Here is a 115,343-nt window from a genome sequence, read left to right as displayed (position 1 = left end):
AATCTGCAGAATTGACGGCTTGTCCATCTTTCATGTCCTCCCTTGACATCGAATGTTATCGATAACATAAACGGGGAAGGCAATCATTGTCGAGATAAAAAACGGAGGAAACGATGTCTCTTGGCCTCTTCGATCTGAAAGGGCGGCGTGCCCTGGTCACGGGCTCTTCCCAAGGCATCGGGCTTGCGCTGGCGAAAGGATTGGCGGCAGCAGGCGCCGAACCGGTTCTCAACGGCCGCGACAAGGAGAAGCTCGCCAAGGCGGCCGAAAACTTCGAGGGCAAGGTGTATCAGCTGGCATTCGATGCCACCGATCATGAGGCCGCGCGGCAGGCTATCAATGCCTTCGAAGCGGAGACGGGCGCGATCGATATCCTCGTCAACAATGCCGGCATGCAGTTTCGCACGCCGCTCGAGGATTTTCCCGCTGACGCTTTCGAGCGGCTTTTGCGGACGAACATCTCCAGCGTCTTCAATGTCGGCCAGGCGGTCGCCCGTCATATGATCAAGCGCGGCGCCGGAAAGATCATCAACATCGCGAGCGTGCAGACGGCGCTGGCGCGGCCCTCGATTGCGCCGTACACCGCAACCAAGGGCGCCGTCGGCAATCTGACGAAGGGCATGGCGACGGATTGGGCGAAGTACGGGCTGCAATGCAACGCCATCGCGCCCGGCTATTTCGACACGCCGTTGAACGCAGCTCTCGTTGCCGACGCCGATTTCTCGGCATGGCTTGAAAAGCGCACGCCTGCCGGCCGCTGGGGCCGCGTCGAAGAATTGGTCGGCGCCTGTATCTTCCTTGCTTCCGATGCGTCCTCCTTCGTCAATGGTCATGTGCTTTATGTCGACGGCGGCATCACAGCTTCGCTCTGATGGCGCTTTGCCGCGCCGCTTCGTCATCATGGGCGTCAGCGGCTGCGGCAAGTCGTCGGTCGGCTCGGCGCTGGCGGCACGCCTTGGAGGCATCTATGTCGATGGCGATGATCTTCATCCATCGGCCAATGTCGCCAAGATGAGCGCCGGCATTCCGTTGACCGACGCCGATCGTTGGCCTTGGCTCGACAAGGTCGGTCAATACCTGGCTTTGACGCAGGATACGGCATTGATCGGATGTTCGGCGCTGAAGCGCATTTATCGCGATCGGATCCGCGAGGTCGTCGCCGCGCCGGTTTCCTTCATTCATCTCGCCGGAACGAGGGAAACCATCCTGAAACGCATGCAGGCAAGGCAGGATCACTTCATGCCGTCGGCCTTGCTCGACAGTCAATTTGCCGCGCTCGAGCCGCCGGGCGCCGACGAGCAGGCGATCACGGTCGATATCGATCAGCCGCTGGATCAAGTCGTGGCGGCCATCTTAATTGCATTGGAGGAGGATCAATCATGAGCAGCAAGGTGGCGCTGATCGGCGCCGGTGCAATGGGCGGCGCGATCGGCGCCCGCCTGGCGGAAACCGGCAATCGGCTGACGGTTTTCGATCTCGACAAGGATAAGGTCGCGGCTCTGACCGCAAAAGGCGCCACGGCAGCCACCAGCGCAGCCGCGGCGGCAGCCGTTTCCGATTTCGTCGTCCTCAGCCTCAATTCGCCGAAGATCATCCATGCCGCGGTATTCGGGCCCGAAGGCGTTGCCGCAGGTGCAAGAGCAGGCACGCTGATCATCGATATGTCGTCGATCGATCCCGATGCAACAAAGGCTCTTGCTGCAGAGGCTGCGGAAAAGGGATTGCGATGGGTGGACAGCCCGCTGTCCGGTGGAGCGCCGAAGGCCCTGATCGGACAATTGACGCTGATGGCCGGAGGCAGCGAGCGGGATGTCGCGGATGCGCATCAAGTCCTGCGCCATGTGGCCTCGAACTACACGCATATGGGTCCCGTCGGTGCGGGCCAGACGACGAAGCTCATCAATCAGGTTCTTTGTGCGTTGAATTTCCTTGCGGTCGCCGAAGCGACGCAACTGGCGCTCGATGCCGGCGTCGATGCCGCGAAAATCCCGCAGGCGCTGAAGGGTGGCAGGGCCGACAGCGCCATCCTTCAGGAATATATGCCGCGCTACGTCAGCAAGGATTATCGCCGCACCGGCCGCATCGACAATATGGTCAAGGATCTGAACGGTGCTCAGGATCTCGCGCGCAGGACCAATACCGCCATGCCACTGACGGCGGTGTGTGCCGAGATACACCGCATGCTGACGGCTTCCGGGCTTGGCGGTGAGGATCAGGCGGCACTGATGGAATTCTTCAAGGGGCCGAACAAGGAGATCGCCGGATGATTACCCGATACGCATTATTCGAAGGCAAGATCAGGGAAGGGGAGGCGGAGGCGTTTCGAACGGCCGTCATGGAAACCATCCTGCCGAAGTGGAAACAGTTTCCCGGCGCTCTCGATGTGCGGGTTACCTTTGCCGAGGCACGCGATGAAGGCGCTCCGGAATTCCCGATGATCTTGGCCGTGAACTATCCGGATATGGCTGCCGTGGAGAAAGCTCTTGCAAGCCCGGTACGCACCGAGGCACGTGCGGCGACGGAAGCGGTTCTCTCGCGCTTTTTCGAAGGGCGCATTCATCATCATGTGACGCTCGCCCATGAGTTCGAGCTTTAGACTCTCATCACAGGACGCTTTCCGATGCGCGGCACCGGTGGTGACGTGTGCGCATGGCGGGGTAGCTGAAAGCGCCTCTTGCTATTCTGGGAAGAGGCATATTACTCTGATGGTAACGATAACATAGGCCATTGATGAGTAACGATCGCAAAACGCCGACCATGGCAGACATAGCCCGCGTCATGGGAGTTTCTCCCATGACGGTGTCGCGTGCCTTCAAGGCCGATAGCCTGGTCAGTCCGGAGACGCGCGAGGCGATCCTGAAAACGGCGGAGGAGCTGGGCTATGTCTTCGACAGCACAGCGTCCAACCTGCGTTCGCAAAAGTCCGGCTTCGTCGCCGTTACCATTCCTTCCATCAACAATGCCAACTTCGCAGATACGGTCGGCGGCCTCTCGGACACCTTGTCCAAGCGCGACATGCAGATCCTGCTTGGTTATACGAACTACGATGTCGAAGAGGAGGAGCGGCTGATCGAGCAGCTGCTGCGCCGCAAGCCGCAGGCGATCGTCGTGACCGGCGGTACGCATACGCAACGAGCGCGTAAACTTCTGCAGACTATTGCGATCCCCGTGATAGAGACCTGGGATGTCCCGACCGATCCGATCGGCCACTATGTCGGCTTTTCCAATAGGGCCGTCATGCGCGATATGGTCGATCATTTCGTCGCGCTCGGCTGTCGCCGCATCGCCTTCATCGGTGGTGATGTCCAGCGGGATTCGCGCGGCAGCGAACGCAGGCTCGGTTTCATTGCGGCGATGCAGGCGCATGGGCTCGACGCCACGAGATTGATCGCAGCCGGATCGCCGCCGATCTCTATGCGGGAAGGCGCCAATGCCATGGCGAAGCTGATCGAGCTTTATCCGGATACGGAAGCGGTCGTCTGCGTCTCGGATCTTGCCGCCTATGGTGCGCTGACCGAATGCCGGCGGCTCGGGATTCCGGTGCCTGAGCGCTTTTCCATCGGCGGTTTCGGCAATTATGAAATCGGCGAAGTCTGTGTGCCGACATTGACGACGATCAACGCCTTCGCGCGTGAAATCGGCGAGCGGACGGCAGCGTTGATCCTCGATATTCTTGATGGCAATCAAGGCGCTGATGTCAGGATCTCACCCGAACTGATTGCGCGCGACAGCAGCCGATAGAAATTAGCCTTTTTCTGAATGACATGGCGCGGCCCGTAGACCGCGCCACATCTTTTGGCCGGGATCACTTACCCCAGATTTTCTTGTATTGGTCCTTGTAGCCGTTATCCGGATCGAAGGTGTTCTTCGGGCCACCATCGGACTGGATATTGTCTGCCGTCACGACATGCAGCGGCGAGAGATAGCCGGACCATTTTTCGCCGGCGAAGGCACGATTGAGTTCATCGACCAATTGCCAGCCCTGGAGATTAAGAGGTTCGGCAACCGTGACCTTCTGGAATTGACCGGCGCGGATGCGCTCATAGGCCGATTGCGAGCCGTCACCGGCTGCGACATTGATCGGCGCATCGGTGCCGCTTTTGCCGGCGGAAGCAAGCGAAGGACCCATGAAATCGAAATAAAGGTCGTTGATCGCAAGCGAATGCGTCCAGCTGTCACCGTATTTCTGAAGGAGGGACGTCGTGAGCTGCGGCATGCGCTGCGACGTCTCGGCAATCGGCGTATCGACATATTCGAGCACCTTGCCGCCAAGCCGCTCGATCTCCTGCTTCATCCTGTCCGCCTTGGCGATGGCGATCGCATAGGTGGAGTCGGTGAAGATGATGACGCCCGGCTTGCCTTTGGCATCGACGAAGGCCCAATCGGCGGCCGCCTTCGAGACTTCCATGGCGTCGGTGCTGACATTGGCAAAGAGGCCATTCTTGTCGTCGGGGCCGATGGTCGGGCCGGCATGCCAGGCGACCAGAGGGATCTTGGCAGCTTTTGCCTGTTCCAGCGCAGGGGCCTGTTCGACGGCATCGAAGCCATCGATGATGATGCCGGCGGGCTGCAGCGCTATAGCCTGACCGAAGGCGGCCGTTCGCCCGCCGATGGAACCCGCACCATCCAGAACCTTCACTTCCCAGCCGATCGCCTTCGCCGCTTCCTCGACACCGTTGCTGACGCCGAGAATACCGCCATTCTTGAGATCGCCCGCGAGCACGACGATCGTCTTGCCGGCCTGTGCCTTCGGACCTGTCGTGGGGCCGTCCCATTTGGTGACCGGGGTTGCGTATTTGTCGACGACGGCATTCGCATCCGCCAGCGGATCGGCATAGGCCTGGCCGGCGCATAGCACCAGCATCGCTGTCGTGGCCTGCAGGAATTGTCTACGATTCATGTCTTCTCCTCCCTTTGGACATTCGAACTTCAGATGATCTTCATTTCTCCGCCGGCTTGGCGGAAAGTTGCGGCGCCTGAGCCGGGGCCATGCGCCCTGCATGGCTGCGGCGGCGCTGGGCGTAACCGGCAATGCCGATCGCGACGAGCAGGGTGACGCCGTTGAACAGGGGCTCGACATAGAAGGAGCCACCGAATTGCTGGATGCCGGCAATGCCGACTGCCAGAATGATGACGCCGATCATCGTGCCCCAGACGTTGACGCGGCCGGGCTTGATGGTGGTCGATCCGAGGAATGCACCGACCAATGCAGGCAGCAGATATTCAAGCCCGACGCTCGCTTGGCCGATGCGCAGCTTGGAGGCAAGCAGAACACCGGCGATGGCTGCAAGCGTTCCCGAGGTGACGAAGGCGCCGATGACGAAGCGGCGGACGGGAATGCCGTTGAGCGCGGCCGCCTTCGGGTTGGCGCCGATCGCATAGATGTAGCGGCCGATCGGCAGGTATTCGAGGACGATCCACATGACGAAGGCAAGCGCCAGGACATAGATGCCGGTGATCGGCAGGCCAAAGACCATGGTGCCGTTCAGCGCATAAAACCCTTGCGGCAGCATGCCCACGACCTGCCGGCCGCCCGTATGCCAGAGCGCGATGGCGTAAAGGACCGTGCCGGTGCCGAGCGTTGCGATGAAGCTGTCGATCTTGGCGATCTCTACCAGCAGGCCATTCAGGAAGCCGGTCAGTGCGCCAAGTGCGATGACGATCAGGACGGCAACCGGCCAAGGCAGCCCGAACATCGTCTGAAGGCTGATCGCCAGCACATGCCAGAGGACGATGCCGTAGCCGATGGTCAGATCGATGCGGCCCGCCGCCATCGGGATCATTGCCGCCAGCGACAGGATGGCGATGATGGTCTTGTCCGAAATGATCGAACGCAGGTTGAGCATCGTCGGGAATGTCTGCGGCAGCAGAATGGAGAAAAGCAGGATCAGGAAGACTGTCAGGATGACGAGGCCATAGACGGGCAGCAGGCGCTGGATCTTCTGGCCGAGGCTCATGGCCGAAAGCTCGGCGCGGGTCGGCTCGAGCGCGTTGGATTCGACTGATTGCATGGTGTTCTCCTCCGGTTCAGGCCACTTCGGATGCAGATGCGGCGGCGATGACCGCCGGCGTTGTAAGGTCGGCACCGCTGAGTTCGCGCACGATCCTCCCGCGCGAAAACACCAGGGCACGATGGCAGATATGAGCGATTTCCTCGAAATCGGTGGAGACGACAAGAACGGCAAGGCCGGCCTCGACGGCCTCGGCGATCAGCCGATAGATGTCGGCCTTGGCGCCGACGTCGACGCCTGCGGTCGGATCCTCGGCGATCAGCAATTTGCGTCCGGTGGCCAGCCACCGTCCTACGACCACCTTCTGCTGATTGCCGCCGGATAGGGCTTCGATGGCAAGGCTCTGATCGTTAGGCCTGAGGCCGACACGGCTACCGAGAGAATAGGCGGCTTCGGCTTCGCGGCGCGGGGACAGGAACGAAAACAAACTGCGCCCCGAAGCGCCCGGATTGAGGAACGTGTTTTCGCGCAGGCTGAGCGACATGGCGACGGACTCTTCCGTCCGATCCCTGGCGATTAGCCCGATACCCGAAGCCATCGCGGCGACGGTGCTGGAAAGATCGGGTGCCGTCCCATTCAAGCGAACGCTGCCCTGCGATGGTTCGCAACCGAACAGCGCGCGTCCGATCAATTCCTGACCGGCGCCGCGCAGGCCGACGAGACCGAGCAATTCGCCCTGTCGGATATCGAAGGATACAGGACCTGCGCCGCGGCAGGTGAGCTCTTTTACGGAAACGATCGCGGGGCCGGCGCTTCTTTCTGCCTTGACGAACAGCTGGTCCGCCTTGCGCCCGACGATCATGCGGATGAGCTCATCCGGCGTCGTCTCGGAGACTGGCTTCTGGCCCACCAGCTGACCATCGCGCAGCACGGCAACCCGGTCGGCAATACGGAAGATCTCGTCGAGACGATGCGAGACATAGATCATCGCCACGCCGCGCTCTTTCAGCGGGCGGATGGCGGCAAAGAGCTTCTCGACCTCATCGGCGGGCAGGCTGGCCGTGGGTTCGTCAAGCACCAGCACGTCGGCTTCGACAGCGAGTGCGCGGGCGATTGCCACAAGCGACTTCTCGGTGCGCGTCAGCTCCTGGACGCGGGTCGACGGATCGAAATCGCAGCCGACGAGTTTTAGCGCTTCCGCGGTGCGCCGCTCGGTCGCCCGCCAGTCGATCAAGCGGCCGCGCAGAGAATAGCCCTGGGCGAGACCGACATTTTCGCCCACCGTCATCCATTCGATCAGTCCGAGATCCTGGTGGATGAAGGCGACCGGCTGGCGCTGGTTGGGTTGAGGCGGGCGATGATGATAGGGCCTGCCGCGAAACAGGATCTGCCCGCCATCCGGCTTGTAGATGCCAGCCAATGTCTTGATGAGCGTCGATTTGCCCGCGCCATTCTCTCCGAGAAGCGCGAGAATTTCGCCCCGCTGCAGGTCGAGAGATACGTTCGACAGCGCGCGCGTTCCGCCAAATTCCTTGGTGATATCGGAAAATTCGAGCAGCTTTCCGTTGTCCATCCTGCTCCTCCCAAAGCGTCGATGAAGGGAGGCTATGTTATCGATAACATTCCGTCAAGGCCTCCTGTTCCTGACCTCGTTACCGAGACGTTCCTTTAACATTGAAAGAATTAAACTCGGCACCGCATAAGTGATTTCTTTTATATGTGAACTAAAGAAACGAGATATCGCAATCATCTTATGAAATGACGATCATTCCCGCCAAACGTTCAAAGTACTAACTCCGGTTGTATGCCTTCAATTCGGACTAATATTTCTTAGGTAGTGCGTTCGGTTCATATCTCGTCTAAAATTATTTGCGGATAATATGAATAATGGGCCGCTGCCGCACGCTTTGAGAAATTCCAAGGGAATGCCTCTCATTGTGCGCATTTGAGGGAAATTTTTGACGTACGTTACTCAATCGGTATTCAAAATTGATAACGCCGATGCCGAAGAGATGACGGCGCATTATGCGAGGACCCTGTTTCCTGCCGTTGTCGAGCCACTTCAACGAGGCGCTTCGATTTCGGTGGAGGACCGGCATTATACGGTCGGCTCCAGTAGCGTATGGAACGGCAAATGCCACTCCGGAATGAGCGTGATGCTTTCGGGAGGTCCTGATGCCTATGGTTTTTATCTCCCAACCATGGGCAAAATGCTGATCGATGCAGGAGGGCGACAGCTGCTGTCGGAAGCAGGCAAGGGCCTGCTTGCAGATATGTCGTCGTTTGAAAAGCTGACACTGGAAGAGCGGCGCGGCCATATGGGCATGGCCTTCGAAAAATCGACAATGATCCGTCAGCTAAGCGAATTGCTGGACGCCCCCGTTCTCGACGACCTGGAAATGGGCGGCACCGTCGATCTCACGACGCAAAGAGGCGCGCAGATTGCGGCGCTCGGAAATTTGATCTGGCAAGATCTGACGGTCGATGATGCGGACCGCTCTTCCCCGGTGTTCAGCGAATGTCTGTTGCAGGCGATGATGATCGCGCTGCTGGAGGTGGTGCCGCATAACTATTCGGCGCAATTGCGCCGGCCGGTTTCGCCGGCGATGCCGAAACAGTTGAAGCGCGCGATCGAATATATGCATGCCAATGTCGGCGCCGATATCCGGATTGCCGAAATCGCGCGTGAGGCAGGAACGAGCGTGCGGTCGGTTCAGGCTGCCTTTCAGCAGTTCAAGAACATGACGCCCCTCGACTATCTGAGGATGATCCGTCTGCAGGGCGTTCGCAGAGCGCTGCTGGACTGCGGATCGACACGGCCTGTCGCCGGGATCGCGCGCGATTGGGGATTTTCCCATATGGGCCGCTTTGCGGCGCTCTATCATCGCGCCTTTGGAGAAATGCCATCCGAGACCGCGAGAAGGCTCCGAAACGGCGATAGATAGGATGACGCCTTCGAAGCCGCATCCGCAAGCAGCCTGCGTGGGCCATAGCGATTGCGCAAAAAAGTTGGTTGTAGGCGGGGAGAATCCGCCTAATCTTGAGATGCAGCGCAGCTCCAGGTGATATCGTTGGCGACGGAGTGAGACAGAGATGCATCCATCGAAAATCACCATCCTGTCCTGCAGCATGGATCCGGAAAGCCGCAGCCGCCGGATCGCTCGTCAAGCCGAGAAGCTGTTGCGGGAGAGGCGGTCCGAGGTCGAATTTATCGATCTTCAGGACATCGAGTTGCCGGTATTCGACAATTTGAACTGCTACGGGCATCCTTCATACGACAGGCTGTATCACGCAATTCGCGATGCGGATGGCGTGCTGCTGGCCGTACCCATTTACAATTGGTCGGTCGGCAGCGCTGCCAAGAGCCTGATCGAACTTACCGGCGCAACAGGTGCGGGCGGTCGAAAATCCGCCTGGTTCGACCAGATCGTCACGTTCGTCTGCTCCGGCGGGCTTCCTCACAGCTACATGGCTTACGGAAATCTGGCGATGTCGCTGATGCTCGATTTCAAATGCGTGATCAATCCCTACGTCGTTTATGCGACGGAGAGAGACTGGATCGATGGTGACAACCTGTCCGGCGCGCTTGCCGCAAGGCTGCGAAAGACGGTCGAGGTCAAGCTGGAACTCGCGTCGCGTCTCCGGGGGAGAGGTTATGCTTCAGATTGGGAGATCTAAGGCGACCGGAGTCAAAGGAAACTCGCTTCCCTATCGCAATCCCGGCGAATGCTGACCTCGAAAAGTTCTTCATTCCGATTCCTCTTTAGATTATTCTAGATACGTATTATGACATCTATATGTCGTATTATGATTATCGAAGATCAGAGGCTTGGCTGACCGGTCGGATCAGTTGGCGGCAACCGGATTGGGGATCTAAGAATGACGACGATGGGCCGGGGTCGACAAAGGCTGGCGCAACAGGTGATCGATCAACTGCGAGCGCAGATCGAAACGGGCAAATTGAAGGTGGGGGATCAATTGCCGACGGAACCACAGTTGGAGGCGGCGTTTGGTGTCAGCCGTACCGTCGTGCGCGAAGCGATTGCCGATCTGCGTGCCGCCGGGCTCGTCAAGCCGGTTCAAGGCAAGGGTGTCTTCGTTGCGGAACAGACGGCGCGCGGCGAATTGGCGCTGACGCCGGTGGAAATCAAAAGCATTCCGGAAACCCTTGAGTTGCTCGAGTTTCGCATGGCGGCAGAGGGGGAGGCGGCGGCGATTGCCGCTTATCGAAGAACTGCCGCGCAGGAAGCGGCGATCGCTGCGGCCAATCGCAAGATGGCAATGCTGATCGACCAAGGGCTGCCGACGGTCGAGGCGGATTATGAATTTCATATGGCCATAGCCGCCGCCACAAACAATCGATTCTATGTCGATGTTCTCAGGCATTTCGGTGCCCGCACGATCCCGAGGGGCCAGTTTCCGACGCTGCCGGAAGCCAATGATCGCGCTTATCTCGAGAAAGTTCATGCCGAACATGTCGAGATTCTGGCGGCTATTGCGGATCAGGATCCCGAACGCGCGCGCCAGGCGATGCGGTCGCATATGATGGCCAGTCAACGCCGCTATCGCTTCCTCGCCGATCAGCAACAGGAATAGGGCTCGACTCCATATATAACTCATATTATGTCATATGATATTGTGAGATCAAACGGAGACATTGCGGGTGTATGTAGGAACGCAGGTCGACGCGCGGGACGACGATGACTATCGGGTGTTTGCGCAATTAGGGATGAAGCACATTTGCGCCGATCCGCCGGGAAAGCCGGAGAGCTGGACGCTGTCCGACCTCGAACGTCATCGCGACAAGATGGAAAGCTTCGGATTGATTCTGGACATGATCCAGCTTCCGTTGCCGTCGCAGCCGATCGAAAAAGCGTCCTATCCCGATATCCTTCTCGCCGGGCCTGATCGCGATCGCCAGATAGACGCGGTCTGCAAGCTGATCGAGGATGTGGCCACGGCCGGCATTCCGGCAGCAAAATACAATTTAAATCTCATCGGTATTCCGCGCACACCGGAAGAACGGGGGCGTGGGGGCTCGATGAATGCGAGCTTCCGCTGGGACAAGGCGGATCATGACGCGGCGCCAGGTCTTGCGGGGGTTTTGTCGGAAGACGAAAACTGGGAGCGCATCGATTATTTCCTTGAGCGGGTTATCCCCGTAGCGGAAAGTAATCGCGTTCGTCTTGCCTGCCATCCGCATGATCCTTACACGCCACCGGGCTATCGCGGCGTCACGCGCGTACTCGGCTCCGTGGAGGGTTTGAAGAAATTTGTCCTCATGCGCGAAAGCCCCTATCACGGGCTGAACTTCTGCCAGGGATCGATCGGCGAGATGCTCGACAATCCGCGCGAGGAGATCGACGATATCATCCGCTGGTTCGGCAGCCGCGATAAAATCTTCAACGTCCATTTCCGCAATATCAGGGGCGGCAAGCTGTCCTTCATGGAGACCTTCCCCGACGAGGGCGACATGGACATGGTCCGCTCCGCCAAGGTCTATAAGGAGGTCGGGTATCGGTACATGCTGATGCCGGATCATGTCCCGACGATCAGCGGCCGTGATCCGACCGGCGTCGCCTTCGCCTTTTGCTATGGCTATATCGCGGCGCTCGTTCAGGCGCTCGAGCAGGCCTGAACCTTGTTGCCAGTTGAACGAAGACAGGATTCCACGATGAACCCGATTGAGCTGAAAAAGGCAGTTGGCAGCGGCCTGCTGTCGTTCCCGGTCACGCATTTCGATCAGAACCTGACATTCGACGAAGCGAAGTATCGCAGCCATATCGAGTGGCTGGCTGGATTCGACGCCGCAGCACTCTTCGCAGCCGGCGGAACGGGCGAGTTCTTTTCCTTGAACCCCTCGGAAATCCCGCAGGTCGTGCGCGCAGCCAAAGCGTCGGCCGGCAAGACGCCGATCATCTCGGGGGCGGGTTACGGAACGTCGCTTGCCATTGAAATCGCCAAGGCCGCGGAAAAGGCCGGCGCCGACGGCCTCTTGCTTCTGCCGCCATACCTCATGCTTTCCGAGCAGGCAGGCCTGATCGCCCATGTAAAGGCGGTCTGCCAGTCCGTCGGCATCGGTGTCATCGTCTACAATCGCGACAATGCGGTGCTCAGCGCCGATAGTTTGGCTCGGCTTGCCGACGAATGCCCCAACCTTATCGGCTACAAGGATGGGATCGGCGATGTCGACAAGGTGATTGAGATCACCACGACCCTCAAGGATCGTCTGGTCTACGTCGGCGGCATGCCGACACATGAGGTCTACGCCCAAGCCTATTTCGCGGCCGGTGTCACGACCTATTCTTCCGCGGTCTTCAATTTCGTTCCGGCTCTGGCGCAGCGCTTCTATGCCGCACTGCGCGTCGGAGATCAGGCAACGGTCGACCATATTCTCCGGAGCTTCTTCTTCCCGCTCGTAACCCTGCGCAACCGTAAGAAGGGTTATGCCGTCTCCATCATCAAGGCGGGCCTGCGTATCGTCGGCAAGGATCCCGGCCCGGTCAGGCCACCGTTGACGGATCTGACGCCGGAGGAAATGGCTGTGCTAGAAAAGATCGTCGCCTCAGCGGAGTGACGGTGGCCAGGACTTGAGCGATGGTTTGCGATAACGAGGATCCGTATTGGAGGGAGGAGACGCGTGACGGAGACATCCTTTGGACTTACCGCATCGGCGCTGGCAATGACGTCCATGCTTTCAAGTGCCGGCAACCCTTCTGCAAGGACATTCGTTTACGTTTCGGCAGCGACGGCCGGAGCGATCGACACTTACAGCATGGACGCGAAAACCGGGTCGCTTAAGCGAGTGTCGAGCTTCGATGCGGGCAAGATGGTCATGCCGATGACCGTCAGCGCCGATAAGAAACACCTCTATGCTGTCATCCGTTCGCAGCCATATCGCGTGCTGACGCTGGCGATCGATCCTGCCACCGGCAAACTCAGCCAGGAAGCCGTCGCCGCCTTGCCCGACAGCATGCCTTATGTCTCCACCGACCCGTCGGGCCGTTTACTGTTCACCGCGTCTTATGGCGGCAACAAGATCGCCGTACTGCCGATCGGCAGGGATGGGCTCGTGACCGATGGTATCAGGCAGATGATCCTGACCGGCCGCAACGCGCACTCCATCGTAAGCGACCGTACCGGCAGATATGTCTTTGCAACCAATCTCGGCTCCGATGTCGTGCTGCAATTCGTGCTCAATCCGGAGACCGGCATGCTGGAGGCGAACGATCCGCCCGAGATCGCGACAAAGCCGGGCTTCGGTCCGCGCCACATCATCGTCTCGCCGGATAACAAATCCGTCTACGTTCTGACCGAATTGACGGGCCACGTTATCCACTATGCTCTCGATACGGCCAAAGGCACGTTGAGCGAGGTCGAAAGCGTGAAATCCGTTCCTGATGATGCCGGGCTTTTTCCGGGCATTGCCCCGCCGGCCCCGGCAGCGTTCAACGCAACCGCGCCGGTTGCGGTTCAGGCCGATGACGGCAAGCCGAAGGTATGGGCTGCCGATATCGGTATCACGCCGAACGGAAAGTTCCTCTATACGACCGAGCGAACCACCAGCAGGATCGCGCTCTTCCAAGTGGCCGCAGGCGAGGGGAAGTTGACCTATGTCACGAATTACCCCACCGAGCGGCAGCCGCGCGGCATTCGCATCGATCCATCGGGCCGCTTCCTTGTCGCCTCCGGCGAGAAATCCGACAGGCTGTCGGTCTATGCCATCGATCAGGCAAGCGGCGTGCTCACGCCGGTCGGTCGATATCCGGTCAATGCTGGCGCCAACTGGATCGAGATCGTGACGTTGCCCTGAAGCGCAGCCCTATGCTGTAAATGCCAAGCGTCAGCTTCGTTATTCGGCCTTGGCGATCATCCCGGCAAGCAGGCTTTCCACCTCGGAAGAGGGAAGGGGCCGGGCAAACAGATAGCCCTGGAGAAGCTCGCATCCGGCCCCTTCGAGGAAGCGGGCCTGTTCTTCGGTCTCCACGCCTTCGGCCACGACTTCCAGTTCGAGGGTTCGGCCGAGCGACACGATGGCGGAGGTAATTGCCATATCGCCGGGCTTGGCCGGAATATCGGCAATGAACGACCTGTCGATCTTCAATCGGGACAGCGGAAAACGCCGGAGGGTGCTCAGGCTTGAATATCCGGTACCGAAATCGTCGATTGCGAGACTGACGCCCAGCGCCTTCAGTTCAAGCATGCGCTCTATCGCTCCCTCGACGTCGCGCATGATCAGGCTCTCCGTCAGTTCGAGCTCGAGCCATTGCGGATCGAGACCTGCCGCCTGCAGCGCCGACGCAACCTGGCTTGTCAGCGAGCTCTCCAGAAATTGCCGGGCCGACACATTAACACCGATACGCAGATCCGGCAGGCCGCGATCCCGCCATGCTCTGGCCTGCTGGCAGGCTTTGCGCAAAACGATTTCACCGAGCGGGACGATGAGCCCCGTTTCCTCGGCGAGCGGAATAAAAGCATCGGGAAGCAAGAAGCCCTCGGAAGGATGCTGCCACCGCACCAGCGCTTCGACGCCGATCACCCTGCCGCTGCGGATCTCCTTTTGCGGCTGGTAATGCAGCACGAATTCATCCCGTTCCACTGCGCGCCGCAGCTCTTCGATGCGGATCAGCTTGTTGCGGGCATCTTCCGCCATGGCCGGCGTGAACAGTCGAATGGAATTGCGTCCGGCTTCCTTGGCGCGATAGAGCGCCATATCGGCGCTTGCAAACAGGTCCGAGGCGGTCTCGCCATGCTCCATGGCGCATGCCACACCGATGCTGCAGCCGACGCGGATTTCGACACCGTCGATCGTCAGCGGCTTGGATATGTCCTTGAGAATGGCGGTGAGCCTCTCGTATACAGTGTCGGAGGATTCCTCCAGGACGATGATGAATTCATCGCCGCCGATCCTCGCAACGATGCCGCGGCGGCCGACTTGGGTCGATATGCGCTGTGCAACCGCCATCAGCAATTCGTCTCCGGCTGCATGACCGAGTGTATCGTTCACCAGCTTGAAGTTATCCAGGTCGACAAAGGCAACCGCCAGCGGCTTTTGCTTGCGCGAGGCTTTTTCCAGAAGAGCGCTGAGCTTGCGGTCGAGCAGCATGCGATTGGGCAGGCCGGTGAGGGCATCGTGCTCGGCCAGATAGGCAATGTGGGCGATGTCCCGATGGCGATCGATAGCGATCCCAATCGTCTGCGCTATGCCGGCGAGGAATTCCATGAGCCCGGCTTCGTCGCCGTCGATCTTTTCCGTTATCAGCGCCCCATGTCTGCCGCCATCCCGCGAGAAGATCGGAAATTCCTGAATGTCGCCGGCCAAGGATTCAGGTTGCTCGCTATCGAGAACAAAGTCGATCTGCCGGCCGTCGAGCAGCCGCTCGAGGAGGGATCGCGCATCCTTCAGAAGCTCGTCAAGATCGACGCCCCGCGCCACATCCTGCAGGAGCTTCGTTTGTGCGCTCATCAGTTCTTCGGCGCGTTTGCGAGCGGAGATATCGCGTGAGGCTCCGACGACACCGATGATGTTGCCGTTTCTGTCCCGCAACGGCACGCGCGACATCATCAGCCAGCCTTCGCCCTTGAGGCGCCGCTCTTCCACGCCGAGATCGGCTTCGCCCGTTTCCATGACCTGACGCTCGACTTCCTCGATCTTATGCGCGTCGGCCATCGGATGAATTTCGGCGTCCGTGAGGCCGATCAGTTCAGTGACATGTGTAAAGCCATTGTTGAGAACGATGGCCTGATTGGCAAAAAGGAAACGGCCGTCTCTATCCTTGGCGTAGATATAGTCGGGCACGTAATTGATCATCGCTTCGAGCCATTCGTAACGCTCGGTGAGCGATAGATGCTGAGCCTGGAGCAATTCAAGCAGCTCACGGACATGCCGGTCATCATCGTTCGCATCTGTATTCGCCGACTTCGACGATCTACCCGGCCGCTGTGTCATCAATGTTCTCTCACGTGGTGAACGGACAATAGAGGCAAGCAGTTATGTAACCATGAAAACGGATGGCCATTTTGGCCGTCATAAACGAAAGCGTAAAGGCATATTTATCGAAGTTTTAACCAGAAGAATCTCGTCAGCTGAGCATTCATGCGGCGGTGAAACATTGCCCGATCGAAGCCGTCCGGATCCGCGCTCAAGAGGGGCGGATTGGGAGGCGTCGCGCTGCATGGTGGGAGAAAATCACAATGCCAAGCAAGGGCCATAGCTTGGCGCTTGATGATCTAGCTAGAATTTCGTTCTTGTTGCCGCGCCGGATGCCGATCTTATTCAGCTTGACGTGTGTCGGTTCCTTGCGGAGCAGGGACGAAAGCCGCTAAAGCCGAGGCGGAGGAAATACAGGATTCGCAAGGATGAAAGACATGAACGTTCGCAAGGCTGCGGCGAATGGCAATCTCGTGCTTGCCGGCATGCTTCTGATGCTCATCGGCGATTTCATGTTTTCGCTGAACGATGCCATGGGCAAGTGGTTGGTTGCGAGTTTCTCCGTCGGGCAGATTCTGGTCATCCGCTCGTTCGGCTCGTTTATCGTCCTGGCACCCATGATTGCACGGCAGGGCAGCGACGCGCTCTTTCGCCTCGAGCAACCGCCGCTGCAGCTCTTGCGGGTGGCTATGACAACGCTCGATGTCGGCCTTTTCTACGCCGCCGTCGCCTATCTGCCGCTTGCCGATGTCATGACTTTCTATATGGCCGGTCCCATCTATGTCGCCGCCATCTCGCATTTCTTCCTGGATGAGAAGATCGGCTGGCGGCGCTGGCTGGCCGTTTTCGCCGGCTTCCTCGGGGTATTGATTGCCCTCAGACCTTCGGCGGCCATGTTTTCCTGGCCATCGCTTTTCGGCCTCGGCGGCAGTCTCGCATTCGCGATGACGCTTGTGCTCGGGCGGCGACTGCGGCAGACGAGCGATGCCACGCTCGTCGCCTGGCAGACGGTTGGCGCCCTTGCGGCCGGTCTGACGCTCAGCATCGGCAATTGGCGCGCGGCATCGGCACTCGATTTCGGCGCCATGCTGGCGCTCGGAGTCGTTGCCGGCAGCGCACACTTGATGATTACACGATCGTTGAAGCTTGCTCCGGCTTCGCTGCTGGCCCCGCTGCAGTACAGTCTTCTCCTTTGGGCGATCATACTGGGCTTTGTTTTCTTCGGCGATATTCCGGATGCTCAGATCATCATTGGATCTGTCGTCATCGTGCTCGCCGGGCTCTTCATTTTCCATCGGAAGAATCTGGTCGACACGATCCCGAAGGACGCGATAGCGCGGGATGGGCACTGAGGCCGATACGTCTCGCCATCTTGGTGATGTCTCAGCCATATGGCAGCGCGCCTGCCTCGGAAAGGCGCCGCAGGGATTTGTAGGGATCTGCCAGACAGAGGAGAGGGGAGGCTGGATCCAGCCACTAGGATTCGTGTCCATCCCCCGTTACGATAAACCGCGCGTCAACAAATCCGTGGCAGCCTATGGAAGCCAACGACTGGAACGGGGAATATGAGCCTGCTGTCGTCCCTGATGAGAAGAGTGCGGAGCCACCCCGATGTACCAGGCATCGATCGCCTCGATCCGTCATACGATGTGCACCATCTGAAAAAGGTTTTCGACCGCTGTTCCAAGGCCGCCAGGATCGGAGTGTGGGAGTGCAGCCTTCCGGATGAACGGCTCTCCTGGACGGACATGGTCTACGAACTGTTCGATCTTCAACCGGGAACACCCCTGGTCCGCGATGACATCGTCGCGCTCTATTCGCCGGATGCAGCCAGGGAGCTTGCGCGGCTTCGAAATGCAGCCATCGAACAGCGCGGCAGCTTCTCACTCGATGCCGAGATCGTCACCTGCAAAGGCAATCGACGCTGGATCAGGATCACGGCGACGGTCGAATGCGAGGATGACATTCCCGTCCGCATCTTTGGCCTGAAGCAGGACGTCACGGCAGAAGTCATGATGCTGCACGAGATTCGCCGCCGGGCAGACTTTGATCACCTGACCGGACTGCCTAACAGGTTCAGGTTTCATGAACGCCTCGACATGCTTTGCGGATTGGGATCGGCCACCAACACAGCTCTTCTGCTGATAGATCTCGATGGGTTTAAGCGCGTCAACGATACTCTGGGCCACCGAATGGGAGATACTTGCCTGGTAGAGGCAGCAAGGCGTCTGACCGGCGCAGCCGAGCACGCCGATCTGGTGGCAAGAATCGGAGGCGACGAGTTCGCCGTAATCTATACCGGAGCCTCCGTGGGGGATGTCGAGCATGCTGCCAGCCGTATTGCGCAGGAAATGCTGTGGGACGCTCGTGACGGAATCATCCTCGGCGCGTCCGTCGGTATCGCTTGGGCAGTGCCGGGAACGACGCCGGCCTCGCTCTACGAGGAGGCCGATAAGGCCATGTATCGGGCCAAGACCCAGGGTCGGGCTCGCCTTGTCCCTCAATGCTCAGCCATGGACGAGCCGCGGCCATTCAAATCCGCTGGATGACCTCAAGGCGTGTTCGGACACTTGGTATTCGCCTTTTGCAAGGGAGGCACGCGATTCTGGTGGTTCATTAGGCAGCGCTGATCACCTAAATTCCTGCCTTCCAAAACAAAGGACCAAGATGTCTGAACATTCACGACCGCTTGAATCGACAAGGCACTGCGTATCTGACCGCAAGACGAAAGGGACAAGCACTTATATAGCCGTAGCAATCATCGCTGTTCTCACATCCGCGATTTCAGCCCGACATGAAGCTCCCGCGCCATCGCAGAAACCCGTTGCGACATTGCTTCACGACGTCAACTGATCTGCCGGGACTTTGCCGCATATCGACATCGCCAGCGGTTGTGAATTATTGCTTGGACAATCTGTGATTGTATAACAGATAACATACATTATGGAACTGAACTTCCTGCCGCCGGATATCGACAGTCCATGCGCAAAGCATCTATAAAGCTTCAATAATCGGCTTACCGATCAACGCTGTCTGCACTCACCAGAAGCTTGTCGATCCGGCGACCGTCGAGGTCCACCACCTCGAAATGCCATCCGTCTTTTGCGAAGCTTTCGCCAACGTCTGGAAGATGGCGCAGTTCCTGCAGCACGAAGCCTGCGACGGTCTGATAGTCGCGATCGCCCTCGATCTTGAAATCCATGAAATCGGCGAATTCATCGATGGGCATCCATCCGGACACGAGATAGCTGCCATCATGACGGCGGACGATGGCCTGTTCGCCGCCGGCATCGGCTTCTTCCCGCACTGCTCCGAGAATGGCTTCGAGAATATCGCGCGAGGTAATGACGCCTTCGAAGTGGCCATATTCGTCGTAGACCAGTACCATGTGCGACGATGAGCCGCGCAGCGCCTTGACAACGTCAAGCGCGCCGGAAAGATCCGAGACGATCGGCACCTGCTTCGCCAACGCCGGAATATCGGCAGCGCCACCGGAGGCCAGCGCATCGAAGAAGTCACGCGTCGTCAAAACGCCGACGATCTCGTCGGAACTGTCCTTTCGCAACGGCAGCCGCGCCTTTTCAGTGCGGCGAAGCTGCTCGCGGATCTCATCGAAACTGTCTTCTATATCGATGACCTCTACATCGCGGCGCGGCGTCATCAGCGCCCTGGCAGTTCGGTCGGCCAATCGCATGACGCCCGAGATCATCGCCTGTTCTTCCGTCGCGATGACGCCGGCGCTCTGCGCTTCGGCCAGAACCGTCTTGATTTCTTCGTCGCTGACGCCGTCCGCGGCTTTGCCGGACTGACCGAGCGCGCGAAGGACCAGCCTCCCCGACATGTCGAGAAGCCAGACGAGCGGTGCTGCCGCACGAGAAAGGAACACCATGGCCGGGGCAACCTTGCTGGCAACGGCTTCAGGCGCCCGAAGTGCCACCTGCTTGGGCACCAGTTCTCCGATGATCAGTGATAGGTAGGTGATGGCGACGACAACGGAACCGACGCCGATGGTATCGGCAACCGCGGTCGATAGGCCCTGCGCGGCAAGCCATCCCGACAGCCGGGCGCCCAGGGTGGCGCCCGAAAAGGCGCCGGACAGGACACCGACGAGCGTAATGCCGATCTGTACCGTGGACAGAAAGCGGCCCGGCTCTTCGGAAAGCCTTATTGCCATTGCGGCGCCGCGGCTGCCTTGATCCGAAAGGACCTTAAGTCGGGCGGGCCGTGACGATACGATCGCCAGTTCCGACATGGCAAGCACGCCGTTGAGGAGGGTGAGAACGACAACGATCGAAATTTCAAGAAGCAAAGGCGGCCCTTTTTGGTTTCTTCGGAAAGATAGGTACCAGCGGCCGCGAAAGCCAGCATCCGATAGACATGATTTCCATTGCCACCTATCTTCGGCACTACCATCAAGAGCAATTCGCTGACCCTAGCGCATGGCCGGCAGGATATCCGCAGCAAGCTCCTCCATGACATCGCCGGGCGGCCTGCCCTGTGCGATGAGGTTGAAGGCGACGTGATGAATGCCGGCTTCGCGCATTGCCGATAGCGTCTCGATCAGGCCCCGCCTGCCGGTTCTGCCGCCGAGATTGACCTCCTCATACGGCGCGTCGGATTTGTCGAGCAGATCCAAAACCATCGATTGGCCGAAGCCGCGGAAATCGGTAGCGACTTTTGTCTGAGCATTATGCCAGAGCCCCAGCCGGTCTTTCTGAACCGATAGCGGGCGGTAGTAGGTCATCCAGGCCGTTGCATGCCTGGCGATCCATTCGAGGGATTGCGACGATGAGCCCACAGCCACCATCGGAACGGACGCTTGCTGCAGGTGGGGCCTTATGGCGAATTCTTCCCGCGGGCGACCGTCGTCGTCGATTATCTGCTGATCCGGGCTGAGAGCGGCGGCGAGACGCTCCCAATGCGATTGGAAGAGCGTCTTGCGGTTTTCGATATCTTTTCCGAACACGCTGTATTCGGTCGGCCTGTCTCCGGAGCCGAGACCGAGGATGAATCGTCCTTTCGAGAGGGATGCCATCGAAAGGGCGGCCTTGGCGATATGGAGCGGATGGCGCAGAGGCAGCACGATCGCGCCCGTTGCCAGGGCGATCCTGGATGTGGAGGCCGCCAGCGCCCCGAGGAAAACCCATGGATCGGCGTGACCGATCGGATCGGGATAGCTTTCGCTGTTGAGGGGAACGTCCCTCACCCACAAGGCATCGAAACCCAATACGTCCGCTTGAACGGCAACACCGAGCTGATCATCGAACCGCACGTCGGTAAGGGTTCTTTTCTGCGCCGGCAGGACAATGCCGAATGAAAGCCGATCTGGATGAAAAACCACGTTACGCCTGGATCCTATTGCCTCTGGCATGGAGATAAGGCGACCTACCCTCGGGAAAAAGGGCTTACGTCGAGCTGCGTGGAGTGATGTGATGTTCGCCTGGCATAATCCGCCCGAGGAAGGGGATCATGCGGCTTGCAAATAGCATTTCCGATGAGAGGCTGTGCCGGCAACTCAGGGCCTGCCTGAAACAGATCGCTGTCGAACTCAGGTGAGCTTTCCCGTCAGATGCAGAGCGCCGCCCGAGCCGATATCCAGAGCGAGGCGGTCGTAGCTTTCGATGCTCGGATGCCGCGTGAGCAATGGCGCCCGATGGGTGGCGCTGATGACGAGCACGGAAGCGCCTGAGGCCTCCGCTGCCTCTATGCCGGCAGGTGCATCCTCAAAAACAAGACAATCTTCAATGGGTTGCCCCAATATCCTTGCAGCCAGAATGAAGCAATCCGGCGCCGGCTTGCCATTGTGCACATCCTCCCCGGCAATCAGAACCGGTGGGCGGGGAATACCGGCCGCCTCAAGGCGAACTCTAGCCAACTCCCGCGGCGCGGAAGTGACGATCGCCCAGCGATCCGATGGCAGGTTTTTCAGAAAGGCGATGGCGCCCGCGATCGGCTCCACGCCGGCGACATCATCGATTTCGGCTTGTGTGAGTACCCTCACTTCTTCGGCAGGGTCGATCCCCGACAGGTTGAGCCGGGTGATCGTCTCGATCGCCTTGCGGCCGTGAACGGTCGCCAGAAGACTGACGGCGTCGATGCCGCGTTTTTCCGCCCATGCGGTCCAGACCCGTTCGGCGACCGCAATCGAATTCAGGACGGTTCCGTCCATGTCGAACAGGAAGGCGCCAAAGGAGCGGCCGTCGAAAGACATCAGGATCGATCCTCGGCTTTCTGATTGGATGACAGACGATCAAGAATGGCCTGCGCGGTATTGGCGTCCGTCACCAGCGCATTGATCATTCCCGACCGTGCCGCGCCGATGATGCCGCTTGCCTTGCCGGGGGTCGCCGCGACCGCAATACAGAGCGGCACCTTGCGCAATTGTTCGGGCGAGGCTGCGATCATGCCCTCCTCTCCATCCCAATGCAGGATTTCGCCGGTCTCGGTAACATAGTGGCGCAGCACGTCTCCGGCCGCGTGGCTCAAGGCCTTTTCTCCCGGCAACGCCGTTTCGGAAGGGTTTGCCGCATGTGTCAGTCCCACACCGACAATTGCCGCATCCAGCCTGTCCCAAAGGGAGGTCACCTGCTGCACGGTAGGGTCGCCCAGAATTGCGTCCCGGAGTTCGGCCGAGGAAATGTAGGGCGCATGCAGGAAATGCGGCACGCCTCCCATCTGGGCTGCCGCCTGGCGGACGAATTCGTTGATCTGAAAGTGCGGGGCTGCCTGCTGCATGCCGCCATTCAGCGCGACCGTGACGATACCGGGCAATTGCGGCAGGCCCGCCAATGTCACCTCGCGTACCGCCCTTCCCCAACCGATGCCGAGCGTCGAGCCGGAGCGCAGACCCGCCTGCTGCAGAAGCGAGCCGACCGGTGCGGAAAGCGCGCTCAATACGTTTGACGACGGCGTATCGATTACCGCGGCCGCGCGCAGCTTCAGGCCCTCGATCAGCGCAGCGCTCAGATCCTCGGCGGGCGAGAGATCGATCACTTCGATCCGGACGATCCCGACCGCCCGAGCCCGCTGCAGCAATCGGGAAACCGTCGCCGTTGATAGGCCGAGCTTCCTGGCGATATCCACCTGCGACATGTCGGACTGGTAGTGCAGTTTGGCGACCGTATGCAGCAAAGCGCGATTTGCCGCAGCCTCCTGCGATTGAGATGAATTCAGGTTGAAATTCCTTTCTGCAATGTGTTACACATGCGGCACTTGAGGGAGTTATCGCTCAAAACAGCCGGTTTCGCAACGTTTATACCGCGCATGGGAGCCCTCAATTTCAAGAGCATGCCTCTCTCGGGGAGTGGTGAAGGCGTGCTCGGACGGGTGCCGTTTTTTCAGCGGCTGGAGGAAGGATCATATGACGAAATTGACGACAGCGGAGATGCGCGGCTACCAGCAGATTTGCGGCAGCGATGGTGCCATGATGGTGATTGCCTGCGACCAGCGCGGCGGCATGCGCAGTCTCCTGGCCAAGGATCCGGCGGAACAGGCGGCCATCTCCGACCAGGTGCTGGGGAACACCAAGGCCGATATAGCCCGCTTCCTGGCAAGCAAGGCGTCCTGCGTGTTGGTCGATCCGATCTGCGCCGTGCCGGCGCTGGTCGACGAACGCGTCCTCCAGCGCGATACCGCGCTGCTGATCGGGCTCGACGCTTCCGGTTGGGATACCTCGCCGGAAGGCTATCGTCTGTCGAAATTGGTCCCCGGCATTTCGGCGCGCCGCGTGCGCCAGTTGGGGGCAACCGGCGGTAAGATCATGGTCTACCTGCGTTCGGATCGGGAAGCGGCGAATGTCCATAACATCCGGATTCTGAAGCAGTGCATCGAAGACTTCGCTCATGAAGATCTTCTGCTTGTCGTCGAATTCCTGACGTACAAATTCGATGACGAAGACGAGGCCGATTATAGAGCGAAGCTGCCGTCTCTGATCGTCGGCGGCAGCAAGATTTGCCTCGATCTCGGCGCGAAAGTCTTGAAGATCCCCTATCCTGGATCATCGGAAGCTTGTGCCGAGGTCACGCGTCTTGCGGGCGACGTGCCGTGGGCGGTGCTGTCGGCCGGTGTCGACCACGCAACCTTCCTCACCCAGGTTGAGGATGCCATGCGCAACGGCGCTTCCGGCGTCATCGCCGGCCGGTCGCTTTGGAAGGACTGCATCTCGCTCGACCGCACGGTAACGAAGGATCGACTGGAGACGATCGCGGTGCCGAGGCTTCGTGAAATCCAGGCCGTCATCGCGACACACTTCAAACGGGTTGGATCGGACGATTCTGACCAGAGGCAACGCGCCAATGGTTGATATTGCCATCGGCGTCGATATTGGCGGCACGAATATTCGTGCTGCCCTCGTCTCTGCCCAGGGCGAAATTCTTGGCAAGCTGTCGGAACGAACCCCGACCGATCCGACGCTGGCATTGGAGCGCGTCATCGCGATGGCGCGTGCGCTCGATGTTCCCGAAGTCCTGGGGGTCGGCGTCGGCATACCCGGACGGGTCGATATCGCCAGCCGTGAAATCCTGTCGGGTGGTATTCTCAATCTTGCCGGCCTCGACTTCGTGCCGCGGCTCGAGGCGGGACTTGGAAAGCCCGTCGTCATCGAGAATGATTGCAGCATGGCGCTGATCGCCGAAATGCGGATCGGCGGCGCCAAGGGCTTTCAAAATGTTGCGATGTTGACAATCGGAACGGGCATCGGCGGCGCTGTCGCCCATGCCGGGCGCATTTATCACGGGCATAGGGCCGCCGGGCAGCTCGGTCACATCTGCGTATCTCAGGATGGCCCACCCTGCCCCTGCGGCAGGCGCGGCTGCGTCGAGACCTTCAGTTCCGGAACGGCATTGCGCCGTCATATCGCCGAAGCAGGATTGTCTGTCGCGACGATCGGGGAAATTTTCAGCATGGCAGCCGAGGGGAATGGCGCGGCGGTGCGCGTCTTGCGCCAATGGGCCAATCCTCTGCGGGCGGCGCTCGACAACATCGCGGCGACGATGGATCCCGAAATCATCCTGCTTGGTGGCGGGCTCGGCTGCGACGCTGCGCGTGCGCTTGCAGACCTGCCGGCGACAGCGCCCTGGTTCTGCCCGCCAATATTGCCGGCGAAACTTGCCGACGATGCCGGCGTCATCGGCGCTGGCCTGTCGATTTTTACTGCCGATCCGTCGTCACGAGGAAAGCGGGTCGTCCTGGTCAACGGCGTGCCGGCCTCCGGTAAAAGCCGCCTTGCCAAGGCTTTGTCCGATCGAACCGGTTGGCCGGTCCTGTCCCTCGACGGCATCAAGAATCCGTTCCTGCAGCATATCGGACCGGTCGATCGCGACTTTAACCGGACTTTGGGAAAGGCGAGCTATCAAGCGATCTGGTCCGTCGTCGCCGAGGCGCCGGCCGGTTCGACCTTCATCATCGATGCCTGGTTCGGTTTTCAGCCGAAAGCGCAGCTCGAAAACTATATCGGTGCTGCGAAAGTCGGGGATGTCGCCGAGCTTTGGTGCAAGGTGCCGGGATTGGTTGCGGGCGAGCGTTATGCCAGTCGGCTGCACGATCGGTTGCCGGGCCATCCGGGTGCCGAATATGTGCCCGAGCTGATGGTACTTGCCGATCGTGCCGAGCCGATGGGCTGCGGTGCCGTGATGACGATCGACCAGACCAAAGAGCCGGACATGGACGCGATCCTAGCCTGGGTTCGGCGCGTGTTCGACCGCGAATGATATCGGTCGCCGCCCGGATGGACGGCTCGGCTGCGGAATAATGATGAACGCCGTGCGACGCTATGTCTCCCGGCGGATGATGATATTGCGGCCACTATTGAATTACTTAATTATATCAATTGGATAAAAGAAATTCCTTGCAGAAAAAAATTACTTGACGCGTCGCGGTAACCCACTGATTATCGCTGTGCCGAACAGGGGAGGTTCGGCTTCAAGAGGAGGAAAATTATGGAGCGCCGCTCATTTCTGAAGGCCTCGGCCGTGGCATCGCTCGCGACGGGTGTTGCAGCTGTTGCCGGCACCGCCAGGGCTGCAGACAAGAAATTTACGATTGCCCTTATTCCGGGGCTGACGACGGATGCTTTTTACATCACCATGCGCAAGGGCGCCGAGGCCGCGGCCAAGGCCATCGGCGCGACGCTTGTGTTTCAAGGTGGCCCCGATTTCAATCCGGTGACGCAGGTTCCGGTTCTTGACGCGGTGATCGCCAAGAAGCCAGACGCGATCCTCATCGCCCCGACCGACAAGGATCAGCTGATCCAGCCGCTCAAGAAGGCGGCGGATGCCGGTATCCCGGTCATCACCGTCGATACCTTCATCGGCACCGGCGTCTACCAGACCGGCAAGGGCGATGCCGATTTTCCGCTGTCCTACATCGCTTCCGACAACCTGCTCGGCGGTGCGATTGCCGCACGCGCGCTGGCGAAAGCCGTCGGCGAAAAGGGCAAGGTCTACGTTTCCAACGTGAAGCCCGGCATCTCGACTACGGATCAGCGCGAGCAGGGCTTCAAGGAGGAAATGAAGAAATATCCGAACATCACCGTTCTGGAGACGCAGTATAACGACGACGACGCCAACAAGGCGGCATCGCAGTTGCAGGCGGTCTTTGCCCGCAACTCCGATCTCGATGGTGTCTTCGGGGCCAATCTATTCTCCGCCCTCGGTGCCGCAAACGGCGTGCAGCAGGCCGGTCAGACGGGCAAGATCCGTGTGGTCGCCTTCGATGCGCCGACGTCGATCGTCGACAACATCAACTCCGGCCTTGTCGATCTGGCGATTGCACAGCATCCGGCTGAAATCGGCTATTTCGGCGTGATGGCAGCCTACGCCCACCTGACCGGCAATTCGATCCCGACGGCGATCGGCACCGGCTTCACGGTCATCGACAAATCGAACGTCACCGACAAGAACGTCGCGAAGTTCATCTACTCCGATTGATCCGGAGCTAGTCTGTGCCTCGCCACAGGGCGAGGCACATCATCCAACGATGATAGAGCGAACGGCGCCGTGATCTTCGCGCCTTCAACGCTTCAGTTTGGACAGTCAATGACAATCGACAATGCAGAGGTCCGCAAGGCGGATCACCACGTGGCGCCGCAGGCGGACCACGGCGACCAGGCAAAAACCATCCTAAATCGCATCGCGCAATTGCGCGCGTGGCTGTTTCTTGCCGGACTTATCGTGACTTTCGAAATCTGGGCACGGATCGATTTCGGCGGCACGTTCATCGGCTCGAGCTTCAACTGGCAGTCCGTCGCGATCTTCGCCGTAGCGCCGCTGCTGCTGGCGATCGGACAGACCTTCGTTATCATTTCCGGCGGCATCGATCTGTCGACCGGCTTCATCATGGGGCTTGCTGCCGTCGTTGCGGCGCATATCGCCAATATCGCCGGGCTCTACATGCCTCTGCCGATAGCGATGGTATTCGGTATTCTCGTTGCCATGCTCGCCGCCGCGGTCCCCGGCTTCATCAACGGTCTGCTGATTTCCCGTCTCAAAGTTCCGCCGTTTATCGGCACGCTTGGCATGTTCGGCGTGGCCCGGGGCACGGCCTTCCTGATTGCCGGCGGCACCACCGTGCCGGTCAAGAATTCCTATTTCGCCGAGCTCGGCAACGGGCGGCTCTACGGCGTGCCCTATCTCGTCATCGTCACGCTGGTCTTCGTGGTGATCATGCATTACCTGCTGAGCCAGACCCGCTTCGGCCAGCATAATTATGCCATCGGCGCCAATGCGCAGGCCGCGCGCCGCGCCGGCATCGACATCAAGTCCCATCTGCTGCGGCTCTATATCCTCTCTGCTGTCTGCGCAGGCCTGGGTGGTGCGCTTTATGCAGCTCGTTTCACCGCAGGCGCTGCCCAGGCCGGCGAACCCCTGCTGCTCGATAGCGTGGCCGCCGTCGTCATCGGTGGCGCGAGCCTGTTCGGCGGGTCCGGCACGATCATCGGCACCATTGCCGGTGCTCTCGTCATCGCCGTCATCCAGTATGGCCTCGTCTTCATGAACGTGGAGCCGTTCTGGCAGTTCATTGCCGTCGGCATCGTCATCATCATTTCGGTGCTCATCGACCAGGCACAGCGCCGGTTCAGCGGAGCGAAACAGGATGAATAGTGCAACTCCCCTCCTCGAGGTCCGCAATCTCTCGCGCTATTTCGGCGCGGTGCGTGCCCTCGACAATTGCTCCATGGTCGTTCGGCCCGGCGAAGTCGTGGCACTTGCCGGCGATAATGGTGCGGGCAAGACGACGATGATCAAGGCGATCTCCGGCGTCTACCCGCCGACTGCGGGCGAGATCCTGATCGAAGGCAAGCCGGTCACCTTCTCATCGCCGCAGGATGCGCGCGAGAAAGGCATCGAGACGATCTACCAGGATCTGGCGCTTGCCGACAATCTGACGATCGGCTCCAACATCTTCCTTGGGCGCGAACCGATGAAGAAGCTTTTTGGTTTCCTACCGGTTCTCGATCGGAAGGCCATGGCAGAAGCGGCGCGCAAGACCATGGCGGAGCTCGATTTCCATGTGAAGCGGCTCGATGCGCCGGTCAGCAACTTCTCCGGCGGTCAGCGTCAGGCGGTCGCGATCGGACGTGCGGTTTACTGGAATGCCCGCATTCTGGTCATGGACGAACCGACGGCCGCACTCGGTGTGCCCGAACAGCGCAAGGTCGTGGCCCTGATCAAATCGCTGAAGGCGCAGGGGCGCGGCGTCATCTTCATCTCGCATAATCTGCAGGATATTTTCGCGGTTTCCGACCGCATCGTCGTCTTGCGGCGCGGGATCGTGGCCGGCGAACGCAACATCGCCGACACCAATCACGAGGAAGTCGTCCGGCTCATGATCGGCGGCTAACTCGTCACCGAACCAAGCTTCGTTCAAAACAAGGTGATAGCGATGATGTGTCATCGCTATCACCTTGCTTGCGTAGGGGACCTTTGGCTTGATCGCTCGGCGCTGCTTGAGCTTTTCCGCGCGCCCAATATTGCCTCGCAATGAGATAGCGGTGTTCGTCAATCCATATGGCTGTTGCTGGTCATGCGCCGTGCTATGCGTGATGTCTATCTAATTCGATGACCAATATAGACTGGAAGAGCGTTCTGGCGAAGATTGCGGGAAACCGAGCGCACGTCTTGGAGGCAGGCAGGAATGAGCAAGACGGACAATATCGTATCCTTCACCGGAGCACCCCCGACGGTGAGCGATATTGCTGCAATCGCGCGACGCAACGCCAGGATCGCGATTTCTCAGGACGTCGAAGACAAGATCGCCGCCGCCCGCGCTATCGTTGAACGCTACCTGGCGGCCGACCGGCCTGTTTATGGTTTGACGACAGCGTTAGGCGCGGGCGTTGATACTCGCCTCGCCACGGATGACCTCATCGCCTTCCAATTGCGCGTGCCGCAGGCTCGTGCCGTAGGAGTTGGGTCGGCGCTTCCGCGCGAAGCCGTGAGGGCGATGATGGCCGCTCGCATTGCCGGCATGGCGGCTGGCGGCTCCGGCGTGTCGCTTCCGGTTTTCGCCGGCCTCGTTGAGGCGCTCAATGCGGGCTTTCATCCGGTCGTGCCATCGCTCGGTTCGATCGGTGCTGCCGATCTTGCGCCTCTGGCGCATATGGCACGAGCCTTGTTGGGCGATGGCGAGGCAGAAGTGGATGGCACGATCGTGCCGGCATTGGACGCTCTGTTGAAGGCTGGCCTGAAACCTCTGCCGATCGCGCCGAAGGACGGCCATGTCCTTGTCGTCGCCAACAGCCTGTCGGTCGGCAAGGCCTGCCTCTGCATCGAGGATATCGAGCGGCTGTTTGATTGGTCGCTTGCGGCTGTTGCCCTGAACTTCGAGGCTTTCCGGGCGAACGTCTCTGCCTTCGACGACCGGGCACTGGCGGCCAGGCCGGCCTTCGGCCAGCGCGAGACGGCGGCGAGACTGCGGGAGCTGCTTTCCGGAAGTTCTCTTTTGATCGAAGGTGCGGCGCGGCGTCTGCAGGATCCTTTGAGCTATCGCTGTGCTCCCCAGGTATGGGGCGCCCTCCTCCATGCGATCGGCGATGCGCGCGCCGCGACCGAGATCGAACTCGCAAGCTCCGGCGACAATCCTGTCGTGCTGGCCGACGAAGGGCTTATCCTGTCGCATGGCAATTTCGACATGACAGCCTTCGTTCTGGCCTGGGAGCGGCTCGGCCAGGCCATCGCCCATTGTGCGGCAGGGGCCGCCTATCGAACCATGAAGATCATGTCACCAGGCATGTCGGAACTGCCGCGGTTCCTGACGCCGCTTGGGCAGAGCAGAACGGGTTTTGCCACCGTGCAGAAAACGGTCTCGGCGCTCGAAGCCGAGATACGCCATCTGGCTATTCCGGTGTCGCTCACGCCGATCCCGGTTGCAGACGGTGTCGAGGATCAGGCATCGATGGCGCCGAGTGTCCTGACGAAGATAGAAGCCATGATCGAACGGCTGCGCTATCTCGTGGCCATCGAGCTTGTCGCATCCGCCCAGGGCGTTGATCTGCGCGGCATCGTGAGCGAGCTTGGCGGCGGGACGTTGCGCGCCTATCGCAAGGTGCGCGAACTGGTTCCTCCGCTGGAGGAGGATCGTGCGCAGGGGCCGGATTTTCAGAAGTTGTCGGAGTTCATTAAGAGCGCCGATGTGATGGAAACAGCTTCCTGATCGATATGGCGGCAAGGCGGTCCATGCCCGTTGCCTTGCTTTTCGCAGGTCGCCCATGCGGCTTGGATCATTCGTTAGACCGGCATGGCCGGTGCAAGGCCTGGAGAACGGTAATGCAGGAAATCTGGATCGACTATCTCAATGCCATCGACGCCAAGGCGCTGGCGCTTTCCAACGATGAAATTCTTGACGCCGTGACCAGTGCGCTCAATGCGCAAGGGCGCGGCGAGACCGTCATCGAGCCTCGCGTTCATCTCGTGCCCGAGAGTTCCGACAAGGGGCATTTCAACGTGCTGCGCGGTTATGTGAAGCCGCTCGGCTATGCCGGCGTCAAGGTGGTCGGCGATTTCGTCGACAATTACAAGCAGGGCCTGCCCTCGGAAATGGCGGTCCTCAATCTGTTCGATCCGCACACCGGCATGCCGCGAGCCATCATCGATGCGACCGCGATCACCGACATGCGCACGGGCGCCGTCACCGCCATTGGCGCGCGCCATCTTGCCCGCAAGGACAGCAGGATTCTCGGCCATATCGGCGCGCGGGGCACCTCTTATTGGAACGTGCGGCTGCTCGATCACATCTTCGATTTCGACGAGATCCGCGTGCATTCGCGCCGTCCGGAAAGCCGCGATGCCTTCGCCGCACGGCTGGAAAAGGATCTCGGTAAGAAGATCATCGTGACGGACAATTGGGAGGATTGTCTGAAAGGCGCCGATATCATGATCGAGGCGAGCCGCCTGCCGGAGCCGACGCCGCTCTTCAAGACTGCTTGGGTCAAGAAAGGCGCTTTCGTCGTGCCTTATGGCACGATGAGCGCGCTCGAATTCGACCTGACCGATATCATGGACAAGGTCGTGGTCGATGACTGGGGGCAATGCGGCCCTGGTCGCCCCTTCGGCGCGCTGCGCCGTCATGTCGACGAGGGCAAAGTGACAGCCGACACGCTGCATGCGGAGATCGGCCAGATCGTTTGCGGCGCCAAGCCGGGCCGCGAAAGCGATGACGAGACCATTCTTTTCTGGCATCGCGGGCTCAGCACGACCGATGTCGCGCTTGGCGCGGCGATGGTCGAAAAAGCAAAGCGCATGAATCTCGGCCAACGCCTTCGATTTGCGTGACGAGCATGACGATGTCTCTCACCCCTGCCCCCGTCATTGCCTGCTCGCGAATGTACAATCTGAGCCCGAAAATATCGGAGCTTTGGGACCGCCTCTTTCATTGGCTGGCGGATCGATCTGATGTCAGGCTCGAGGTCATCGCCCACGCCGCACCGGCGCCGCTTTCCGAGCTATGGGCGCGCCCGGATATGGGCGCCGTCTTCATGTGCGGCTTTCCGTTCTCCAGGCTTGCGAAAGCGGAGCGTCCGCTGCCGCTTGTAGCGCCTGTTTCGCTGGCGGATTGGGCAAACGGCCAGCCGGTCTATGCCAGTCACGTCGTCGCCGCGCGCGACAGGCCGTTTGCAGGGGCCGATCTTGTGACCGCGCGCTGGGGCTGGACGGTGCGGGACTCGCAGTCGGGCTACAATGCGCCACGCGAATTCTTTACGGCACTTGCCGGCGGACGGCCGGCGAGCGAGACTTTCGGTCCGCTCCTCAATCCGCGTGGCGTGATCGAGGCAATCCGCTCAGGCGTCGTCGATGTCGGCGCGATCGATGCCTATGCCTACCAGCTTCTGGAAATGCATGAGCCAGACATGATCGCATCGTTGCGGGTCATCGCCACGACAAAGCCCGCGCCCTTCCCTCTGCTGGTTGCCTCCCGACAACAAACGTCCGAAATCACTGCTGCGCTTCGTGCTGCTCTGCTCGGCGCACACCGGGACCCGGAAGGGCGCGATATCCTTGCGTCACTCGGCCTGGCTGCGTTCGTGGAACCGGATATTGCCGCGTATGAGCAGCTGCCTGCGCGAGCGCGCTCTGTCGATGAAGCTCTCGAGGCTTGGTAAAGTTCGAAGGAACTTCCGCCGCTTTTGCTGAGTCAGCAAAATGAAGCGGTCAAGAGGCGGCGCATTCCGTGCCGTTGGCTTGCCTCAACAATTTGCCGGCAGCGACGCGAAGGCATTCCTCGAACGCGGTCAGATCCAGAAAAAGCTGATCCGCCGCGACCTGGCGCGTTATGATGATGCCGTCACGTGCTGCAACGCCGCCGTCGAGCATCAGATTGTCGGCCATGTCGAAGTTTTCCAGCGCCATTCCGTCGGGACCGCGATGGCGTCCGTCCGGACCGAGACGAACGTCGCCATTGTAAAGTCCGCTCACACGCTCGAAATGGTTTTCGGTGCAGTTCGAAAAGGCGAATGCCGGGCAGCCGCGTGCGCACATGAAGCCGAGCTCGAAGGCTGTGCCGACATCCGCGGCGATACCGCGAAACGGCGTCAGGTTGGCGATGATGAGATCGGCGCTCGACATCAGCGTCTCGTTGATCGCGCTGATGGCAAGACCTCGCTCCCGGCGTGTCTCCGTCTCCGGCGCTACCAGATCACCGGGCGAAACGGGGATAAATCCGTAGCTGCGAGCCAATGCGATCTTGCGATCGAGGATTTCCCTTGCATTGGGAAGAAAGACTTCGGGGCCTGCCAGATATGCTCTCAATAGCTTTGCCTCTCGATATTGCACTGCGGGAATTGCGGAACCATATGAAGCCTATGGCCGATTCAAGCCTCTTCTGCCATAGCCTGAAACATAATCTACGAAATCGCGAAATAGAGGCGATTGCCGTTTCCCGGCCGCTGGCGAGGCGCGTATAGTCACGCTCAGTATCGAATGGCGTCGAAGGCCCATGGCAGCTAACGGAATTTGTGGGGTATAAGGAAATGCAATCTTCCATCGAGGCAATTGCCGAAGCACCATATGACGATCGCGGCAACTGGCCGACAAAGCAAAGCAAGATTCTCGATTGGCTGATGAACGATGTCCGCGACCAGCGTTTCATCGACAACATTCTCGTCGAACTCTGCGAAAAGATGCGCGCGGTTGGGATTCCGGTGGCAAGAGCGACCATGCATTTCCGGACGCTGCATCCGCAATGGCTCGGCGCGCGAATCCTCTGGCGCACCGGAATGAAGGAAGCCGATATCGCAACCTTCAGCTATGGGGTGGAGAACACGCCGCAGTTTCTGGCAAGTCCCATCAACGAGATTTTCAACGGCGCGGCCGAAGTTCGGCAGAATCTGGAGGTCTCCGGCAAGGATCAGCTGACCTATCCGCTGTACAAGGAAATGTATGACGAAGGGCTGACCGACTATATTGCCTGGCCGATCTACCACACGCTCGGCAAGCGGCACATTGCCACCTTCGCCTCGGATGCGCCCGGCGGCTTCACCGAGCAGCACATGACTTTCCTGAAGGATTTGCTGCCGGCCCTGACGATGGTGACCGAGATCCGGCTGAAGAACATCATGGCCCGCACGCTGTTGCGCACCTATGTCGGGCCGCATGCGAGCGAGAAGATCCTTGCGGGTGCGACGACGCGCGGCAGCGGCACCACGGTCGGCGCGGCCATTCTCATCTGCGACCTGAGAGATTTCACCACCATTTCCGATATGTGGCCACGGGACGACGTCATCGAGCTGCTCAACGGCTATTTCGATGCCATGGTCGAGCCGATTGAGAAGCATGGCGGTGAGATTCTCAAATTCATGGGTGATGGATTGCTCGCGATCTTTCCATTGAGCGATCCCAATGCATGTCACAATCTTCTTCTTGCCATCAGCGAGGCGCAGGCGGCCGTAGAAGCACTCAACGAAGAAAACCGCAAGCATGGCCGCGAAATACTGCGCTATGGCGTCGGGGTGCATGTCGGCGACGTCATGTACGGCAATATCGGCTCCCGCACCCGTCTCGATTTCACCGTCATCGGGCCGGCCGTCAACATTGCCTCGCGGCTGGAATCGTTGACCAAGGAGGTCAAGCGACCGGTACTGCTGTCGAAGGCATTCGTCGATATGGCCGCATGTCAGCGCGATATGGAAAGCCTCGGCTCCTTCCCTCTCAAGGGTCTCGGCGAACCGGTGGATGTCTACGCCTTCGCGGCAAGGGAGAAGCTGCCGCAATCGGGCTGATCAGCGAAGGCAAATCCGCTGGCCGGACGGCGATTTGATACGGCGCGACTCAGTCGGTTGCAAAACGTGAAATGGTCCGGGGGTGCCGCTGCGGATCCAGTTCCCTATATTGTGAAGTGGATCATGACGATAGCCGCCTTATTTTGGGGATCGTTCTGCGCGTACGTACGTTTAGTAAGGGTTGATTCTATCGGCTCGACCACGAGGGTGCCTGCCACCCATAATACTCTGACAAGGAGAAAACAGATGAGAAAAATTTTGACCCTGGCGTTTTCAGCAGCATCTTTGATCGTTGCAGGCGCGGCGGTGGCACGGGCGGCGGATATGCCGACGACCTATCGCGAAGAAGAACCCGATCAGCGCAACGGCGTGAAAATCGGCTATCTCGAATGCGAGATCGGCGGCGGTGTCGGCTATGTGCTCGGCTCGGCTAAGGAGGTGGATTGCACCTTCCATTCGACGGTCGGACGCGAGCGCATCGACCATTATACCGGTGCGATCAGGAAGATGGGTGTAGATCTCGGCTTTACGACCCGCAGCCGGCTTGTCTGGTTGGTCTTCGCGCCGACAGCCGGCTATCATCATGGTTCTCTGAGCGGCCTCTATCAGGGCGCTACCGTTGAAGCGACGGTCGGTGCCGGCGTCGGCACGAATATTCTCGTTGGCGGCACCTCCGGCTCGATCCATCTTCAAACCGTAAGCGTGACGGGTCAGCTCGGCTTGAACCTTGCTGCGACCGGTACGTCGGTTACGCTGACTTCGGCCGAGTAAGGCTTTCGGTCACAGTCGTATCGCGTGATATGGCCGCTCCCGCATGGTGCTGGAGCGGCCATTCTTTCATGCGGACGCCGCGCTAGCGCGGGGCCATAGCTAAAACAATTCCAGGAAAAGTGCGTAGCGGTTTTGCCTCCGCAATTGCGGAAAACAAGAGGACGGAGCCTTTTCGCGATTCGAAGAAAAGCGGAAATGCTCTATGCAAAACCGAGTGATTCATTGGAGCCAGGTTCATGACCGATACCGTCACCGATCGTTTTCTTCGTTACGTTGTCATCGATACGCAATCGGACCCGACCTCGAGCGCGCAGCCTTCCACCGAAAAGCAGAAAAATCTTGGCCGCGTCCTCGTCGATGAGTTGCTGGCGATCGGCCTTGCCGACGCACATCTCGACGAGCATGGCTATGTCTATGCGACCATTCCATCGAATGTCGATAAGCCTGTTCCCGTGATCTGCTTCTGCTCCCACATGGACACGGCGCCGGATTTCACCGGCACGAATGTCAAGCCGCAGGTCCTCAAGAACTACGACGGCGGCGATATCCGCCTGCCCGGCGATCCGCAACAGGTCATCCTTGTCGGCGAGCACCCTACTCTGCGCGACCAGGTCGGCAATGACATCATCACCTCGGATGGTACGACGCTGCTCGGCGCCGATGACAAGGCGGGCCTCGCCGAGATCGTGGCAGCCGCGCAATATCTCGTCGACAATCCGGATATCCGTCACGGCACCATCAAGCTTCTGTTCACGACCGATGAGGAGATCGGGCGCGGCGTCGACAAGGTCGATCTGAAGAAGCTGGGGGCACAATTCGCCTATACGGTCGACGGCGAAACGGCAGGCCACATAGAAGACGAGACTTTTTCGGCCGATAGCGTCGAGATCGTCATTCAGGGCGTTGCCATTCATCCGGGCTTCGCCAAAGGAAAGATGGAGAACGCCATCAAGATCGCCGGCGCGATCATCGACAGGCTGCCGAAAGACATTGCGCCTGAAACGACTGAGGGCCGCGAGGGTTTCATTCATCCCACCGGCGTCAGCGGTTCGATGGAGAAGGCAGCACTCGGTTTCATCATCCGCGATTTCGACGAGGCGGGTCTTGCGGTCAAGGAGAAGATGCTCGAGCAGATCGTCAAGGACGTGATGACCGCTTACCCCGGCTCCTCGCATACATTTACCGTCAGGCATCAATACCGCAACATGAAGGCGATCCTCGATCGCCATCCACAGATCGTCGAGAATGCCATCCAAGCCATAAGACGGGCCGGCATGACGCCGGTTCGTGGCAGCATTCGCGGCGGTACGGACGGTTCCAGGCTCTCGTTCATGGGCCTGCCCTGCGCCAACATATTTGCTGGCGGACACGCCTTCCATTCGCCGTTGGAATGGGTCAGCCGCCAGGATATGGAAAGAGCGGTGAAGACGCTCGTTGAATTGGCGAAGATCTGGGCGGAACGCGCCTAAGCGTTTCCAAGAACAGGTTTTTCCAATCTACCAATCTATGCGAGCGACGGTATCGAGCGCCTCGCGACCCCGTCGCAGCATTACGCTGGGCGCATCCACCGCCCTCGTCAATATATGGCGGGCACCGGCCAGCGGGTGAAAGCCAGCCCTCTCCTCCACTATCGGAGGCGGATCGTCGTCCCTGACCAGGGACGGCTTCGCCTCGGCATATTGCGGATATCCCGAAATCAACGGATCGCGTGTTTCGCATTGTGGCAGGCAACGATCGAAACGCTCGACGTCACCGGATGCCGCGACGCTCGTCTTAGCGGCATCGGTCCGCGAGGCAACCTTCTTTGCCGAAGCACTGCTTTTCGCAGCGGCGAGAGGCGATGGCTTTGGAATCGGCACCGACGTTACCGGTTGGGTAGGGCTCGCATCCACCACGACCTGCAACCCATTCGTTGCGACATGGTCCAGCAGCCCGCCGTTGCCGATCGTAATTCGACCGCTATCATCGATAATGCGCATGGCGCGTTCGGTCGGAGCCGTCTGAACAATCATGTAGAGAGCACCGACGACCGTGCCGCAAACGGCAAGTCTGGAACTCAGCCGCCGGGTCGTCTCGCTTTGGCCGTTCCACCATCTCGTAGGCTGCGTATCCATCGATCGCTCCTTAGGACAAGATCTCGCTTGCCCATTTTGACGGGAACTGTGGCGCAGCTTTTACCGAAACATGGCTAATTGCAGACCTTTTGCAAAAAAATGTTGATGGAGGTCCTGGTTCGGGAGGGATGACCGGCAAGTCACGGGCGCCTCTTTCTGAACTTTGATCCAGGCGAATCACTGACCTTTTCCCAAGAACATGATTCGCGGAGTATGAAGCTCGTATTTCCGTTGATGCTATCCGGTTTCGGTGGCCGTTCAATACATTTTTCGTTAACCATGTTTTTCAAAAATACAAATCATATTCCGGTAATTGTTCAATAAAATTAAACTATACTCGAGCGGTATTCTTTCGATACTGTAGCGATCTCGTTCGCCTTTTTCCTCCTCATTGCCAGCAAAGCAGATATGTGATTACTTTATTATATTCTGATGTTTTTGCAGGCTGTGTTGAGGGGGAATACGAATGCAGAGAGTGCTGTGCGGTGCTGTCCTTGCTGCCATCTCAATGATCGCAGCAGCACCGCCCACAATGGCTGCCACGGCGACGGCCAATATGACAGTCCGCATTACCATTCAGGCACAGTGCCTGATCCAGAGCGCCAACGATCTTGATTTCGGCACCAACGGCGTCATCGCGGCCAATATCGATCAGGCCACCACCATCGGCGTTCAGTGCACATCGGGGCAAACCTACAATATCGGCTTGAGTGCCGGCGCGGGCAGCGGAGCGACGACGGCTGTCCGTGTGATGACCGGGCCGAGCAACGCAACGATCAACTACGGCATTTATCGCGACGCTGCCCGCACGCAGACATGGGGCATAACCATAGGCACAGATACCGTCACGGGTACAGGCAACGGCGCGGTGCAGAACATAAACGTCTACGGCAGGGTGCCACCGCAAACCACACCGGCTGCCGGCGTCTATACGGATACTGTGGCGGTTACCGTCACCTACTGAAAACCCATCGATCGAGGAGGCTGTCATGCAACGCATGTTGCCATGCATTGCTGCGTCTATGCTTTTTTGCCTCAGTGCTGACGCCATCAACGCGGCTTCTCTGCGCGTCGCACCCACAAGTCTCGAACTCGTCGCGCCAGCCAGCGCAGCCGTTTTGAACCTCGGCAATGACGGCGATCATCCCATCAATGTTCAGATACGCGTTTTCAGATGGAGCCAGGCCGACGGGATAGAGCGCCTGGAACCGACGAGGGATGTTGTCGCCAGCCCTCCTTCGACGAGAATGAACCCCAACGGGCAGTATGTCGTCCGAGTGATCCGTACCAGCAAGGCGCCAGTCAGAGCCGAAGAGACCTATCGCGTCATCGTCGACGAATTGCCCGACGCGTCACGGGCACGGGCCGGCACGGTTACGCTCATCATGCGTCAATCCATTCCCGTCTTTTTCAAGCAAGCCGATGTAAAGGCGCCCGATGTCTCCTGGAGCGTCGCCCGTCAAGGCAGCGGTCTCTTTCTGGTCGGCAAGAACAATGGTGCCAGCCGCTTCCGTTTGTCGAACCTCACCCTGGCGCAAGGAGGGACGAAGATCAGCGGCCGCAACGGGCTGGTCGGATATGTGCTCGGCGGCGCGACGATGCAATGGCCGATCGGGGCTGCGAAGTCCCTTTCCGGCAGTACGGTAACGCTACATGGCCAGAGCGATCTTGGGCCGTTCGATGCAAAAGTCGCCGTTAATCAACGGTAGCGCCGGTGCCGTTCTCCTATGCATGTGTCTTTCGGTTTCGGTCCTGCGCGCTCAGGAAGTGCCCAATCTCCCGACGGCGATCGTGTCCGCAGACCAGCCGGCCGGCACGCGGGACATCTACCTGGAAGTATTCATCAACAATACCTCGATGAAGATGATCGGCAATTTCAAACAACGCCCGAATGGCTCGCTTGCGGCAACAGCCGAGGAACTCCGCGAGGTCGGCATAAAACCTCCATCCGATGCCGCCGACAATAGGCTCATTGAACTCGGCGCCCTGCCCGGCCTGTCGTATCAGGTCGACGAGGAAACTCAGCGGCTTTATGTCCAGACGACCGACAAGGGTCGTGCCCCGCACGTCATCGATGTCAAACGGCAGCAGGAAAGCACGATCCCAGCACCCCAGGCAGGCTACGGCGCTGTCCTCAACTATTCCCTCTATGCGAGCTCCAACAGCCTTTTCGAAGGCGATTCAAGCCTGTTCCAAGGCATATCCGGATCGTTCGATGCCCGTCTCTTCAGCCCCTACGGAACGCTCAGCCAATCCTTTCTGGCCGGCTACTCCAACGGCAGCCTCGACGGAATAACCCGCCTCAACACGACGTGGAGCTACTCCGACCCGAAGAACCTCGTTACCTATCGCGCCGGAGACGTAACGACCGGCGGTCTCTCGTGGACGCGGCCGGTCTATTTCGGCGGCATTCAATTCCAGCGCAATTTCGCGCTGCGTTCCGATCTGGTGACCGAGCCGTTGCCTGCGTTTGCGGGTAGCGCCGCCGTCCCTTCGACGCTCGACATCTACACGCAAAACGTCCGTACCTATTCAGGCGAAGTGCCTGCAGGGCCGTTCGAAGTGACCAATCTCCCCGTCTTTTCGGGCGGTGGACAAGCGACCGTGATCTTGCGCGACAGCCTCGGGCGGGAGACGACGCAGACCTTACCCTTCTATGCGTCCAATTGGCTTCTGCGCCACGGTCTGCTGGATTTTTCGGCGGAACTTGGCGTCCCCCGGCGAAACTTCGGCACGGAATCGGACGATTATGACGGCCGGATCATGGGAGTCGCCACGGCACGCTACGGATTGACCGACTGGCTGACGCTGGAGGGGCATTTCGAAGGTGGCACGGAGCTGTTGAATGGCGGTGTCGGAGCCGCCTTTCCTCTCGGCGCCTGGGGCGTGGCATCGATTGCCGGCGCGGGGAGCAAAAGCGGCTCCCGCACGGGGGCGCTTGTGAATGCCTCGTTTGAGCTGAGCTACGACAGGTGGGCGCTCTATGCGCGCATGCAGCGCGCCTTCGACGATTACGACGACATAGCATCCGTTTCCGCCAGGCCGACGGCCAGTACGGCCGGCGAATTCACGATATTCAGCGCCGGCGTGCCGCGCGCCATCGATCAGGTCACCCTCAGCGTGCCGGCGCCGCTGGACCTTTCCAGTCTCAACCTCTCTTATACGAGGCTTGAGAATTCGGACGGAAGCAAGAGCCGGATCGCAGGACTTTCGTATAGCCAGACGTTCAGGCGCGCGACGCTCTACGCCACCGCCTTCACCGACCTCGATGAACGAAGCAATTTCGGCATCTTCGCCGGCCTTTCCATTCCTTTCGGCGACAACATCACAGCGAACACGGGCATTCAAAGTGGACCGAATGGCCTTGACGTGGTTGCCGAGGTTTCCAAGCCGCTGCGGCAGGAGGACGGCAGCGTCGGCTGGCGGCTGCGTACCTCCGAAGGCGAGGATGCCAACCGGGAGGCTGCGATCGGCTATAGGGCCTCATTCGCTGAGTTCGAAGCCGGCGTCCAGCAGCAGAACAACCAGGCACGGGCGGTCGCGCGCATGGACGGCGCCATCGCAGTCGCGGGCGGTGGCGTCTTTGCCACCAACCGGATCGACGATGCCTTTGCCGTCGTCGATGTCGGCGCCCCCGATGTTGAAGTCCAGCAGCAGAACAGGCCTATCGGCAGGACCGGCCAGAGTGGCCGCATTCTGGTGCCGAACCTCAATTCCTATGAACCCAATACCGTTTCCATCGATCCCAAGAATCTTCCCGTCGATGCTGACGTTCCGGCAACCCGGGAAACTGTCGTCCCGGCGGATCGAAGCGGTGTCGTCGTCAAATTCGGCGTAGCACAAGCGCCGCAGGCGGCGCTCGTGACGATCAGAGATAAGAACGGTGCGCTGCTGCAGGCGGGCCTGAGCGGAGCATTGCAGGGATCGGACGAGCCGTTTGTCATCGGCTATGACGGCCAAGCCTATATTCGCGGGCTGCACGCGCGCAACTCGATCGACGTCTCGCTTGAGGACGGGACGAAATGCCACGCCGAGTTCGCTTACAAGCCGCAGCGGGGCGAGCAGGTGGTAATCGATGATGTCCGATGCTTTTAAAAGGGAGGTGAAAGGATGCTGCGTTCGATCACCGTTTTGCTCGCATTATTGCTGCCTTCGCTGTGCCTGGCGCAGAGCTGCAGTTTTACTGCGACCGACATGAATTTCGGTGCTGTCGATACCTTGTCGGGCACCCCGGTCAATTCGACATCTACGATAAGTGTAAGTTGTACAGGGGCGCTCCTGGACCTGGGCAAGCGGCTCCTGATTTGCCCCGATATCGGCGCCGGCAGCGGCGGAGCATCTTCCGCCGCGGCGCGCCAGATGGTGAACGGAACCAGTACTGTGAACTATCAGCTCTATTCCGATAGCGGCCGGAGCGTGGTGTGGGGGGCGAGCAGCTGGTCCTATCCGTCGCGAGCGCCGGCCTATGCGCTGACAATGGCCCTGTTGAATGTTTCGCTGGTCGGCGCAAGCGGCAGCATGACGGTCTATGGAGCAGCACTTGGAACTCCATCGACGGCGGTACCGGGGCCGTATACATCCAGCTTCACATCGACCTCCACCTCTTTCTATTACAGCTATAGTAGCGCCACAACCTGCACCGCCCCCTCGGGAACGGTGGGAACCGCGTCCTTCAGCGTCAATGCGAGCGTTGCCGCCAATTGCCTGGTCAGCGTCCAGAATATCGATTTCGGTAGCCAGGGCGTATTGAGCACCAATGTCGACGCCACCGGTTCCATTACGGCAACCTGCACGCCGGGCACGACCTACACGATTTCCCTGAATGGCGGCACCGCGAACGCCGCGCCGACCGCCAGGAAAATGTCGAAGGGGGCCGAAACGGTGACCTATGGTCTTTACAAGGATACGAACCGGTCGCAGCCCTGGGGCGATGCAAACACCCCGGGAAGCACCGTCGGGGGAAGCGGAACCGGCGCAGGCCAGCTCCTGACAGTCTATGGCCGCGTACCACCACAGACGACGCCGTCTCCTGGGATCTACACCGATACGGTGGTGGTCACGCTCACCTACTGACGCGAAATTCTCAGCCGGTAGACCGTCACGCGGCGTTTTCGACGCCTGGGGCAGCCGGCCCGACTTTCACTGCCGACACGATCGTCTTCTCCTCAAGCGCATCGGAAAAACAGACCCGATTGCGCCCGTTTCGTTTGGCCTGATAAAGGCGCTTGTCGGCAACCACGGCGAGTTTTTCCCAATCTTCGAATGTGCATTGTGCACGCCAGTCGACACCGAAACTGGCCGTGACCGTCAAGCCATGCTCGCCGTCGATGACAGCCTGTGCCAAGGTCTCCCGCAGCCTTTCCGCGGTCGACCGTGCCGATGTTTCACTCACGTCGCAGAGGACGATGATGAATTCCTCGCCGCCATAGCGCGCGAACAGATCATCGGGACGCAGGCATGGCCCTAGAATTTCGGAGACTCTTTGAAGCGCCCGGTCGCCGACGGCATGTCCATATCGATCATTGATCGATTTGAAATGGTCGATGTCGAACATGACGACACTGAAGCCACGGAAACCTGTTTTCTTTGCGGAAAGCAGCCGTCCGACTGCCTCGCCAAGCGCGCGCCGATTGAGGAGTCCGGTCAACGAATCCGTCTGAGAGAGGCGCCTGAGCTCTTCCGTCATCGACTTGCGTTCCATTTCCAGATGCCGCTTGAATCGCTGCTGCTCACGCAGAATATCGAGCCGCTGGAACATTTCGCGCACTTCCCGGCCGGCATGAGGCATTGTCGGTGGCGTCGCGAGGTTGCCCGCGGCAATCTCGTCGATCTGACCTATGGCGGCAAGCATGGGCCTGAAGAGCGAGCGTCGCAGCGTGTAGGCCAACCCGATGACCACCACGATCGCCATCCCCGCCAGCGAGGCGGAGACCAGCATGGCTTTCACAGCGTTCTCCCTAACCCTATCGAACGAAGTCAATGCACTCGTTTCGATGAACTCGCGCAGGATCTCGGTGGACTTCATTCCGGGAACGTAATTTGCCGTGAATTCGGCCGGTGTCGGCGCGTTATCGATGTTCGACTCGAAGGCAACACGCTGGGCATAGGGCAGCGATCCGGCAAAGTAGCTGAGCGTCACCTGATCCAGCAGCCGTGCAACGGCTTGGGATTGCAAGGTGGTGGGCGCATAGGTCTTCAGAAGCGCGTTCACCTCGAAGAGGCTGTTCAATTCGCGGTCGAAGGCGCTGCGATAGTGCGAACGAGCCTGTCCTTGCGAGGTCAGCATCATGACCACATAGGATCCCAGGCGTCCAGCGTGCTCTCTCAGCGTGCCGGCCATCGATGTCAGCATGACTTCGGCGCCGGTCTCCGGTGCCAGAGCAATGATCGATCAGCCCGCAATGTCGCGGTAATCCTGCGCCCGGTCCGCCGCACGAAACATTGCCTGGATCGCCTCTGCGATCTTTGCGCCGCTACGCTCGCTCCGCGGCATGGCGGCCACCGCGTCGACGGCCTGCCTGCCGGATTCCAGCTGCGCCTTGACCGCCATGAACGCGCTGCGCATCTCCGGCGACTGATCTATTTCCATTCGAAAGAGTGTTTCGAGTTCGGCAATGTTCTTGTCGGTCTCATCACGGCTGGCCTTCAAGGCGGCGGCAAATTGCGGCCGCTCGTCTTGCGAAGCGCCCATGAGACTGTTTGCCGGCCCCCGTTCCCTCGAGATCATCGCCGCCGCATGCAGCGCCGCGTGAAAACGGCTGAACTCCGTCACTCCCCGCTTGTAACTGATGTAATCCGACAGGGTAAAGGCAATCGTAGAGCCGGCCATCATCAAGCAAACCATGATAACAGCAACCGCGCCGATCCATTGCAGCTGTTGAATTCTGAGCCGTGACAAGAAATGCTCTCCAAAACTACCTTCTGTTCGACGATTACAACAGATTCATTGGAATCTTCATTTAACGAACAGACTTAAAACTTCTTCATTTTTCGAGAGCGCAGCGACCGCAATAGCCAGCCGGACAGTGTTTGCCTTCACGTCTTTGCGATGACAGCCAGCATCCCACTCGCGGAAGCGATAGGGAAGAATAATGCCGAAAGTGAGGTTTCGTCACATTTTCCCGATTGCCGCGCAGGCGTTGCGGGGCATCTAGTTCTGTACGAAAGCAGGGGGCATGAAATTGACGCGAGCGGAGTAATGCGGCTGGCCGACCACATGCGATATGACAAGCGCATAGACCAGGATCGAACCCAGGACGATGACGATGCCGCTCAGCGGAAAACCCATCTTCGACGTCGCATCCGGTAAAGCTTCGGGCGGATTTATATCAGCATGTTTTTTCGCGGCTGGTCCAACGGCCGGAGAAGGAAGCCGCAGCTCCTTTTCCAGGCGGGCTTGCGCATCAGGATGCTTGCCATATTTGCTCGCGGGCCGCGGTGCGCAGGAAATCAGCCTGTTTGCGCCATCTTTTCGCGTTGTGCTCTATCGCATCGATTGTCCATCCCAAACGGAGTCCTTGAGATAATTAAGGACGATCTGCGGCCCGTGCAGCGTTGGTGCTTGCGTCGGCGATCCTTTCACGCGACACATTTGCCATGAGTGTACCGACAGCCCATCCCTTCGACTTCGATCCGACCTATGGCATGCAGCTCTCGCAGTTGCAGGCCATCGAGACACCGGAAGCCCCGTTCGGCTTCGACGATTTCTGGCTGCAGCGCTACAAAGCCGCCATCGCCGTCGATCCGCAACCGAAACTTCGTCGCAGCAGATTGCGTCACGACAACTGGCATGTTTTCGATATCAGCTATGTGTCGACGGGATCGTTTCAGATCAACGGTTGGCTGCTTATTCCCCGCCATGGTCAGGTGCGCCGCGGGCTCGTCGTCGGACATGGATATGGAGGAAGGGATCAGCCCGAATTCGACTTGCCGCTGGAAGAGGCCGCTGTTCTGTTTCCCTGCAGCCGTGGGCTTTCTTTAAGCGCCCGCCCGCCGATCCCATCGGACGCGTCGGGGCATGTTGTGCACGGCATCGAAAATCGCGACACCTATGTCATCGGCGGCTGCGTCGAAGACATCTGGCTTGCCGTTTCGACCCTGGAGATCCTCTACCCATGGGTTGCCGGCCATATCGGCTATAGCGGCATCAGCTTCGGCGGCGGTATCGGCGCATTGGCGATTCCGTTCGATGCGAGGATCAGACGCGGCCATCTCGTAGTCCCGACTTTCGGGCATCGTCCGCTATGGCTGACCTTGCCGACCGTCGGCAGTGCGCAATCCGTCCAGGCCTATCAGAAGCAACATGGCAGCGTTCTCGAAACCCTGCGTTTCTTCGATGCCGCGATCGCAGCAAGCCGGATCACCGTTCCGATGCTCGTCGCGCCTGCCCTTTTCGATCCGGCCGTTGCGCCGCCCTGCCAGTTCTCCGTCGCAAATGCGCTGCAGAAGTTTAACGAAATCTTCATCCTGGATGCCGGCCACTTCGATTATGCTGGTAGCGAAAAGCAGAACGCAATTCTGCGAGACAAGGTCGGGCGATTTTTCAAGGTGCTATGAACCGCGAATACCTGCGCTGGTACAGCGCGCGGCTGGATCGAGACATGGAGCTGCTGGTGTTCGGTCACGCCGGCGCCAAGGTATTGGTGTTTCCCACGCGCGACGGACGATTTTGGGAATATGAGCAGATCGGCATCGTCGCCAGCCTCGCTGACAAGCTGGTCAGTGGGCACCTTCAGCTCTATTGCATCGAAGGGCTGGCCAGGGAAACCTTCTACGATGCTCATCGTCACCCGGCCGAGCGCATTCGCAGGCATAAAGCGTTCGAGGAATATATCCTGAACGAAGTCCTGCCGCTGATGGCGCAGAAGAACGCGCATGAGTGTACCATCGTCCATGGTTGCAGCCTCGGCGCCTTCCAGGCGGCCAGCCTGGTTTTCCGCCACCCTCACCTCTTCCGCAAGCTGGTCGCCTTTTCCGGCCGCTACGATCTGACGATGACGGTCGAATCCTTCACCGACCTGTTCGACGGTTACTATGATGACGAAATCTATTTTCACACGCCGACACATTTTCTGCCGGGGCTAGCCTGCGATTGGCGATTGGAGAAGCTGCGCCAGATCGAGATCGTCATGACGATCGGAGACGCCGATCCCTTCATCGACAACAACCGCCACCTGAGCCGCCTTCTGGCTGACAAGCAGATCGACCATCGACTGCACGTATGGGATGGGCGCGCTCATCGAGCCGGCGCATGGCGCAGAATGGCGCCGCTTTACATCTGATCAGGCGACCGACGCCGTGAACCCGCGTGTTGCGAACTCGTATCCGTCAGTGGGATATCAGGCAAGTCCGGCCGGGATTGGTCGCAAAGCCTTGCGCGCACCGTAATCCCGCTCGTGAGACTTGCGATGTTGCTGCTCGGAGCTTGCGGAGAACTCAACCAGAATGCGGTCCATCATGCCATCCGGATAGGTTCCGGTGTCGGCGGTCTCGACTTCCGACTGGGCAGTAACAATCTTCAGATTCATCTTTAGTCCTCCGGCTCGGCGCGGAAACCCTTGATTCCAATGTTTGTTCCATTAGGATCTGCATAATTGTTAAAAAATTAACTACGTCCGTTAATCAATTCGGGCGACGCGGTATCGAACTTGAACGGTCGGCCGGATTGGAACATTCTTGCAATCCTGGCATTCAATCTCTGATGGATTGGGGATCTTGATGCATCGATCCAAATCACTTTGGAAACCGCACCGGATGCTGCCAGCGAAACAACCGACATCGATTTCGACTTAAGAGTGGCCGCGGACTCCGTTGGAGCCCGCGTGTTCTTTGCATGCCTTCGATCAATCACTGTCCAATCGACGGATAGACTGGAACGGATCATGGCCATCATCATCACTTCGATCATTCTGGCGCTCATCGGCTTGGCGCTCGGCGGCGGCGGACTTTGGCTCATCCTGCTCGGGGGAAGTTTCTTTTATCTTCTGGCCGGACTCGCCTTTCTCCTGACCGCCATCCTGCTTGCCATGCGCAAGGCGGCCGCCCTTTGGCTCTATGCGATTTTCGTGCTTGCAGCGCTTGCCTGGGCGATATGGGAGGTCGGTTTCGACTGGTGGCAGCTCGGTCCGCGCGGCGGCCTCATCATTCTGATCGGGCTCTGGCTGCTGACACCCTGGATCCGGCGCCCGCTCGGCTTTCGCAGCCTCGACGGGGTTCATTATGGAGCCAATCCATGGCCGCTTGCCATTTCTCTCGTCATCGCCGTCGTCGCTGCAGCCTATTCGATGACGACCGATCCTCACGATCTAGCCGGCGAGTTGCCGACGGCCGTCGTGTCAAATGCCCCGATGGGCGGCAATGTGCCTGATGGCGAATGGCATCAGTATGGCAGAACCTCCTTCGGCCAGCGCTATTCGCCCCTCGATCAGATCAATCCGCAGAATGTCGCCAATCTCAAGGAGGTCTGGCGCTACCAGACCGGCGATCTGAAGCGGCCCGACGATATCGGTGAGACCACCTATCAGGTGACTCCGCTGAAGGTGGGCGACACACTTTTCATTTGTACACCTCACAGCCTGGCGATCGCCATCGGTGCGACGGACGGCAAGGAAAAATGGCGTTACGACGCCAATGCCGGCATGAACCCCAACCGCCAGCATCAAACGTGTCGTGGCGTCTCTTACTACCACGACACGGCCGCCGCAGCCGGAGCGCCTTGCGCCGACCGCGTCTATCTGCCGACCTCGGATGCCCGATTGATCGCGCTCGACGCGGCCAATGGCAAGGTGTGCCCGAGCTTTGCCAATCAGGGCACACTGCATCTGGAAGCTGGCATGAAGTACAATCCGGCCGGCTACTATTATTCGACGTCGCCACCCGTCATCGTTGCCGACAAGATCATCATCGGCGGTGCGGTCAACGACAATTACTCGACGCAGGAGCAATCCGGCGTCATTCGCGCCTTCGATGCCCGGACCGGCACATTGCTCTGGAACTGGGACTCGGGCAATCCGGACCATACAGCCCCCATACCCGCGGGACAGACCTACACCACCAATTCGCCGAACAGCTGGTCGGTTTCCAGTGCCGATGAGGCACTCGGCATGGTCTATGTCCCGCTTGGCAACCAGACGCCCGACCAGCTCGGCATGGGGCGCAGCGAAAACGTCGAACGCTTTTCCTCCTCGGTGGTGGCGCTCGATATCAATACCGGCCAGCTCAAATGGGTGCAGCAATTCGTCCATCATGATCTCTGGGACATGGACGTACCGGCGCAGCCCGTGCTCTTCGATCTGACAAAGGCGGACGGCAGCGTCGTTCCGGCACTGGTCGCCTCGACCAAGCAGGGCGACATCTATGTGCTCGATCGCCGCACGGGCGCGCCGATCATTCCCTTTAAGGAGATTCCTGCGCCGGGCGGCACCATTCCGGAGGATCATGCCTCACCAACACAACCGATCTCGGATCTGACCTTCTCGCCGCCGCCGCTCACGGAAAAGGACATGTGGGGCATCTCGCTGTTCGATCAGCTCGCCTGCCGCATCTCCTTCCATCAGCACCAATATGAAGGCCGTTATACGCCGCCATCGCTGCGCGGCTCCATTATCTTCCCCGGCAATTTCGGCACCTTCAACTGGGGCAGTGTCGCCGTCGATCCCGAACGGCAGATCATGTTCGGCATGCCGACCTATCTGGCCTTCACCTCGCGGCTGGTACCGCGTGCCGAAATCCCGCCCAAAGGCGCCGGCGACAAGGGGAGTGAACAGGGGCTCAACCGAAACGAGGGCTCACCCTATGGCGTCTATATGGGACCGTTCGTCAGCCCGCTCGGCATTCCCTGCCAGGCGCCGCCCTGGGGCTATGTTGCCGGTGTCGACCTGAAGACCGGCAAGATCGCCTACAAGCACAAGAATGGTACCGTCCGTGACATGACGCCCTTGCCGTTGCCCTTCAAGGTCGGCGTTCCCGGTATCGGCGGGCCGATGGTGACTAAGGGCGGAGTGGCGTTCCTGGCCGCCGCCGTGGACGATTATCTGCGAGCCTATGATGTCACCACCGGCAGGCAGCTTTGGCAGGCACGCCTGCCGGCAGGCGGCCAAGCAACGCCGATGACCTATACGGCAAGCGACAACAAGCAATATGTCGTCATGGTGGCTGGAGGGCACGGTTCGGTGGGAACGAAGCCTGGCGACTATGTGATCGGCTATACGCTGCCATAGGCCGATGGTTTTGGTCAGCTTTTCCGGGAGCGGAGCTGGTCCGGTTCGATGCGATCGCCATCGGATTCGGAGGGAGGCTCCCAGCCGAAAACGCTGCGGCCGCCATAGGAGTAAGAGCGGTCGAATTCGCCGGCTACGATCTCCTTGAGATCAGGGCCGGTGACATAGCGTTCCAGCATTCTCGACTGATCATCCAGGCGCTTGAGAGCCGACAATTCCTCGTCGCGACCGAGACGGCCTTTCCTGACCGCCGATTTCATCACGCTGATCGTCTCGTCATAGACTTTCAGCGGCACGGGAAAGGGATGCCGGTCCTTGCCGCCATGCGCGAGGGAAAAGCGCGCCGGATCGGAAAAACGGCAGGGTGCGCCATGCACGACTTCGGCGACCATCGCCAAAGCCTTGACCGTTCTGGCGCCGACGCCGGGCGTCAGCAGCAATTCCTGGAAATCGACCGGACCACGGTCGGCCGCGGCGGCGAGATTTCCGTGCAAACGCCGCATGTTCACATCTTCTTCACGCACGTCATGATGTGCCGGCATGATAAGATAGGGCAGCGTCGGCTGAAGCTCGATTTTATCATTTACTTCAGCTTGTCTCTCCAGCGCATTGAATTCACGAATAATTCCGTCCGGACCTATCGAGGCGAGCAAATCGAGCTGTTCGCTGCGGGAGCGCTCCGCACGCCGATCGGCGAGATTGATGATCTCGCCCTGCTCGCGCCCTTCGATGGCTGCGTGGGGCGAATCCAGAAAGCTCGTGAGGCCCTCGGATAACCAATGATAGCGCCGCGCCTGCCGCCGTTCGCCATTCATGCCCTGCTGGATGACGACCCACTTGCCGTCATCCGCGACGATGAAGCCATGCAGATAGAGATCGAAGCCATCCTGCACGGCTGCACTATCCACTTTTGCGATCAGTCGGCTCTTGGTCGCGAGCGACGCGCCGTCGATGCCGACGCGATCGCCGATCTCAAGCAGTTCGCCCGGCGTCTTTCGGGATTGCGCACCACGGCCGCCGCAGACATGGATGCCGAGCTCGCCCGAAAGCGGCGTCAGGCCGCGCTTCAAGGCACCCAGAACGCTTGTCGTAATCCCCGAGGAATGCCAATCCATGCCCATGACGGCGCCGAAAGACTGGAACCAGAATGGATTGGCAAGGCGCCGAAACAGCTCGTCGCGACCATAATGCTGCACGACCGCCTCGGTAATGACGGCACCCAAGCGCGTCATCCGGTCTCCAAGCCAGCGCGGTACGCGGCCGCCATGCAGGGGAAGATCAGCTTTGCCAGCTCTCTGTGCCAAATCCACGACTCTCGTTCTTTATCGAGACATTGTAGTCCCGGGAGCGGAGATATGCCAATCGCAACGCTTTAGCGATCAGCGGAGGCCGTGCACGTTGGATTGTGATGAGATTAGGCCAATACCGGTGTCGGCGCGAAGTCCTGCATTGCTCCCGAAAACGGCTTGGGCAATGGCGAGGCGTAGGAGCTGCGCTTGCTGGTGGAGAGACCCAAGGACACCAGCGCTTCGGCCTGCTTGACCGCCGCGGCAACACCATCCACGACCGGGACACCGTAGATCGATTGCAGCTCCCTTGCGAGATCCGTCATGCCGGCGCAGCCGAGGACGATTGCCTCCGCCCCATCTTCGGCAAGCGCGCGTTCGATTTCCGCCCGCAACTTTCCGATCGCGCCGGAAGACGAGTCCTCAAGCTCGAGAACGGGAATGTCCGAAGCTCGAACCTTCGCTCGCGCGCCCATGCCGTAGCGCTGGACGAGATTATCGATGAGGATGCGCGAACGTTCGAGTGTCGTCACCACGCTGAAGCGCTGCGCCAGAAAGCCGGCTGTTGCAACGGCAGCTTCGCACAAACCGACAACGGGCACATCGCAAAACATGCGTGCGGCTTCCAGGCCGGTATCGTCGAAGCAGCAGATGATCGCGGCGTCATAGCCTTCAGCCCGCCTCTCCCTCAGTTCACGCAGCATACCGGGTACGGCCAGCGCTCCATCGTAATAGCCCTCGATCGAAGCCGGCCCCATTTGCGAGGTGGCAGCAATGATCTCCGTGCCGGCGCTCGCCACGGCGCGTGCAGCGATCGCCGCCTTCTCCGTCATGGAAACGGTGGTATTCGGATTGATGAGCAGCAGGCGCATGATCTTAGCTTTTCTTGGCTTGGCGGCGGCCGAGCATGGTCATGATCGCAAGCGCCAGCAGGATGATGGTGAAGGAAAAGAGCGTCGTCACCGTTCCGAGCGCATAGAGCACCGGCGTCGTGACATTCGTCGTCATGCCGTAGATCTCGAGTGGCAGGGTGTTGTAGGTGCCTGATGTCATCAGGGTGCGGGCGAACTCGTCATAGGACAGCGTAAAGCCGAACAGGCCGACGCCGATCAGGCTCGGTGCGATCATCGGCAGCACGACATGGCGGAAGGTTTGCCAGGAGCTAGCACCGAGATCTCGGGCAGCTTCCTCATAGGCCGGCGAAAACCGGTTGAAGACCGCAAACATGATCAGCACGCCGAAGGGCAACGTCCAGGTCAGATGCGCGCCGAAGGCGGAGGAATACCAGGCCGGCGCGATGCCCCCCTGTTGGAAGACAACGCCGATCCCGAGCGAAATGATGATGGATGGGACGACGAGGCTGGCGACGGTCGCATAGAACAGGAATGTCGAGCCACGAAACCGGCGGCGAAAGGCTAGCCCTGCCAGCAGCGAGACGACAACGGTCACGATCATGACCATCACGCCAAGGATCAAGGAGCGCTGGAAGGAGGCGCCGAAATCGCCGACCGCTTGCTTCTCGAAGAGATTGGCGAACCAATGCAGCGAGACACCATTCAACGGGAAGGTCAGGCCGCCGTCCGGCCCCTGGAAGGACAGGATGATGACCGCCGAGAGCGGGCCATAGAGAAACAACACGAAAATGGTGAAGAAGATCGCCAGGACGTAGAATTCGAGGCTGCGCTTTTCGCGGTTCATCCTAGAGCTCCTTGCGAATATCGACGATGCGCAGGATGGCGGCGACCATCAGCAGCACGACGATCAGCAGCACGACGGCATTGGCGGCGGCCGCCGGATATTGCAGCAGCGACATCTGGTTCTTCATCATCAGTGCGATGGATGCGCTTTGGCCGCCCGACATGACCTGCACGGTGGAAAAATCAGCCATGACGAGCGTGACGACGAAGATGCTGCCGATCGCCATCCCAGGCTTCGCAAGCGGAATGACCACATTCCACAGCACCTGCCATCCGCTGGCGCCGGCATCGCGCGCGGCTTCGAACAGCGAGCGGTCGATGCGCATCAGCGTATTGAAGATCGGCGTCACCATGAACAGCGTGTAGAGATGCACCATGGCCAGCACGACGGCGAAATCGGAATAAAGCAGCCATTCGATCGGCTGCGGGATGAGGCCCATCTCGATCAGCGTCGAATTGACCAGCCCGTTGCGCCCGAGAACGGGTATCCACGAGATCATGCGGATGATGTTGGACGTCATGAAGGGCACGGTGCAGACGAGGAAAAGGATCATCTGCGTCGAGGTACGGCGGATATGAAAAGCCAGGAAATAGGCGACCCAGAAGCCGATGAAGAGTGTCAGCGCCCAGACAATGGCTGTAAATTTCAATGTGTTGAGGTAGGTTTTCCATGTAACCCACGAACCGAGCGTATCGGTGTAATTCGTGGTCAGGAATGCCGGATAGAGGCCGGCGAAATCATAATCCCAGAAACTGACGATGCCGATCATGGCGATCGGCAACAGGAAGAAGAAGCCGAGAATGAGAAACAGCGGCGTTGCCTGCAGATAGGCAACCGCCCAGCCGGGCACGGCTAAACCGCGTCTGGCCTTCTGAGTTTCCTGCTCCGCATCCGAGGAAGCGATTGTCGCCATATTCCGGCTTCTCCATTGATAGGATCCTCTCCCCGCCTTGAAGCGGGGAGAGGAGATGACGGCTATGCAGCTTAGGCAGCGATGAACTCGTTCCAGCGGCGGACCATGTAGCGGTCCTCGTCCATGACCGAGTTCCAGCAGGCGACCGCGCCCATGCGGGTTTCGAAGGAACCGCCGTCGCGGACGGCGCCGGCCTTCTCCATCACCTTGCCTTCCGGAGACAGGATATCGCCCTGCGCCGGCTTGCCTTCGATCCAGTAGCCCCATTCGTCGGCCGACATGAACTGCTTTGCAGTTTCCATGCAGGCGGAATAGTAGCCTTGGCGGTTGAGATAGCCGCCGACCCAGCCGGACGTATACCAGTTGATATACTCATAAGCCGCGTCGAGCTGTGCGCCCTTGAGATGCGAGGCAAGGCCGAGACCGCCGCCCCAGGCGCGATAGCCTTCCTTGAGCGGCTGGAAGGTGCAGGCGATGCCCTTGGAGCGGACGGCGGCAACCGCCGGCGACCACATGGACTGGATGACCACTTCGCCCGAAGCCATCAGGTTGACGCTTTCGTCGAAGGATTTCCAGAAGGCACGGAATTGGCCGTCGCCCTTGGTCTTGATCAGGAACTCGATGGTCTTGTCGATTTCCGCCTTCGTCATGTTGCCCTTGTCGGCATATTTGATCTTGCCGGCGGCTTCCATGATCATCGCGGCATCCATGATGCCGATCGACGGGATGTTGAGGATCGCGGTCTTGCCCTTGAAGGCGGGATCGAGAATATCGGCCCAGCTGTTGATCGGACGGCCGGTGAGATCGGGACGAATGCCGAGCGTATCGGCGTTGTAGATGGTCGGGACCATCGTCATCCACTGCGTCGGCTCCTTGGCGAACTTGCGGGAGGCCTGTCCCTCGACGAAGCCGACCGTGTGCGGCGCCGTGCCCTGTGCAATCACGCTATCGGGCTTCAGCTTGCCATTGATGAACAGTGGCACGATCTTGTCGTAATATTTCAGCTTCTTGACGTCCATCGGCTGCAAGACGCCGGTCGGGAACACCTTCTTGGCGATCCAGTATTCGATGTCGGCGATATCGTAGCTGTTCGGCTGCGTCACGGCGCGCTGGGCGGCGGCATCGGAATCGGTCGCGGTCATCTCGAGCGTGATGCCGAGATCGGCCTTGCACTTCTCCGCAATGGCATTGATGTTCGAAACGCCGGTGCCGAACTGGCGCAGCGTGATGTTCGATTGCGCCCAGATGGTCGGAAAGCCGGTGATGGCACCGGAGCCGGCCATGGCGCCGAGCGCGGCCGCGCCGGTCTTCAGTAGCGAGCGGCGGGAAATGCCTTTCGTCGTCTTGGTAGTCTTGGTTTCAGTTGTCATGTCAGTTCCCCTTTTTTGATGCTTCGGATTTTCATGCGGACATACGGCCGAGAAGGATCGCGTCCTCCTGGGCCCAGCTCAATGAGACGGCGTCGCCGACCGTTATGGATTTGGCGGCGTCATCGTCATTGCTTGCGATCACTGTGAAATCGTCGCTTCCCGCACCGATAACGGTGATCTTCAGCGTCGCACCGCGATATTCGACATTGGAGACCACGCCGTTGAAGCCGAGGCCTTTACCATCAGCCTGCGAAAGCCGGACACGATCGGTGCGGATGGCGATATCCACGGCTTCGCCGGCCTGGCGTCCCGTTCCTCTCACGGAAAAGCCCTGCCCTTCGGGCACGGCCATGGTGATGAGGCCGTCTTCGCTCGCGGTTACCCGCCCCGACAGGACGTTGTGGTCACCCATGAAGCGGGCGACGAAGGCCGTTGCGGGGTGCTCAAAGACCTCCCGTGGCGAGGCGGCCTGCTCGATCCGCCCGTCATTCATGATGACCATGATATCGGCGAGCGCCATCGCCTCTTCCTGGCTGTGCGTGACATGGACGAAGGTGATGCCCAATGTCTTCTGCAGCTTCTTCAGTTCGGCGCGCATGCGGATCTTCAGGAATGGGTCGAGCGCCGACAGCGGCTCGTCCAGCAGCAGCGCTTCCGGATCGGTGATCAGCGCGCGTGCCAGCGCGACACGCTGCTGCTGGCCGCCTGAAAGCTGTGCCGGGCGCCGGGTCGCATAGGCTTCCATCTGCATAAGCTTCAGCATTTCGAGCGCCTTGGTCCGACGCTCATCCTTTGCGACACCCTTCATCTTCAGGCTGAAAGCCACGTTGTCGATGAGGTCCAGATGAGGAAACAGCGCGTAAGACTGGAACATCATCGCCGTGCCGCGCCTGGCGGGCGGGAAGTCCGTCACGACGGTGTTTCCAAGGCGGATGTCGCCGGAGGAAATGCCTTCGTGGCCCGCGATCATGCGCAGCGTCGAGGTCTTGCCGCAGCCGGACGGCCCCAGGAAGCAACAATAGGAGCCAGCCGGGATTTTCAGGCTGATCGCATGAACGGCCGTGGTCGCCCCGTAGACCTTCGAAACGGACACTATATCGATCTCTGCCGCTTTCGACATCATCTTCCCCTTTGGTTTGGGAAAGACACTGCATCAATCGTGCCAGTTTCGCTGCGATGCGCTAAATTACTGAAATATTTGTCTTATTCTGAGAGGAATGGTATTCTGCCTTTCTTGAGGCAGTTCGGTGTCTGCTCATCAAATAGGCTATTGTGCTCGATTTGTGCAAATTATTGTATACAATTTAGCATCGTCTTTGCATAAGATTTCATTTAACTTCGGGCCGAAACAAGTTATCATTTTTGGCGACCATTCAGGTAGGCGATTATGGATTCTTCAGCAGACGGGCTTCTGACGCCCATCGACTCCACGGAGACGGGCGCACAGCAAATCCGCGACGCCATTCGTGACGCGATCGTCGAGCGCAGGCTGGCACCCGGTACGAAGCTCTCCGAAAGTGATGTTGGCGGCCTATTCAATGTCAGCCGCACTCTGGCGCGCGCCGCCTTGCAGGCGCTTTCCTATGAGGGGCTCGTCAGCGTTGAAAAGAACAGAGGCGCTTTCGTCGCCTATCCATCGCCCGAGGAAGCCAAGCAGATATTCGCCGCGCGCCGCCTGGTGGAGCCGGGCATATTGAAATCGGCGGCCGAGCGGATTACCCCGGTTCAACTCAGGCAGCTGAGACAGCTTCTCCTGGAAGAAGGCCGCCTGATGGGCGAGCGCGGCCAATCCGCACGCCGCGCCGAGATCAAGGCTTCGGGCGATTTTCATCTGATGGTGGCGGCCATTTCCGGCAATCTTATCATGCAGCGTTTCATGGAGGAGCTTGTCGCCCGCTCGTCATTGGTAATTGCGCTCTACGGACAGTCGAGCGCCTCCAGCTGTGGCCATTCCGAGCACGGTGACATCATCACCGCTCTGGAGCAGAAGGATATCGACACGGCCTGCGATCTGATGCTTCATCACATCGCGCATATCGAGGCGGATCTCGATCTGCGCGAGCGCAAAAGCTTCGGGCTGAAAGAAGCGTTCGAGCGGTGAGACCGCCGTCTTGCAGGCAGTTGCGCTCGGATCGCTGTCTATCGGTTGAAGGGGGAAAGTTGAGTATGACGGAAATCCTCTTTGCCGAGGCCAAGCTCGCTAATGGCTACCCCACTGCAATGAGCGAGGCAGCTTCATGCTCGATCTGGTGATTTCGAATGTCCGTATCGCCGGGCGGGACGGTTGCTACGATATCGGTCTCAGGGATGGCAGGATTGCCGCGATCGAACATGAGTTGACTGTGGATGCGCCGCGTCACGATATGTGCGGCTGCTTCGCCTTCGGCGGCTTTGTCGACAGCCACATCCATCTCGACAAGGCCTGCATTCTCGACCGCTGCTTCATATGCGAAGGCACGCTGGAAGAGGCCGTCCGCGAGACCGCCAAGGCAAAAGCCGCCTTCACGGTCGAGGACGTCCATGCGCGCGCCGCCCGGGTGGTCGAAAATGCGATCGTCAATGGCACCACGGCGATGCGGACTTTCGTCGAGATCGATCCACGCGCGGCTTATCGGTCATTCGAGGCAATCAAGCAAATCAAGCGCGCCTATGCCTGGGCGATCGATATCCAGATTTGCGCCTTCGCGCAGGAAGGCCTGACCAACGAGGCCGAAACAGAGGGCATGCTGGATCAGGCGCTCCGCGACGGAGCGGATCTCGTCGGCGGCTGCCCTTATACCGATCCCGATCCCCCAGCTCATATCAGCCGGATTTTCGATCTGGCGGAACGTCATGATGTCGACGTCGATTTCCATATCGATTTCGATCTCAACCCATCGGGTTCCGCAATCCCCGCCGTGCTGGCGGAAACGAAGCGGCGGAACTATGGCGGCCGCGTTTCCATCGGCCATGTCACCAAGCTTGCGGCCATGTCGTCCTTCGAAGCCGGCGAGATTGCGAAGCGTCTTGCCGATGCCGGAATCGCGGTGACGGTTCTGCCGGCAACCGATCTCTTCCTGCTTGGCCGGGACAGCGATCATCTTGTCCCGCGCGGCCTTGCCCCGGCGATGCTGCTGACAGGCAATGGGGTTACCGTGACGGTGGCGACAAACAATGTCCTCAATCCGTTCACCCCCTTTGGCGATGCTTCCCTTGCCCGCATGGCCAATTTCTTCGCCAATACAGCGCAGCTGTCGAGGGATGAAGACATCGCCGCGGCATTTGACATGGTCACCATCAATGCCGCGCGAGTGATGGGACGCGACTATGACCTCAAGCTAGGTGTGCAGGCGGATATCGTGGTGGTGGATGCTGCCGATCCGTTGTCGCTGGTTCGTGAAATCCGGCACCCGATTGCCGGCTGGAAGAACGGCAGGCAGACTTTCATGCGCCCACGGGCACGCCTGCTCACACCGGAAGGCTGAAGAGCATGATGCCGAAAGTGTAAGCGGCTTTCGGACAACGTCATGCTTCATCGATCGAAGGCCGATCGCGTCGCGATGCGCCTATCGCTTCAATTCGCGCTCGAATTTTTCGATCTGCTGAAGAACCCACGGATCATCGGCGGAATGTTGAGTTACGTCCTGCTGCAGCCGCGTTTGGCGGCGGCGCAGGATCCAGTCGACGAAAGCGCGAAGCAGCCGCATGCCTATATCCAAGCTCATTTCAATATCTGCGAGGCCCGGCCACCAGGCCCGAAAGCCAATCGGAAGCCGAGCCTCGACAACCGCAAGGCGTTGCGGCCATTGCCTTTCTGCCCGCGCGAAAATGAACGCCAGCTGAACAATGTTGCACGGTAAAATGGTTTACACTTATGTTTCTCGTTAGAGGCAAGTACCCTCTTCCGTGAGTTCGACGGCGTTTACTTCAGAGGAATTGCCGGGATTGATTGCCGATATTTTCCACCAGCTTTCAGGTGTGATTCACGAATGAAAAGCTTTTTTACGCAAGCGTACCGTTATCGGCAAAACTGACCTAGCCGGGAGAGAAGACGACCGTTAGACAATGCCGCGTCGCTTCCGATTTCCCCGGAGCGGCACAAGCTTAGCCTCGCCTGTGCGGGGCTTTTTTCTTTTCGGCCTATGCCTTTCTGCGCCGCGGCTCGCCGCCTGGTGCATAGATCGTGTCCTGCTCGAAAGGAAACACCGAGCCGCACCGGCAGCGGACCATATGCTTGCGCGGATCGGTCGATGGCCGCTCCGTGGAAAAGCCGCGCGGCATCTCGTCTATCTTGAAATCGCGGCTCGTCGCCCGACGATCGTCAGTTTCGGAAACTTCGGCGAAGCCGGTGTGATCGCATTTCGCGCATTCCAGCTTTCGTGAATATCGATCTCTTGCGGCCATTCTCTTCCAGCCCGGGACTCACAACACGTTCCTTCTATCAGCGCTATCGGTGCTCTTGAAGGCCGCAAACAACCTTCGTTGCCGCTCGCTTTGCGTCCTTAAAATTTAAGGGCCGGAAAAATGCGCGTGCCAAGAAAAAGAGATTGACCTGATGGCAGATGTCAGACCAATTTATCGACCCATGACCAAACCGATGCTGACACCCCTTCCCTCCATCGACCGGACGCGGCAAGTCATCGACGCGCTGTCGACCTTCATCGAATCGTCGAAGCTGCAGGCGGGCGACAGGCTGCCGACCGAGCGTGAGCTGATGGCCGCGCTTTCGGTGGGGCGTTCGACCATTCGCGAAGTGCTTACCTACTTCCAGGCACTCGGCGTCATGGAGACGCGCAAAGGCAGCGGCACCTATCTGCTGAAGCCGGTTTCGAAAGCGACGATCCATATGCCGCTTTCCTTCAACCCGTCACATCTGCGCGATGCGCTGCTGCAGACGCTGGAGGTCCGCCGCGGCATCGAATGCGAGGCCGGCATGGTGGCTGCAAGGAAGCGCACCGACGAAGACCTCGTCATCATTGAAGAGAAGCTCAACGAGATGGAGCGCGTCCATATGGCCAAGGGCACATCCGGGCCCGAGGATCTGGCTTTCCATCTTGCCGTCTATGACGCCACCCACAATCCGCTGTTCCGGCAGCTTCTCGAACAGATGCGCGAAACTTTCGAGCGATTCTGGGAGCATCCCTTCGATCGGCAGGATTTTGCTCGCCGGTCCTTCCCCTATCACCGCACGCTGTTCAACGCGATCGTCGACCAGGATCCTGAGGCTGCGCGGGCCGAAACACTGAAAATTCTCGACGTCGTCGAGGAAGACATCAAGGAAATGTCCCAATGACCGACGGGCTAGAGCCGTTCGAACTCGCATCCCTCATTACTGCTCACGACGGCGGCAATTTTGCCGAAGCCGTCGTGCCGCCGATCTTCCAGACATCGCTCTTCACCTTCTCGAACTATGACGAGATGATCGCCTCCTATCGCGGCGAAAAGGTGCGTCCGATCTATACGCGCGGCCTCAACCCGACCGTGCGCATGTTCGAGGAGATGCTGGCAAAACTCGAGGGAGCCGAAGATGCGCTCGGCTTTGCCAGCGGCATGGCGGCGATCTCGTCGGCCGTCTTAAGTTTCGTCGAGCCGGGAGACCGCATCGTTGCGGTCAAGCATGTCTATCCCGATGCCTTCCGCCTCTTCGGCACCGTTCTGAAGCGCATGAAGGTCGAAGTCGCCTACGTCGACGGCCGCGATGAGGAAGCCGTCGCGCGAGCGCTTCCCGGCGCCAAGGTCTTCTACATGGAAAGCCCGACCAGCTGGGTCATGGAAGCGCATGATGTCGGCGCTCTGGCCGCCCTTGCAAAGCAGCACGGCGTCGTCTCGATGATCGACAATAGCTGGGCCACGCCCTACTTCCAGCAGCCTTTGAAGCTCGGCGTCGATCTCGTCATCCATTCCGCCTCCAAATATCTCGGTGGGCACAGCGACGTGGTCGCCGGCGTTGTCGCCGGCTCGAAGGAGATGATCGCGCGGCTGAAGGCGGAAGCCTATCCCTATCTCGGCGGCAAGCTTTCGCCCTTCGACGCATGGCTCCTGATCCGCGGCCTGCGCACCCTGCCGATCCGCATGAAGGCGCATGAGGCGGCGGCGATGACGATCGCCAGGCGGCTGCAGGAGCTCGATGTCGTCGAGCAAGTCTGCCACCCGGGCCTGGCCAACCGGCTGCCATCCGGACTGAATGGCACCTCGGGCCTGTTTTCTTTCATCTTCCGCGAGGGCGTCGATATCCGCGCCTTTGCCGATCGCCTCACGCTATTCAAGCTGGGTGTGAGCTGGGGCGGACATGAGAGCCTGATCGTGCCGGGCGAAGTCGTGCTGCAACAGAAGGCGCAGCCAAACTCAGCGCATACTTTTGGCATCAATCCGTGCTCCGTACGTCTCCATATCGGCCTCGAAGGAACCGAGGCCCTGTGGAAGGAACTCGAGGAGGCAATCGCCGCCGCCTCGTGACATCGTCAATCTGAGAGGAAAACCTAAAAAGGGGGAACCGACATGAAAAGACTGATAACAGCAGCACTCTTTACCGCTCTGATGGGCGGCACCGCCTTTGCCGACACGACGCTCAAGCTTGTGGAAGTCATCACCAGCCCCGAGCGCACCGAGACGCTCAAATCGATCGTCGCCAAGTTTGAGGCCGCAAATCCCGGCACCAAGGTCGACATCATCTCCCTGCCCTGGAACGAGGCCTTTCAGAAGTTCGCCACCATGGTTTCGGCCGGCGATACGCCGGACGTGATGGAAATGCCTGATACCTGGCTGTCGCTCTATGGCAATAACGGCATGCTCGAAAGCCTCGAGCCCTACCTCGCCAAGTGGGAGCATACGGGTGAACTGACGCCCCGCGCGCTTCAGCTCGGCCGGGATGTCAAGAACACCGCCTACATGCTGCCCTACGGCTTCTATCTGCGCGCCATGTTCTACAACAAGAAGATCCTGAAGGATGCCGGCGTCGCCGAGCCGCCGAAGACGTTGGACGAGTTCGTCAAGGCATCCGAGGCCATCTCCAAGCTGCCCGGCAAATACGGCTACTGCATGCGCGGAGGTCCGGGCGGTCTCAACGGCTGGATGATCTTTGCCGCCACCATGGCCGGGGACAATAAATACTTTAAGGATGACGGCACGTCGACGATGAACAGCCCGGGCTGGGCGAAGGGCATCGAGTGGATGGTCGATCTCTACAAGAAGGGCTATGCGCCGAAGGACAGCGTCAACTGGGGCTTCAACGAGGTCGTCGCCGGCTTCTATTCCGGCACCTGCGCCTTCCTCGATCAGGATCCTGATGCGCTGATCGCCGTCGCCGAACGCATGAAGAAGGATGATTTCGGCGTAGCGCCGCTGCCGAAGGGGCCGGATGGCAAGTCCTTCCCGACTATCGGTTATGCCGGCTGGTCGATGTTCGCGACGAGCCAGAACAAGGATCTGTCCTGGAAGCTGATCGCGACCCTTGAAGGCAAGGAAGGCAATCTGGAATGGAACAAGAAGATCGGCGCACTTCCAGCCTATACGGCCGCTGAAAAAGACCCATTCTACGCCGGCGATCAGTTCAAGGGCTGGTTCCAGGAGCTGGCCGACAAGGACACCGTTCCCACTGTCATGCCGACCTATCTTGAGGAATTCGCCTTCTTCAAGGATTCGCTGGCGATCAAGACGTCGCAGCAGGCATTGCTCGGCGATATCTCGGCCAAGGATCTGGCCGACCAGTGGGCCGATTACCTGACCAAGGCCCAGCAGAAATTCCTGGCCAAGAAATAGAACGCACATGCGGCGGCGGAGCGATCCGCCGCCATCTCTGCCCAATTGAAACAGACGGCGTTCGAACGCCGCGAATGGGAACTCTTGCAGATGACTTCGATCACCGACACGCTCGACAGGCGTCACGACCGCAGGCCGTGGCTGAAGCGCCTCGCCGACGCCTCGGAACCCTATCTCTACAGTGCCCCTGCCCTCATCCTCATCATCGCCGTGATGCTGGTGCCGCTGGCAATCGGCATATCCTACGCTTTTCGCGATATTCAGCTGCTCAATCCGTTTTCCGGCGGCTTCATCGGCCTGGAACACTTTCGCGATCTCTCCAAGGATAAGGCCTTCTACTGGGCACTGAAGAATACACTTTGGTGGACCGGCGCCTCCGTGGTGTTGCAGTTCATCTTCGGGCTGATCCTGGCACTTCTGTTGGACAAGCCGTTTTTCGGCAGATCGATCGTTCAGGCGCTGGTATTCCTGCCCTGGGCCGTTCCCTCTTTCCTCGCCGGCCTCAACTGGTCCTGGCTGTTCAATCCGGTCATCGGCCCCATCCCCCATTGGCTCTATGCCATGGGTCTGATGAGTGAGCCGGGCAATATCCTGTCCGATCCGAACTATGCGATGTGGGGGCCGATCATCGCCAATGTCTGGTGGGGCATTCCCTTCTTTGCCATCACCCTTCTGGCTGCTCTCCAGGCGATCCCGCGCGATCTTTATGAGGCGGCTTCGATCGATGGCGCTGGTTGGTTCGAGCGCTTTCGCTCGATCACGCTTCCTTTCCTGGCGCCGACCATCGCCATCACGGTCCTCCTGCGAACGGTCTGGATCTCCAATTTCGCCGATCTGATCGTCGTCATGACGGGCGGCGGCCCGGCGGACCGCACGCAGATCGTCGCCAGCTACATCTTCACACAAGCCTTCAAGCGGCTGGATTTCGGCTATGCCTCGGCCATCGCGCTGGTGTTGCTCATACTCCTGCTTGCCTATTCCATGCTGATCATCCTGCTGCGGCAGACACTGCTGAACAAGGATTGAGCCATGAGACGATCCGTCCTTCCCACCATCGCCCATCGTCTGGCCATTCTTTGCTACGTCGCCTTCGCGCTCTTCCCACTCTTCTGGTTGCTGAAAGTGTCGGTGACGCCGAACGATCTGCTTTATACCGAAGGCGTTCGCATGTGGCCGTCGCGCACGACCTGGGAACACTATGCCTTCGTGCTGCAGCACAGCGACTTTCCGACCTTCTTCAAGAACAGTCTGATCGTCTCCGCCTCGACGGCGGTTGCGGTCACCATTTGCGCGTCGCTCTCCGGCTATGCGCTCTCGCGCTTCAAATTCCGTGCCAAATACTGGATCGTGGCGCTGATGCTGCTGACGCAGATGTTTCCGCTGGTCATGCTCGTCGCGCCGATCTTCAAGATTCTGACGCCGCTGCATCTGACCAACAGCCTGACCGGCCTCGTCATCGTCTACACGGCCTTCAACGTGCCTTTCGCCACCTTCCTGATGCAGTCCTTCTTCGACGGCATTCCGAAGGATCTGGAAGAAGCAGCCATGATCGACGGTGCGACGCAGTTCACCGCCTTCCGGCAGATCATCCTGCCTTTGACGCTTCCCGGCATTGCGGCAACGCTCGGCTTTGTCTTCACGGCGGCATGGAGTGAGCTGCTTTTCGCGCTGATGCTCATCAACGGCAATCAGGCAGCGACCTTCCCGGTCGGCCTTCTCACCTTCGTCTCGAAATTCTCGGTGGATTTCGGGCAGATGATGGCAGCGGGCGTCATGGCGCTCATTCCGGCCGCGCTCTTCTTCCTGCTCATCCAACGCTATCTCGTGCAGGGCCTGACGGCCGGCGCGGTCAAGGGTTAGTCATATGGCATCGATCGATATTCAGAACGTCAAGAAAGCCTACGGCCATGTGCAGGTGCTGCACGACATCGACCTTCGGATCAAGGATGGCGAGTTTGTCGTTCTTGTCGGCCCCTCGGGATGCGGCAAATCCACCCTGCTTCGCATGATCGCCGGCCTCGAGGATATCAGTGGCGGCGAAATCCGCATTGCCGACAATCGCGTCAACGAACTTCATCCGAAAGATCGCGATATTGCCATGGTCTTCCAATCCTATGCGCTCTATCCGCACATGAATGTCGCCGGCAATATGAGCTACAGCCTGCGGCTGCGGAAGATGGCGAAGGACAGCATTTCCAAGGCAGTCGCCAGTGCGGCATCCAAGCTCGGTCTCGACCCGCTGCTGGAGCGCCGGCCGAAGGCGCTCTCGGGTGGCCAGCGCCAGCGCGTCGCCATGGGTCGCGCCATCGTGCGCCAGCCGAAAGCCTTCCTCTTCGATGAGCCGCTATCGAATCTCGATGCTCGCCTTCGTGAACAGATGCGAGCCGAAATCAAGAAGTTGCACGGCGATCTTAAAGCGACGTCGATCTATGTGACGCACGACCAGATCGAAGCGATGACACTGGCGGACCGCATCGTTGCGATGCATGGCGGCGTGGTTCAGCAGGTCGGCAGCCCGCTTGAACTTTACGACCGTCCCGCCAACCTCTTCGTCGCCGGCTTCATTGGCTCGCCCGGCATGAATTTTCTCGATGCAATCTACGAGGGAAATGGTGTCAAGCTCAAGGACGGAACAGTCATCCCGCTTTCGGAGCCGTTGAAAATGGCTGATGGCGCGAAGGTGACGCTCGGCATACGGCCCGAGCATGTCGCGCTATCGTCAGATCAGTCCGGCATGTCCGCCAATGTCGAACTCGTCGAACCCACGGGCTTCGGCATCATCCTGCATCTTTCGCTGCATGGCCTGCCGTTCAAGGTATTCACCCTCGATCGTGGCGCATTGAGCGCCGGCCCCCTCGTGAATGTCGTCTTTCCGGCGCAGCATCTGCATGTCTTCCGTGAGGACGGAACAAGGGCGGCATAGGTCTGTCGCTTTGACCGTGTTATCGCGGCGGCTTCGCAGCCTCCACGGCGTTTCCTATACCAACGAGCGGGCAAAGCAGCCCGGGCCAACCATTCCGTTCCAGGGCTGAGAGTGCCGGCGAATGCAGAAAGCCGATATCGGGGCATTGCCCGGCGCTCGAGCGCCGGGCTGGCCTCTGCCATCAGGCGAAAGGCTCGGTCGGCCCCTTGGACGGCTGGGTAAACCAGCGCGGGCCATCCGCCGTCATATAGATATGATCCTCCAGCCGAATGCCGAATTTCTGCGGAAAGACGATCATCGGCTCGTTCGAAAAGCACATGCCGGGCGCAAGCGCCGTCGCATTGCCGCGCACGATGTAAGGTTCCTCATGGATGTCCAGTCCGAGGCCATGGCCTGCGCGGTGCGGCAGGCCCGGCAGCTTATAGTGGGGGCCGAGTGCGTATTTTGCCAGCACAGCCCGTGCCGCATCATCCAGGCTGGAACAGGCAGCACCCAATTTTGCCGCATCGAAAACCGCTTGCTGTGCCTCGCGCTCGATCGCCCAGGCATCTTCGAAGGCGCTATCGCCGGCCTTCAGCTTGTATGTTCGTGTCAGGTCGGAATGATAGCCGTCGATGCGTGCGCCTGTGTCTACCAGGATGACATCATCTTCACCGAGCGTCTGATCGCCGTCCGCACCGTGTGGCAGCGACGTGGCCTCACCGAAGGACACGATGCAGAAGGTCGAGCCACCATGGGCGCCGGCCTCGCGATGCCGCCGGTCGATGAATTCGATCAGGTCCGAGGCGCGGATGCCGGGCTTGAGCACGGCATGAGCCTGCCTGTGCACGTCAAGCGTCAAGTTCATCGCACATTGGATGAGCGCGATTTCCGCGGGAGATTTGATCCGGCGCAGCCCGTTGATGAGCGGTCCGCCATTGGCCAGTCTTTCAGTTCCAAGCTCGGTCGCCAACGCGTTGTAGAAATAGAGCGGCATATTGTCGTCGAGCGTCAAAACGCCTGAATGTCCAAGCGTGCGAGCGATCAATGCCGCACTGCTCTCCTCCTCCTGCCATTCGAGGATTTCGGCGGGCAGATGCGGCAACGTCTCCACGCGGCTGCGCTCGAAGTCGGGAACGATGTAATAGAGCGCGGTCGGCGTGACGAGTGCGCCCAGAAACCGCTCGCTCGCATGCCAGACGAGCCCGGTGAAATATCGCAGGCTTTCCGTCGGCCCGAGCAGCATACCGGCCAGTCCGTGCGTATCGAGAAGCTGACGAAGCCGCGATAGGCGCTGCTGCCGTTCCTCGTCAGTGATCCGGGATACGGGATGTTGCCACGACATTTTCACTCTCCCTGGTAGACTTGGCCTTACGCTGGTTGGCCTCGACACTATCGTCGCTGTGGGCAAGATGTCGACAATGAAAATACTGGCGTTGCCGCCACTATCCACGATTGTTTGTCGCCATCGCCCACATGGGGTTCGTCGCCCTCGGCTGCCCTGTCGATCGCTAAATTATCTGACAGCGCGGAATCCCTCCCAATGGTTCACTGTCTTCATCGAAACAAGCGGTGGAGTATCGCCATGCAAGTCGCAAACATCACAATTTTTTCCGAGCGCAGCCGTGCCGTCCGCAAGGCCCAGCGTATGCCTCTCTCGATCTTCATCGATATAATGCGCTTCGTCGCGCGCAAAATCGCCGAGAGAAGAAATCGCAATGCGCTGCTTGAGCTTTCCGACGACCAGCTGAAGGACATAGGGCTTTCTCGCGGGCAAGCCGGAAGCGATGTTCATATTTACAGCCGCTACTAAAAATATGAAGCGGAACGTGCTAGGCTCAGGCCATGCAACCTGCTGAAGCGGTGGGATGAGGATTTCGGCATGCTACAATTTTCGACAACCGTACTGCTGAAGACGAAAAGCGTCCTCATCCGCGATGTCGTCTGCAATGGTGAATGTCGGCACAAGAGCGATGAAGAATGCGCCCATAAGACAAGCCTCGTCTATACCTATCGCGGGGTCTTCAAGCGTCACGTCGGCCAAAGCGAGGCCGTTTCGGAAGCCAATCAGGTTGTCTTCTTCAATCGTGGCCAGGACTACAGGATCAGCCACCCCATCGAGGGTGGCGATTCCTGTCTCGATCTCATGATCGATGAGGCCCTGCTTCACGAACTCGCGCCAAAGGAACAGATACAATCCGGCGAAGGCGTCGTTTTCCGCCGCCAGCGCCGTCGTATCGATCCGCGAGCGCAAGCGCTTGTGGCGATGCTTCGTCACGGGCTCAGCCGCAATATTGCCGAAAGTCTGGAGGGCGAAACGCTGGCGTTGACGCTGGTGCGCCGTTCGCTTGGCGAGCGCACCTCGCATGAGGCGGGCGCAAGCTTCGGCCGGCAGAAACTCGTCGACCGGGCGAAGCTCGTGCTGACCTCCGATCTCGCCCGGCGGTGGACGCTTGCCGAGATTGCCAAGGAGGTCGGCGTCTCGCCGGTGTACCTCACCCAGGTTTTCCAGCAGGTCGAAGCCATGCCGCTCTATCGCTATCAGTTGCGGTTGCGGCTGGCGCGAGCGCTCGATCTTCTGGGCTCTTACGACGATCTGACCATGCTCGGGCTCGATCTCGGCTTTTCCAGCCACAGCCATTTCAGCGCAGCCTTCAAGCAGACCTACGGGCAGACGCCGGCGGAATTTCAGCGCTCGGCGCAATTGAAGCCGAAGCGCTACGCGGTTCGCTAAAGATTTTGACAGCACCTATCCGGCAATCGATGCTTTCATGATCCTGCCCCGGCAAGGGGAGAAATCGGGAAAGGATCACGACATGAGGAAAACAACATGCGCCGCCTGTGACTGCGAACTTGGCGCAGACACGATCAAGGTCAACCTTGGCGGCAAATCGGTGGAGGTATGCTGCGAGGAATGTGCGGCTGCCTTGAAGGAAGCCGGGCAATCGACGTCAGCGGCTGCAAGTGGCAAGGAATAGCAAAGCTGCCCCGCCGGCCCGGAGCGGCACGTCGATCAAGTCTCAAAAGAGCCGTATCCAAGGGTGCGGCTCTTTTCATGTGTGACGGCCTCGCTGCACCGAGATCCCTACCTTACGAACTGCAGCTGTTTCGCTACTGCATCCGGCCTTGATGCGGTTGCGATGTTCGCTTTGCGCCTGTTGCGTCAAGAAAAGTTGTAATGAATTGTTGCCGCCGCCGCCCTTGGCAAACTTCGTTCGCAACTTTCCTCCGAGAAGAAATATTCGGAAATGTCGGGACCTATTGCGTTCATATGGCCCCGCTAGCCTCAGCATCCGTCAATCGCAATGAAGGCACTGATCATGAGGCAACGATATATCGTCGCAACTTTGTTGATAACGGCTATCGGCGGCATTGCCGCTTCGGCACTCGCCGGCGAGCCGGCCGCCACGCCAGACGCTCAGACCCCACCCATCGCCCAAATGGCATCGCCACCCCCGCCTCCCCTGTTGCCGGAGGGCTGGGGCTTCCCCGGTCCGCATCCCCAAGGCCCGATGATGGCTTTCGGCGGCGACATGCCCATGCCGCCGCGTGGCTTCCCTTATCCGCCGGATCCCGCCCTGGAACTGGCAGGCAGGTTGTCGGCGATGGAAACCTCGATCGGCATTCGCAGCGCTCAGCTTGATGCCTGGCGGGATTACACCAACGCGCTTATGGATTTTCTGGCCTTTCCTAAGCAACACCCCTCCGGGCTGCCGCCCGCGAATGGTGACACCGTGCAGCAGCCCGATCACGATGCGGACCGGTCGAAAGGGCTTCTTGGCGAGCGGATCGCCGAGCGCTTTCTTAATCGTGCCGCCAAGGCCACGGTCCTCAAGGACAAGGCTGCCGCCCTTCGCAACGTTCTGACAGCAGATCAGCTTGCGAAGCTTGCGGATGCCGAACGATCGCTCGTTCCCGGTCCTCATGCATTCCACTGATCGCAACAGAGGTTCGGTCAGGGAAAAGGCCGCTGCCTAGCAAATTCAGACCATGTCCTCTCCACTTCCAATCGATCGAGATCCCCCCGGACGCGTTGTCGGTTGGAAGGAGCGGCCCCTCCGGGGCTGAATGGTCCGGGAGCGCCCCGCCCGGTGCTCCCGGACCTTCGCGTGCAGCATCGCCAATATCGGCGATCGGGCGAAGAAATCCTCCATCGGATGGACGCCCGGCCCGACGCCGACGATCGTCCATAGCAGCCGGCTGAAAGTCGCCGCCGGCGTGTGTATGGCAGTTGGTGTAGGACGCCAGGACAGCCTACAGCAATTCCTCCTTGAAGCCGTGCGGAATTGCCTGCTCGGCGCTGTGTTCAATTATTTCAGATTTAATTTTACTTTGGTCCATTCTGCGGTCCGATTATCTCGCCGCCACCTGTTTTTGCGCGATGAGTCTTATCTTCAGCGACCTGCCCGCTTGGGCAACGTTCGCTGCCCGCCCGCTGTAGCAACACCATCAAAGTGACTGATTATTCGAGATAAAAATCACGGCAGCACTGCCGGAAAGCAATCCGGCTTCGCCATTCGTGTTGGGGGCGTCATGGCGAAGCCGGGTATGCGGGGCGATCAAAGCCTGCTCGAGCCAAGCTGCTGATCGGCTATAATTTTACATAGGTTGAAGCTCGAAACATTTCCGAATGTTGCTGAATCAGGGCATTTTGACGAATTTTAGTGTCTCGGCTTTTCTATTAGAAAAAACGTTATTTAGTAAGTTCTATGATCTTACTGCAAATACTATTGTTCGTAGAATTTCGAAAATTCTACGTAAGTAAATCCTGTTTAAGGAAAACTTCGCGTACGACCTTGGAGCGTGGCCGAATTTGCATGCTGCTGATTTGTTCGGCCTGTTCCGCTTGATCAGCTCGCGGCCTTGGCCTCGGCACTCTTGAACGATACGACTTGCTCCAGCCCCCGCGGCTGGCGGTTTCGAACGGTGATTTCGCCCTCGAATCGTGTGACGATTTCACGCGCAATGGCCATGCCGAGGCCGGCGCCGGGGAAGGATCTCTGCCTTGCGATGTCGATTCGGAAAAAGGGCTCGAACACCTGATCCAGTCGATCCTCGGGGATGCCGGGACCCGTATCGATAATCCTCACGACGGCCCGGTTGCCAAGGTGCGTGACCGTTACCGTCGCTGACTGGCCATGCGTTGCGGCGTTGATGAGCAGGTTGCGCAAGGCGCGGGTAACGGCCAGCGGCCCCGCGCAGATCGTCGCCTGCTCCAGATCGCCGCTCGCGACGTTCATATCGATCGCCCTCAGTTCCGTGACGATACCGTCGACAATCCTGTCGAGCCGGACCCGCTCCAAGCTGTCCTTGGAAATCTCTTCGCGAACGAGGCCGATGGCGCTGTCTGCGATCCTGTCGAGTTCCTCCAGATCGGCAAACCATTTGCGCCGTTCCTCGTCATCCTGGATGAATTCGGCGCGCAGTCGCATGCGGGTCATCGGGGTTCGCAGATCATGGCCGGCAGCGGCAACGAGCCGCATCCGGCTTTCCGTGGCCGCCTTCACCCTGGCCGAAAGGCCGTTGAGCGCTTGTGCGGTGGCGCGAATTTCACCCGGGCCGCTTTCCGGTATGTGCGGCAGCGTGCCGTCCGGATTGACTGCCGCCACCGCCTGCTCCAGCAGGCGCAGCGGTTTCATGATCTTCGAAGCGGCGAAGATGGAAACGAGTACGCTGCCGATGATGATAAGGCCAAGCCAACCGACAAGGATTTTCCAGCCATCCGGAGGCGGGCCGTGCGGCGTCATCGGCATGACCAGCCATTTGCCGTCGGAGAGCTTCAGCGACGCGATCAACTCGCCTGTCGACTGGTGCGATATGATTGCGTCGCGCATGCCGGAAATGCGAAGCAGCGCCTCCATGAGAAAGCGGGAGAGTTCTTCGTCGGGCGGGCCGCTGGGCGGCATGGGAGCGATGATCAATCCTGCCGATTCCGCCAAGGCTCGATCCTTCTCCGCGAAGGTCGCGAGAATGGCGAGCTGCCGGGCCGTCCGATCGATCGTCATGTCCGGTCGTGGCCCCCGCATGACGAGGCTTGCCACGAAGGAGGAGGAAATGACGACCAGGACGATGGCTGTCAGCAGGAGTAGCGCCAGGCGCGCACCAAGTGACCTCATGAATCGCCTTTGATAGCCGTTACCGGGACAACGAGTTGATAGCCGCCGTTGCGGATCGTTCTGAAAATGGGATCTTCCGTCGTTTCTCCCAGCTTGCGGCGCAACCGGCTCATCAGGACATCGATCGAGCGGTCGGCGGGGTCGCGATCACGCCCCTGCGTCAAGTCGAGCAGCTGATCACGCGACAGCAGCCGGCCGGCGCGCTCGAGAAACGCCTTGAGAAGATCGAATTCGGCACCCGTTAGCGCAATGACCTCGCCATTATTCCGGCTCACCCGACGAAGTTGCGGATCGAGCGTCATATCCGCGAACTGATAGCGCCTTTGCTCGGGCTCTGCCGAAGGGTCCTCGTTCGTACGACGCAGCACGGCACGAATGCGCGCAGCCAGTTCGCGCGGATTGAACGGTTTGCCGAGATAATCATCGGCACCGATCTCAAGACCGAGGATGCGATCTATGTCCTCCTTCAAGGCGGTCAGCAATATGACGGGAATCCTTGGGCGGCGGTTTCGCAGATCACGGCAGAGATCGAGACCGGATCCATCGGGAAGCATCACATCCAGCACGATCAGGTCGGGCTGGCGGCGGTTCAGCGCGTCGTTGCATCCGCGAAGGTCGCTTGCCGTCGAGACGCGGAATCCCTGTTCCTCGAGATATCGGCTCAGGAGCGAACGTATCTCATGGTCATCATCCACGATCAGAATATCCGGCGGTGCGCTGGCGTTCATGGGCTTCATTCCGTTTTCTCAACCCTTATACAAACTATCAATTCGCTGAAAAGAAGGGTTTTACGGCACCAATACGGAATTTCGGCGCAGGAAACGTTGGTTTACAAAATTCCTGGAGCTGGAAATATTCAGCAATAGAATATTGTTCGGCACAGCAGAATAAGACGGCAATCAAGATACCGTCGCCGGCCGGAAGCATATCTTGGCTCATTGTGTGCGAAGCCAGCACGGCGCTCGGATCAGGCGGCTCGCTGCCACTCGACGCTCCAGGCGGAAAGTCGTCCCTCGATGGCGCCGCTATCCATCATCAGGCGAATTTCGATTGGAGCACGCGGATCGACGACATCGACCGGCACTGCCGCTTCGAATGAACCCGTGCCTTGCGGACAGACCCGCAGCTTCCCCAGCAATTCGGTGGCATGAATTTCTATTGTGAAGATCTGCCCGTAACAGTCCTCGTCCACATCGAAATTGAGTTTGGCATTCCAGTGGCCGATCGGCAGGTGCAGATAAGGGCCATAGATCAGACACCGGGCTCCTCCGGTCAGGTCCACGAGCTCGTCCAGACCCTGCTCCAATCTGTCGCCCGAAAAAAACGTCTCCTGCGGCCAGAAGATGGTGCTGCCCTCCCCCCTCGCCGCATCGAACTGCAACGGGTGAAGAACTTTTCTTGCTGTTTCACGCAGGGACTCGCTGAGCTCGGGCACCTCTTCCTGCGGCGTCAGATATCCCGCGATGACCGCCGCCGCGGCCTCCTCCAGCTCCGGCGCTTCGGCGAGCGACAATTGGCCCGACGGCGCCATGCCGACATGCCGCAGCGCCTTTGCAATTTGCTCCAAAGTCAGATCGGTGCTGAAATGGTCATCGATTTCCCTGAGTAGCCGATCGATGCTGCCCTTTTGACTGACGTCGTTGCGGCGCAGGACTAGTGCTGCGGAGGCGTTCGCAAGCGGCTCCAGACAGGCAAGGCTAGCCGACACGGCCCTGACCAGGCCGATATCCCGTTGTTCGGTGGCGCGTGCGAGATAGGAGACCGCGTCGATGGGATCTTCGAGGAACAGCAGAAAGGGCACGTTGACCCTGAGGATCAGTTCCGACAGCCTGGCTTCCGGAAATTGCGAGACGAGCACGGCATGCATCCCGGATCGGCTCTGGACGTGTCGCTTGAGATCCTCGATCGTGTCGGTTGCGATGATTGCGTAGTCGCCGAAGGCTTCGCGTGCGAGCGCGTGGACGGCGGCCACGCCCCAGGAGGACATGACACCCGGCATACCGAAGGCGAAGAGGATGGTCATATCCACGCGCTCCCGTGATCATCCATTGAAAAGCGTGTCATAGAGCGCGCTCACCTTCTGCTGATACCGATCCGGCGAGAAGCGTGCCGCCTGCCTCGGGCCGGCCTTGGCAAACGAGGCGCATAGCGCATCGTCCTGATCCAGGCTGACGATCGCCTTGCGCATTTCTTCGGTATTGTACGGATCGACCAGAAGCGCGGCATTCCCGGCAATTTCCGGGATGGATCCTTCCGTGGAGCTGAGAACCGGCGTTCCGAGCTGCATGGATTCGAGCACCGGCAGGCCAAAACCTTCGTAGAGCGAAGGAAACAGCACGGCGCGCGCGCCTCTGATCAGGCTTATCAGCAAGGGATAGGAGACGAAGTCGAAGCGCTGGATCTGCCGCTGCGGCAGAATGCGGTCTTCGGCACGAAGATAGAAGCGGAACCGATCATCATCGATGAGCTGCTGCGTTTCCGCGCCCTTCCATCCCGGAGCGCCGACGATGATGAGCGGCTTGTTCGTCTTTGCGGCAAGATAGGCTTCGACCAGCCGCGAGATGTTCTTTTTCGGTTCGAAGGCACCGAAGAAGAGGAAATATTCCTTCCAGTCGAGATGGAAGATGCCGGCTATCTCGTTGGCAACCACATCGGCCGGCTTCGCGCGAAGCTGTTCCGGCACGTGAACCGCCTGATAGGTATTGCTGACCCGCGCCTCGTCGGCGCCGAGAACCTTGATGATATCGGCGCGAGACGTCTCGGACACGGTCACGATGTGATCGGCCCGCCGCACGAGGGACCGAAGCATCTTGTAGTGATAGCGCTTGTCGTCCTCGGTGAGATATGGCAGCCGCAACGGAACCAGATCGTGGATCGTATAGATGTTCAATGCCTTCTTTGCAGCAATCGGCATGGGATAGGTGCAATGCAGAAGATCCGGCTGCGTCTCGAACTTCATGGCAAGATTGTTGCCGTAGCGCTTGAAATGATACCTCGCGAGCTGGAACAGGTCATTGGAGGCGTAAACCATGGCGGAATCGCCGAGCTGCGCTTGAAGCGACTTCAGAATGACGGTTCCGCTCAGCGGAATCGGAACGGGCTTGATGCCGAATGGTGCGGCAACGCGCCGGCGCAGCCACCGCTTTGCAGTGGAAAGCGCGCCCGGTACGCGGGCGCTGGTATCGTCAAATAGCAGCACCTCGCGCAATATCGGATCCTTCGGAACGTTTCCGGGCATTCCGTGGACGACTCCGGTCTGATAGCCCAACGCACGCGCCGTCGACATCAAGCTCCTGGTGTAGGTCGCCACACCGGTGCCCTTCTTCAGCGAAAGATTGAGGCCATCGTAAAGGATCGTCTGGCTCACTCCCGTCTCTCCTTCGCCATCTTGCATCCCTCCCCGTCCTCAGGCCGGCTTGTCGCGGGAAAGGACGAGGAGCGAGTCGTCGGCCCCGTATTTCGAGAGCAGGTCCGTAGAGGCGATAGGGACAGCTTCGCCACTGAAGTCGAGACGCCGAAGCGATCCGTAGATGCCGGCAAGGCGCTCGAGAAAACCGCGCGCATCGGCATAGCGGGCGGGATTGAATTCGACGACAAGCATCGGCTTGTGACGGGCAATGGTCTCGCCCATCCCCTCAAGGATGACTTCTTCGGCCCCTTCGGCGTCGATCTTTATGAAGTCGACGCGCGTGCAGGATGCGCTCAACCGGTCGAGCGTCGTTACCGGGACCTTGATGAGGGCCCCATCCTGGGGATGGGGCAGGAAAGTCTCTGCAACGATCAGCGCGTTCTTCGGTTCGCTATGGGGAACATAGAGGGATGCCTCGCCTGATGCCGCGCTGCCGAGCGCCAGCCTCTCGACCCGCGTCCGTCCGAGCAGTCCGTTCAGCTCGACGCTGTGGCGCAGGAAATCCGCAGCATGCGGGTTGGGTTCGACGGCGATCAGTTCGCCCTTGGCTCCGACGAGCTCGGCCAGCAGAAGTGAGTAATAGCCGAAGTTTGCACCGACATCGATCGCGGTCATGCCGCGCCTGACGTTGCGCGCGCAGAACAGGGTCAGCCAGATTTCCCAGAAACCGTCCAGGAGGACATGGGACCCGAACCCCCTGTCGCGGGTATCGATATAGAGCTTATAGCGGCCGAGCACGCGCACTAGAGCCGTATGGTTCCCGAGATAAGCGCTGCTCACTCGCTGCAAAATAGCAGCCTCGGCCTGATGCCGATCGAAAGCCATCAACTCGTGAAGGTGCAGCAGCGGCGAAGAACTCATCTTATCCCTCTCGATCCGGCCTTGATCCGGCATGCCGGCAATGCAATCTGGAGACCGGACAACATCATGAAACTTCCTCGATTCCCGCAGCTCTCTCGCTGCGGGCACGGCTTTCCAGCGATATCCTCAGTTTGCCGTCGATGCGGCTATGCCGACCGATGCGGCAGACAATGCAGTTCCCGTGACGCCCTGGAAGAGACCCATGAATTTCTGAATATCGATCGAGGAAGCATTGGAAATGTAGATGATGTCGCGCGGCTGAACCTCGAAGCTCTGCATGGCGAGCAGTGTCGAGCCGTTTTTCAGGTTGAACCGATAGACGATCGGGACTGGTCCGCCGCGTCTCAGCAATGGATTGTTCGGTGCGACGATGCGGCGGGCAGTGTCGAGCGGCTCATACCGGAAGAGAAAGATGCCCGAAGCATCGGCACGGGCATCCTGAAGGCCTCCCGCACGTGCCACCGCGTTTGCCATGGTCAGGTGTTGCGCGCTGAAGGGCACTTCGCCATTCTGCGCCGATGCGCCAAGGATCGTATAGGTGGTCGGTTCGCGCATGACGGTGACCACATCCTCAGGCCGCAATCTTATGTTCTCGCGCGGGTTCTGGACAATCGCGGTGAAAGGCATGTGCATCGTCCGGCGTCCCCGCGTCAGATAGACGACGCTGTCGTTGACGCTGGCGCGCAGGCCTCCTGCCGCGGCAATCGCATCGAGTACCCGGTCGCCGGCCGGCGACAGCGCGACACGTGCGCCGCCTGCAACCTCGCCCGTAACTGTGACCGTGTTCGAGGCGCTCTGCTGCACCGTCACCAGCGCTTGCGGCTGCACCGCTTTGCCGGCAAGGCCGGAGATTACGGCGCGCTCGACGGAGGCAGGCGTCCGTCCAGCCGCATTGATGCGTCCCACATAGGGAATGCTGATCGTTCCATCGCTATTGATGGTTTGCGGCGGGATCGTAACGGAACTGCCCGTCGCCTGCTGCTGCCCGGAGGTGCTAGCTGCCATTCCGAACAAGCTTCCAGGCGGGGCCTCCCAAAGGCTGACCGAAACGACATCACCGACGGCGATCTTCAGGCCCGGATCACGCGTACCTTCGCCGAAATAAGCCGCCAGACTGGCCTCCGGCCGCGCGGCGCTCCGGACTATTGCCGTCGATATCACGTCGACCAGCGCAAATGGTGGAACGGTACGCGCCGCCGCCTCCTCCAATATGCGGGAGGCCTTGGGTCCGGCCTCCGGCAATGCACAGCCCGTAAGAACGCAGGCGAGAACACACAATAATCCGAACTTCACCGGCATCGACAATCCTGAACGGCATGGAGGCAGTTTTGATGAGGCATCATTGCTCTGAGCACATTAAGCCGTTCCGGCATCGTCACTGCGCTCACGGGTAAACCGAAGGATCGATGATGGGCTGGAGCCATAGGCGTGCTTGTAGAGAACGGAGAACCGCCCGGGATTGGAAAATTGCAGGCTCATGGCGAGGTCGGTGATGCTCTCGGCCTGGCCGCCCTTGATCGCGCCGTGGGCCGCGGCTAGCCTATAGTTGCACAGGATTCCCATCGGTGTGTCACCGCGATAGGTCTTGAACATGCGTTGCAGTGCGCGCGGGCTGCAGCTTGCGGCCTGGGCAAGGTCTTCCAGCATGATCGCGTTATGCAGGTTGTCCCGCATGAAAGCCTCCGCCCTCAGAAGCTGGCGCGGCGCGCTTTCCAATGTTCCGCGATGGAAGGCATCGGAAAGATTGTGCGGAAGCTTGGCAAACAACTTGACGAGAAGAAGCTCGCTGTAGGCCTTTGCGAGCATCACCCTTTCAGCCGGACGAGCTGTCATGAGATCCTTTTCGGCCTGGCGAAGGGTCTGGTATAGCCCCTGCGCGCCGCCTTGACGGAAACTCACCGGTGCCAGGGCGAATTCCTGCACATAGGGCTTGCCCGTCAATTCCTCGAAGTGCTGCCGGATAACCGATTCCGGAATTTGAAACAGCAGCCAGGAACTTCGCGGCTTTATCTCCAGCCGCTTGCCGGCGCGGTCGCTGATGCTGGCGACATTATTGGCAGGAATGCGCAGCGATTTATGCATCCGCTTGTGATTGATTTCCAACTCGCCTGCCAGGACGAATACGATGCTGACACGCGGCACGTCGTGCTTCGCGATAGCCTCCAGGCCAGCAGAGTGCTCCGCACTTATGATGGACGTCGATTGAACGGGCTGCTTGCTGAATTTAAAGGAGTAATCTCCACTGGCTTCCGACGGAACACCCCATTTCCAGTTTGGTTCAAGTACATCGAGATTGCGAACAATTGCATCACGAGAATACACTTCAAAAGTGCCAACGCATTGTTCGGCAACTTTTTCCAACATCGCCATCCGCTATCCTACTCAATATCTCAGATTGCATATTCGCAATCGCCACCACATGATTTTATCGAGCCAGATTTTTTCCAGCGTTCGTTACGAGGACTTCATGGTCTTGCCCCTTGACCACTCCAAATCGTATGATCATTCATCTTAAGTTGTATTATCTGAAAGTAAATTAGCACGACGAATTTTAGCGCGACAGTACAGATAATGACGGCGTTATACAGATTCCTACACCTCCATGCGCTTGCTCAAATTCAGCCTTCGGACGCGACGCCATCGGACAAAAAAGCTTCTACCCGTATAGCCATTATCCCTGTGATATACCGGTGCTGGTTGCAGAAGTAGTTACTGATTTATGCTCCACACTCACCGCGTAATGGTTGTGATGGGGGCATATGTCGTACGCTGCAGAAATATGTGGCGAGAATCGCCGTAATTTCGAAAGCAATCAAAAACGATTTAATTTCGATTAGCCTAATGTATTGGGTGTTTTGACCGGGCGAACCGACGGGATCCGAGGCGTAACGGCATTGTTTCAATGGCTGACGAGAAGATGAGACAATGCCGGCTGACGGGCTTCCGATACTGTCTCATTTTGCAAAATCTGCGCGTGATGTTTGCCATCGACGCTCGAAAAATACAATCAAAGCGGAAGATCTACAATGTAGAGTAGATTCGAAACGCCGTTTCTATGTCATCGAAGACGCGGCCGCGGCCATTTTTCAGGACGAGTGCCGACTTGCACAAATCGCCGATCACATTGAGGTTATGTCCCACGATGATCATTGAACGATCCTTCCGTTTGACAAAAAGTTCTTCGAAGGAGCGCAGCTGGAAACGTTTGTCGCCAACAGCAAGCACCTCATCGATGAGATAACAGTCGAAATCGATCGCAAGCGACATGCCGAAAGCCAATCGCGCACGCATGCCGGACGAGTATGTCCTGATGGGCATGCGCAAATAGCGACCAAGCTCGCTGAAATCCTCCACCAGATCGCGAATTTCGTCGAATGGCTTGTCGTAGATCCGTGAGAGGAAGCGCATGCAGTCAAAACCGGTCATCGAACCGCCGAAGCCGCCGCTCAGCGCTATCGGCCATGACATCGACATATTGCGCACGACCTTTCCGGACGTCGGCTCCTCTATGCCGGCGATCATCCGGACGAGCGTCGATTTTCCCGCGCCGTTATGACCGAGAACGGCGATCTTCTCGCCGCGGCCAATCTTGAAGGTCACGCCGTCAAGCACGCGGCGCATACGCCCATTCACTTCATATTCCTTGACGAGATCGAATACGCCGACAATGCCATCTTCGTGCCAAGGCGCCTCGACCCTCTGGGCCGCGACTTCCGACGGTGCGAATCGCGCGAGACTGGAAGGAAGACTAGTCATTGCTGAGCCGCATGCTCATAGACCTGGATGACGAAGAAGCGCACGATCCAGAATATGGCGAAGCAGATCGCAAGCAGCAGGAGGAATGACTGGAGGCGCTTCGGATAGAGCGCATGGTCCGGCAAGTTCGGATCGGCAATTCGTTCGAGATAGAGTTGCTGCCGTTGCGCATCGATTTTCGCGTTCTCCAGAGAAGCGGTCGCCGAGGTCAGCATTTTCGCGGCCATTTCCCGCTCCAGCAGCAGCTGTTCGTATTGAGCGATACGCGGCGCCATCGAACCGTCGCTGCCGACGATACGTGCCCGTTCGTCGCTGATCTGCCGCTCCATCGCCGCCACTCGTGCCCTTAGCGCGTCATTCTGCGGGCTCCGCGGGGCTTGCTCGTCAAGCGCGGCAAGGCGTGTCTTGCTGTCGGCCAGATCGTCCGAGAGCCGGGCAATCATGTCGAGCGCCGCGGACGACTGCTTGCCCGGATCGACAAGAGCCTCGCGATTGCGGAAGTCCGTCAGTCTCTTCTGCATGTCGGACAGCCTCACCTGACTGTCATTCACCTCGACCTGCGCATAACGGATCGCGTCCTGCCGGGCGCGATCATTCAGGCGATTGATGAGCTCTTCGGCGTGCTGAACCAGGGCGTTCGCCAGACGATAGGCATCATCGGCCTGAAATGCCCTCACATCCAGCGTCGTCACGCCGCTACCACTGTCGGTATGGACGTTTATGAACCGGAGATAATGCTGAAACAGCTCCTCGCTGTTCGCCTCGCGCCACGGCAGAGGATAGCGGTTGAGAAAGTCCGCCTCGGGTCTGGAGAAAATCTCCTTCAGGCCGTCCTTTTCGACGAGCGCGTCAACGGCCGCACGGGACTTGATGAATTCGGTGACGATATAGCTGTCGTCCTGAGCACGAACGAAGCCGGTGCTCTGGAGGAAGCCGCTCAGCAGGCCTGCCGCATTCCTGTTCGGGCTGCGAACGACGAACTGCGTCTCGGAAACATATTGATCGGCAGATATGAAGGCATAATAGACGCCGCCGAGCAGGCCTGGAATGACGACGATCAGTAACAGCAGCAGCTGGGATCTGATCCATCTCACAATTGAAATCGGCCTGGAGACAGGCCGGCCGGTGGTGATGCCGGACGAGCGCGCCGTTACCAATGTGACGAAATCGACAAAATCCTGGTTATTCTCGATACGGCTCATCTGGGACCATCAATCTCTCGGAGAATGGCCGCAACCATTCAATAGTCATCTTGCCGAAGCTCCGCGCGCATCGCGGCAGACTTCCCATTCCGCCTCTCCCAATCGCCACCCCGCCGAGGCGCATGACGCTCGTGACGGCATTTAGTTTCGCAAGAGATTCACATATATCCTTTGAAAGTCAAATATAATTCTCGGTCTATTTGATATTTAACGTATGATCTCAAGAATAATTTGCCTTCTGTCGCAATTAATACTTTGGCGGCGCGATCCGTATGGCGGGGCGAAATTGCGGCGGTGATAACTGCCATTCAATTCGCCATTTCTCCCTCATTGCTGGCTCAAGGAATTCGGAATGGGAAAGCTTGGAGGCATCTTGAACCCTGTCAGCAATCGTGCCGGGCCGAATCGTCGCGAGCGCCCGTGGCTGCAACGCGCAGCCATGAGATATCGGACTGCCATCCTGCAATTGGCGCTTCCCATCTCTCTCGAACCGATCCCGTTCAGGCAATCGGCCGCAGTCCGGCATTGCAGGTCGCTTCGCCCGGGCGGCCGTGACCGCCTCTAGCTTGCATTGGGGGATCTATGCATTTGGATTCGACGATTTTCTCCCAGGACATGCGGGTCTCGACAACAGATACAGGTGAACGGCCGTCCTGGCTGCCTGTGGCGAACGCACAGCTGCTCGCCTTCCTGGCGACCCGGCGGCGTTTTCCCCTGATCGGTCCGGCGATTTCCGCCTCTCTCAGACCGATCGAGCTGATGGCGGGCGCAGCCGCGGATGGCGTCGTGGGTTGGGGGGATGGGCCGCTCGCCCGGATGGCGCGCCTTTATGCGCGCATTCACCGTCTGCCCTTCTGGACCGTCTCCGGCGGCTTTCTGCAATCGCCTGGCGCAAGCACGGCACCGCCGGTTTCCATCGTCACCGACGATCTCGGAATTCATTTCTCCGCCCACCAGCCGTCACGGCTGGAAACTCTGCTCCAGGCAAGGCCGCGGCATAAAGATATTGGTCGTGCGAGCGATCTGCGGCAACGGATCGTCCGCGAGCGGCTTTGCCAGGACAACCATCTGCCGGAGGGTGCCGTACTCCTTCGCCGAAACCACCGCAGGCGTCTGCTGCTCATCGACCAGGCCATCGGAGATCGATCCATCGAAAGCGCCGGCGCCGATGCCGGTGCCTTCGCAAGGATGTGGGCCGCAGCGCGTGCGGACAGAAATGCTGACATCATCATCAAGTGCCATGCCGATGTCGTGGCGGGCCGTGCCAAAGGTTTTCTTCAACCCTATATCCACACAGGCGGAGTGCAGTTCGTCGACAAGGCCGTCTCCCTGCATTCGATACTGGATCTGGTCGATGAGGTCTGGACCGTGTCGAGCCATCTAGGCCTCGAGGCATTGCTGCGCGAAATACCCGTCGTGACCTTCGGCATGCCTTTCTATGCCGGCTGGGGACTGACCGACGATCGCGCCGAAGGCGCTGCAGCAATTGCAGCGCGCGCCCGGCGGACACGGCATGTCAACATCGACGAATTTGCCGACGCGGCATTCCTTCAATATTCCCGTTATGTCGATCCGGTCTCGCGTCATCCGATCACGGCCGAGCAGGCCGTCGAGCGGCTGCTCGAATGGCGCCACCATGCCCGCTCCCTTTCGGGGCGCTATCTTTGCGTCAACTTCTCGCTTCACAAACGCTCGGTAATGCGTCGTTATCTGAGCAGCCCCAGATCCGAGGTGCGGTTCGCCACCGATCCGACGGCCATGCAGATCCAGAATGCAGACACGATCGTCCTGTGGGGGAATGCCGATCCGCCGGAAGAAAGCCTTCTATGGAAAGGTGGCAAGAGATTGCCGATCATTCGGGTTGAAGACGGCTTCATCCGCTCTTCCGGCCTCGGCAGCTCGCTCGTTCCTCCATCCTCTCTCTGCTTCGACAGGCAAGGCATCTACTTCAATGCCTCTGCCCCGAGCCAGCTCGAAACGATCCTGAACGGGACGAATTTCGATGAGGCGCTCCTCGATCGGGCAAAGCGCCTTCGGCAGGCGATCGTCTCGATGGGCATCACCAAATACAACCTGCCGCCGCAGGCCGCGCCGGACTATCGTGCAAAGGCCAAGGGACGGACGATCGTTCTGGTTGCCGGGCAGGTTCCGAACGACGCCTCCCTGCGCTTCGGTATGCCAAGCCATGCGTCCGACGTCGACCTGCTAAAGGCCGCCCGGCGCGCAAGGCCGAACGCGTTCATTATCTACAAGCAGCATCCCGATCTCCTGGCCAGGAATGAAGGCCGTCACCCGCCTTCATCCCCATCGATGAATGCTGCCGATCTTGTCATCGGCAATGTCGGTTTCGACGATCTCCTGCAGGCGGTCGACGAAGTTCATGTCGCGACATCGTTGATCGGCTTCGAGGCTTTGCTGCGCGAAAAGCCGGTATGGTGCCATGGCCTGCCCTTCTATGCCGGCTGGGGTCTAACCCATGACACCGTCGTATCGCTCCGGCGCAAGCGGCTGTTGAGCCTCGACGCTCTCGTTGCCGGCGCGCTCATCCTCTACCCGCGATACTGGTCGAATATCACCGATCTTCCCTGCGAAGCGGAAGATGTGGTCGCCGAGCTCTATCGCGCCCGCCTGGGGGCGGCTCCCAACCCATCAAAACGGCGCTGGCTTGCGCAAGTCATCCACATGCTTGAGGCGAGAAAATCGTGATGAAGCCGATCGTTATGGATATTTCGCGGCTGATGGAGCGGGCGCATTGCCCGACCCCCACAGGCATAGATCGCTACGAGCTTCACTATGCGCACTGGCTGAACGAGCGCCGCAAGCGTGCCGCTATGACCAATGCTTTGGGGGCACCGCAAGCATCCTGGTTTGTCGAAACGGGGCATCACGGCGCGGTATCCGTTGCCACCGAGCGAGCGGACAAGCTCGTCTCCACGCTTGCCCGCCGCTGGGCGGCGAGCGAAGTATCAACCTCTCAGGCTGCTCTTCTCGATCGCATTTTCGCTGCCATCGACGGCAAGATCCAATGGCAGGCGACCGAGGCTAAGCCCGGCGAAGCTCACACCCGGAAGCTGCGCAAGATCGCGCATGTCGTCGCCAATCATTTTGCCCAGGGGCGGACGCTGCCCGGCAACGCATCCTTCGTCCACGTCTCCCATAGTCGGCTGGAGCGAACATCGGCTTTTTCCTGGCTCGAGCAAACCGGGCGGAACGGCGTTTTTTACGTCCATGATCTCATCCCGCTTTCGCATCCCGAGTTCGTCCGACCGGAAGAGCCGGAGCGTCATCGTCGAAGGATGGCGACGGTGCTGAAGCACGCCTCCCTTGTGCTGTGCAATTCCCAGGTGACGGCACGGGCGTTACGCACCTTCGCCCAGGAGTGCAACAGCGCGCTCCCCTCCATCGCCGTGCTGCCCCCGGGGGTGGAGCAATGCTTTTTGTCTCCCCCCGATGACATGGCTCGCACGCAAATTCCCTATTTCGTGACGATCGGCACCATCGAACCGCGCAAGAATCACATTCTGCTGCTGCGTCTATGGCAGTATCTGGCAGAACGGGACGGCCCTAGGGCACCTCGTCTGGTGATCGTAGGCAAGAGGGGATGGGAAAACAGCCATATTCTGGCAATGCTCGAACGGTGCCCTGCCTTGCCCGGGCTCGTTATCGAAGTACCGGGGTTGGAGGATGCCGCCTTGGCGCGGCTGGTCGCCGGCGCCGCCGCTCTCCTCGCCCCCTCGTTTACCGAGGGTTATGGCATGCCGATCGCCGAAGCGATCGCTCTCGGCACGCCCGTCGTCGCATCCAACATCAGCGCGCATCGCGAGGCTGCAGGCGGACATCCGGCAATTTTCCTCGACCCTCTTGACGGGCTGAGCTGGAAAGCCGCGCTCGACATGATCGCCGCCTCGCCCCGGCACCGAACCAGACCGGGGCGGCCAGGCGGATGGGACACACATTTCGATGACTTGGAGGCACTGATCGAGGCCGATCTTTCCGCCCGGCGCTATGCGGCCCAACGAGCGCCGCGGCGCGTCGAAACGATATCACCATCGGCAATTCTACAATGATCGGACGGGGAATGACGCACGGGAATGCAAGTGAAAATCAACAGCAGAATAAGTTCAAATCGTCAGAACGACGGGGGAGCAGCGACGTGACAAGTTTTTACGACATCGAGAACTGCTACAAATTCATCCTCGGCCGTCCGATAAACGACGACGAGCGCAATGCCATCGGGCAGAACCTGCTGCAGCTGACGGACATTCCGCTGGACGAGCATCGCCGACGCTTTCTCAGTTCCAACGAGTTCCACCAACGCTATAGCGAATTGCTGTTCGACAATTTCGTACCGAAGTCGATTTGCGTTCTCTTTGAAACGCAATACGATTTTAAGCTGTATCTCGATTTGCGCCAGTACCATATTTCCTTCGGAATCATGAGTGGAGAATATGAGAAATTCGACATCGAACTTGTCAAAGCCATTCTGCCCGAAACCGGACAATTCATCGATGTCGGCGGTAATGTCGGATATTACTCGCTTTCCGTCGCGGCCCATTCGACTTTCAAAGGGACGATCCTTGCCTTCGAACCCCTCCCCAGACTTTGGGGTCTGTTCAACCGATCGATCCTGGAGAATGGCTTTGAAAATCGCCTGAGCGTCCGCCAGCTCGCCCTTGCCGATGCACCGGGAGAGCTACAGCTGAGTGATGCCGAGGATACGGTTAATGCCGGCGCGACGCGGCTGGTCATGAATACGGCCGATACCAAAGCCGGCCGCATGGCGAAGGTCGAGACATTGGATCATGTGATCGGCAGTCTGCGGCCTGATGTCATGAAAGTCGACATTGAGGGGGCGGAAGGCCTGTTCCTGAAGGGCGCGCGTGAAACCATATCGGCGCATAGACCCTCGCTGCTTATGGAGATCAATCGCGACGTGCTCGCCGTTCTCTCGAAAACGACGCCCGGCGCAATTCACCGTCAGCTTGCCGAATTCGGTTACGGCATCTGGACCAGCTCACAAAATCAGCTGACCAGGATCGAGACGTCGGACGAGCTCGATCGGAGTTTCCAGATCGGCACGGTCGCGAACATTCTTGCAGTTCATGAAGATCGCGCAGAAAGGGTCGGCGAGCGCCTTCAGCGCCTCGGATTGGCGCTAGCCTCATCCAAGTCCCAAAAGCATCGGCAGCAGGAGATCGCACTCTGAAAACAGCGGCAATTGATCTTGCGACTTCGACCTGAAATGCCCGCGCATCGCGACTTTACATGGAGACCGACAACATTTGCCGTCGATTTCGGCCGCAGTACTGCACCCCCGGATCGGGCCGCCGTCATGTCATTCGAACTTGATGTGATTGCGGGCCATATTCACCAGGAAAAGCCCGACGGCCGTGGTGAAGAGGCAGCATTTCGTGATGTAGCCGATATCGTAGAAAGTCTGCACGGTATCACCGAAGAAGCCGGCTCGGAAAAGTTCGAAGCAGTGGACGGTGGGAACGTAGAGGGCCAGTTTCTGCGGGCCGCTCGGCAGCCAGGCCACCATGAAGAACATGCCGCCGATCGGGAGTGTGAGATACTGGAACGGCGAAACAAATTTCTCCACGAACTCGAAGCGCTCGGAGCCGGCGGCAAAAATCAGCCCTACGGCGAAAGAGAACCATGCCATGAACAGCCAGCCCGCCAGAAGCGGGCCGAGGTCCTGATAAGGCGGTATGATATTCGCGAGACGAGCGACCGTGTAGACGATGATGAGCGCCGCCGTCGTACCCGCCACCTCCAGAAGCCCGCGCGCGATCAGCGCGTCGGCGAGACGGATCTGACGATGATACATCAAGGGCAGATTCTGACGCAGACACGAGACGGCATGGCCGCTTATGTGGCGCCAGAGCGTCAACGGCATGTAGCCGCTCAGGACGAAGGCCGCGATCGTCAATCCATGTGCTTCGTGACGCATCAAGGTCCACATGACCATGACGCCGGCAGTCAGAATCATCGGCTCCAGCGCAAGCCAGAGGAAACCAATGTTTTCCCGCCCATAGCGGATGAGCATTTCACGCATGATGAGTGCGCCGAGCACGCGCGCCTGGATCTTCAAGCCGGTTATAAACTGCGAACGGCCGCGAGCGTTCGTCGATACGTGATGCATGCGGAGGCCTCCTGTTCGCCATCCCATCTCCGTCGGATGGTGGAACAACGATACCGGCGAAGGCCGCTTGCTCAATCTTCATTGCGTCGGGCCTGGACAATTACCGCCCCCGGTGCACAGGCGCCGACAGATAACGGCAGGCAGTCATCAGTGGGAACGCAACCATGGCTCTGATAAATTCCGAAACGCAAAGCAAGAAGGTCGATGCACGGCAGCCTCGGTTGCCTTTCCGCGAGATGATTAAGCGATCGATCATCGGGCCGGCAAAAACGGGAAAGCACCTCAGGCGCTCAACGCGCCTGCGCGTCTACATGCTCGCGGTCGTCGGTCCTACCCTCGTCGTGAGCGCCTATTATGCCTTCATGGCCGCGCCGATCTACGTATCCGAAGCCTCTTTCGTCGTTCGTATGGCGGCTCCGCCATCATCGAACGTCTTCGGTTCGCTGCTGCAGAATAGCGGCATAACCCGCTCACAAGACGACACTTTCTCCGTGCAGGAATATATCCGCTCGCGCCAGGCACTGAAGGAGCTCACCGAGCAGCTTCCCGTGCGCACCATTTTCGGCAGCCGGCAGGCGGATTGGCTGACACGCTTTCCGCGGCCTTGGGAGAACAGCAGCGAGGAGGAGCTCTATAACTATTACTCGAATCGCGTCTCGGTCATCCACAACGATACGACAGGCATCACCGTGTTGCGCACGACAGCCTTCCACGCGCAGGATGCCGTAGATCTGAATATCGCGTTGCTTTCGCTCGGCGGCAAACTGCTCGACCGTTTGAACGACAGAGCCCGCGGCGATGCGGTTCGCTTTGCCGACAATGAGGTACAGGAAGCGCAGCAGCGGGTCATAGATGCGCAGAAAAACATTACGAATTTCAGAAACAAGGAACTGATGATCGATCCCAATGCCAGTTCCCTGTCGATGGTCGACCTCATCACCAACCTGACTGCCGAGCTGGCCAACACGCGCGCTCGCCTTGCCGAGACGCGCAAGACCGCGCCCGACAGCAACGCTATCCCCTTCCTGACCAGCCAGATCGCGGCGCTGGAACAACAGATCGAAAACGAGCGCGCCAAGATGGTCGGATCGGACAAATCCGTTGCGCCCAGGATTGCCGATTATGAAAGTCTTGTCCTGATGCGCGAATTCGCCAACAAGGCGCTCGTCGCCGCCCTTGATTCGCTGGAAGCAGCCAGGGCCGATGCCCGCCGGCAGCAGCTTTATCTTGAGATCGTCGTACCATCGCACCTGCCTGACGAGGCGGAGATGCCTTATGCGCTCAAGAACATCGCCGTGGTTTTCCTGTCATTGAGCCTCGCCTACCTTCTGGGCTGGCTCATGCTGACCGCCGTCAGGGATCACGAAAGTGGTTGATCCAGGCTTTAGTGCAGTATCGGCCGGCAATGGCAACCCGTTATCAATCGGCGTGCCAGAAGCAGGTATAGATTTCCGACATGCAGGCGCGGATCTCCTGCCCGGCGGTCGAGTCCGCGGTAATATGGCCATAGAGGCTGAACTCCGCATCGCGTGCGCGGATGTAATATCGCAGGGCCGCCTCCATATCCCGCATGGCCTTATAGAGATGTCCGGTCTGGATCTCGACATCGATGACCGCCGCTGCATCGAGATTTTGCGCATATTCGCGATAGACCTCATAAAGCTTCAATGCCTCGTCGAAATCGCCGGCCTCCTTAGTCACGTTCGCATAGACGGCAATCAGGTCGATTTCTCCGTCCGTAATCACCAGGTCGCGCAATTTCGCCTGCGCTTGCCCCCAGCGTCTCGACTGAACCAATTCCATGGCATTCTGACGCTTGCGCTCGATATCGACACGCGAAAGCCGTAAACGCGCCGTTTCGAGATGGCCGGTTATTTCAGCGTCGTCCGGTGCGAGCTCATGGGCACGTTCGTACCATTGCAGCGCGGCCTCAGGCTCATGCATTCGATTGTAGAGGTGGCCAAGCTGCAGATGGATATCGATATCGTCCGGCTCCTCCTTCAGGAAGCGCCGGTATGCCTCCAGCGCCGCCTCGAAATCGCCATTCTCCTTGTGAGCATGGCCAAGCTGCACGAACAACGAAATCCGCGCGGGATACTGCTCCACTGCCTGCTGATAGTAAAAGGCTGCAGTCGCCCAATCACGACGGTCGCGCGCTGCGTCGGCCTCCGCAAGGGCATTGACAGGTGTACGGGCATCGGCTGTGCCGGCTCTGGTCTGTCCGACGCGCAAAAGCGTCGATGCAAATCGCAGCTCCCTTCTCATGACACATGCCGCATCGAGATGTTTCGCGGGCGCAGCCAGCAGTCTTCGGGTGGCCGCTCATGAATGCGGATACGCAATTCTATGAAACGATGCTCTCTCTTGATAGTCACGCATACGCTTCCCGAGAACGAGCCGACCAGCGTCATGGCCTGCAGAAAATCGAGACCGGAATTGGCGACGACCTCGATATCGAGCTTGGCCTCCTTCGGTTGGATAAGCTCAAGATCCAGCAGCCAGTCGCCTTCCTTGAAACTACGTTTGGGGCCTGTCAGCAGCCAGCCCGGCTGGACGCTCCAGTTGCTGTCGTTGATCTGCGGCGGCTGCCGCAGGAGGTCGGAGCCGATCATCCAGCCGGCATTGTCGACCTCCCGTACGAAGATGATCGTCGCCTGCCCCTCTGAATCGACCAGAAATCCGGAGGGGGTAATGCTCGCACGGGAGGAATCGCCGACATCCCGCGGCTCGCTGTCGCTATCGGGCAGCAACGTATCCCAGTAGGCCGTCTGGCCTTCCCGACGCGCAATGGCGACGATCCGCTTCACGACGGTGGCGCGGGTGACGACGCCGCGCCGGAGATCGAACTCCAGTCCAAGTCGCTCGGCGGACGTCGGATCCCTTCCGCAGATGCGTGAGAAAGCATAGCGTAGAAAGGCCGCGTCGTCCTCTCGTGCAAAACGCACGAAGTTCTCCACCATGGCGAACTGATCCGGTTCCCTCCGAAGTGCCTGCATCAGGGAGGGACCGCTGAGCGCTGACGGAATGGGGCGGCGAGCCTTCAACGCGTCGACGATGCGCAGCCGATTGGTACCGCCGCGAATGGCATTTGCAAGCGAGAGACGGTCATCCGATGTGAGGTCAGATTCCGTCAGATCCAATGCCTTTGCCCAGGCATCGACGAAGGATTCCGCAGGCAGGGAGAACACGTCTTTCGGCAGAATACTCAAGGGCTGTCTATGCAACTCGGCGATGGTCAATATTGCCCCCCAACATCTTTTCGATGGCTGTGACATGCCGCGCGGCGGTGCGCGGATAGGAATACCAATGGGCTGCCTGGCTGCGATCGCGATCCAGCATCGACAGCAACGCGGGATTTTGCGCGAGGCTCAGCAATGCCTCCGCTATGCACTCTATCTCGGTGTTTTTGACGACATGGCTGATCGGCCACAGGTCCCGCAGGACCGGCGAGCGGGAGCACAGCAGGGGGCGATTGACGCTCATTGCGATGCGCGCCGCCCCGGTCGCCGTCTCGGTCGAATGACCATACAGGAACGAAAGCAGGTCGCACGTCATCAATTCACGACGCAATTCTCCTTCCGGAATGAAATCGAAACGCGCCGTGACCTTCTCGGATATTCCAAGATACTCGATCAGGTTTTCGATCACGGCGCGCGTTGCCCGGGATTCGTCGTTCGCAACCATGCAGTTGAACAGTTTCAGATGCAGTCGAGGCTCGTAGTTCAATGCCTCCGCGAAGGCCAATACGAGACGGTCGATGTTCTTGTGCGGCATCAGGAACCCGAAGGAACCGATCGTAAAACGCGACAGGTCTGGTCCTGGCGCATCTTCCGGCTCAGAAAGAACGCCATGCGGCAAGACGATCGGGTTCAAATGCCCTGAAGCCGAAAGCGCTGCCGCATCTTCCGCCGAATGCACGAAGACCATGTCGAATGCGCGGGTCCAGTCGAGCGTGCCGCCTCGCAAGGCCTCCTTTACGCTGTGCATGGTCAGCACGCGCAGTCGATGAGCCGTGGCGGAGATCGGCTGGATCAACAGCTCCATGTCCGCCGTCGAAAAATGTCCCGGATGATGCTGCATCCATAAGACATCGCCTCGCCCCTGCTCCAATCGCCCCGCCAGGCGCTTGAGCGAAGCGAGGTCATAGCCCCATAGCCTCGATATGCTGCGGGGAATGTTATCGACGATGTTCGAAGGCGTTTCCGGCAAGGCATCGTCCATGATCCGCCGTGCAAAGACGTGGTCAAGCCTGCCCGCGAAGGCCGGTGTGGCGTACAGATGCTGAGAATAGGTAGCGATGCCGCATTGTTGCTGCCAGGAGGAAATGAGATCCATCGTCCAGTCACGCCGCGCTTCGGCAGCGGTAGGGGCGGGTTTGGCAAGGGCAGCCAGCGTGCGGACGGCAACTGACCTCCAGCTGAAATGTGTCTTCAGAAGGGCCTTTGCTTTCTCCGCTCGGCTGGTGGCTTCAGCGGGACGATCAAGCACCGCGCGCATCTGCGAGCCCAGGTGTTCCACCGATGGTTCTGCCCATAGGCTGTGGGAGCCCGCTACATGAGCCTGGGATGCGGACATGTGGCAATCGACCAGCCAGGCCGTATCGGGGCGGCAGAAATCGAGCTGGCCGCTATAGTTCGTGGTCACGACTGGAACGTCGAGCAGCATGGCTTCGGCCAAAGGCAGGCCAAAACCCTCTCCCCTGCTGGGTGCTACCAGCATCGCGGCGGAACGATAAAGCGCGCTCAGCTGGCTGGCATCATAGTGCTGTTCGATGATGGTGATGGGCGGCGCGTCGGCAAGTCTGTTGCGTTTTTCCGCAAGGATCGATGCCAGTACGTTGTTTGGGTTCGGAAACGTCTTGATCACCAGTTCGACCGGTTCATCCGCGCGGAAAGTGCTCAGGAATGCCTCGATCAGGACATCGACACCTTTGCGTGGAAAACAGGAAGAGACATGCAGGATGCGCCGACGTCCGTTTTCCGGCGGCGGCGAAACATCATTCATGGTGTCGGACAAATGATCGCAGCCGGTGCCAATTACCTCAACCGGTATGGTAATTCCGGATCGCTCGAAGCTGTCGTGAATGAAATTCGAGATTACCGTCACGAGGTTAAGATCGCGATTGAAGCGATCCACCAGATATTGAGGGAATTCAAGCTCTTCCCAGGCAAAGGCGATATAGGCGTTCTGCCGCCCGACCATGTCGTGGGTTGCCGGCGGCCAGGTATTTCGCAAATGAATGTCGAAGGTCTCTTTGAACGGATAGTCATCGCGCATGCGGCGCATGACGTCCGTGGCCGCTGAAAGGTTTGCGTCACCCTGCCAGTCTTCCTCGGCGGTGTGGCAGGTCAGATTGACGCCCAAATCTATGAGCGCCTGCGCGAGATGACGATTGACGATCGCCAGACTGTAGTCGCCCTTGAAAACGCCGTCATAGAAAACAGTCTTGCCGGCAAATCTCTCGATCAAAGACCGTTCGTCTATGCGCCCCGCGTCGAGCGGATAGGGCGAAACAGCATCGTCATGGTGCATCCATTACTCCCAGGCACTGGAGACAAACAAATGAGCGATATGGCAAACGGGCAAACTCGTGGACGCATCACTGATACGGATGACGAGAATGCCGGCTTGCGCTTATCGCCTGCTTCAGCTCCGGGCAGCCGTCGCCGTCCGGAGCTTGCTGCTCGGCTGTATGTCAGGATGCCTGAGCTTCTCGGACGAAATAGCCCATTTCCTCGGCCCGCTTTTCAAGAGACGCGCGCGCCTGTTCAAGCACCTTGCCCGCATAGACCGGAGGATAGCACCAGTCATTCCAGGTCCGCGTCGCCGCATCGGCAAGAGAGCCGAACCGCAATACGCCCGGCTCGAGGAAGGAAAGACGCCCACCAAGATCGAGATAGGTTTCGGTCTGTGCTCCCTCGGCAAGGACGATCGCATGCTGCTCCAACTCGATATGGAAATATTCGAATGGGGCCAGCGTCGCCTCCTGCGTGATCGTCGAGCCGTTGATGAGGAACTTGGCCGGGATCAGCGATTCTTCCAGGAACATGCAATGATCGGGAGAGACATAGAGATCGCGAGCGGGAATATTTTCCGCGATAGCGCCCGCCTGGATACGGATCGGGAGCGTGTCGCGGGGCTTGTCGATCGCCTTGGGATCAATCCGGCGACGGCCGACCCATTTGATCTCAGCCACACCCTTGTGAGTGACGACGAGATCGCCGACCCGCAGATCCTCGACCGGAATATTATCTTCCGGCGTCCGGATGAGTGTGCCGCGCAGAAAGCAGCTCGTAAACGTCAGCGTATCTGTGCTGGGGTCGTAGGTATAAGTGACGCCCGCCGGGATCGTATAGGAGCCGAGCGGGCTCAGGATACCCAACGCGCCGTAAAAGGTGACGGTATTGCCGGACTGCTGGACCGAGTTTGAACCCACGATTTCGATCCTGTCGCCGCTCTGAACGTTCGTGACATTCGGTGGCGTCGAAATGTTCAAATTGACGAGACCGGGATCGTATGAGAACAAGCCGGTGCCATTGGCATTGGCAAAGTCCACGGTGACGCCGTTCAGCAAACCGACGTTGAGCGCACTGGCTTCGACGTTAATGCTGGAGCCAGCGCCGATCGCATAAGTATAGGTCGAACCGGCTCCGATATTCGCAAGGCCGGCATTGAGCGTCACATTGGCACCGTTGATGGCTTCGATCGTTGTGTTCGAAAGCGCGCCAGTACCAACAAGACTGCTGATATTGACGTCCACGCCATCGACTATGACCGTGCCGTTGGAAACTAGGTTCAGTTGGAGCGTGTCGGACGAGTTACCGGCATTGCTGCTATTGATGGTGGTCGTGCCGTCATTGATTAGATTTACGTCAATCAAAGCCATGCTATTGTCCTCTCTCTTAGGCTAACATTTTGTCTTTCAAGGCAAAATGAGTGTCAGAACTTATAGTTCAAGCCGACACGGATGGCGTGAAAGTCGGGGCTGGCCTTGGTAGAGAGCGCGTCACCGCCCATGTTCTTGCTCCCGAAATCCACATACTGATACTCGAGTTTTGCCGTGATGTGGTCGGTGAAGGCGTGTTCGACACCTGCGCCAACGGTCCAGCCCGCCTTGGTTGCGTCGTCGTCGAAGCTGCCGACGCCGGCTAAAGAGCCCTTGTACTTGATGTGACCGTAGGCAAGACCGCCGGTGCCGTAGATCAGGGTATTGTCAAATGAGTAACCGATGCGGGGACGGACTGTGCCGTACCAGTCGATCTTCGATGAGGCGCTCGCTATATCGCTTCTGAAGGAATCACTGATGTCAGCGCCCTGGAAATCGGCTTCGAGGCCGATCACCCAGTTGGGATCGAACTGATAGTTGTAGCCGATCTGGCCACCGCCGAGGAAACCCGATCCCTCGATCTTGCCAAACCTGCCGAGATAACTCCCGAACGAGTGGAAACCAACATTGTCATTGCCGCCAAAACCACCGCCCGCATTCAAACCGACATAGAAGCCTGTCCATGAAAATACCGGTGCCGTCTCGGCGGGAGCCTCTGGCGGTGTCGAGACGGCAAGATCGGCCGCATAGCCCGCACTTGCCGCAACCATCGTCAGAAGGAAAGCGGTAGATCCCAAAAACTTGCGCATTCGAAAATTCTCCTCGAAGGAATTCACGAGATTCAACATGTAACTGGTGAAAGTCCACGTCGACGCCATAATATAGGCGTGTTTATAGCTGTAAATACGCCATCACTAATATATATTTTCGGAATACATACTTAATTTGTACAGAATTGTCGTAATATGTATTGAAGTATGACTTCATATTTACTTGTGAGTCGCGATGGATTCCTTTGTTGCCATAGACCGCAACGGAAGGGGTCGATTTTACACCGCGTCGTTCCAGCATCCTGGAATCAGGATGCAGCAGTTCGCAACACCCCTTCTCGATCAGAGAAAGCCGATTGTTTGTGAGCACTTAGTGGTGACGCAATCCGATACGCGCTGTCGCTTTCGATATGGACAGACGCCGGACTGATCTGCAGCTTTTTGCTGCTACTGCAGACATCGATCCGCTGCAGTGGGAGGCTCGACGGGGCGGACCCTTGAAGGTACGTCGAGCCTCCCCAACGGCCATCCACCCTATTCGTCATCTTCACTGAGGATCGATCAAAGATCGCTTCGAGCAATCCTGGCGCGAACATAAGGCCGTATCATGCGCCATCGACCGGCCGCTGTGACGTTGCGAAACAAACAAGCAGCCAGGGTTAGGTTATTGCTCACTCTAATGTCGGCTTTCCAAAGTCAGGCGCAATCAGACTTCTCACGTCGTTTCGCGTATGGACGATATGCCAGTAGCAGGCGACATCTTTGCAACTATCGCAACCGCCAAATTGCGATGGTCGGGAGGTTCGGTCGTCTGCAACATGCATCGGCCGGACCTCCTCGTATCCCTATGGCCAATTCCCGTTCGGCCGCCTTTTGAAGAGAACCGCCAAGACGGGCCAATGGGCAGTCGGCATCGCTGAAAAACGGCTGGCCGCTCTTCATTCAGAGTTCACGAGGATGCCAGCCGCCTTGGCGGCCGCGATGAATGCAGATCGAACCTGCTGCGGCGACGCCCTGCCCGCGATGCCGTCTATGCAGATGTGAAGCGCGTCTTCGAATGCCTCTCCATAGCGCACCGGCCATTGTGTCGTCAGGAACTCCACCGCACGCGTGACGGAATCGACAATCTGAACTTCGCCATCGTCGTCGAGGCTGATTTCGATCGGCTCGAACGCAAGATTTCGGAGATTGCCGGAATTTTCGCCGGAGAAATCCTGCCGATCCTGAACGGCAGTTCGTTCGATCCCTGCGTATCTTCTTTTCATGACCAGCTTGCTCAACAACGTCATGTCGCGAGCGATATCATCTGCCTTTGGCGCAGGGCCAGGAGTTCTAGAGGGATTCGAACGAACAAACCGTCCGCCGACATCAGGGCCGGCGCCAAAATTCTTACCATTCCGCCCCATGCCAACTTGCCCTATTTAGCGTCCTCAACCCCAGCCCATCACAGGCCTATGCCGCGATACGTTGCATCGATAAAAGTATTACTATTAGAAATCAACAATTTAACGTGACCAAAGTAGAGCCCCAAAACGAGTTTGACCAGTATCGCTACAACAAAAACCGTGAATATCAGCTATGGAAACGTTCCCTGCTTGCTTTATAGTGTATAATTATGGAAATTTCGCCTAAAGGCTCCATGAACGGATTTCCTTGTGAGCTAAGCTACATGTCCCCGAGCTACATTTCTCAGAGCTACATGGCAGCGGACATGTTCTGATGGCTACTAACCACGCACGGCCAACCGCCTTCATCGGAGCCCGGTAAAAAACATATGCGCTTCGCGGATCTGCGAATTCGACCGGAAAGGCTTTCACGCCAATCCGGATCGCAGAACGAAGGTGGGAAGGAATACGAGAAAATGAACATCGCCCTGCGCTATGTCGTGCGCGGCCATATTGCAAGCGAGCTAGAGGCCGGTGTTCTGCGATTTTCCGCGAGAGAAATGAAGGGGCGCACCGAAGTGCGCCGCTTGTTCAGACGACGAAAAAAGTCGATGGCGGAACCTGCAATGCGGTGGCAATGCGGCGAAGTTTCGCCGAATCCGCTTCTGCACCAGCCTCGATTTCAATGATTTCCTCACTGGTGAGACCACAGGTTTCAGACAGATCGTCAACCGTATAACCGATGGCTTCACGCGCCTGCCGTACGGCAGCTGCGATTTCCCCATGGGGAACGGTAGAAACCTTTGAACTATCGATATTATTCGGAGTAATGGACATGAAATTTCTCCTTCCAAAGTCCGCCGGCCAGCTCGTTGCCGGGTGAAGGCAGCTATTGCAGCCATGAGGCATATCGACCTAAACAGACACGGCCGAACGCTGGGTCAATATAGGCATCAATGCGGCAAGGGCAAGCATGGAAGCGCATAGCTGCCCGTCGTCTGGCTCTCGGCTCATGTCATATTTTAATATTAGGTGATACCGCTGCACGTTACGGTCACAAATAGCCGAGTGCTTCTGGAGACCTAGTTTGCGATCGTTCACAGCCACGAAATCCGATGGGCCAGCACCATCCATGGCCACGAAGGCTACTTTTTGCTTCTTGCCTTGCGTATCTTCCGTTCGGCCGCAAGCAGGAGACCCTTGAGCTCCGGCTCGCGCACGCGATTGGCCGCTTCGGTGAAAGAAACCCATTCGACGCGGCGCTGGCCTCGCTCCGGGAAGTCCTGCAGCACCTGATCGACCTCAAGCAGATGCAGCTCGACGATGCAGGGAACGCGATTGCCGTCGGCAAGCTGCTTCAGATAGGTGAAGTAGCCGAAAGGCTTCTTCTTCACTTTTCCGCGCACGCCGGCCTCCTCATAAGCCTCGATGGCTGCGACCTCATGGGGTTTCTTGCCCTTGATCGGCCAACCCTTCGGAATGACCCAGCGCCCGCTTTCCCGGCTGGTGACGACGAGCATCACGGCATCGTCGCATTCGACTTCTTTCCTATAGCAGATCGCAGCATATTGTTCGTGGACGCGGCCATGAAGCAGCGCATCCGCATGGGAAGCAAGTTCTGACAGGAAACTCTCCGAACGCCTCAAGGCCTTATGCTGCCCTGATATTGAAGACGCCATGCGCAGCTACCCGCGGCAAGGCCGATAGAGGCAAATCCGCCCCAAAACCGGCAAGTGTGCGCTCATAAAATCCGTCTCCGACACGCTGCCTCCTGTCCTGCGGCTCCGTCGAATTACACAACTGTCAGTATGATGCTGTGAGCCGTTGCAGTGACAGTTTTATGAAGCCTGCTGTTGATGAGGACAGTTGCACGGCTTGTTGCGGTCGATACACGAAACTGTGACCGGCCGGCTGCCGGAGCTGAAACGGCCCCCGAAGGGGCCGTTCCATCCTTGGGAGGATGATGCGAAGCCTACTCGGCCGCCTGCAAGGCAGGCACCTCGATTTCCTCGCTCAATTGCCCCGCCATGGCGGCCGCAAACTTGGTCTGGTCGAGCTCGTTTTCCCAGCGGGCTACGACGATCGTGGCAACTGCATTGCCGACGAAGTTCGTCAGGGCGCGGCATTCCGACATGAAACGGTCGATCCCGAGGATCAGCGCCATGCCGGCGATCGGAACCGAAGGCACGACCGCAAGCGTGGCGGCAAGCGTGATAAAGCCCGCACCAGTGATGCCGGCGGCCCCCTTGGAGCTCAGCATGGCCACCAGCAGCAGCAGCACCTGATCCCCGAGCGACAGCGGCGTATCGGTTGCCTGGGCGATGAACAGCGCCGCCAGTGTCATATAGATATTGGTGCCGTCGAGGTTGAAGGAATAGCCCGTCGGGATGACAAGGCCGACGACGGAACGCTTGCAGCCTGCACGCTCCATCTTGTTCATCAGGCCCGGCAGTGCGGCTTCAGACGATGAGGTGCCAAGCACCAGCAACAGCTCTTCCTTGATATAGCGGATCAGCGCAAGGATCGAAAATCCGTTATAGCGCGCGACGGCGCCGAGCACGACGAGCACGAACAGCAGCGACGTGGCGTAAAAGGTACCGATCAGGAAGGCCAGATTGGCGATGGTGCCGATGCCGTACTTGCCGATGGTGAAGGCCATGGCGCCGAAGGCGCCGATCGGCGCGAACTTCATCAGAAGCGCGACCATGCGGAAGATCGGGGTGGTCAGTGCCTGCAGGAAGTCAGTCACCGGGCGGCCACGTTCGCCGGCGGCGCCGAGCGCAATGCCGAAGACCACCGAGAAGAACAGCACCTGGAGAATATCGCCCTTGGCGAAAGCGCCGACGATCGTGTCCGGGATGATGTTCATCAGGAAGCCGACAACCGACGCGTCATGGGCTTGTGCTGCATAGTTGTTGACGGCCTTCGTATCCAGCGTCGCCGGATTGATGTGCATGCCGGCGCCCGGCTGCACGACGTTGGCAACGATAAGACCGACGATCAGCGCCAGGGTCGAGAAGGTCAGGAAGTAGATGAACGACTTGCCGACGACGCGGCCGAACTTCTTCAAGTCCGACATGCCGGCGATGCCGGTCGTAACCGTCAGGAAGATGACGGGCGCAATGACCATGCGCACCAGTTTGATGAAGGCATCGCCGAGCGGCTGCAACGATGTGCCGAGCTGCGGATAATAATGGCCAAGCAGGATACCGGCGGCAATGGCGGTCAGAACCTGCACGTAGAGATGCCGGTAAAAGGGAAGTTTGCCGCGCGTTTCGGCGGCAGCGATGGGAGCAATCATGATATCCTCCTTTAAGCCCAACCGATCTCTCGGCCCTCCGGGCGACGACTAGAATTCAACAGCCTCCGACTGTTCCGTTCGCCGTTGCAACGGGCATGCCAATTGAGGGACATGGCATCAACTATTTGATTTCATATGATTTAAATTTCTCGAGCGCGAGCATATCTTAAAACATGTGCGGCAATCCGCACATGTTGAATTGCGGTCAGCGCGAAAACATGCACAATATGGCGATGCTACAACGCGCCGCCACAGATCGACTTTTGACGCCAGAGCAACTGAGCCGGCGCTCCCGTCGCGTTTGGCTCGCCTTCGCATTCCTGTGCGCCGCTATCATTGGAGTCGCCCTTTATGGTGCAAGCTTCTACGGCCGTGTCTCCGCGATCGAGGCACTGCAGAGGCAGGCACATACGGACGCCAATCTCAAGGTCGCACTTTTGCGGGCGGTCCTCGAGCGTCCCCGCGCCTTGCCGCTCTTGCTGGCGGATGATCAGCAAGTGCGTGAGGCGCTCGCGGGACGGCGGATCGACGACATCGTTGCTCTGGACCGCAAACTGGAGAACCTCGTTTCCGGCACCAGCGCTTCGGTCCTCTACGTGATCGGCAAGGACGGCGTCACGATGGCCTCCAGCAACTGGCGGGAGCCCTTGAGCTTCGTTGGCAATGACTATTCCTTCCGCGACTACTTCAGCAAGGCTATGGAGGCGGGAACCGCCGAGCACTACGCGCTTGGTACGATCAGCAACCGCCCCGGCCTCTATATTTCGCGCCGCGTCGGCGATGCCGGTTCGGCACTGGGCGTTGTCGTGGTGAAAATGGAATTCGATCAGTTGGAGGCCGATTGGAGTGAGAGCGGCCGTCCCGCTTATGTGACCGACGAACGCGGCGTCATCCTCATCACCAGCCTGCCTTCATGGCGCTTCATGACGACGACGTCACTTGGCCGAGAAGAAGCGGCGGCCATTCGCAAAAGCTTGCAATTCGGCGCCGCTCCGCTCTCGCCGCTGCCGGTCAGCCGTCCGGAGGCCGTCGGCCCGGATGCGACCATCGTTCGCGCCGTCCTGCCCGGCAGCAGCGCCGCCGAATATTTGCGGCTGACGACCTCAATCCCTTCGACGCCCTGGCAGCTCGGCTATCTCATCCCGACCGATCAGGCCATTGCCTCTTCCATGCGCGAGACGCGCTTCCTGACTTTGACCGTCCTGCTGCCGATCCTTGCCTTCGCCGCCTTCCTGTTGCGGCGGCGCCATGTCTCCGTCATGCAGATCGCCGTCAGCAGGATCGCCCGCGAGGAGCTGGAGCGCCGCGTCCTGGAGCGTACCGAGGATCTCAGCCGTGCCCGCGATCGGCTGGAAGCGGAGATCGCCGACCACCGGGCGACGGAGGCCAAGCTGCAGGGGGTGCAGCAGGATCTCGTGCAGGCCAACCGTCTCGCCATTCTCGGTCAGGTCGCCGCCGGCGTCGCTCACGAGATCAACCAGCCCGTCGCGACGATCCGTGCTTATGCAGAGAATGCGCACATCTTCCTCGACAGGCAGCAGACGGAGCCGGTCAAGGACAATCTGTCTGCGATCGCGGCGCTGACCGAGCGCATCGGCACGATCACCGAAGAACTGAAGGCCTTTGGCCGCAAGGGAAGAACCGCGCCCGAGCCGGTTGACATCAGAAGTGCGATCGAAGGTGCCGTCGTCCTGCTGAGGAGCCGGTTTGCCGGCCGTCTCGACGCCCTGAAAATCGACCTGCCGCCGACAGGTCTCCTCGTCGTCGGTACGCGCATCCGACTGGAGCAGGTCCTGATCAACCTTTTCCAGAATGCATTGGAAGCTCTGGAAGGTCGGGAACAGGCCAAGGTCGAGGTCTCGGTACGTGAGACGTCAGACGATGTCGAGATCGTCGTCTCGGATAATGGGCCGGGCATTCCCGCCGCAATCCTCGATCAGCTGTTCACGCCTTTCAATACATCCAAGGAAAAGGGCCTCGGTCTCGGCCTCGTCATCTCCAAGGATATCGTCGTCGATTATGGCGGCCGCATCGATGTCGAGAGCACCGGCATCGGTACCCGCTTCACTATCCATTTGTGCAAGGCCACAGCATGAACGAAAGCTCCCCCGTCTTCCTCATCGATGATGACAAGGATCTGTTGAAGGCGACAAAGCAGACCCTTGAACTTGCTGGCTTTATCGTCTCCGCCTTCCCTGCTGCGACCGAAGCGCTGAACGCTCTGGATGCCGGCTTTGCCGGTGTCGTCGTCTCCGATATCCGCATGCCGCAGATGGATGGCCAGCAGCTCTTCGCCCGCATCAAAGGGTTCGACCCGGATCTGCCTGTCATCCTGATGACGGGCCATGGCGATATACCGATGGCGGTTCAGGCGATCCAGGACGGCGCCTATGATTTCATCGCCAAGCCTTTCGCCACGGATCGATTGGTGCAGAGCGTGCGGCGCGCGGCCGAGAAGCGGCGGCTCGTTCTGGAGAACCGCGCTCTGCGGCAGGCGGCGGAGCAGGCCCAGGGCGATCTGCCGCTGATCGGCCAGACCCCGGCAATTGAGCGGCTGCGCCACACGTTGCGGCAGATCGCCGATACGGATGTCGATGTCCTGGTGACGGGAGAAACGGGTAGCGGCAAGGAAGTCGTGGCAAGCCTGCTGCATCGCTGGAGCCGCCGCGCCAAGGGCAATTTCGTTGCGCTGAATTGCGGCGCCCTGCCCGAAACAGTGATAGAGAGCGAACTCTTCGGCCACGAACCGGGCGCCTTCACCGGTGCGCAGAAGAAGCGCATCGGGCGCATCGAGCATTCGAGCGCGGGAACATTGTTTCTCGATGAAATCGAAAGCATGCCGCCGGCGATCCAGGTGCAGATGCTGCGCGTGCTGGAAATGCGCGAGGTGACGCCGCTCGGGACGAACGAAATCCGCCGCGTCGATCTTCGCGTCGTGGCGGCAGCAAAGGTCGATCTCAGCGATCCAGGCCAGCGCGGCGATTTTCGCGAAGACCTTTACTATCGTCTCAACGTCGTCACGCTTTCGATCCCGCCGCTGCGGGAGCGGCGCGACGACATCCCCCTGCTTTTCGGTTATTTCGCCGAACGTGCCGCCAGCCGCTTCAAGCGCGATGTGCCGGCTGTTACGGCCACCGTGCGCCGCCATCTGCAGCAGCACGATTGGCCGGGCAATGTTCGCGAACTCTCGCATTTTGCCGAACGCTTCGTGCTTGGATTGGAGGCGAGCGTCCTGCCGAAATCCGGCGACGCGCCGACGGTCGAGGCAGGGCTTTCATTGCCCGTCCGCGTCGAGCGCTATGAGGCAGAGCTCATCCGCGAGAGCCTGCAGCAAAACAATGGCGACGTCAGGAAGACGATAGAGGCGCTGGGTATTCCGCGGAAGACTTTCTATGACAAGCTTCAGCGCCACGGGATCGTGAGGGGCGATTTCGCCGGCCTGGACGGTGACGACCGCAGAAGCTGACGGACCAAGGAGATGTCGGGACCACACCTAGGCGCTTGCAAGCCTCAAGTCCGGCATGGAAGCATGCCGTGCCGCAATCTGCGCCGTCCGGTCAAGCGCCAGCATGGCCTGATCGATAACGTCTGCAAGTGCGTCTGCGCTCTTGGCAGCCTGCACGACCAAGGGCGCGCTCAGGCAAATTCGAAGGGCGCTGGCCGGCATCTCGCCGAAAACGGCGCAGCCTACAGGCTGGCCGATATGCACGGCCGCGAACCCATCTTCCTCAATGACCAGTTCCTTGTAGACCGCCGCGGTCTCTACCGCGTTCAAGACACCTGCATTGCCAGCGTCGCGCAGGTAGAACGAAAAGATCGAAGGGATTTCATCCCAACGGCGCACCGATGGAACGCTCCACAGGCAGCGCCGATCAATGGCACGGCTGTCCAGCAACGCAAAGGCAGGATCGTTGGCAAGCCTGGCTGTCACGGCTTCGGCGAAGGCGGAGAGAACGACTGTGAGCTGCTCCTCCGGAAGAACGACGAAGGATTGCAGCTCGAACAAGGCCGCCTTCCAGCGCAGAAGCAGGCCGAAATTGGCGCGTTCGGGCAAGATTTCACGCGCCGCCCAACCCTGTGGCCATTCGGCCCTGCCGCAATAGTCGGCCAGAGCCGCCGGCAGGGGGCGGTGCTTAAAGCGTTCCGACATCTGCGGCGGGCACAGAAGAGCGCCGCTGAAAATCGGTCCGGCAAGGAACTTCGATCCTGTCAGGGCCACCATGAAGCCATGCGCGAGGTAGGCGCGAATCGTTGCCGCCGAAAGGCGGAACTGGCAGCCATCGATCATGATGTCGAGCACGTCGCCGAAACGTGCCTTGAGGCGCAGCACGCTTTCCAGGCTCGGCGCGAGAAGGCTGGTTTTCGACACATCGGTCACGACGAGCAGGCATCTCAAGCCTGCGGCGCGGCCGAGCTCGATCAGGCCACGCAATTCTTCCTCGACTTCGCTATCGGCACGAAGGGAGCCATCCTTGGTGCGGACGGCGATGGTCGCATTGCGCGTCGCATCCCCGGGCCGCAGTTCCTCGCCCTTGGCAACAGCCCTGTCGCTGCTGACGCGGGCCATGAAGTGGCGGCCGGCCGAGGCAGTCATGACGCCGCTGCCGGTCTCGCTGCCCATCAGCGTGATGGTCATCAAGGCGCGATCATCCTCACGCGCCAGAAGCGATGCAGCAAAGAGATGGATGTCCGTGCCCGACGTTGCGAGGATAACGTCGACATGCGGCTGTCCGGCGACCTGATTGAGACCGAGCAGCCGCAGGAGGTCCTGACGTACTCGTCCAATTTCACGCTCATAGATGGTTGCGGCCGATCCGTTTTCCATTTCGCGGACCAGATCGGCGTAGTAGCTTTCGACTTCGGCAAAGGCAGCGGCGGAGATGGTCGATGCGGTGGAAGAGCCGAAAGCAAGGTCGCTCGGACGAGGTGCCGGGCCGTAACCATACATATTGAGGCCGGTGACGATATCGCAATCCAGTCGCTCGTCACCGCCAGAAACCAGGCACTTTAAAAGCGCCTCTCTTTTCTCGCTCGATTGCTGCGACGACGCGCCTGCGATGACATTGTTGTCCAGGGCATTATCATCAGCAACTTGCTGCATGGAGAAGCATTCCTTTTGCGTCATCGGTAAAACGCATTGCAGGAGCGCCTTGCGTTTTCTGCCGGGCGATAAAGCCTCGGCAGCAGGACATTAGACCCGACAAGATGGAGCGAGGCTGACGTGGCCGCGTGACGAAGATCGCTGGCAAAGCCAATAAAAAACCCGCGATCCGGAGACCGCGGGTTCGAAGAAATAACGCGCAAAACTGCCTGTCAGCTTGCGGCTTCGATCTTATCCTGCGTCTTGGTCTCGAAGTCACTGGCATCGTGGCGCTCACGCAGCTGCTCGGACGGATCGCCAGACATGCGATTGACCATGCGGCCGCGCTTGACGGTAGGACGCGAGTAGACCTGTTCGGCCCAGCGCTGAACATTCTTGTAATCCTGCACCTGCAGGAACTCGGCCGCGCCATACTGCCAGCCTTTGACCAAACCGCCGTACCACGGCCAGATGGCGATATCGGCGATCGTATAGTCGCTGCCGGCGATATATTCGCTTTCGGCAAGACGACGGTCGAGCACGTCGAGCTGGCGCTTCACTTCCATGGCGAAGCGATCGATCGCATATTCGATCTTTGTCGGGGCATAGGCGTAAAAGTGACCGAAGCCGCCGCCGAGATAGGGCGCGCTACCCATCTGCCAGAATAGCCAGGAGAGGCATTCGGCGCGAGCCGGCTGCTCGCTCGGCAGGAAGGCGCCGAATTTCTCGGCGAGATACACCAGGATCGAGCCGGATTCGAAAACGCGGACAGGCTTCGGGCCACTGCGGTCGAGCAAGGCCGGAATCTTGGAATTCGGGTTGACGTCGACGAAACCGCTGCCGAACTGGTCGCCCTCGCCGATCTTGATCAGCCAGGCATCATATTCCGCGCCGCTATGACCGAGTGCCAGCAGCTCTTCGAGCAGGATGGTGACCTTCACGCCATTCGGCGTACCAAGCGAATAGAGCTGGAGAGGATGACGTCCAACAGGCAGTTCCTTTTCGTGGGTCGGTCCCGCGATCGGGCGATTGATATTAGCGAACTGGCCGCCATTGGCCTTGTTCCAGGTCCAGATCTTCGGCGGCGTGTATTCGGCAGAACCGGTCATGGGCATCCTCCTGTTTCGGGGAATCACGTTGGGGGTTGGTCTTCGATGTAGCGCGCTACAGGTGTCGCACATAGTGGCGACTGTTCATTTTTGCGAGAGGTGGTCTTCGGTTTTCAAAACAAGCAGCGATCGGAGGTGGCGCAACGGCAATGACCGCGTCCGACGCGCGATGGGGCCGGTGACGATGAAGCGGAAATCGGTTGAATGCGGCCTGAAACGAAAAAGCCTGCCGCGGGAGGAGGAGCGGCAGGCTTTCTACAAGAACCGAACAGCGGACGGGAGGAGGAATGCCGCTGTTCCCGCAGTCGTCCCTGGGAGGAGGAGAAGGACGTCTGCAAAAACGAAGGGATGCGGGAGGAGATGCATCGCTTCGATGAAAAGCATAATAGCCGATTCTTGCTCATAGGATAGGCATTTCTTTGCAGGGCAGTTATGCGCTATGCGAAAAGCGGCTGGCTTTGCAGATCTGCATGCGGCCCGGGAAAAGAGCCTGGACCGTCCCCTCCCCCGGCAAAACAAAAGCGCCTGCTCGGGAAGAACAGGCGCTGGCATAATGCAGCTTTATAAGGAGCCGTCGAGGCCGTTAGCGAGCGATCGCTGCGCGGGCCACATTGCGGATATCACCGCGATCGATACCCAGATCATGCAGTTCGCGCGTGGACATACGGCCCAGTTCGGCGACCGTCTGACGATACTTGCGCCAGTTATTGAAAGAGCGTGCTACGTTCATGATGATCCCCTTTCCTTGGGCTTTCGAAGCTGAGCGGCCGTGCTTGGCGTTCCCGTCGCTTCGATGAGAAATATATAGTCGAACCCCTCAATCTTTTGCAGAGCTAAGAGATCACTGCACCCATGCGCTAGCTGCATGTCTCGCCCGGAAATAAGGCGCTTCCAATTCGCGACCATCGCGGAGGCCTTTGTGATTTGCTGATGACATCGGCGTCTTTGTCTGCGAAAAGAAGGAGGATGAGAGACAGGGGCGTCCGCTTTCCGGCGGGCTGAGAAGAACCCTTCGAACCTGAACCAGATCATGCTGGCGGAGGGAGTCGCTCGGGACCTTGCAACGCTCAGCACGTCGTCCCTTCGCGTCTCGCCCGCCTGAAAGGGGCGATATGCAAGACCAAATCACAGCCGGCAACCTGCTCGCTGCCGTGCGGGCAAACCCACCGCTGGTGCAATGCATTACCAATTTTGTCGCCATGAATATTACGGCCAATGTGATGCTCGCCGCCGGTGCGTCGCCGGCGATGGTGCATGCCGAAGAGGAAGCGGGCGAGTTTGCCGCGATCTCCGGCGCGCTGACGATCAATATCGGCACGCTCTCGTCGGGCTGGCTTGCGGGCATGCTGAAGGCAGCGCAATCGGCCAACAATGCCGGCAAGCCCTGGGTTCTCGATCCCGTCGCCCATTATGCGACAGAGTTTCGTCGCAAGGCGGTAGCCCAACTGCTGGAGCTGCAGCCGAGGATCATTCGCGGCAATGCATCCGAGATCATCGCCCTTGCCGGCGGCACCAGCCGCGGTCAGGGCGTCGATAGCCGCGACGCCGTCGAGCAGGCGGAAGAGTCCGCCCGGCAGCTCGCGGTAAAGCACGATTGCGTGGTCGCCGTTACCGGCGTCACGGATTTCGTGACGGATGGGCGGAAGGCGAAGCGGATCGCCGGCGGTTCGCCATTCATGCCGCAGGTGACGGCCCTCGGCTGCTCGCTGACTTGCCTCGTCGGCGCCTTTGCCGCAGCAACGCCGGATGAGCCATTCGATGCGACCGCGGCAGCACTCACCGTCTTCGCCGTCGCCGGTGCGCAGGCAGGAGCGGCAGCCGATGGTCCCGGCTCTTTCTCCTGGCGCTTCCTCGACGCCCTCGCAGCGCTTACGCCGGAACTGCTGGATCGCGACGCAAGGATATCGGCAGCATGAAAGACTTCGATCTCTCACTCTACCTCGTCCTCGATCCCGTGCTGTGTGGTGACCTCGGCATGATCGAAACGACCCGTGCGGCCGTTGCCGGCGGTGCCACGATCGTACAGCTGCGCGACAAGCATGCTCCGACCGCAGCCGTGATCGAGACAGGCCGCGCTCTCAAAAAGATCCTGCAGGGAACCAATGCCCGGCTGATCGTCAACGACAATGTGGAAGCCGCCATCGCCATCGGCGCCGACGGTCTCCACATCGGACAGGAGGATATGAACGCCGCCAAAGCACGCCGCCGGATCGGGCCGGACATGATCCTCGGCCTCTCGGTGGAAACCGAGGTCCTCGCGACCCTCATAGACCCTGGTATCGTCGACTATGCCGGCATCGGTCCGGTCTTTGCCACACCGACCAAGCCCGATCACAAGCAACCGATCGGCTTCGACGGTCTTGCCCGCATCGTCGGGCTCTGCCCCGTTCCATCGGTTGCGATCGGCGGCCTCAAAGTGGAGCATACGCGAGAGGTTTTCTCGGTAGGCGCGGACGGCCTTGCGGTCGTCTCCGCCATCTGTGGCCAAGCGGACCCGCGAAAGGCGACGGCCCTCATCGCGAACGCCATCAAGGAGGCTCGCCAATGATCCGCAATGTCCTGTCCATCGCCGGCTCCGATCCCTCCGGCGGCGCCGGTATCCAGGCCGACCTGAAGGCCTTCTCCGCCCGCGGCGTTTATGGAATGGCGGCCCTAACCGCACTGACGGCGCAGAACACGCAAGGCGTCGTCGGTGTCCATCCGGTGCCACCCTCTTTCGTGGCGGATCAGATCAATGCGATCTTCGCCGATATCCGGGTCGATGCGATCAAGATCGGGATGATTGCCAACGCCGCGATTGCGGATGCGGTCGCGGACATTCTGGCGCGACATGGCGATGTGCCCGTCGTGCTCGATCCCGTGATGATCGCGAAAGGTGGCGCCGCCCTGCTTGCCGCCGATGCCGTCGACGTGCTGACCATGCGGCTGTTACCGCTTGCGACAGTCATAACGCCGAACCTGCCCGAGGCGGCAGCGCTGTTGCATGACGTGGAGGCCTCAAACCGCGAAGACATGGCACGTCAGGCGCTTGCTCTGGCAGCGTTTGGGCCTTCGGCCGTCCTCATCAAGGGCGGTCATCTTGCGGGTGACGAAAGTCCGGATGTGCTGGCGGGCGCCGGCGGCCTGACCTGGTTCGAAGCCGAGCGGCTGCCGACGAAGAATACGCATGGGACGGGTTGCACGCTTTCCAGCGCCATCGCCGCCGAGATCGCCAAGGGACTGCCGCTGCCGAAAGCCGTCGCCGCCGCCAAAGCCTATCTCGCCGCCGCGGTCGCCGCCTCGGGCCACCTTTCCGTCGGAAGCGGCCACGGACCTGTGCAGCATTTTCATGGGCTCTGGCACACAAACAAGGAGTAGAGAAATGAGCCTGTCACTCAAGGATCAGATCGTCATCGTTTCAGGTGCCGGGCGCGGTCTCGGCGCGGCCATAGCGACGGCCTTTGCTCGGGAGGGCGCAAAGGTTGCCATCAACTATCGTGCCAGCCGTGAGCGGGCAGAGGCGCTGGCGGCAGACCTTGGCGATCATGCGAAAGCGTTTCGGGCCGATATCCGCGATCCTGGAGATACGAAGCAGCTCGTTGCCGAGGTAACTGCGCATTTCGGCGCGCCGACAACAGTCGTCCATAACGCGCTCGCCGATTTCAGCTTCAATGGCGATGCGCGCTCGAAATTGCATGCCTTGAGCTGGGCGGAAATGGCGATACAGCTGGAAACCGCACTGCAAGGCGCTTTGAACCTGATACAGGCGGCGCAGCCGGCAATGGCAACGGCGGGCTTTGGCCGGATCGTCACGATCGGCACGAACCTCTTCCAGAATCCGGTCGTGCCTTATCACGATTATACCGCAGCCAAGGCGGCACTGCTGTCGCTGACCCGCACGGCTGCGTCCGAACTCGGCCCGCTCGGGATTACCGTCAACATGGTCTCCGGCGGCCTTCTGCGCACGACCGATGCCAGCAGTGCCACGCCGGAAGCCGTCTTCGACATCATCGCCGCCAATACACCGCTGCGTCGCGTCACCACACCCGAGGAAGCTGCCGATGCGGTGCTCTTCTTTGCCAGCCCCTGGGCGCGTGCCGTCACCGGACAAAATCTTATCGTCGATGGCGGTCTCGTTTTTGGATAACGGCCCGGAATGAAAAAGGCGCTACCATGGAGGCAGCGCCGATATTGAAGCTTTGCAGCCGACGGTTCGGACAGCTCAAGCCCATCCCATGGTCAGCACGCCGAAGAGAATGACGACGCCGAGCATGATACGGTAGATGACGAAAGGCCAGGTCGAGAAACGCTCCAGAAAGCGCATCAGTCCCCAGATGGCGACGAAGGACGATATGCTGCCCACAATGAGGCCGACGATCAGGATGGACCAGGCTTCCATCGGAATATGGGCCTTGTAGAGTTCGAACAGCTCCTTCAGGCCGGCAAGCGCGATGGCCGGTAAGCCGAGCAGGAACGAGAACCGTGCGGCTTCATCACGCTTCAGACCGAGGAAGAGTGCACCGGTCAGCGTCGAACCCGAGCGCGAGACGCCGGGAACCAGCGCACCGACCTGGGTGATGCCGACGAACAGGGCATCCATCAGCGTCATCTGCTCGATGCCCTTCCTATGACGGCTATAGAGTTCAGCGACCGCCAGAAGCAAGCCCATGACCAGGCAGGCGATGCCGATCACCCAAAGGCTGCGGAAAGATGTGCCGCAGGCATTCAACGACTTCGAAAGCAAGAGGCCCGCGATTGCGATCGGCACCGTTGCAATGACGATGGCGATCGCAAGCCGCATCGCGGGGGAGCGCCAATCCCTCTGCCTGATGGCATCGAGCGATCCGAAGGTGACGTAACGAACGTCGCTCCAGAAATAGGAGACGATGGCGGCAAGGGCCGCAAGCTGCATAGCGGCCGAAAAGGCCGAACCCGGATCCTGCCAGCCGAGCAAGGCCGGCACCAGGCGCATATGGGCAGTGGAGGAGACCGGCAGAAGCTCGGTCAATCCCTGCACGACACCCAGTATCGCGATCTTGGCATAGCCCAGGGCAACAAAGCCCGTGTCTACGCCTTGTGTACAAACATCAGCCACGTTTTGACATCCTCAGTTCTTCATGGGGCTTGGCACCGGAACGGTGCGATGAACTTGCTGTGGAACCGTTTTCCGACACGAAACCAGCGGCAATCTTGTAGGATGCCGTCAACTCCGCACTATGACAGGACGAGGATATAGCCGCGCAGGCTGAATGCTATCTGAAATTGCCGGTTTTGATTTCCGGGTTTAACGGATTTCTAGCCTTCCTCATCCGGCAGCGACTGCATGTGGCGGATGATGGCATAGAATGCGGCAAGGAGGATCAAGGCACCCACCGCGCGGTGGAGATCATGCAATATCGTGTGATGGTGCCTGACCATGAGGCAAGCCAGATTATAAAGAGTTATGGCGACCGCCGTCAGAATAGCGGCCAGAAAAAGCGGCATATTCCGGTGAATGAAATTGACCATCACGCACACCTCGTTTGCATGCGGCCAGATTTCACAAGGAATGGGGAGGAATTAGGACAATTACCCCTCGCCTGACAGCTGCCGAGGCGAAGATCACTTCGTATAGAGCGCGCGCGACCTTTCAAGATGCTTGAGCATCGCCTGCTCTGCTCCGTCGGCATCGTTCTCCGCCATGCGCGCGAGGATCTCCTCGTGCTCGACCAGCGTGAACTTTTCCTTGCCGGTCCAGATCAGCATGTCGGTATGATAGGCCTTCAGCCATGCCAGCATGGCCTCGCTCACAGCGGCGAAAATCGGATTGCCGGAAATCTGGGCAATGCGCGTGTGGAACTGCATGTCGGCCGAAATGAACTCCTCGGCATCCCCCAGGGAAGCGCGTTGACGTTCGATAATGTCGTAAAGATCGGCGATATCTTTTTCGGTTGCGCGCTGCGCCGCTTCGCGCGCCATGCCGCGCTCGAAGAAGATGCGCGCGCTCTTCAAATGTTCGAGCGAGTCGGACGATTGCGAGAGCATGATCTTGGCGGTCAGGTCGACTTGCCGGAAGATCGACTTCGCCGTGAGCTGGAGCACCTTGGCACGCTCGCCGTGCGAGATATTCACCAACCCCATATTGGCGAGCGCCTGCATGGCTTCGCGAATCGCCGGCCGGCCGACGCCGAAACGCTCCATAAGGACTCGTTCGGACGGCATCTCGTCGCCAGGTTTGAGTTCTCCCGATGTGATCAACCGTTCCAGCCGCTCGAATACCTCATCGGACAGCTTTCGACGTACAATTTGTTCAACAGGCTGACCCATGGACCCCCGCTTTCCCAAAACCTTTTCTCCCTTATGCATTTTCGATTGCCGCGGCGGAAGCCCATACGAAACATGTTGTCGACTGCCGGGCAAAAAAATCGTTGCAGAAGTTGGAATACTCATTATACCAGATCACCAGTTTGCGCCACGTGAAAATCGTCGGCGAGAGGAGCATTCAGTCGCTTATGACCATCACCGTTACCTACCGTATCGAAACGCCTGGCAGCATCGAAGCGATGGCCCGCAAGATCGCCAGCGATCAATCGACCGGCACTTTCGTCGCGGTCCCCGGCGAAACGGAAGAACTCAAGGCGCGCGTTGCCGCGCGCCTCAGCGCGATTCGCCCGCTTGCCGATGCGGAGCATCCGACCTGGCCGGAAGTCGCGGAAGGACATGGCCCGATCCGTCGGGCCGATGTCGATATCGCCTTCCCGCTGGATGCGATCGGCACCGATCTTGCGGCGCTGATGACGATCGCGATCGGCGGCGTCTTCTCGATCAAGGGCATGACCGGCATCCGCATCGTCGACATGAAGCTGCCGGAGGCCTTTCGCGATGCACATCCCGGGCCGCAATTCGGTGTTGCCGGCAGCTTGCGCCTGACCGGCGTCAGCGGCCGCCCGATCATCGGCACGATCGTCAAGCCCGCGCTCGGCCTTCGGCCAAAGGAAACGGCCGCGCTTGTCGGCGAGCTGATCGGCTCGGGCGTCGATTTCATCAAGGATGACGAGAAGCTCATGAGCCCGGCCTATTCGCCGCTGAAAGAGCGCGTCGAAGCCATCATGCCCCTTATCCTCGATCACGAGCAGAAGACGGGCAAGAAGGTCATGTATGCCTTCGGCATTTCGCATGCCGATCCCGACGAGATGATGCGCAACCACGATCTGGTGCTGAAGGCCGGCGGCAATTGCGCCGTCGTCAACATCAATTCCATCGGCTTCGGTGGCATGAGCTTCCTGCGCAAGCGCTCCGGGCTGGTGCTGCATGCGCATCGCAATGGCTGGGATGTGCTGACCCGCCATCCCGGTGCCGGCATGGATTTTAGGGTTTACCAGCAATTCTGGCGCCTGCTCGGCGTTGACCAGTTCCAGATCAACGGCATCAGGGTCAAATATTGGGAACCGGACGACAGCTTCGTCGAGTCCTTCAAGGCAATTCGCACGCCGCTTTTCGGCCCATCCGACTGTCCGCTCCCCGTTGCCGGCTCCGGTCAATGGGGCGGCCAGGCGCCGGAAACCTACCAGCGCACCGGCCGGACGACCGACCTTCTCTATCTCTGCGGCGGCGGCATCGTCAGCCATCCCTTCGGACCGGCGGCCGGCGTTCGCGCCATCCAGCAGGCCTGGCAGGCGGCGGTTTCGGACATACCGCTTGCCGACTATGCGAGGAATCATCCGGAGCTTGCCGCCTCGATCACAAAATTCAGTGACGGCAAGGACGCCTAACAGCAATGTCCAGTCTTCCAGCAATGTCCAACCTTCTCCTCAGCTATTATGGCGATGACTTCACCGGCTCCACCGACGTCATGGAGGCGCTTGCCTCGAACGGCGTGCCGACTGCTCTCTTCCTCGACATTCCGAGCGAAGCCATGCTGGAACGGTTCAGGGATTGCCGCGCCATCGGCATTGCCGGCACCAGCCGAAGCGAAACGCCGCAATGGATGGATGAGCATCTGACATCCGCATTCGAATGGTTGAAGGGCCTCGATGCCGCCATATGCCACTACAAGGTCTGCTCGACCTTCGATTCCAGCCCCGGGATCGGCAATATCGGTAAGGCGATCGAGATCGGCAAAGCGCTCTTTGCACAACCCGTCGTGCCCGTTGTGATCGGAGCGCCGCAGCTGAAACGCTACACCGCCTTCGGTCATCTTTTCGCGGCCTATCAGGGCCAGGTCTTCCGCATCGACCGGCACCCGGTCATGAGCCGGCATCCCGTTACGCCAATGGATGAGGCCGATCTCACCTTGCATCTGGGCAAGCAGACGCCCCTCCCCGTCAGCCTCGCGGACCTCGTCATGATGCGGGCAGCCGATGCCGACGTGCGGCTAGATGCGCTGACGAGAGGCAAGGATGGTATCCTGCTTCTCGATGTCGACAGCCCGGAAACCCAGGCTGCTGCAGGACATCAGCTGTGGCGCCTCGCAGGCAAGGGCAATGCTTTTGTCGCAGGCTCATCCGGTGTCGAATATGCCCTTCTCAATGCCTGGCGCAACGAAGGTTTGATCGGAGAGAAGCCGAAGTTTGCTCCTCCCGGCAAGGTCGACCGCCTCGCGGTCGTCTCCGGCAGCGTATCGCCGACGACCGAACGGCAAATCCGCCGCGCCACGGCCGATGGTTTTGACGGCATCGATCTCGATCCCTTGGCGCTTGTCGGCGAAAATGGCGAGCGTGCTCTGGACGCAGCCGTCGCCGCGGGCGTGGCCAGCCTCAAGGCCGGCCGCAGCGTCATTCTTCATACGGCGCTCGGCCCGTCCGCCGACCGTGGCGGCGATATCGACCGCATTCCCGGCGCCCGGCATCGTCTCGGCCAAGCTCTCGGCACGATCCTGCGACGTCTGATCGAACAGGAAAATCTCGGTCGCGCCGTCATTGCCGGCGGCGATACTTCGAGCCATGCCCTGAAGGAATTGCGCGTCGAGGCCCTGACGACACGTCTCCCATTACCGCAAACGCCAGGCTCGCCGCTTTGCACGGCCCATGGCAGCTATGCGCCCACCAACGGCCTGCAGATCGCACTGAAGGGCGGGCAGGTCGGCACCGACGATTACTTCGCGCAGATCCGCGACGGCCGAGCATCTTAGCTGTGCATTCTCGGCAAGGTCATTGGCATGCTCATTGACTCATCATACCACTTGCGATACCACACATTGAAAGTGAACGAGGTACCAACATGACTGCAATTGCTCTTTTCGGCGCCGGCGGCAAAATGGGCTACCGGCTCGCCAAGAACCTGAAAGGCTCGCGCTTCGATGTGCGCCATGTCGAGGTCAGCGATGCCGGCAAGGCCCGACTGAAGAATGACCTTTCCATCGATTGCGTCCCTGTCGACGCCGCGCTGGATGGCGCGGACGTCGTGATCCTTGCAGTACCGGATACCGCGATCGGCAAGGTTGCCGCCGGCATCGTCGACAAGCTGAAACCCGGCACGATGGTCGTCGCGCTCGACGCCGCCGCCCCCTTTGCAGGCCATCTGCCGCAGCGCGAAGACCTCACTTATTTCGTCACCCATCCCTGCCATCCGCCGATCTTCAACGACGAGACCGACATGCAGGCCAAGAAGGACCATTTCGGCGGCCTCTTTGCCAAGCAGCATATCGTTTCGGCGCTGATGCAGGGTCCGGAAAGTGCCTATTCTCTCGGCGAGGAAATCGCCAAGGTCATCTGGGCGCCCGTCATGCGCTCGCATCGCGTCACCGTCGAGCAGATGGCGATGCTGGAACCGGGTCTTTCGGAAACGGTTTGCGCCTCGCTGCTCGTCGTCATGCGCCAGGCCATG

105 protein-coding genes and 1 riboswitch (2 of these 106 cut by a window edge) are annotated in these 115,343 nt (G+C 59.4%); of the genes, 57 read left to right on the top strand and 48 right to left on the bottom strand.

All coding sequences use genetic code 11. The annotated features are described in order from the left end of the window. Window positions 1-27, bottom strand: the start of a protein-coding gene (locus tag DQ393_RS28755; protein ID WP_112345067.1) for a 2-hydroxyacid dehydrogenase. Its footprint begins 921 nt before the window's first position; only the first 27 of its 948 coding nucleotides appear in the window; it begins with the start codon at window positions 25-27; the stop codon falls past the left edge of the window. Between the two features lie 86 nt (window positions 28-113). Here DQ393_RS28755 and DQ393_RS28750 point away from each other — a divergent pair, with 86 nt between their 5' ends. The 5 genes from DQ393_RS28750 to DQ393_RS28730 all read left to right on the top strand — a co-directional run bounded on the left by DQ393_RS28750 (window position 114) and on the right by DQ393_RS28730 (window position 3,741). Then, window positions 114-872: an SDR family oxidoreductase gene (locus tag DQ393_RS28750; RefSeq protein WP_112345066.1), complete on the top strand. Its 759-nt coding sequence runs from the start codon at window positions 114-116 to the stop codon at window positions 870-872. Further along, a complete protein-coding gene (locus tag DQ393_RS28745; RefSeq protein WP_112345065.1) occupies window positions 841-1,383 on the top strand; it encodes a gluconokinase in 543 nt (180 codons plus the stop codon). The genes DQ393_RS28750 and DQ393_RS28745 overlap by 32 nt, the downstream gene beginning before the upstream one ends. Beyond that, window positions 1,380-2,267 (top strand): NAD(P)-dependent oxidoreductase, encoded by an 888-nt coding sequence (locus DQ393_RS28740; RefSeq protein ID WP_112345064.1) that lies wholly within the window; start codon window positions 1,380-1,382, stop codon window positions 2,265-2,267. The genes DQ393_RS28745 and DQ393_RS28740 overlap by 4 nt, the downstream gene beginning before the upstream one ends. Beyond that, entirely contained in the window at window positions 2,264-2,596 is a 333-nt protein-coding gene (locus DQ393_RS28735; RefSeq protein WP_112345063.1) for a hypothetical protein, read from the top strand. Before DQ393_RS28740 ends, DQ393_RS28735 begins: the two co-directional genes overlap by 4 nt. Before the next feature lie 134 nt (window positions 2,597-2,730). Then, window positions 2,731-3,741, top strand: coding sequence for a LacI family DNA-binding transcriptional regulator (locus DQ393_RS28730; protein WP_112345062.1), 1,011 nt, complete (start codon window positions 2,731-2,733; stop codon window positions 3,739-3,741). A gap of 64 nt (window positions 3,742-3,805) precedes the next feature. Here the strand turns inward: DQ393_RS28730 and DQ393_RS28725 are convergent, their stop codons facing one another. Genes DQ393_RS28725 through DQ393_RS28715 form a run of 3 tightly spaced genes read right to left on the bottom strand, consistent with a single transcriptional unit; the run spans window position 3,806 to window position 7,524 of the window. After that, complete coding sequence (locus DQ393_RS28725) at window positions 3,806-4,900, bottom strand: ABC transporter substrate-binding protein (RefSeq protein ID WP_112345061.1); 1,095 nt, start codon at window positions 4,898-4,900, stop codon at window positions 3,806-3,808. 40 nt (window positions 4,901-4,940) lie between these two features. Beyond that, window positions 4,941-6,011, bottom strand: a complete 1,071-nt coding sequence (locus DQ393_RS28720; protein ID WP_112345060.1) for an ABC transporter permease — start codon at window positions 6,009-6,011, stop codon at window positions 4,941-4,943. Window positions 6,012-6,027: 16 nt separating this feature from the next. Beyond that, window positions 6,028-7,524: a sugar ABC transporter ATP-binding protein gene (locus DQ393_RS28715; protein ID WP_112345059.1), complete on the bottom strand. Its 1,497-nt coding sequence runs from the start codon at window positions 7,522-7,524 to the stop codon at window positions 6,028-6,030. A gap of 385 nt (window positions 7,525-7,909) precedes the next feature. On the opposite strand from DQ393_RS28715, the gene DQ393_RS28710 reads away from it, so the two are divergent. From DQ393_RS28710 to DQ393_RS28685, 6 genes are all read left to right on the top strand, one after another. Continuing rightward, window positions 7,910-8,896 (top strand): AraC family transcriptional regulator, encoded by a 987-nt coding sequence (locus tag DQ393_RS28710; RefSeq protein ID WP_245430479.1) that lies wholly within the window; start codon window positions 7,910-7,912, stop codon window positions 8,894-8,896. A 148-nt stretch (window positions 8,897-9,044) separates the two neighbouring features. Beyond that, window positions 9,045-9,629, top strand: coding sequence for an NADPH-dependent FMN reductase (locus DQ393_RS28705; protein WP_112345058.1), 585 nt, complete (start codon window positions 9,045-9,047; stop codon window positions 9,627-9,629). Window positions 9,630-9,830: 201 nt separating this feature from the next. Beyond that, the gene (locus DQ393_RS28700) at window positions 9,831-10,547 is read left to right on the top strand and encodes a FadR/GntR family transcriptional regulator (RefSeq protein WP_112345057.1); all 717 of its coding nucleotides are present in this window, start codon (window positions 9,831-9,833) and stop codon (window positions 10,545-10,547) included. A 67-nt stretch (window positions 10,548-10,614) separates the two neighbouring features. Then, window positions 10,615-11,589, top strand: a complete 975-nt coding sequence (locus DQ393_RS28695) for a mannonate dehydratase (RefSeq protein WP_112345056.1) — start codon at window positions 10,615-10,617, stop codon at window positions 11,587-11,589. Between the two features lie 36 nt (window positions 11,590-11,625). Then, window positions 11,626-12,528: a 5-dehydro-4-deoxyglucarate dehydratase gene (gene kdgD, locus DQ393_RS28690; RefSeq protein ID WP_112345055.1), complete on the top strand. Its 903-nt coding sequence runs from the start codon at window positions 11,626-11,628 to the stop codon at window positions 12,526-12,528. 63 nt (window positions 12,529-12,591) lie between these two features. Then, the gene (locus DQ393_RS28685) at window positions 12,592-13,764 is read left to right on the top strand and encodes a lactonase family protein (RefSeq protein WP_112345054.1); all 1,173 of its coding nucleotides are present in this window, start codon (window positions 12,592-12,594) and stop codon (window positions 13,762-13,764) included. 39 nt (window positions 13,765-13,803) lie between these two features. Here the strand turns inward: DQ393_RS28685 and DQ393_RS28680 are convergent, their stop codons facing one another. Beyond that, window positions 13,804-15,762: a putative bifunctional diguanylate cyclase/phosphodiesterase gene (locus DQ393_RS28680; RefSeq protein WP_432422043.1), complete on the bottom strand. Its 1,959-nt coding sequence runs from the start codon at window positions 15,760-15,762 to the stop codon at window positions 13,804-13,806. Between the two features lie 557 nt (window positions 15,763-16,319). Here DQ393_RS28680 and DQ393_RS28675 point away from each other — a divergent pair. Then, window positions 16,320-17,234, top strand: a complete 915-nt coding sequence (locus DQ393_RS28675) for a DMT family transporter (protein ID WP_112345222.1) — start codon at window positions 16,320-16,322, stop codon at window positions 17,232-17,234. A 213-nt stretch (window positions 17,235-17,447) separates the two neighbouring features. Then, complete coding sequence (locus DQ393_RS28670; protein WP_245430478.1) at window positions 17,448-18,431, top strand: GGDEF domain-containing protein; 984 nt, start codon at window positions 17,448-17,450, stop codon at window positions 18,429-18,431. A gap of 467 nt (window positions 18,432-18,898) precedes the next feature. On the opposite strand, the gene DQ393_RS28665 is transcribed toward DQ393_RS28670, so the two are convergent. From DQ393_RS28665 to DQ393_RS28650, 4 genes are all read right to left on the bottom strand, one after another. After that, window positions 18,899-20,191, bottom strand: a complete 1,293-nt coding sequence (locus DQ393_RS28665; protein ID WP_112345052.1) for a hemolysin family protein — start codon at window positions 20,189-20,191, stop codon at window positions 18,899-18,901. 123 nt (window positions 20,192-20,314) lie between these two features. Further along, on the bottom strand, window positions 20,315-21,223 hold the full coding sequence (locus DQ393_RS28660; protein ID WP_210209437.1) for a TIGR03571 family LLM class oxidoreductase: 909 nt from the start codon (window positions 21,221-21,223) through the stop codon (window positions 20,315-20,317). 207 nt (window positions 21,224-21,430) lie between these two features. Next, window positions 21,431-22,093, bottom strand: coding sequence for an HAD-IA family hydrolase (locus DQ393_RS28655; RefSeq protein WP_112345050.1), 663 nt, complete (start codon window positions 22,091-22,093; stop codon window positions 21,431-21,433). Beyond that, window positions 22,093-23,013, bottom strand: coding sequence for a sugar-binding transcriptional regulator (locus DQ393_RS28650; protein ID WP_112345049.1), 921 nt, complete (start codon window positions 23,011-23,013; stop codon window positions 22,093-22,095). The genes DQ393_RS28655 and DQ393_RS28650 overlap by 1 nt, the downstream gene beginning before the upstream one ends. Window positions 23,014-23,242: 229 nt before the next feature. On the opposite strand from DQ393_RS28650, the gene DQ393_RS28645 reads away from it, so the two are divergent. From DQ393_RS28645 to DQ393_RS28610, 8 genes are all read left to right on the top strand, one after another. Beyond that, window positions 23,243-24,184 carry a tagatose-bisphosphate aldolase gene (locus tag DQ393_RS28645; RefSeq protein ID WP_112345048.1) on the top strand — a complete coding sequence of 314 codons (942 nt, stop codon included), beginning with the start codon at window positions 23,243-23,245 and terminating at the stop codon, window positions 24,182-24,184. After that, window positions 24,177-25,589, top strand: a complete 1,413-nt coding sequence (locus tag DQ393_RS28640) for an ROK family protein (RefSeq protein ID WP_112345047.1) — start codon at window positions 24,177-24,179, stop codon at window positions 25,587-25,589. Before DQ393_RS28645 ends, DQ393_RS28640 begins: the two co-directional genes overlap by 8 nt. A 228-nt stretch (window positions 25,590-25,817) precedes the next feature. Then, window positions 25,818-26,807 (top strand): ABC transporter substrate-binding protein, encoded by a 990-nt coding sequence (locus DQ393_RS28635; protein ID WP_112345046.1) that lies wholly within the window; start codon window positions 25,818-25,820, stop codon window positions 26,805-26,807. Between the two features lie 108 nt (window positions 26,808-26,915). Continuing rightward, window positions 26,916-27,980, top strand: a complete 1,065-nt coding sequence (locus tag DQ393_RS28630; protein WP_112345045.1) for an ABC transporter permease subunit — start codon at window positions 26,916-26,918, stop codon at window positions 27,978-27,980. Then, window positions 27,973-28,719, top strand: a complete 747-nt coding sequence (locus tag DQ393_RS28625) for an ATP-binding cassette domain-containing protein (protein ID WP_015343065.1) — start codon at window positions 27,973-27,975, stop codon at window positions 28,717-28,719. Before DQ393_RS28630 ends, DQ393_RS28625 begins: the two co-directional genes overlap by 8 nt. 294 nt (window positions 28,720-29,013) lie before the next feature. Next, complete coding sequence (locus tag DQ393_RS28620; RefSeq protein ID WP_112345044.1) at window positions 29,014-30,531, top strand: HAL/PAL/TAL family ammonia-lyase; 1,518 nt, start codon at window positions 29,014-29,016, stop codon at window positions 30,529-30,531. Between the two features lie 113 nt (window positions 30,532-30,644). Then, window positions 30,645-31,649 (top strand): ornithine cyclodeaminase family protein, encoded by a 1,005-nt coding sequence (locus DQ393_RS28615; RefSeq protein WP_112345043.1) that lies wholly within the window; start codon window positions 30,645-30,647, stop codon window positions 31,647-31,649. Window positions 31,650-31,699: 50 nt separating this feature from the next. Continuing rightward, window positions 31,700-32,476: a phosphate/phosphite/phosphonate ABC transporter substrate-binding protein gene (locus DQ393_RS28610; protein WP_112345042.1), complete on the top strand. Its 777-nt coding sequence runs from the start codon at window positions 31,700-31,702 to the stop codon at window positions 32,474-32,476. 49 nt (window positions 32,477-32,525) lie between these two features. Here DQ393_RS28610 and DQ393_RS28605 read toward each other — a convergent pair whose 3' ends face one another. Further along, window positions 32,526-33,122: a nucleoside 2-deoxyribosyltransferase gene (locus tag DQ393_RS28605; protein WP_112345041.1), complete on the bottom strand. Its 597-nt coding sequence runs from the start codon at window positions 33,120-33,122 to the stop codon at window positions 32,526-32,528. A 221-nt stretch (window positions 33,123-33,343) separates the two neighbouring features. Between DQ393_RS28605 and DQ393_RS28600 the strand changes: the two genes are divergently transcribed. The 3 genes from DQ393_RS28600 to pepT all read left to right on the top strand — a co-directional run bounded on the left by DQ393_RS28600 (window position 33,344) and on the right by pepT (window position 36,831). After that, window positions 33,344-34,591 carry an adenylate/guanylate cyclase domain-containing protein gene (locus tag DQ393_RS28600; RefSeq protein ID WP_112345040.1) on the top strand — a complete coding sequence of 416 codons (1,248 nt, stop codon included), beginning with the start codon at window positions 33,344-33,346 and terminating at the stop codon, window positions 34,589-34,591. Window positions 34,592-34,837: 246 nt separating this feature from the next. Next, on the top strand, window positions 34,838-35,362 hold the full coding sequence (locus DQ393_RS28595) for a DUF992 domain-containing protein (protein WP_112345039.1): 525 nt from the start codon (window positions 34,838-34,840) through the stop codon (window positions 35,360-35,362). A 236-nt stretch (window positions 35,363-35,598) separates the two neighbouring features. Further along, window positions 35,599-36,831 carry a peptidase T gene (gene pepT, locus DQ393_RS28590; protein WP_112345038.1) on the top strand — a complete coding sequence of 411 codons (1,233 nt, stop codon included), beginning with the start codon at window positions 35,599-35,601 and terminating at the stop codon, window positions 36,829-36,831. Between the two features lie 27 nt (window positions 36,832-36,858). Here pepT and DQ393_RS28585 read toward each other — a convergent pair whose 3' ends face one another. After that, window positions 36,859-37,476, bottom strand: a complete 618-nt coding sequence (locus DQ393_RS28585; protein WP_112345037.1) for a hypothetical protein — start codon at window positions 37,474-37,476, stop codon at window positions 36,859-36,861. 466 nt (window positions 37,477-37,942) lie between these two features. Between DQ393_RS28585 and DQ393_RS28580 the strand changes: the two genes are divergently transcribed. From DQ393_RS28580 to DQ393_RS28565, 4 genes are read left to right on the top strand one after another with little or no spacing between them, the layout of a single operon-like run. Next, on the top strand, window positions 37,943-38,440 hold the full coding sequence (locus DQ393_RS28580) for a Csu type fimbrial protein (RefSeq protein ID WP_112345036.1): 498 nt from the start codon (window positions 37,943-37,945) through the stop codon (window positions 38,438-38,440). A gap of 25 nt (window positions 38,441-38,465) precedes the next feature. Continuing rightward, entirely contained in the window at window positions 38,466-39,185 is a 720-nt protein-coding gene (locus DQ393_RS28575) for a fimbrial biogenesis chaperone (protein ID WP_112345035.1), read from the top strand. 22 nt (window positions 39,186-39,207) lie between these two features. Then, on the top strand, window positions 39,208-41,571 hold the full coding sequence (locus DQ393_RS28570; protein WP_112345034.1) for a fimbria/pilus outer membrane usher protein: 2,364 nt from the start codon (window positions 39,208-39,210) through the stop codon (window positions 41,569-41,571). 15 nt (window positions 41,572-41,586) lie between these two features. Then, window positions 41,587-42,549 (top strand): Csu type fimbrial protein, encoded by a 963-nt coding sequence (locus tag DQ393_RS28565; protein ID WP_112345033.1) that lies wholly within the window; start codon window positions 41,587-41,589, stop codon window positions 42,547-42,549. A 25-nt stretch (window positions 42,550-42,574) separates the two neighbouring features. Here the strand turns inward: DQ393_RS28565 and DQ393_RS28560 are convergent, their stop codons facing one another. The 3 genes from DQ393_RS28560 to DQ393_RS33595 form a co-directional block, all read right to left on the bottom strand. Further along, entirely contained in the window at window positions 42,575-43,828 is a 1,254-nt protein-coding gene (locus DQ393_RS28560; RefSeq protein WP_112345032.1) for a diguanylate cyclase, read from the bottom strand. A gap of 39 nt (window positions 43,829-43,867) precedes the next feature. Next, the gene (locus tag DQ393_RS28555; protein WP_112345031.1) at window positions 43,868-44,374 is read right to left on the bottom strand and encodes a hypothetical protein; all 507 of its coding nucleotides are present in this window, start codon (window positions 44,372-44,374) and stop codon (window positions 43,868-43,870) included. Between the two features lie 252 nt (window positions 44,375-44,626). Beyond that, the gene (locus DQ393_RS33595) at window positions 44,627-44,764 is read right to left on the bottom strand and encodes a hypothetical protein (protein ID WP_162736997.1); all 138 of its coding nucleotides are present in this window, start codon (window positions 44,762-44,764) and stop codon (window positions 44,627-44,629) included. A gap of 308 nt (window positions 44,765-45,072) precedes the next feature. Between DQ393_RS33595 and DQ393_RS28550 the strand changes: the two genes are divergently transcribed. Both DQ393_RS28550 and DQ393_RS28545 read left to right on the top strand, forming a co-directional pair. Then, window positions 45,073-46,032: an acetylxylan esterase gene (locus DQ393_RS28550; RefSeq protein ID WP_112345220.1), complete on the top strand. Its 960-nt coding sequence runs from the start codon at window positions 45,073-45,075 to the stop codon at window positions 46,030-46,032. Beyond that, entirely contained in the window at window positions 46,029-46,757 is a 729-nt protein-coding gene (locus DQ393_RS28545) for an esterase family protein (protein WP_112345030.1), read from the top strand. The genes DQ393_RS28550 and DQ393_RS28545 overlap by 4 nt, the downstream gene beginning before the upstream one ends. Before the next feature lie 57 nt (window positions 46,758-46,814). On the opposite strand, the gene DQ393_RS28540 is transcribed toward DQ393_RS28545, so the two are convergent. Further along, on the bottom strand, window positions 46,815-47,003 hold the full coding sequence (locus DQ393_RS28540; RefSeq protein WP_112345029.1) for a hypothetical protein: 189 nt from the start codon (window positions 47,001-47,003) through the stop codon (window positions 46,815-46,817). Between the two features lie 354 nt (window positions 47,004-47,357). On the opposite strand from DQ393_RS28540, the gene DQ393_RS28535 reads away from it, so the two are divergent. Next, window positions 47,358-49,694 carry a glucose/quinate/shikimate family membrane-bound PQQ-dependent dehydrogenase gene (locus tag DQ393_RS28535; RefSeq protein WP_112345028.1) on the top strand — a complete coding sequence of 779 codons (2,337 nt, stop codon included), beginning with the start codon at window positions 47,358-47,360 and terminating at the stop codon, window positions 49,692-49,694. 14 nt (window positions 49,695-49,708) lie between these two features. Here the strand turns inward: DQ393_RS28535 and DQ393_RS28530 are convergent, their stop codons facing one another. The 6 genes from DQ393_RS28530 to DQ393_RS28505 form a co-directional block, all read right to left on the bottom strand. After that, window positions 49,709-50,998: a DUF763 domain-containing protein gene (locus tag DQ393_RS28530; protein ID WP_112345027.1), complete on the bottom strand. Its 1,290-nt coding sequence runs from the start codon at window positions 50,996-50,998 to the stop codon at window positions 49,709-49,711. 110 nt (window positions 50,999-51,108) lie between these two features. Continuing rightward, entirely contained in the window at window positions 51,109-51,852 is a 744-nt protein-coding gene (locus tag DQ393_RS28525; RefSeq protein WP_112345026.1) for an aspartate/glutamate racemase family protein, read from the bottom strand. A 4-nt stretch (window positions 51,853-51,856) separates the two neighbouring features. After that, window positions 51,857-52,678, bottom strand: a complete 822-nt coding sequence (locus tag DQ393_RS28520; protein WP_112345025.1) for an ABC transporter permease — start codon at window positions 52,676-52,678, stop codon at window positions 51,857-51,859. A 1-nt stretch (window position 52,679) separates the two neighbouring features. Then, window positions 52,680-53,591 (bottom strand): ABC transporter permease, encoded by a 912-nt coding sequence (locus tag DQ393_RS28515; protein WP_112345024.1) that lies wholly within the window; start codon window positions 53,589-53,591, stop codon window positions 52,680-52,682. 71 nt (window positions 53,592-53,662) lie between these two features. Next, entirely contained in the window at window positions 53,663-54,961 is a 1,299-nt protein-coding gene (locus DQ393_RS28510) for an ABC transporter substrate-binding protein (RefSeq protein WP_112345023.1), read from the bottom strand. Window positions 54,962-54,992: 31 nt separating this feature from the next. Then, entirely contained in the window at window positions 54,993-56,081 is a 1,089-nt protein-coding gene (locus tag DQ393_RS28505; RefSeq protein WP_112345022.1) for an ABC transporter ATP-binding protein, read from the bottom strand. 267 nt (window positions 56,082-56,348) lie between these two features. Between DQ393_RS28505 and DQ393_RS28500 the strand changes: the two genes are divergently transcribed. From DQ393_RS28500 to DQ393_RS33590, 3 genes are all read left to right on the top strand, one after another. Further along, the gene (locus tag DQ393_RS28500) at window positions 56,349-57,062 is read left to right on the top strand and encodes a GntR family transcriptional regulator (RefSeq protein WP_112345021.1); all 714 of its coding nucleotides are present in this window, start codon (window positions 56,349-56,351) and stop codon (window positions 57,060-57,062) included. A 136-nt stretch (window positions 57,063-57,198) separates the two neighbouring features. After that, complete coding sequence (locus DQ393_RS28495) at window positions 57,199-58,425, top strand: amidohydrolase family protein (RefSeq protein WP_112345020.1); 1,227 nt, start codon at window positions 57,199-57,201, stop codon at window positions 58,423-58,425. A 42-nt stretch (window positions 58,426-58,467) separates the two neighbouring features. Then, window positions 58,468-58,800, top strand: coding sequence for a hypothetical protein (locus tag DQ393_RS33590; protein WP_162736996.1), 333 nt, complete (start codon window positions 58,468-58,470; stop codon window positions 58,798-58,800). A gap of 280 nt (window positions 58,801-59,080) precedes the next feature. Here DQ393_RS33590 and DQ393_RS33925 read toward each other — a convergent pair whose 3' ends face one another. After that, entirely contained in the window at window positions 59,081-59,344 is a 264-nt protein-coding gene (locus DQ393_RS33925) for a hypothetical protein (protein ID WP_112345019.1), read from the bottom strand. Window positions 59,345-59,537: 193 nt separating this feature from the next. Between DQ393_RS33925 and DQ393_RS28485 the strand changes: the two genes are divergently transcribed. The 6 genes from DQ393_RS28485 (at window position 59,538) to DQ393_RS28460 (ending at window position 65,621) form a co-directional block, all read left to right on the top strand. Beyond that, window positions 59,538-60,233: a FadR/GntR family transcriptional regulator gene (locus tag DQ393_RS28485; RefSeq protein WP_112345219.1), complete on the top strand. Its 696-nt coding sequence runs from the start codon at window positions 59,538-59,540 to the stop codon at window positions 60,231-60,233. Beyond that, a complete protein-coding gene (locus DQ393_RS28480) occupies window positions 60,230-61,396 on the top strand; it encodes a PLP-dependent transferase (protein ID WP_112345018.1) in 1,167 nt (388 codons plus the stop codon). Before DQ393_RS28485 ends, DQ393_RS28480 begins: the two co-directional genes overlap by 4 nt. A gap of 42 nt (window positions 61,397-61,438) precedes the next feature. Then, window positions 61,439-62,698 (top strand): ABC transporter substrate-binding protein, encoded by a 1,260-nt coding sequence (locus tag DQ393_RS28475; protein WP_112345017.1) that lies wholly within the window; start codon window positions 61,439-61,441, stop codon window positions 62,696-62,698. Window positions 62,699-62,788: 90 nt separating this feature from the next. After that, window positions 62,789-63,724 carry a carbohydrate ABC transporter permease gene (locus tag DQ393_RS28470; RefSeq protein ID WP_112345218.1) on the top strand — a complete coding sequence of 312 codons (936 nt, stop codon included), beginning with the start codon at window positions 62,789-62,791 and terminating at the stop codon, window positions 63,722-63,724. Between the two features lie 3 nt (window positions 63,725-63,727). Further along, window positions 63,728-64,558: a carbohydrate ABC transporter permease gene (locus tag DQ393_RS28465; protein WP_112345016.1), complete on the top strand. Its 831-nt coding sequence runs from the start codon at window positions 63,728-63,730 to the stop codon at window positions 64,556-64,558. A gap of 4 nt (window positions 64,559-64,562) precedes the next feature. Next, entirely contained in the window at window positions 64,563-65,621 is a 1,059-nt protein-coding gene (locus tag DQ393_RS28460; protein WP_112345015.1) for an ABC transporter ATP-binding protein, read from the top strand. Between the two features lie 181 nt (window positions 65,622-65,802). Here the strand turns inward: DQ393_RS28460 and DQ393_RS28455 are convergent, their stop codons facing one another. Further along, entirely contained in the window at window positions 65,803-66,945 is a 1,143-nt protein-coding gene (locus DQ393_RS28455) for a M24 family metallopeptidase (RefSeq protein WP_112345014.1), read from the bottom strand. A 240-nt stretch (window positions 66,946-67,185) separates the two neighbouring features. Here DQ393_RS28455 and DQ393_RS28450 point away from each other — a divergent pair, with 240 nt between their 5' ends. The 4 genes from DQ393_RS28450 (at window position 67,186) to DQ393_RS28435 (ending at window position 69,538) form a co-directional block, all read left to right on the top strand. Then, complete coding sequence (locus DQ393_RS28450) at window positions 67,186-67,413, top strand: DUF1127 domain-containing protein (RefSeq protein WP_112345013.1); 228 nt, start codon at window positions 67,186-67,188, stop codon at window positions 67,411-67,413. Window positions 67,414-67,482: 69 nt separating this feature from the next. Further along, window positions 67,483-68,334, top strand: a complete 852-nt coding sequence (locus tag DQ393_RS28445) for a helix-turn-helix domain-containing protein (RefSeq protein WP_112345012.1) — start codon at window positions 67,483-67,485, stop codon at window positions 68,332-68,334. 82 nt (window positions 68,335-68,416) lie between these two features. Continuing rightward, complete coding sequence (locus tag DQ393_RS33585) at window positions 68,417-68,578, top strand: hypothetical protein (RefSeq protein ID WP_169643208.1); 162 nt, start codon at window positions 68,417-68,419, stop codon at window positions 68,576-68,578. Between the two features lie 342 nt (window positions 68,579-68,920). Then, the gene (locus tag DQ393_RS28435) at window positions 68,921-69,538 is read left to right on the top strand and encodes a hypothetical protein (RefSeq protein ID WP_112345010.1); all 618 of its coding nucleotides are present in this window, start codon (window positions 68,921-68,923) and stop codon (window positions 69,536-69,538) included. A 912-nt stretch (window positions 69,539-70,450) separates the two neighbouring features. On the opposite strand, the gene DQ393_RS28430 is transcribed toward DQ393_RS28435, so the two are convergent. The 9 genes from DQ393_RS28430 to DQ393_RS28390 all read right to left on the bottom strand — a co-directional run bounded on the left by DQ393_RS28430 (window position 70,451) and on the right by DQ393_RS28390 (window position 80,944). Beyond that, window positions 70,451-71,716 carry an ATP-binding protein gene (locus tag DQ393_RS28430; RefSeq protein ID WP_112345009.1) on the bottom strand — a complete coding sequence of 422 codons (1,266 nt, stop codon included), beginning with the start codon at window positions 71,714-71,716 and terminating at the stop codon, window positions 70,451-70,453. Then, the gene (locus DQ393_RS28425) at window positions 71,713-72,444 is read right to left on the bottom strand and encodes a response regulator (protein WP_112345217.1); all 732 of its coding nucleotides are present in this window, start codon (window positions 72,442-72,444) and stop codon (window positions 71,713-71,715) included. The genes DQ393_RS28430 and DQ393_RS28425 overlap by 4 nt, the downstream gene beginning before the upstream one ends. A 239-nt stretch (window positions 72,445-72,683) precedes the next feature. Then, complete coding sequence (locus DQ393_RS28420) at window positions 72,684-73,739, bottom strand: hypothetical protein (protein WP_112345008.1); 1,056 nt, start codon at window positions 73,737-73,739, stop codon at window positions 72,684-72,686. Between the two features lie 18 nt (window positions 73,740-73,757). Then, window positions 73,758-75,083, bottom strand: coding sequence for a glycosyltransferase family 4 protein (locus tag DQ393_RS28415; protein WP_245430476.1), 1,326 nt, complete (start codon window positions 75,081-75,083; stop codon window positions 73,758-73,760). A gap of 39 nt (window positions 75,084-75,122) precedes the next feature. Beyond that, complete coding sequence (locus DQ393_RS28410) at window positions 75,123-75,986, bottom strand: FkbM family methyltransferase (RefSeq protein WP_112345216.1); 864 nt, start codon at window positions 75,984-75,986, stop codon at window positions 75,123-75,125. 126 nt (window positions 75,987-76,112) lie between these two features. Continuing rightward, on the bottom strand, window positions 76,113-77,285 hold the full coding sequence (locus DQ393_RS28405) for a polysaccharide biosynthesis/export family protein (RefSeq protein ID WP_112345006.1): 1,173 nt from the start codon (window positions 77,283-77,285) through the stop codon (window positions 76,113-76,115). Between the two features lie 57 nt (window positions 77,286-77,342). Further along, the gene (locus DQ393_RS28400) at window positions 77,343-78,128 is read right to left on the bottom strand and encodes a helix-turn-helix transcriptional regulator (protein ID WP_245430475.1); all 786 of its coding nucleotides are present in this window, start codon (window positions 78,126-78,128) and stop codon (window positions 77,343-77,345) included. Between the two features lie 879 nt (window positions 78,129-79,007). Then, entirely contained in the window at window positions 79,008-79,742 is a 735-nt protein-coding gene (locus DQ393_RS28395; RefSeq protein WP_210260432.1) for an ABC transporter ATP-binding protein, read from the bottom strand. After that, window positions 79,739-80,944: a Wzz/FepE/Etk N-terminal domain-containing protein gene (locus DQ393_RS28390; RefSeq protein ID WP_112345004.1), complete on the bottom strand. Its 1,206-nt coding sequence runs from the start codon at window positions 80,942-80,944 to the stop codon at window positions 79,739-79,741. The genes DQ393_RS28395 and DQ393_RS28390 overlap by 4 nt, the downstream gene beginning before the upstream one ends. Before the next feature lie 582 nt (window positions 80,945-81,526). Here DQ393_RS28390 and DQ393_RS28380 point away from each other — a divergent pair. The 3 genes from DQ393_RS28380 to DQ393_RS28370 all read left to right on the top strand — a co-directional run bounded on the left by DQ393_RS28380 (window position 81,527) and on the right by DQ393_RS28370 (window position 86,150). After that, complete coding sequence (locus DQ393_RS28380; RefSeq protein WP_112345002.1) at window positions 81,527-83,650, top strand: capsular polysaccharide biosynthesis protein; 2,124 nt, start codon at window positions 81,527-81,529, stop codon at window positions 83,648-83,650. Further along, window positions 83,650-85,011 (top strand): glycosyltransferase family 4 protein, encoded by a 1,362-nt coding sequence (locus DQ393_RS28375; RefSeq protein ID WP_112345001.1) that lies wholly within the window; start codon window positions 83,650-83,652, stop codon window positions 85,009-85,011. The genes DQ393_RS28380 and DQ393_RS28375 overlap by 1 nt, the downstream gene beginning before the upstream one ends. 86 nt (window positions 85,012-85,097) lie before the next feature. Beyond that, window positions 85,098-86,150 (top strand): FkbM family methyltransferase, encoded by a 1,053-nt coding sequence (locus tag DQ393_RS28370; protein WP_112345000.1) that lies wholly within the window; start codon window positions 85,098-85,100, stop codon window positions 86,148-86,150. A gap of 129 nt (window positions 86,151-86,279) precedes the next feature. On the opposite strand, the gene DQ393_RS28365 is transcribed toward DQ393_RS28370, so the two are convergent. Continuing rightward, on the bottom strand, window positions 86,280-87,089 hold the full coding sequence (locus DQ393_RS28365; protein WP_112344999.1) for an ABC transporter permease: 810 nt from the start codon (window positions 87,087-87,089) through the stop codon (window positions 86,280-86,282). Between the two features lie 164 nt (window positions 87,090-87,253). Between DQ393_RS28365 and DQ393_RS28360 the strand changes: the two genes are divergently transcribed. Then, window positions 87,254-88,465, top strand: a complete 1,212-nt coding sequence (locus tag DQ393_RS28360; RefSeq protein WP_112344998.1) for a capsule biosynthesis protein — start codon at window positions 87,254-87,256, stop codon at window positions 88,463-88,465. A gap of 43 nt (window positions 88,466-88,508) precedes the next feature. Here DQ393_RS28360 and DQ393_RS28355 read toward each other — a convergent pair whose 3' ends face one another. From DQ393_RS28355 to DQ393_RS28310, 9 genes are all read right to left on the bottom strand, one after another. Then, the gene (locus DQ393_RS28355) at window positions 88,509-89,354 is read right to left on the bottom strand and encodes a tetratricopeptide repeat protein (protein ID WP_112344997.1); all 846 of its coding nucleotides are present in this window, start codon (window positions 89,352-89,354) and stop codon (window positions 88,509-88,511) included. Then, complete coding sequence (locus DQ393_RS28350; protein WP_245430474.1) at window positions 89,351-90,298, bottom strand: hypothetical protein; 948 nt, start codon at window positions 90,296-90,298, stop codon at window positions 89,351-89,353. Before DQ393_RS28350 ends, DQ393_RS28355 begins: the two co-directional genes overlap by 4 nt. 7 nt (window positions 90,299-90,305) lie before the next feature. Beyond that, entirely contained in the window at window positions 90,306-92,621 is a 2,316-nt protein-coding gene (locus DQ393_RS28345) for a glycosyltransferase family 4 protein (protein ID WP_112344995.1), read from the bottom strand. A 163-nt stretch (window positions 92,622-92,784) separates the two neighbouring features. Continuing rightward, on the bottom strand, window positions 92,785-93,975 hold the full coding sequence (locus tag DQ393_RS28340; protein WP_112344994.1) for a Hint domain-containing protein: 1,191 nt from the start codon (window positions 93,973-93,975) through the stop codon (window positions 92,785-92,787). A gap of 53 nt (window positions 93,976-94,028) precedes the next feature. Further along, window positions 94,029-94,724: an outer membrane protein gene (locus DQ393_RS28335; protein WP_112344993.1), complete on the bottom strand. Its 696-nt coding sequence runs from the start codon at window positions 94,722-94,724 to the stop codon at window positions 94,029-94,031. Between the two features lie 899 nt (window positions 94,725-95,623). Next, complete coding sequence (locus DQ393_RS28330) at window positions 95,624-95,950, bottom strand: DUF982 domain-containing protein (RefSeq protein WP_245430473.1); 327 nt, start codon at window positions 95,948-95,950, stop codon at window positions 95,624-95,626. A gap of 711 nt (window positions 95,951-96,661) precedes the next feature. Further along, window positions 96,662-96,907, bottom strand: a complete 246-nt coding sequence (locus tag DQ393_RS28325; protein WP_112344991.1) for a helix-turn-helix domain-containing protein — start codon at window positions 96,905-96,907, stop codon at window positions 96,662-96,664. Window positions 96,908-97,215: 308 nt separating this feature from the next. Continuing rightward, window positions 97,216-97,749, bottom strand: a complete 534-nt coding sequence (locus DQ393_RS28315; RefSeq protein WP_112344989.1) for an NUDIX hydrolase — start codon at window positions 97,747-97,749, stop codon at window positions 97,216-97,218. A gap of 293 nt (window positions 97,750-98,042) precedes the next feature. Then, on the bottom strand, window positions 98,043-99,371 hold the full coding sequence (locus DQ393_RS28310; protein WP_112344988.1) for a dicarboxylate/amino acid:cation symporter: 1,329 nt from the start codon (window positions 99,369-99,371) through the stop codon (window positions 98,043-98,045). A 233-nt stretch (window positions 99,372-99,604) separates the two neighbouring features. Between DQ393_RS28310 and DQ393_RS28305 the strand changes: the two genes are divergently transcribed. Both DQ393_RS28305 and DQ393_RS28300 read left to right on the top strand, forming a co-directional pair. Then, window positions 99,605-101,467 carry a sensor histidine kinase gene (locus tag DQ393_RS28305; protein ID WP_432422042.1) on the top strand — a complete coding sequence of 621 codons (1,863 nt, stop codon included), beginning with the start codon at window positions 99,605-99,607 and terminating at the stop codon, window positions 101,465-101,467. After that, window positions 101,464-102,837, top strand: coding sequence for a sigma-54-dependent transcriptional regulator (locus tag DQ393_RS28300; protein WP_112344987.1), 1,374 nt, complete (start codon window positions 101,464-101,466; stop codon window positions 102,835-102,837). Before DQ393_RS28305 ends, DQ393_RS28300 begins: the two co-directional genes overlap by 4 nt. Before the next feature lie 27 nt (window positions 102,838-102,864). Here the strand turns inward: DQ393_RS28300 and DQ393_RS28295 are convergent, their stop codons facing one another. From DQ393_RS28295 to DQ393_RS28285, 3 genes are all read right to left on the bottom strand, one after another. Beyond that, complete coding sequence (locus tag DQ393_RS28295) at window positions 102,865-104,472, bottom strand: hypothetical protein (RefSeq protein ID WP_112344986.1); 1,608 nt, start codon at window positions 104,470-104,472, stop codon at window positions 102,865-102,867. Between the two features lie 212 nt (window positions 104,473-104,684). Then, entirely contained in the window at window positions 104,685-105,560 is an 876-nt protein-coding gene (gene yghU, locus DQ393_RS28290; protein ID WP_112344985.1) for a glutathione-dependent disulfide-bond oxidoreductase, read from the bottom strand. A 583-nt stretch (window positions 105,561-106,143) separates the two neighbouring features. Beyond that, a complete protein-coding gene (locus DQ393_RS28285) occupies window positions 106,144-106,290 on the bottom strand; it encodes a DUF1127 domain-containing protein (protein ID WP_112344984.1) in 147 nt (48 codons plus the stop codon). Between the two features lie 235 nt (window positions 106,291-106,525). Next, window positions 106,526-106,622: riboswitch (TPP riboswitch) on the top strand. A 50-nt stretch (window positions 106,623-106,672) separates the two neighbouring features. On the opposite strand from DQ393_RS28285, the gene thiM reads away from it, so the two are divergent. The 4 genes from thiM to DQ393_RS28265 are packed head-to-tail and all read left to right on the top strand — an operon-like array spanning window position 106,673 to window position 109,686. Further along, window positions 106,673-107,476 carry a hydroxyethylthiazole kinase gene (gene thiM / locus DQ393_RS28280; RefSeq protein WP_112344983.1) on the top strand — a complete coding sequence of 268 codons (804 nt, stop codon included), beginning with the start codon at window positions 106,673-106,675 and terminating at the stop codon, window positions 107,474-107,476. After that, window positions 107,473-108,108, top strand: a complete 636-nt coding sequence (gene thiE, locus DQ393_RS28275) for a thiamine phosphate synthase (RefSeq protein ID WP_112344982.1) — start codon at window positions 107,473-107,475, stop codon at window positions 108,106-108,108. Before thiM ends, thiE begins: the two co-directional genes overlap by 4 nt. Then, the gene (thiD, locus tag DQ393_RS28270; protein WP_112344981.1) at window positions 108,105-108,917 is read left to right on the top strand and encodes a bifunctional hydroxymethylpyrimidine kinase/phosphomethylpyrimidine kinase; all 813 of its coding nucleotides are present in this window, start codon (window positions 108,105-108,107) and stop codon (window positions 108,915-108,917) included. Before thiE ends, thiD begins: the two co-directional genes overlap by 4 nt. A gap of 4 nt (window positions 108,918-108,921) precedes the next feature. Then, on the top strand, window positions 108,922-109,686 hold the full coding sequence (locus DQ393_RS28265; protein WP_112344980.1) for a 3-oxoacyl-ACP reductase: 765 nt from the start codon (window positions 108,922-108,924) through the stop codon (window positions 109,684-109,686). Window positions 109,687-109,761: 75 nt separating this feature from the next. On the opposite strand, the gene DQ393_RS28260 is transcribed toward DQ393_RS28265, so the two are convergent. From DQ393_RS28260 to DQ393_RS28250, 3 genes are all read right to left on the bottom strand, one after another. Further along, on the bottom strand, window positions 109,762-110,634 hold the full coding sequence (locus DQ393_RS28260) for an undecaprenyl-diphosphate phosphatase (protein ID WP_112344979.1): 873 nt from the start codon (window positions 110,632-110,634) through the stop codon (window positions 109,762-109,764). A 200-nt stretch (window positions 110,635-110,834) separates the two neighbouring features. Further along, window positions 110,835-111,047: a hypothetical protein gene (locus tag DQ393_RS28255; protein WP_112344978.1), complete on the bottom strand. Its 213-nt coding sequence runs from the start codon at window positions 111,045-111,047 to the stop codon at window positions 110,835-110,837. 93 nt (window positions 111,048-111,140) lie between these two features. After that, window positions 111,141-111,845, bottom strand: a complete 705-nt coding sequence (locus tag DQ393_RS28250) for a transcriptional regulator NanR (RefSeq protein WP_112344977.1) — start codon at window positions 111,843-111,845, stop codon at window positions 111,141-111,143. Window positions 111,846-112,030: 185 nt separating this feature from the next. Here DQ393_RS28250 and oiaX point away from each other — a divergent pair, with 185 nt between their 5' ends. From oiaX to DQ393_RS28235, 3 genes are all read left to right on the top strand, one after another. Then, window positions 112,031-113,290 carry a 3-oxo-isoapionate-4-phosphate decarboxylase OiaX gene (gene oiaX, locus DQ393_RS28245; RefSeq protein WP_112344976.1) on the top strand — a complete coding sequence of 420 codons (1,260 nt, stop codon included), beginning with the start codon at window positions 112,031-112,033 and terminating at the stop codon, window positions 113,288-113,290. 23 nt (window positions 113,291-113,313) lie between these two features. Next, on the top strand, window positions 113,314-114,648 hold the full coding sequence (locus DQ393_RS28240; RefSeq protein WP_112344975.1) for a four-carbon acid sugar kinase family protein: 1,335 nt from the start codon (window positions 113,314-113,316) through the stop codon (window positions 114,646-114,648). 89 nt (window positions 114,649-114,737) lie between these two features. Next, window positions 114,738-115,343: the 5' portion of a phosphogluconate dehydrogenase C-terminal domain-containing protein gene (locus DQ393_RS28235; protein WP_112344974.1), read on the top strand. 222 nt of this gene lie beyond the right edge of the window; 606 of the gene's 828 nt are visible here — the first part of the coding sequence; its start codon is at window positions 114,738-114,740; its stop codon lies beyond the right edge, outside the window.

The sequence above is a fragment of the Martinezella tropici genome (assembly GCF_003287875.1).
Lineage (GTDB): Bacteria > Pseudomonadota > Alphaproteobacteria > Rhizobiales > Rhizobiaceae > Rhizobium > Rhizobium tropici_C.
This window is presented reverse-complemented; position numbering and strand designations above follow the sequence as displayed.

Coding starts and splice junctions, on each gene's coding strand:
- DQ393_RS28680 (WP_432422043.1), bottom strand. CDS start 15,762: ATGATCAATTACGTGCCCGACTATATCTACGCCAAGGATAGAGACGGC.
- DQ393_RS28465 (WP_112345016.1), top strand. CDS start 63,728: ATGAGACGATCCGTCCTTCCCACCATCGCCCATCGTCTGGCCATTCTT.
- DQ393_RS28420 (WP_112345008.1), bottom strand. CDS start 73,739: ATGACCATCCTCTTCGCCTTCGGTATGCCGGGTGTCATGTCCTCCTGG.
- yghU (WP_112344985.1), bottom strand. CDS start 105,560: ATGACCGGTTCTGCCGAATACACGCCGCCGAAGATCTGGACCTGGAAC.
- DQ393_RS28620 (WP_112345044.1), top strand. CDS start 29,014: ATGAGCAAGACGGACAATATCGTATCCTTCACCGGAGCACCCCCGACG.
- DQ393_RS28390 (WP_112345004.1), bottom strand. CDS start 80,944: ATGAGCCGTATCGAGAATAACCAGGATTTTGTCGATTTCGTCACATTG.
- DQ393_RS28330 (WP_245430473.1), bottom strand. CDS start 95,950: ATGAAAAGAAGATACGCAGGGATCGAACGAACTGCCGTTCAGGATCGG.
- DQ393_RS28410 (WP_112345216.1), bottom strand. CDS start 75,986: ATGAGTTCTTCGCCGCTGCTGCACCTTCACGAGTTGATGGCTTTCGAT.
- DQ393_RS33925 (WP_112345019.1), bottom strand. CDS start 59,344: ATGGCCGCAAGAGATCGATATTCACGAAAGCTGGAATGCGCGAAATGC.
- DQ393_RS28255 (WP_112344978.1), bottom strand. CDS start 111,047: ATGGTCAATTTCATTCACCGGAATATGCCGCTTTTTCTGGCCGCTATT.
- DQ393_RS28725 (WP_112345061.1), bottom strand. CDS start 4,900: ATGAATCGTAGACAATTCCTGCAGGCCACGACAGCGATGCTGGTGCTA.
- DQ393_RS28515 (WP_112345024.1), bottom strand. CDS start 53,591: ATGGCGACAATCGCTTCCTCGGATGCGGAGCAGGAAACTCAGAAGGCC.
- DQ393_RS28485 (WP_112345219.1), top strand. CDS start 59,538: ATGCTGACACCCCTTCCCTCCATCGACCGGACGCGGCAAGTCATCGAC.
- DQ393_RS28595 (WP_112345039.1), top strand. CDS start 34,838: ATGAGAAAAATTTTGACCCTGGCGTTTTCAGCAGCATCTTTGATCGTT.
- DQ393_RS33590 (WP_162736996.1), top strand. CDS start 58,468: ATGCTTCATCGATCGAAGGCCGATCGCGTCGCGATGCGCCTATCGCTT.
- DQ393_RS28325 (WP_112344991.1), bottom strand. CDS start 96,907: ATGTCCATTACTCCGAATAATATCGATAGTTCAAAGGTTTCTACCGTT.
- DQ393_RS28640 (WP_112345047.1), top strand. CDS start 24,177: ATGGTTGATATTGCCATCGGCGTCGATATTGGCGGCACGAATATTCGT.
- DQ393_RS28610 (WP_112345042.1), top strand. CDS start 31,700: ATGTACAATCTGAGCCCGAAAATATCGGAGCTTTGGGACCGCCTCTTT.
- DQ393_RS28745 (WP_112345065.1), top strand. CDS start 841: ATGTCGACGGCGGCATCACAGCTTCGCTCTGATGGCGCTTTGCCGCGC.
- DQ393_RS28395 (WP_210260432.1), bottom strand. CDS start 79,742: ATGACTAGTCTTCCTTCCAGTCTCGCGCGATTCGCACCGTCGGAAGTC.
- DQ393_RS28615 (WP_112345043.1), top strand. CDS start 30,645: ATGCAGGAAATCTGGATCGACTATCTCAATGCCATCGACGCCAAGGCG.
- DQ393_RS28495 (WP_112345020.1), top strand. CDS start 57,199: ATGCTCGATCTGGTGATTTCGAATGTCCGTATCGCCGGGCGGGACGGT.
- DQ393_RS28430 (WP_112345009.1), bottom strand. CDS start 71,716: ATGAGGTCACTTGGTGCGCGCCTGGCGCTACTCCTGCTGACAGCCATC.
- DQ393_RS28740 (WP_112345064.1), top strand. CDS start 1,380: ATGAGCAGCAAGGTGGCGCTGATCGGCGCCGGTGCAATGGGCGGCGCG.
- DQ393_RS28750 (WP_112345066.1), top strand. CDS start 114: ATGTCTCTTGGCCTCTTCGATCTGAAAGGGCGGCGTGCCCTGGTCACG.
- DQ393_RS28480 (WP_112345018.1), top strand. CDS start 60,230: ATGACCGACGGGCTAGAGCCGTTCGAACTCGCATCCCTCATTACTGCT.
- DQ393_RS28575 (WP_112345035.1), top strand. CDS start 38,466: ATGCAACGCATGTTGCCATGCATTGCTGCGTCTATGCTTTTTTGCCTC.
- DQ393_RS28560 (WP_112345032.1), bottom strand. CDS start 43,828: ATGCTGACATCGATGGCCGGCACGCTGAGAGAGCACGCTGGACGCCTG.
- DQ393_RS28470 (WP_112345218.1), top strand. CDS start 62,789: ATGACTTCGATCACCGACACGCTCGACAGGCGTCACGACCGCAGGCCG.
- DQ393_RS28550 (WP_112345220.1), top strand. CDS start 45,073: ATGAGTGTACCGACAGCCCATCCCTTCGACTTCGATCCGACCTATGGC.
- DQ393_RS28250 (WP_112344977.1), bottom strand. CDS start 111,845: ATGGGTCAGCCTGTTGAACAAATTGTACGTCGAAAGCTGTCCGATGAG.
- DQ393_RS33595 (WP_162736997.1), bottom strand. CDS start 44,764: ATGGGTTTTCCGCTGAGCGGCATCGTCATCGTCCTGGGTTCGATCCTG.
- DQ393_RS28360 (WP_112344998.1), top strand. CDS start 87,254: ATGGCTCTGATAAATTCCGAAACGCAAAGCAAGAAGGTCGATGCACGG.
- DQ393_RS28565 (WP_112345033.1), top strand. CDS start 41,587: ATGCTGCGTTCGATCACCGTTTTGCTCGCATTATTGCTGCCTTCGCTG.
- DQ393_RS28380 (WP_112345002.1), top strand. CDS start 81,527: ATGCATTTGGATTCGACGATTTTCTCCCAGGACATGCGGGTCTCGACA.
- DQ393_RS28375 (WP_112345001.1), top strand. CDS start 83,650: ATGAAGCCGATCGTTATGGATATTTCGCGGCTGATGGAGCGGGCGCAT.
- DQ393_RS28405 (WP_112345006.1), bottom strand. CDS start 77,285: ATGCCGGTGAAGTTCGGATTATTGTGTGTTCTCGCCTGCGTTCTTACG.
- DQ393_RS28585 (WP_112345037.1), bottom strand. CDS start 37,476: ATGGATACGCAGCCTACGAGATGGTGGAACGGCCAAAGCGAGACGACC.
- DQ393_RS28365 (WP_112344999.1), bottom strand. CDS start 87,089: ATGCATCACGTATCGACGAACGCTCGCGGCCGTTCGCAGTTTATAACC.
- DQ393_RS28535 (WP_112345028.1), top strand. CDS start 47,358: ATGGCCATCATCATCACTTCGATCATTCTGGCGCTCATCGGCTTGGCG.
- thiE (WP_112344982.1), top strand. CDS start 107,473: ATGAAAGACTTCGATCTCTCACTCTACCTCGTCCTCGATCCCGTGCTG.
- DQ393_RS28525 (WP_112345026.1), bottom strand. CDS start 51,852: ATGCGCCTGCTGCTCATCAATCCGAATACCACCGTTTCCATGACGGAG.
- DQ393_RS28455 (WP_112345014.1), bottom strand. CDS start 66,945: ATGTCGTGGCAACATCCCGTATCCCGGATCACTGACGAGGAACGGCAG.
- DQ393_RS28630 (WP_112345045.1), top strand. CDS start 26,916: ATGACAATCGACAATGCAGAGGTCCGCAAGGCGGATCACCACGTGGCG.
- DQ393_RS28730 (WP_112345062.1), top strand. CDS start 2,731: ATGAGTAACGATCGCAAAACGCCGACCATGGCAGACATAGCCCGCGTC.
- DQ393_RS28450 (WP_112345013.1), top strand. CDS start 67,186: ATGCAAGTCGCAAACATCACAATTTTTTCCGAGCGCAGCCGTGCCGTC.
- DQ393_RS28285 (WP_112344984.1), bottom strand. CDS start 106,290: ATGAACGTAGCACGCTCTTTCAATAACTGGCGCAAGTATCGTCAGACG.
- DQ393_RS28655 (WP_112345050.1), bottom strand. CDS start 22,093: ATGTCTTTCGACGGCCGCTCCTTTGGCGCCTTCCTGTTCGACATGGAC.
- DQ393_RS28645 (WP_112345048.1), top strand. CDS start 23,243: ATGACGAAATTGACGACAGCGGAGATGCGCGGCTACCAGCAGATTTGC.
- DQ393_RS28445 (WP_112345012.1), top strand. CDS start 67,483: ATGCTACAATTTTCGACAACCGTACTGCTGAAGACGAAAAGCGTCCTC.
- thiM (WP_112344983.1), top strand. CDS start 106,673: ATGCAAGACCAAATCACAGCCGGCAACCTGCTCGCTGCCGTGCGGGCA.
- DQ393_RS28510 (WP_112345023.1), bottom strand. CDS start 54,961: ATGACAACTGAAACCAAGACTACCAAGACGACGAAAGGCATTTCCCGC.
- DQ393_RS28720 (WP_112345060.1), bottom strand. CDS start 6,011: ATGCAATCAGTCGAATCCAACGCGCTCGAGCCGACCCGCGCCGAGCTT.
- DQ393_RS28345 (WP_112344995.1), bottom strand. CDS start 92,621: ATGCACCATGACGATGCTGTTTCGCCCTATCCGCTCGACGCGGGGCGC.
- DQ393_RS28520 (WP_112345025.1), bottom strand. CDS start 52,678: ATGAACCGCGAAAAGCGCAGCCTCGAATTCTACGTCCTGGCGATCTTC.
- DQ393_RS28340 (WP_112344994.1), bottom strand. CDS start 93,975: ATGGCTTTGATTGACGTAAATCTAATCAATGACGGCACGACCACCATC.
- DQ393_RS28675 (WP_112345222.1), top strand. CDS start 16,320: ATGAACGTTCGCAAGGCTGCGGCGAATGGCAATCTCGTGCTTGCCGGC.
- DQ393_RS28500 (WP_112345021.1), top strand. CDS start 56,349: ATGGATTCTTCAGCAGACGGGCTTCTGACGCCCATCGACTCCACGGAG.
- DQ393_RS28700 (WP_112345057.1), top strand. CDS start 9,831: ATGACGACGATGGGCCGGGGTCGACAAAGGCTGGCGCAACAGGTGATC.
- DQ393_RS28240 (WP_112344975.1), top strand. CDS start 113,314: ATGTCCAACCTTCTCCTCAGCTATTATGGCGATGACTTCACCGGCTCC.
- DQ393_RS28305 (WP_432422042.1), top strand. CDS start 99,605: ATGCTACAACGCGCCGCCACAGATCGACTTTTGACGCCAGAGCAACTG.
- DQ393_RS28265 (WP_112344980.1), top strand. CDS start 108,922: ATGAGCCTGTCACTCAAGGATCAGATCGTCATCGTTTCAGGTGCCGGG.
- DQ393_RS28335 (WP_112344993.1), bottom strand. CDS start 94,724: ATGCGCAAGTTTTTGGGATCTACCGCTTTCCTTCTGACGATGGTTGCG.
- DQ393_RS28540 (WP_112345029.1), bottom strand. CDS start 47,003: ATGAATCTGAAGATTGTTACTGCCCAGTCGGAAGTCGAGACCGCCGAC.
- oiaX (WP_112344976.1), top strand. CDS start 112,031: ATGACCATCACCGTTACCTACCGTATCGAAACGCCTGGCAGCATCGAA.
- DQ393_RS28475 (WP_112345017.1), top strand. CDS start 61,439: ATGAAAAGACTGATAACAGCAGCACTCTTTACCGCTCTGATGGGCGGC.
- DQ393_RS28505 (WP_112345022.1), bottom strand. CDS start 56,081: ATGTCGAAAGCGGCAGAGATCGATATAGTGTCCGTTTCGAAGGTCTAC.
- DQ393_RS28545 (WP_112345030.1), top strand. CDS start 46,029: ATGAACCGCGAATACCTGCGCTGGTACAGCGCGCGGCTGGATCGAGAC.
- DQ393_RS28570 (WP_112345034.1), top strand. CDS start 39,208: ATGTGTCTTTCGGTTTCGGTCCTGCGCGCTCAGGAAGTGCCCAATCTC.
- DQ393_RS28635 (WP_112345046.1), top strand. CDS start 25,818: ATGGAGCGCCGCTCATTTCTGAAGGCCTCGGCCGTGGCATCGCTCGCG.
- DQ393_RS28295 (WP_112344986.1), bottom strand. CDS start 104,472: ATGCAGCAAGTTGCTGATGATAATGCCCTGGACAACAATGTCATCGCA.
- DQ393_RS28600 (WP_112345040.1), top strand. CDS start 33,344: ATGCAATCTTCCATCGAGGCAATTGCCGAAGCACCATATGACGATCGC.
- DQ393_RS28300 (WP_112344987.1), top strand. CDS start 101,464: ATGAACGAAAGCTCCCCCGTCTTCCTCATCGATGATGACAAGGATCTG.
- kdgD (WP_112345055.1), top strand. CDS start 11,626: ATGAACCCGATTGAGCTGAAAAAGGCAGTTGGCAGCGGCCTGCTGTCG.
- DQ393_RS28735 (WP_112345063.1), top strand. CDS start 2,264: ATGATTACCCGATACGCATTATTCGAAGGCAAGATCAGGGAAGGGGAG.
- DQ393_RS28355 (WP_112344997.1), bottom strand. CDS start 89,354: ATGAGAAGGGAGCTGCGATTTGCATCGACGCTTTTGCGCGTCGGACAG.
- DQ393_RS28315 (WP_112344989.1), bottom strand. CDS start 97,749: ATGGCGTCTTCAATATCAGGGCAGCATAAGGCCTTGAGGCGTTCGGAG.
- DQ393_RS28580 (WP_112345036.1), top strand. CDS start 37,943: ATGCAGAGAGTGCTGTGCGGTGCTGTCCTTGCTGCCATCTCAATGATC.
- DQ393_RS28425 (WP_112345217.1), bottom strand. CDS start 72,444: ATGAACGCCAGCGCACCGCCGGATATTCTGATCGTGGATGATGACCAT.
- DQ393_RS28670 (WP_245430478.1), top strand. CDS start 17,448: ATGAGCCTGCTGTCGTCCCTGATGAGAAGAGTGCGGAGCCACCCCGAT.
- DQ393_RS28310 (WP_112344988.1), bottom strand. CDS start 99,371: ATGATTGCTCCCATCGCTGCCGCCGAAACGCGCGGCAAACTTCCCTTT.
- DQ393_RS33585 (WP_169643208.1), top strand. CDS start 68,417: ATGAGGAAAACAACATGCGCCGCCTGTGACTGCGAACTTGGCGCAGAC.
- DQ393_RS28435 (WP_112345010.1), top strand. CDS start 68,921: ATGAGGCAACGATATATCGTCGCAACTTTGTTGATAACGGCTATCGGC.
- DQ393_RS28705 (WP_112345058.1), top strand. CDS start 9,045: ATGCATCCATCGAAAATCACCATCCTGTCCTGCAGCATGGATCCGGAA.
- DQ393_RS28625 (WP_015343065.1), top strand. CDS start 27,973: ATGAATAGTGCAACTCCCCTCCTCGAGGTCCGCAATCTCTCGCGCTAT.
- DQ393_RS28715 (WP_112345059.1), bottom strand. CDS start 7,524: ATGGACAACGGAAAGCTGCTCGAATTTTCCGATATCACCAAGGAATTT.
- thiD (WP_112344981.1), top strand. CDS start 108,105: ATGATCCGCAATGTCCTGTCCATCGCCGGCTCCGATCCCTCCGGCGGC.
- pepT (WP_112345038.1), top strand. CDS start 35,599: ATGACCGATACCGTCACCGATCGTTTTCTTCGTTACGTTGTCATCGAT.
- DQ393_RS28460 (WP_112345015.1), top strand. CDS start 64,563: ATGGCATCGATCGATATTCAGAACGTCAAGAAAGCCTACGGCCATGTG.